This is a genomic window from Sulfurospirillum sp. hDNRA2 (assembly GCF_024206095.2).
GTDB lineage: Bacteria > Campylobacterota > Campylobacteria > Campylobacterales > Sulfurospirillaceae > Sulfurospirillum.
Genome location: NZ_CP159800.1, coordinates 227272 through 342614, shown reverse-complemented (window position 1 = coordinate 342614; position 115343 = coordinate 227272). Strand labels below are relative to the sequence as shown.

The following is a 115343-nucleotide window of genomic DNA, read 5'->3' as shown; positions in this document are numbered from 1 at the left end:
ACTCGCCGTACAATGATGCGTCACGGTCTGCGCGATTCCCTCGTTATCATATTCAATCACGTAGGGTTTGGCTAACGTCTCTAAAATATGCGATGCGATTTTTTGCGCTTCAAAGCAAGCGGCTTCACGATTGCCCTCCAATTGTGACAGCAACACTAAAAATTCATCGCCCCCGAAACGCGCGACCGTGTCGATTTCACGAACGCACGCTTGAAGCCTACTCGCCGCTTGAATCAATAACACGTCTCCTGCTTGATGCCCTTTTTGATCGTTTAAAGTTTTGAAATTATCCAAATCAATCACCGCCAAAGCATTGCATCGAAGGCTTCGTTTGCTCAACGAAAGAACCAAATTTAAACGCTCGTCAAAAAGCCTTCGATTGGGGAGTTTCGTTAACATGTCGTGAAACGCTAATTTTTTGATCATCGCTTCGTTTTGTTTTTGAGCGGTAATGTCGGTCGAGATACCGCATAAGGCATAAATTGAGCCGTCTTCTTTACACAAAGGAATTTTGGTCGATAAGAAAATGCGATCCGTATCGCCTTGCGGCGTCGTATTGTGTTCTTCCAGCGTTATCTTGTGCCCCATCTCGATGACTTCCGCATCGGCACGGCGTATCGCTTGAAACGTCTTTTCTTCAAAAAATGCACTATCGTCTCGCCCGATAATTTCTTCTAACGACCGTCCGAAATACTCGCATGTCTTGCGATTGGCATAGCGATAGCGGTAGGTTTCGTCCTTGATATAAATATAGGCTTCCACCGTATCTAAAATCGTAGCGAGTTTATTTTCGTTTTCGCGAATCGCTTGCGTACGCTCGTGAATTTTCGCTTCCAAAGAGCGATTGTTTGCATTGACGTAAGCGACCATATCGCTAAATTGACGCGAAAGATCCGCGATTTCCGCCGTTCCAACCAAATGAAGCTTGGTGGCGTAATTGCCGTTTTGAACATGATGCATCGCCTCTTTGAGTTGCGCAAGCGGAGAGAGAATGAGTACATGTAACTCCAAACCGACCGCAAACAATGCCGCTAAAAAAAGTGCGCTTAACATCGGGAAAATCGTAAAATCGCGGAGTAAAACCAACTCTTTGGCATCAATAAGCGTTAAACGAAACCATGTCCTATCGGGGCACAAGGTCGACGCATAAAAGATGCCTCGCATCGTGATAATCGACCCATAAAGTCTGCACGTCTTTTGTCGGATCAAGCATGGCTTGCATCGCTTTGATAACGGCTTCTTTGTCGCCGGATTTCGTAAAAATCGTTCCCAAAGTCTCTACGGAAGTATTTTTGTCGTTTGTCTTGACATGTAAGTTTTGTATGACGCCCGAAGCGTCGCTAAAAAACGTGTGTACACCCTCTTGAGACATAAACGAAGCAAGGCTTTTACTCTCGTCGTTTAAGTGCTCTTTAGCGATAAAATGTTTCGCCCACGTTTCGTTGATACTATCGAACAAAAAGGAGGAGTACATCCACACGAACGTGGAGAAGAGGATAAAAAGCGCCGACATGAAAATAAATAACTTTGATTTAAGCGTCATTGTCACACCTCCGCCCTTTTTCGCATTATAACAATTCCTAAGTGAAAAATATTATGAATAAAGCGAATTAACTTTTACTTATAAGTTGATTTCGTCTATAATACGTCCATCCTTTACGTTACAAGTTGGTTTTTATGCAAACGCATTCCGAAGAGATACGCGGTTACTTATATGCGGTATTGGCATTTGGTTTCTGGGGTCTGATACCGATTTATTTTAAACTCCTCAGCCATGTCGGTGCCGGAGAAGTCTTGGCGCATCGTATTATTTGGTCGGTCGTTTTACTCTATGCGATGATTCTTTTTAGTAAGCAGATGGGACATTTCAAGCTTCTCATACGCGATCTCTCAAAACTCAAATACTTGGTGCTCTCCGCACTTTTGGTCTCGCTCAATTGGCTGGTTTTTATTTGGGCAGTTTCGCACAATATGATTGCCGAATCGAGTCTTGGCTACTACATCAATCCTTTGGTCAATTTTGCACTGGGCATCATCGTCTTTAAAGACCGCCCCTCTTTTTGGCAAAAAATCGCTATCGCTTTGGCAATCGCCGCGATCGTCTACCAACTCGTTACGCTAGGAACGCTACCGATCGTCTCGTTGGTATTGGCTTTTAGTTTTGCGTTTTACGGATTGATTCGCAAAAAGATCAACTTACCGGCGATGACGGGGCTTTACGTCGAAACGCTCATTTTATTTCCGATCGCACTTTTGTATTTTATCTATTTGGTACTAACCGATCAAAACGCATTTGTCCTACCGCTCGATCGTACGTCGTGGATTCTTCTCTTAGCCGGCGTCGTTACGGTCGTACCGCTTTTATGGTTCAATGCCGCGACAACGCGTATTTCGCTCATTCACATCGGGTTTTTTCAATACATCGGTCCTTCGATCTCTTTTTTATTGGCGATTTTCGTCTACGACGAAGTTTTGCTTCCCGAAAAATTAACGACTTTTGTTTTGATTTGGATCGCGTTGGCGATCTTCAGCCTCGATGCCTACTTTAAAAAAAGGAGGTAGATCTCCGATGAAATTATTAATCGTCGAAGACGATCCCAAAATCGTCTCGTTTTTAAAAAAAGGTTTGGAAGAGGAGTATTTTTGCGTCGATACCTGCGATAACGGCGAAGACGCAATCTACTTAGCCCAAAGCACGAACTACGATCTGATCGTTTTAGATATTATGCTCAAAGGCTTAGGCGGCGATAGTGTCTGCCAAACGCTTCGCGCTCAAAAAAACGCCGTACCGATCATTATGCTTAGTGCCAAAAGTACCATTAACGATAAAGTCACGCTTTTAAACAGCGGCGCGGACGATTATCTGACCAAACCGTTTAGCTTTGAGGAGCTTTTAGCGCGCATTTATGCCCAATTGCGCAAACACGAGCACAAAGACTTATCGCTTCGCGCGGGAGATTTGGAACTCAATCCCTTGAATAAAACCGTCGAACGTGCCGGAGTATCGATCCTTCTGACGGCTAAAGAGTTTGCGATTTTAGAGTATCTTTTGCGTCGCAAAGGAACGATCGTCGAAGAAAAAACGCTTCAAGAACATCTGTTTAACAACGATCAAACGGTTAACAGTAACATCGTTTCGGTTTACATGTACCGCTTACGTACGAAAATCGATAAACCGTTTGACGAAAAGCTCATTACGACGTATCGCAATTTAGGGTATTCGATCCATGATTAAATTTATCTCGAATTTTAAAACAAGGCTTCTTTTCACCTTTTTTTTGATTCTCTTTTTGCTCTTTTACGGCTTTGGATACGCCATCATTCATACGTTTGAAAGCTCGTATCTTCAGTCGCTCGACGCCACGCTTACCACGGTTTTAAAAGATATTAAACACGATTATTCGGAACACCCCGAAACCATCGACAAAACACCGGACGAAGTCAAAGAGGAGTTCGACGTTCCGATACTTTACGCACAACTCTTTCGCGTCGATAACGACCTTCGGGTCATCAACTACGCAACCCGTTCATTAGACCTCAAAGAAAGCACGATCGACGTCGCGTTTCAACAACGCGAAACCGTAGTACGTAAGCATCAACCTATCGCGTTTGCGCTCTCGTCTTTTAGCGACGCGCCGCACCGCAAAATCCGCACCGCAACGATGCTTTTAGACCAACAAAACGATCATGCGCTTTTAATCGTATGTGCGCTTCCGTACGAAAAACACACGCCTCAGATTCAAGAACTCACTTTCACCTTATGGGTCGGTTTTTCCGTCCTTTTAACCATGATTTTGGTCTTCACGTATGCACTCATTTCCAAATCGTTCAAAACCGTCTTAGCGGTCTCTCAAACGGCCAAACGCCTCAGTGCGCAAGATACGAAAAGCATCATTCCCAAAACAAGTATCGCTTACGAAATCGACGACCTCATCGATACGTTCAACACGCTTTTGCAAGAACTTCGCCATGCGTACGACCAAGTTAAGCAGTTCGGGCAAAATGCCTCGCATGAGCTCAAAACGCCGCTGACGATCATGAAAGGCGAAGTCGAAGTCGGCTTGCGTAAAGAGCGAAGCTCGGAAGAGTACCGTATGATTTTACGCAACGTCGCCAAAGAGATCGTCTCGCTTCAAGAAGTCATCGAGAAAATCCTCTTTTTATCGAGCAACACTTCGCGCGATATTCAAAGCCATTTTGAAGAGGTTTACGTCGATGAAATTCTTTTGGAAGCCCTTCAGGAAAAAACCGCGTTCGCACACCAAAAAAACGTATCTTTAGAACTGGAACATATCGAGCCTACTACCCGTAACGCCAACGCGACGCTTTTAAAAATTATGTTTTTGAACCTCATTGATAACGCCATAAAATACTCGCCGCCCCAAACCTGCGTTCAGCTGTTGCTCTCTCAAGCTTTCTTTGAGATACGCGATGAGGGCAAAGGGATCGCCGCGGAAGATTTGGAACATATCCTTGAGCCCTTTTACCGAAGCTCTCGTACGAAAGACGACGTGAAGGGAAGCGGTTTGGGATTAGCGTTGGTTAAAGCTATCGTCGACGTACATGGATTGACGATTCGTATCGATTCGCAAAAAGATCGTTTCACGCATATTCGCATCTCGTTTTAAATTCATTCTCGATTCATTTTCATTTTTTAAAATTTCCTATCATAAAACGATTAGGGGATTTTTCGATGCTGAAACTTGTTGTTCGATCTTACTCTCAGCGTAGTATCGCTTTACTGGCTTTGGGTATAACACTTTTTTTTAATATAACTTTTTTTTCAAAACTTTTTACGTATGCGGCAAGCGAAGACAATTATCTCATACTTTTTTCCGCGCCACTTGTTCTATTTTTACTTTTGATGCTTCTTTTAAATTTGGTATTATTTCCGACACATCGCTTGGGTTTTCGCGTCATGCTTGCGTTTTTTATCGTCGTAGGAACGCTTTGCGCTTATTTTATCGACACGTACGGCATCGTTTTCGATAGCAACATGTACGCCAATATGACGCAAACCGATACGGAAGAAGTTTTCGATTTGATCACACCTAAACTTCTTTTTTACGTTTTTACGGCACTCACGCTCGCTTTTTGGGTCATTCGAAAAGCACCTTTACGCTTTCAAAGTTATACGAAAGAGTTATTTCAAAGAGCCGTCGTTATTGTTTTATTATCGGTCAGCATTACGGGAATTTATGTGAGCACCAGCAAAACGTATAGCTCTTTTTTTCGTAATCATCATGAATTAAAGATGTACCTTAATCCCTATTATCCGCTTGCTTCTCTTGGAAAATTTATCGCGAAAAACCTTAAAACCAAACCGCATCTAAGCGTCATCGCCGCCGATGCCCTCAAACCCGAACACGCCAAAAAGAAATTGGTGGTTTTGGTCGTCGGCGAAACGGCGCGTGCACAAAATTTCTCGCTTAACGGATATGAAATACCGACCAATCCGCTTTTATCCAAACGAGACGACATTGTTTCATTTTCCAATTTTTACTCTTGCGGCACGGCGACCGCCGTATCCGTTCCGTGTCTATTTTCCAAATTTACGCGAGAAGAGTGGAGTAGCGACAAAGAGTCTTATGAAAACTTGGTCGACGTTTTAAATAAAACGGGAGTACGCATCCTTTGGAGAGACAACAACTCCGGAGGCGATAAAGACGTCGCCAAACGTATGCAAGACGTCAAAAAATTTAACGGCGTCGGATTTGACGATGTTTTATTGCAAGATTTTCAAGCAAGCGTCGATCAAAGCTATCAAGATACCTTTATCGTTTTGCACCAAGAAGGCAGTCACGGTCCGACCTATTTTAAACGCTATCCAGATGCGTTTAAACGCTTTACGCCGACATGCGATACGCAAGATTTGCAAAAATGCACGCAAGAACAGATCGTCAATACGTATAACAATACCCTTTTGTATACCGACTTTATTCTCGATCAAACGATTTCGCTTTTAAAAGCCAATGAAGACAAGTATGACACGACGCTCATTTACGCTTCCGATCACGGAGAATCTTTAGGCGAAAACGGCATTTACTTGCACGGACTTCCCTACATGATCGCTCCCGATGCGCAAAAACACATTCCGGCAATTTTTTACCGACCGCAAAAAACGCTTGAACTCAAAGCCAAACAAAACGACGCCTTTTCGCACGACAATTTATTTCATACGATTTTAGGGCTCTTTGAGGTTCAAACCAAGGAATACGACGCGAAGCTTGACATGTTACGTTAAAATGTCGATTATCGACAAAGGAAGAACATGCTCTATCATCCCTTCGAACCCGTTTACGACGCAACGTCGCGCGTGCTCGTTTTGGGTTCGTTTCCTTCGGTGAAATCGCGAGAAGAAGCCTTTTACTACGCACATCCGCAAAACCGTTTTTGGAAGGTAATCGCCGCGCTGTACGGTGTAGAACCGCCTTGCGATCTCGAAACCAAAAAAGCGCTTTTACACACAAGCGGCATTGCGATTTGGGACGTTATTCGATGTTGCGACATCGTCGGTTCAAGCGATGCGACGATCCAAAACGCTTGCGGTAACGACTTGCAAAGTGTGCTTCACGCCACGCGTATCGAACGTATTTTTTGCAACGGTCAAACCGCGGCAAAACTCTACCGCATACATTGCGAACCGCTCACGAAACTACCCGTGCAAACGCTTCCCTCAACCAGCCCCGCCAACGCTGCATGGACTTTAGAAAAACTGATCATCGCGTGGTCGTCGCTTCTTGCATAAGCATTCACAAGCAACGCACGAGAAAACTACTGCTTAATTTTTAATCATTCGCGTTTGCTCTGCCTCGTTATAATGCCCGTCTAATGTTTGACAAAAGGGTGCTTCGTGGTTTCACACTTAATTCAAGACAACCGCATTATGATCTATTTTCAGCCGATTATTTCGATTCGAAGCGCGAAAGTGATCGGCGTCGAAGCGTTAATGCGCGCATACGATGCCAACCAAGAGCCGCTTTCGCCGATTTTTATTTTCGATCAAGCAAAAAAAGAAAACCTCTCGTTCGAGCTCGACAAACACGCTCGCATTAAAGCCCTAGAGTCGTTTAAAGCGCTTTTGAAAGTCAATCCCGAACTGCTTTTATTTCTCAATTTCGAGTCGCATCTTTTGGACACGACGATTCGTTTCCAAGACTTTGCTTTTTGCGCACTTACCAACGATATCGGCATTCCGCCCTCACATGTCGTTATCGAAATCAAAGAGTACCAAATCCAAAATACCGAACGTTTAGAAGAGTTTTGTACGTTTTATAAACAACGCGGCTTCTTAATCGCACTGGACGATTTCGGTGCCGGAAACGCCAACTTCGACCGCATCTCCTCGGTTCGCCCGCATATCGTTAAAGTGGATCGATCGTTGGTCTTTAACGTGCATCACAACTTCATCCACAAAGAGATTTTAAAATCCATCGCCAACATGTGCTTTAACATCGGCGCATTGGTTTTGGCCGAAGGCGTTGAAGAAGAAGGCGAAATTTTACGCTCGTTAAAGCTCAATATCGACCTCTTTCAAGGGTTTTGGTTTGCAAGACCTTCCGCCGCCCTCTACGACGAAAAGCTTCTTAATGAAAAGATTACCGCCATTGGAGAGTTGCATACGAGCAATGTCAAACAATCGATGCTTCATAAAGAACTTCTGATCGAAAACGCCAAATCGTATACGCAAGCCATTATCAAATCGTTTACGCGAACGGGGCTTCGCGACTTAAGCGTTTTTTTACAGCAATTTGAAGCGATCGAGGCAATTTACTGCATTAACGCCTATACCGGCATTCAAGAGGGCGATACGTTTATCTGCTCCGATACGAACGAATTTTTTCGTCCTGCCAAAGAGGGCGACAACCACGCATTAAAAGAGTATTTCTACATTACCAAAGAGTCCAAACGCGGCAATTATTTGAGCCAAAAATACATCTCGCGCGCTTCGGGACGCTTATGCCGTACGTTTGCACAAAAATTTACCTTGGGCGATCGCGAAAAAATTCTGTGTTTGGACCTTAAAGTTCAATCGTCCGAATAAAACCGTTTTGAACGCTTGGTAAGGGCAAAGCGAACCTCGAATACCGCGCCTTTGCCTTCATTGTAAGCGACGATTTCGCCGTCGTTTTGAAGCACGATCTGCCGTGCGATATTTAAACCGATGCCGATACCCGAGCTCTCTTTGCTGCTTTCAAAGGGCTCAAAAATACGCGGCAAAATTTTGGCGTCGATGCCGCCCGCATTATCGTGAAAACGCACGATGGCAAAGCCGTTTTCTTCGCGAAGCGTAATTTCAAATTTTCGATTTTCAAACGCGTCGATTTTAATCAGCTCGTCGAGCGCGTTGTTCACGATGATAATCCACACTTGCTCGATACGTTGCTTTTGAACCGTACATGTGAAGGTATAGGCGTTTTTGGGCATCTGCAAAGTAAAAAGCCGTTCGTTTAAACGCACGGCAACCACTTGTTTCGTGCGATTGAACGACAAAATAAGCGCGGAGACGACGCTTTCAAAAAGATTGGTCGGCTCTTTTTGTTCCCGACTTTTTTGCGACGCTTCACGCATGGTTTCGATGATGCTTTCGATGCGCTCGAGTCCTTCTTGAATGGTTTTGGCGTCTTTTAGCATCGTTTGCTTGCGCACCGAATCGGGCATAAACGCCTCCATATCTTCCAAAAGCATCTCAAAATTGCCTTTCACGTACGTCAAAGGCGTATTAATCTCATGCGTAATACCCGCCGCCATCTGTCCGATCGCGCTAAATTTAGCGTTTTGAATCATCTCTTCTTGGAAAGCGGCTTGTATCTGAAGGTTTTTTTTCACCTCTTCGTTAATGCGGTTTTGCAAATAGAGTTCTTGTTTTTCCGATTCGGTCATATCGATAAAAACGCCGACAAAGCCGTCGAAATGCCCGTTTCGTATCATCTGCTTTTTTTGGATTTCCAGCGTGACTTCTTTATCCGTCACCGGAGAAACCGTCGTGATTTTATAGACTTGGTGCACGCATTCAAGCATCTCTTGATCTTTAGGTAAAAGCCGTTTTGCGATCTCTATCGGATACAAATCAAACGCGCTTTTGCCGATCACCGCTTCTTTGCTTAAACCGAAATACTCGCAAAACGAGCGAGAGCATCCGATGTAGCGAAAATAACGGTCTTTGATAAAAACGGGAACGGGGATAATGTCGAGCAAGGTTTCCAAATCGCGCAGTTGTTTTTGATATTTGCGGCTTAACTTATCGATCATATTGCGCGATTTGACGCGCTGGCTTATGTCCCGAATACTCCAAATCATAAACGTTTGATCGTCGTCGACGAAGCTGCGTCCGAAAAGCTCCGCCCAAAACGAATGTCGGCTTTTTTTGCGAAAACGGTATTCAAGATGGCACAATCCGGCGCAAGACTCGGACGCCGTTACTTTGCTAAACCACTCTTGGTACTGCTTAGCTCTAGAAAAGAGTATTCGCATTTCCGAACAAAGCACCTCTTCCTTGGCATAACCCAAAAGCGTCGTAAACGTTTCGTTCACGTCTACGATGCATTGATTTGCGTCTAAAACGACGTAACCCAAATCGGCATTGTTAAAGTAGAGCTGTGCTTTTTTTGCCAATGCTTCAAGCGAACGTTTTTCTTCGACGGCACACTCTAAAATGCGTCTGTTTTGCTGTTTGAGTAACTCAAGCTCGAGCTCAAGATCGCGGATTTTTTCTAAAAGTTCCTCTTCCATCGAAACTATTTGACAAGCTCTCGGATTTTTTCTTCAAGCACTTTCATCGAAGAAAACGGTTTCATAATGTAGTGCGTTGCGCCTTCACGGTGCGATTGAAGCACTTTATCCAACGTCGAGTACGCCGTCATCATGACGATTTTCAAATCGGGTGCTTTTTCCCGCAACGCTTTTAAGACGTCCAATCCACCCATTTGAGGCATCATAATATCTAAGAAAACAATATCGTACTTCCCGTCCACGCGCGTTAACGCATGGGTCGGGTTGCTAAAGACGTCCACTTCAAAACCGCCGAGTCGTCTTAAATACTTTTCGATCATATCCAAAATATCCTGCTCATCGTCGATGATAGCAACTTTGATCGTTTTCGCCATTATGCACCCTTTATCGTTCGATCGAATAAGCGATCTTTTGCTTCCAACATTAATTTTTTAGCTTTTTCTTCAACCATACTGTCTAAGCTTTCAAAAACACTGCCGCTTGCCGCTTCGATTTGCGATACCATCTCTTCGATGTGCGCCTTCGAGCAGATTGCCTTTCCTTCGCCGCACTCTTGGGCTAAACGGTTGGCGATCTCATGCACCTTGGCATGCGGATTTTCAAGTTTAGCATACGAAGGCATCGCATGAAATTCCTCTTTCCCGATACCTCTTTCATACCAATGTCCCAAACGGCACTCATGGTGCGTAACGGCTTTAAACTCGTTTTTTTCTCCGAAGAGTAGCGAATAGACGTTATTTTTATAGATGACGTGGTCGATTTTTGCCAAAGAAGCAAAGATTTTATCGCTCAGATGATCGACCTCAAAAACCGAACGCGTTGCGTTTTTCTCGAAAGAGACGATTTTGGTCGTGAGCTCGTCCGTTTGTTTTTTCGTTGTCTGAGCGATTTGATTGACTTCGGCGGTACTTTGTTCGGTTTGGGCGGACTCTTGTTGCATCGTTTTAACGACCATCGCAATCTCTTTAGTGGCCTTTTGCGTTCGTTCCGCCAAATTTCGCACCTCATCGGCAACGACGGCAAATCCCCGTCCGTGTTCCCCCGCACGCGCGGCTTCGATAGCGGCATTGAGGGCTAAAAGGTTGGTTTGATCGGCAATATCTTCAATCAATTGTACCACGCTTGAGATTTCACCGCTACGTTGCGAAAGCGATTTGGCATTACCGACGACGTCACTCATCAACATACTTAACGTATCCATCGCCGAAGAAGCGTTATGTGCTAAACTCAGTCCGTCGCGTGCTTCGTTTGAGATTTGCGACGACTCTTCTTTCATCGTTTTTAAGTCGTTCAAGATTTCGGAAAACGTTTGTTGCGAATTTTTCAGCGCACCGGAGATGGAATCTTGATGCATCGAAAGAATGTGACTGTCTTTGGCGTTGCGTACGTCGGTTTTGATGATGCTGTAAGCGACCCATCCTTCGCTAAGGCGTTTGCTTCGCAACGTTCCTTGACATCCGTCCATACTGATATTTTGCATCGATTCGTTTAAAAGTGCGGCCAGTTTTTGCGGCTCTTTTATCGTAGTGCGGGCCAAATCGTTTTGCATAACGATCGATTTGGAAGCGTCGAGTACCACAATCATCTCTTCTTGCGAAAACAAAGAGAGTTCCTTAAGTAAAGCGTTTTGGGCTTTAAGCGTTTCGATTTCTTGACGTAAAATTCCTAAGGCCTCGGGTTCTTTTTTCTGAAAAAACATCACTCTTCCTTGTTGGGTCTCTTATATTATAGAACGAAACTATAACATTTTAATGACGTTTTTACGAAATTTTTTGACGGAAGAACCGGCTAAAGATGCCAAACGCAACGAAGAAGCGCGTTTGGCTTTTTACGAATACTTATGCGTGCTCGTGGTGGCAGCAACCGTGTTCGTGATGATGTCCGTGTTCGCCGCATTCACCCTCTTTGCGACCGTGACGATGCGCCGAGGCAAGAGGATTGCGATTTTTCTCACAACATTTGGCTTTCGCGCGAAACGACCCCTCGTGCGAACCATGGCAACCGTGGGATTTTTTGCCGTCTTCTTCTCTCAAGAGCGCGTCGTAGTTATTTGAGGTCACTTCTTCTAAAAGATGATCGTTAAACTTTTGAAGGGCTTGGGCAATCTCGATGCGTTCGCTTCCGGCGAAGTAGACGCGAATACCCGCTTTTTGAAGTGCCGCAAACGGTTTTTCGCCTAAATGGTTCGTAATGAGCGTCGTAACGCCCGCTTTTTGAAACCATTGCGCGACTTTCATACCGCCTTCGACTTCATTGGATTGAATCGTGATTTTAGCGTTTTCATCGATCAAAGCGAAAAATTTTGCTTTACCGAAAAGCGGTGCTAAAGCACTGTTTTCACTATCGGTTTTAATCGGCATTGCGATCATTGTATCTCCTTTATTTTGGTCATATGTTCGTAATTGTATCACTTTAAATGAACATATGTCAAGTATTTTTAAATCTTTTATGCTACCATAACTTTTACGATTTAAGGAGTGCTTCATGCCGCGTCAAAAATGCCTTCGTCAAACGTTTTACCAACCGCTTTGTACGCGTTTTACGCCTAAAAACGTTACGCACAATGAGTCGATTATGCTTTTAAGCGAAGAGACCGAAGCATTGTACTGGATGGATTTGATGGGGCTTTATCAAGAAGATGCGGCACAAAAAATGGGTATTTCGCGTCCGACGTTTGCGCGTATTATCAAGTCGGCGCATTACAAAGTCGCGTTAGCGCTTTTGGGCGGACACCATTTGGACTTGGAAACCAAGCGCGATCGCTACGTCGTTGCTTTGTGTTGCGACTCGCCAAAGACGCTTTTACCGCTTCAACCCAAAGGAAAATACGTCATCATCGCGACGATTCACGATCATACGATCGTATCGTGGGTTGAACTTGAAAATCCCGTTTTCGCGCAAAACCTCAAACCGCCCTTGGTGCTTCCCGAACTCTTCCAAAACCATCAGGTCAACTTTTTTATCAGCGAAAAATTGGGGGAAGGACTTCGAAGTGCACTCTCCGCGCGGGGAATTCATATTATTCAAAAAGCAGTCGTGGATAAAGAGGTACTAGCGCACCTCTTTGATTAATCGGCTAAAACGCTAGTAGATCGCAAGCAACACCGCACCGAAAAGAATGCGGTAAATGCCGAACGCAACAAACGTGTAACGTTGTAAAAATTTAAGAAACCATTTGATCGACAGATACGCAGTTATAAAAGCGACGATGAAACCGACACCCAAAACCGTCAAATTTTCGCCGTTAAATTCATGAAAATTTTTGACGATGCTGTACCCCGTAGCAGCACTCATAACGGGGAATGCCAACAAAAACGAAAATTCCGCACTTGCTTTTCGCGTTAAACCCACAAACATCGCTCCTAAAATCGTCGAACCCGAACGCGACGTTCCCGGAATCAATCCCGCTAATTGCGCACAACCGATCAACAACGCTTGTTTATAGCTGACGTTTTCGACGTCGTCGACAAAATGCGCTTTAGGCTTGTAATACTTCTCCGCGATCAAGAAAACGACGCCGCCGATAATAAACATTGTCGCCACGACTTCGACGCTAAAAAGTGCTTTAATCTGCTTCGCAAATAAAAAAGCGATGATACCGATCGGTAAAAATGCGATAATAATTTTTTTCCACAATTCCACTTTTTTGAACGTAAATTTGTCCTTATAAGCAAATACGACTGCCATAATCGCGGCGAACTGTATAATAATCTCATACGCTTTGGTCACGCTATCTTGCCGAATACCTAAAAAATCCGCCGTCACGATCATATGTCCCGTCGATGAAACGGGTAAAAACTCGGTAAAACCCTCAACCACACCCATAATAATAGACTGAAAAATATCCACAAAAATTCCTACATGTAAAGATAAAACGCGATTTTAGCATAAGCCGCGTTAGTCTTTGCCAAACATCGCATACGCAACGTTGTAAACGGAGAAATTTGCTCTTAATTCGGTAAAGTAAAATTTACCGAATTTTAATCTTTAGTAGTTTACAATACATCAATTGCTGTTGGTCTAAGGCTTAGACATACATGAAGTAGCACCTCTTTTTTACTGCGCATCGCTTTACATGTAAACCTAAACAGCACTACATTTTTCACAAAGGAAAGTACGATGGGTGTTGAACTCCACAAGGATTTATTAGGAAGTATCGGTGTCGACGTTGAGCGTCACGCAAAGATGATGGGTGCCGGGTTAGAAGCCTACAAAGCACAGTTTTTAGGACAACCCGATCGTCCTAAAGGAATGGCGTATTTCGACTGGTTTATGAGCGAGATTCAAGGGCAAAGGATTGCTGAGATCAATGCGCTTCGTGCGGAGAAAAAACCGGCGGTAGGTACGTTTTGTATCTTTGTTCCCGAAGAGATCGTCGTGGGTGCGGGCGGAGCCTGTTATGGCTTATGCGGCGGTTCTAACGCTACGGTAGCGGACGCCGAAACCGAGCTTCCTCGCAACATCTGTCCCCTCATCAAATCCGCGCACGGATTTAAGTTGCAACGCACCTGTGCGTATACGCAATCCAGTGATTTTATCTACGGCGAAACCACGTGTGAAGCGAAGAAAAAAGCATGGGAGATCTTAGCCAAACACCATCCCGTACATGTCATGAACATTCCGCATATGAAGCGTGAGAAAGACCTCAAAATGTGGCAAGAGGAGATCAAAGAGTTTAAAGAGCACATCGAAGCCGTTACCGAGAAAAAACTCAGCCTCGATGCGATGAAAGAGGGCGTACGCAAAGTCAATGCCAAACGAAGCGCGCTTCAAAGGCTCGATCGTTTACGCGGTATGAATCCCGATGTTATGCCCATCAGCGGCAAAGATGCGCTCTTTATCACGCAAGTGGGTTTTATGGACGACATCGAGCGTTATACCGAGAAAGTCAATGAACTCTGCGACGAGCTTGAAGAGCGTGTGAAAAATAAACAGAGCGTTTTTCCGAAAGATACGCCTCGTTTGATGGTGCTTGGAACGCCCTTTGCCCCACCCAACTGGAAACTTCACACGGCAGTCGAAACGACGGGCGGTTGCGTCATCAACGAAGAGAGTTGCATCGGGCATCGTTACTTTAAAGACAACGTGGACATCGAAGGCGCGCAAAGCGACGACGAACTTTACGCACGCTTGATGACACGCTACTCCAAAATCGACTGTGCCTGTTTTACGCCCAACACCGGACGCATCGACAAAATCGTGCAAATGTACAAAGAAAGGCAAGCCGATGGCGTCATCTACTACACGCTTTCCTTTTGTCACACCTACAACGTCGAGTCGCACCTCGTACTCGAAGCGATGCAAAAAGAGGGCATTCCGTGCCTTGTCATCGAGTCTGACTATTCACCTGAAGATGCAGGACAGATCAAAACGCGCGTTGAAGCCTTTTTAGAGAGCATCAACTTCAAGAAAAAAGCGCAAGCGTTTCAGTCCAAATAATGTTTTGGGGCGTAGATATAGGCTCGACCTATACAAAAATCATCGGTATCGGTAAAGAGCGGGAGATCGTCGATAGCGCGGTCATCCCGACCATCTTCAATCAAGACAAAATCGTGGGCGAGTATTTGGCAGACAAAGAGGTCAAAATGCTCGTCGCCACGGGCTATGGGCGTTATATGCTGGAAGATTCGCACGGTGCACCCGTCATCAGTGAAATCAAAGCGCACGCCAAAGGAGCCTACTTTTTTGAACCCAATGTCGCCACCGTCATCGACCTTGGCGGACAAGACAGCAAAGTCATCAAAATGGGCGAATTTGGCAGTTTTACCGACTTTCGCATGAACGACAAATGCGCCGCAGGTACGGGAAAATTCTTAGAGATCGCCGCCAATCGTTTAGGACTTGATATGGAAACCTTTGCCAAAGCGGGCTTTGAGCACGACAAAGAGCTGACCATTTCTAGTATGTGCGCCGTTTTTGCGGAGTCTGAAGTCATCTCGCTTATCGCCAAAAAAGAGAGTTTGGCGAACATCTGCTACGGCGTGCACGAGTCCATCGCTTCTCGTTTGGCTTCCATGGCGAAGAAATTTGTCGTTAAAGAGAACGACTGCATCGTTTTCACAGGAGGCGGTGCGCTCAACCCGTTTTTGCATCATATGCTAGAGCGCAAGTTAGAGCGAACCATTCTCATCCCCAAATATCCCCAACTCATCGGCGCCGTGGGTGCTGCACTGGCTGGGTTTGAAGTCGTACAATAATTCTTACATGTAAAGGTTTGGGTATAATTTTATAACATTAAAAAAGGTTATTTATGAGTCTCAAATTTTTACCGAAAAAAGTTGGGAACGACTTAAAAGCCGATGCTAAAGCTATCTATCATGCCATAGATGCGGCAAATGGCGGCGCATTCTCCATTATTAAAGAATCTATTGCTAAAAGTTACCAAGGCTTTTTGGACGCTAAATTTAATAACCTCATTTTAGATATGGCAAACAATGACGTTTCAACTGATGAACTTCTCAAATTTATTAATTCTTCTTCACATGCAGATAGAGAATTTATGAGTAATCTCATCATTAAAAACCTTCATGCCGACAATCGAATCACCACTTTTTTGCTTGCAAAATTATCAAAAAATAAAATCAAAAATGGCTCACTTAATTATTATGAATCTTCACTTTTTACAAATATTAATACATTTACACATGAGGACTTTGAAATTTACTATTATGCTATCCAACATATGATTCAGCCTGAAAAAATAAATATGGCTCCTTATCTTCTAATACCCATAGAAGATGAACATTATATTTTTGCAATAGATAAATTTTGTAGTTTTGGGATATTACAAACAGCAAATACGATAGATGGAAGATACGATAAAAAAGACAATCAAATCAAAATCTTTTTTCTCAAAACACCTTACTCAGACACGCTTTATCAAATACTTGATAAGTATTTTAAGAATACTCCACTATCGTAAATTATTCTTACATGTAAACCCAAACTCTCAGCAAACTTTCCAAAAGCATTCTTTATAATACGCTAAATCGTACTATTAAGGATACTCTTATGATCGTATCAGCCAATGACATCAAAACCAAAGGGGTGAGCCTTCTGGATAAACTCTTTGAGAGCGTAAGCGAAGTCATCATCAATGTGCGGGGCAAAAACAAATACGTCGTCATCGACATTGAGCGCTACAAAAATTTGCGCACGTTAGAGCTTGACCGTCTTTATGAAGAGACGATGCAAGAGATCAAAGAGGGGCGTTTTAAAACGCAAAGCGTGGAAGAGCATCTAAGCGAGCTACAAGGTGCCTTATAACATCACGCGAACGGACGAATACTTTAAAAAATCGGTCAAGTTTTTCAAAAAACACCCTGAAATGCAGAGCAAATACGAAAAAACGCTGATACTTTTAAGTGCCAATCCGCATCACCCCTCTTTGCGTTTGCACAAACTTCAAGGCAATCTCAAAGCGTTTTACTCGGTTTCGCTAGATTTGCAGTACCACATTATTTTAGATTTTATCATCGTCGATGAAGTCATTATTTTACTCGACATCGGCGCACATGACGAGGTCTATTAGTGCCGATTCATACCCTTATTCACACCGCGCTCGTTGCCGAAGCTAAGCCTATCATCGGGCATTTTAAGCTTACATGTAAAGCAAAACAACCGTTTAACCTTTACGAAAACGAAAACGTCGCGCTTATCGTCTCAGGTATGGGAAACCAAAACGCCAAAGAGGCTCTTGCGTATGCGCTTTCGCTTTATGAACCGCGCGTTGCTATCAACATCGGTATCGCGGGTTGTAGCGACACGACGGTTGCCAAAGGCACGCTCTTTTGCACGACGCACGAGGGTTTGGACATTCCTTTTGCGACCTGTTCCTCACGCCCAAAGGCGGTCGATGATACTTTACATGTCACCACAACGCTGGTCGATATGGAAGCCGATACATTTTTGCAAACCGTTCCAAAAACCGTCGAAACATATGTCTTCAAGATCGTCTCCGACCATTTGGAAACGAGCGTTCCAAGCAAAGCGGACGTGGGAAATTGGATAAATAAAAGCATCAAACAGTGGGAGAAATATGTTAGAAGATCAAAAAGCGCATTTTGAAAAAGCGTGCGAAAACACCGCCTTTCAAAGCTTACATGTAAGAACGCAAGATTTTTTAAAAACCAAAGCCGATGCCTATCGTTTCAGCTTTTCGCAGATTCAGCAACTCATCGTTATCGCCATTGATTTACAGATGTGGGATGAAGAGATCGAAGCGTTTTGGGAAGATAAAGAGAGCAAAAAAGAGGCGTTAGCCCATCTTCAAAACCGTTATGAGACATTTAAAAACACGCTCAAAGTCTACCCCAAAAAAGCAGAAACCTTTGAAAAAGAGAGCTTCAAGATTGAAGAGATCGAAAAAGAGAGTTTAGGACTTGGCTCTTGCCCCGTGGCTTCGCCAAAAACGCGTTGTTGCAATCTGATGACTTTGGACGCGGTGGAGAGTTGCGGGTTTGACTGCTCGTACTGCTCGATTCAAAGTTTTTACAAAAACAACACGATCACGTTTGATAAAAACTTTGCCGAAAAGTTAGAGCGACTGGAACTCGACCCCGCTAAAACCTACCATATCGGTACGGGACAATCTTCGGACTCTCTAATGTGGGGAAACCGTTCTGGTGTTTTGGAAGCACTGTTTGCTTTTGCAAGGAAAAACCCTAACGTCATTTTAGAGCTTAAAAGCAAGTCTGACACCATCGCTTATCTTTTGGAAAACGACGTGCCTAAAAACGTCCTCTGTACGTGGTCGCTCAACCCTCAGGTCATCATCGACAACGAAGAAAAACGTGCGGCAAGTCTACAAGCACGCATCCAAAGTGCTAGAGCCTTGGCGGACAAAGGCGTGTTAGTCGGCTTTCATTTCCACCCTATCGTCTTGTTTGAGGGCTGGCACAAAGCCTACACCGCCATCGCGCAGGAGCTTCTAAAAACCTTTACATGTAAAGAAGTTGCCCTCGTTTCGATGGGCACGCTGACCTTCATCAAACCCGTTCTCAAAAAGATCCGTTTGCGTGCGCAAAAGAGTAAAATTCTTCAAATGCCTTTAGTCGACGCAAGCGGAAAATACTCCTATCCGCTTGCTTTAAAAGAGCAGATGTTTAGCACGCTTTACCAAGCATTTCAGCCGTGGCACAATGACGTCTTTTTCTACCTCTGCATGGAAGATGAAAGCTTGTGGCAAAAGGTTTTCGGACACGAGTACGCCAACAATGAAGCGTTTGAAGAAGCGATGCTCAAAGCATACGCACAAAAAATCAAAGGAATACGATGAAAACGGTTTTGATGAGCGGCGGTAGTAGCGGCATCGGTAAAGCGATCAAAGAGAGGCTTACATGTGAAGGCTACACCGTTTTTAATATCGGCAGACGCGAGGCGGACATCGTATGTGACTTGCGTGATGGCGAAACACTCGAAAGGGTCGTGAAAGCGTGGCTCAAAGAGCACGACGTGCATGTGCTCATCAACTGCGCCGGCGTAGGACTCTTTGATCCGCACGAGACGATCAGCACTGCTAAGATCAAAAACCTTATCGATGTCAATCTCACCGCGCCCATCATTCTCTCCAGCCTTTGTTTGCGCGCTTTGCAAAAAACGGGTGGACACATCATCAACATCACGTCCGTCGAAGCCACGCGCCACGCCAAATACTCCGCTCTCTATACCGCCACCAAAAGCGGGCTTCGCGATTTTGGGCTTTGCCTTTTTGAAGAGGTACGTAAAAGCGGCGTCAAGGTTACGTCCATCAATCCGGACATAACCCAAACGCCTTTTTTTAACGCACTCCATTTTGCGCCGAGCGACGACGAACAGACCTATTTGCTACCGCAAACGATCGCTCAAAGCGTGTTAGACGTTTTACATGTAAAAGGTGCGATCACCGATATGACGATCCGCCCGCAAAAAGTAGGCATCGCGAAAAAGTAACGCTACGCGCCTTTCAAAATCGTTTTGATCTCTTCATCGCTCACGTCATAACGGTAAAAAAGCCGATAAAAACGACGGACTTCGTTTTCTAAAGAGAGGTCTTGAAACAGATCGGGATAAAGCGTTTTTGCCAACCATAAAGGCTCTAACGCCCCCTCGGCACTGCGCACCGCCCACAAATAAACGCCCGTCGGAACGACGTAAACACGACGGTTTTTAACGGCATTGAGTGTTTGAAATGCGGGGTTGCTAAGAATCGTTTCTTGGCTCATTCGGCTATACGTTACGATGACGTCGGGGTTCCAAACTAGAACTTGTTCGCCGTTGAGCGTTTTTGCAATCCCTTTCGAATCCAAGGCATAATCTGCGGCGACATTGACGCCTCCGGCGATTTTAACGTATATAGACCCTATATCGCTATCGTTGAGCGTCGTATAGCTTCCCGCCGAAAAATTAAGCGTTAAAACTTTCAGCTTTGGAGAAAGCGTTTGCGTTTTAGCCTGTACGCGCGCTATAACGGCGTCGTAATAGTCGTTAAAAAGCTTTGCGGTTTGAGGAGCGTCCTCCCCTAAAATCTCTCCGATCAAGGTAATGCTCTCTTTCATCTCTTCGATCGTCGAAAAGTTTGCCACATTCACAACGGCAATACCGGCATTCTTTAACTGAGCGATCTGGGTATCCTTCAAAAAATAAGCGATCGGTCCGTACACGACTTGCGCTTGAGCGGCAATAATCGCTTCGATATTGACCGAAGGATTACCGACGCTACTTTTTTGCTCTACGGAAGGAAAAACCGTATAGAACATGCTGGAAAGCCGCGGTACGGTTGCGACCATCGCGTGTTCTTTGCCAAGCATACCGGTCACTTGGGCAAATGCCCCGATCAGCGGTACGACCCGCTTGACATGTAAAGGGATGACGACCTCTTTACCGTCGCTATCTTTGAGCGTTCGTACCGCTTCGTCGGCATACGAATGTAGGTTGATCGTCCAAAATGCGATCCATAGCACCAAAAAGTTTCTCATGTTTTTCTTCTTTAGGGTAAATGTAATTCCGAAGGCTTCCACCACATGACATACGTCTGCGTTTTTCGAAGCATTCGCCATCGTCCGTCTTCAAGCGGCATCAAACATCGATCGACGTTATAGCGATAGCGTTCCTCGTGCTCGGGCAAGATTTTCCCCACAAAACGTAAATGTTGATACGCCTCTTCTTTCGAATCGTAAATACGCTCAAACCCATCGTCCAACACAACGACGCTGGGGTTGGCTCCAAGATCGTAAATCGTATTGAACGTTAGGTTATAGTCAAACATACGCTCATCCGGTAATTTCTTCATCGGAGAAATATCCGTAATGCCCTCCAAAAAATCCAACTGAATTTCCCGTAAACTCGGCGCATTCGCAAAACTCATGACAAAAACGTACTTGGTCGCCAACTGATTGAGTTTGAGAATATCAAACATACCGACCGAGCGTGACGCCACGGCAATATCATGCTTGCCGATCTTTGCTACCGCGTCCTCGTCTAACCAACTTTGCAACAAAGGTTTAACGTTATGAAGCCCTGCATCGCGTACGTTTTGCACGCAACGCTCCAACATTTTTTCAAAAGCGTCCACGCATGTCACCGATTTAGCTTTTTGTGCCATCGGCACGGTTAATCTTCCCGGTCCGCAACCGATATCGACGACCGTATCGTCTTGGGTAATACCCATCGCATCGACTTGTTTTTGCGTAAAAGATTTTTCAAGCTTAGCCATGCCGTCGTACATTTCCGCCATCGCATTCCAATCAACGTTTGGCGTTTTAGGGTCTCTAAGCATTGCAAAACGTTGTCGACGCAATGCTTCCCAATTCACAAGTCCGTTCATCGTATTCCTTAAAACCGTACTTCAATCGAAGCCGTAATATTGCGCGGTTCACCTAAAAAAAGGCTGGTGGACCCAGAAGCAGCATTACCGTCTAAGCCGTTACTGGCAAAAATGCCGCCCCAATATTTTTCATCGGTGATGTTATTGACGGAAAGTCTAAAAATCGTTCGATCGCCCCAAAGTTTTTTGGTCGCATATCGCGCGCTTAGATCAATCGTAAAGTATTCATCTGCCCATTGGGTATTAGCCGGATCAATCGCCCGCTCACCCGTGTAGTGGAAGTTACTGCTGAGTACGAGTTCTTCAAAGCTAGGGACGGTGTATTCCACCAAAAGATTGGCTTGCCATTCAGGCATGCCGATTGCTTCTTTATTGTTGATACTAGCAATCTTTGCACCGCTGATTTCCGTATCCATAAACGTGACACCACCAAAGAGAGCCAATGCCTGAGCCAGTTTACCCGACGCCATAAACTCGACCCCTTTATTGGTCTGCTCACCTTGTTCCTCAAAGACGCCATCACTTCCCGTATACGCTGTCGGTCGTTTGATTTGAAAAAGAGCCGTTGAGAGATCGATCCGCTCTAAAGCGAGTTTTGCACCGACTTCGTACTGTTTACTGCGGTAAGGATCTAACGTTCTTATAACCCCGTGTACGTCCGTTCCGGAATCCCCCGGTTGAATACTGTCCGCATACGTCACGTACAAACTTAAATTTTCTATCGGCTGGTAAATCACGCTTGCGGCATAACTGTAGTCTTGTTTAGAAACGTCCGAAGTCGTTACTCCCGCAACATTGTACGATTCGGTTCCTATCCAGCTTTTACCGACGGATACTAAAGTTTGCCACTGATCGTTAAACCTAATCGTATCTCCCAACGTTAAATTCTTCACATCGGTAGTCGAAGAGATGTACCTACCTCCGGTTGCTTTATTGGTATAAATATCCCAAATATAACCGTTTCCGCCCATCGCAATATCATTTTCAAAGCCTAAAATCTCTTGCTTCGTTTTGATATAAGCCATATAACTATCAAGCTCAAAGCGGGTTGCCGTGGTTTGAGCCGGTACGGATGACGTATACGTTCCGTTATTGGAATTATATGTGTTGGTTAAGCCATAAAGCGCTCTATCGGCACGTTGTGTTAAGTATCCGCCCTCCGCATACCAATTATCGGCTATGTCGTATTTGAGTTTTCCACTGTACGTGGTGGTTGTGAGTTCCCTCCCCGCATTTTTTTGCGCGTATTTTTCATCGGATGCATCGTATGCGTCAGGAAGCGTATAGCGTGCAACGCCTAGTGCGGTATAAGGCATATTAAACTGACCGGTATAGCCCTCTTTGATGTATTTGTAGTAACTAAAGTTTGTCTCCAATGTCAGCCGATCGGTGAGATAAAAATCAAGCCCCGTAGAGATAAGCTGTCGTCTTAGGTTACTTCCTTCGACGTATCCCTCGCCGTCACCGCCTACGAAAACACCTCTGTACCCTACTTTATCGTTGAGTCTACCGCCTACATCGGCTTCTGCTTCGGCATGTCCGCTTTCTCCATACGTAAAAAGTAAAGAATTTTCATACTCTTTCGTCGGTCGTTTACGTTCAAAATTGTATACGCCCGAAGGGTTTGCCGCACCGTACAATGAGCCTGAGAGCCCGTTTAAAATTTGGAGGCTATCGAACATTGCCATCGGGGTTGCGGTCGTAGAAACGACATGTAATCCGTCCCAGTAACTGTTCGCCACGACATCGCCTCGCATACCTCTGGTTTGTGGACGCCCGACATCCGCACCACCTCGCCACTCTATTTGAGCAGAGGGAATGTATTTGATAACGTCTTCTAAGCCTTGGGAACGTTGGTTTTTAATGATCTCTTTGGGAATGGTGTTGATTTGATAGGGAACATCAAACGCTCGTTTATCGCCCAATGCACCAACGGAAACCTCTTTGGTTAAAAAACCATCTGCGATACCACCCTCTAACTCTTGAAAGCGTTCCGTCGAAACAACGACACCCTCAAGCACGACATTGGTTTTATCTTGACGCTCTTCGCTAAATGCATTTGTGGTAAATAAAATAGGGATAAGTATCGCACTACATCCCTTCAAACCGTTTTTGTTCACGCCGACTCCTTTTGAATAATAATTTAACTATATATATTTATATACAATGGGTGGCGTTGCTTTAGGCTTCACCGATAGAGCGACAAAACGTTCACCTGTGAGGTATTTACAATAAAAAAATCACGTTTCGTTTGGATAAATATGGTATCTACATAGTCTAAAAGCTATGTGTTGAAGTAACAAAACAAGAACGAAAAATGAAATTCACACAACAGGTACGCTTGGTTATATTTCGTTGGTTATAAAAAAATATAACGTCACATTTAACTGTAAATTTTCTTAAATATGTATTAAATGCATATTACTTGATGTATTACAAACACTTATTTTTCAAGATTCATCTACGATATAATCTTTACATGTAAAGATTTCGCAAAGCAAGACTCTCTATAATGGCGCAAACCGTCTCAAAGGAGTACCCGTGCCTACGCGAATCGAACACGACTTAATCGGCGATAAAGAGATATCCAACGAATGTTATTACGGCGTTCAAACCGCGCGAGCGGCAGAGAACTTTCACATTACGGGCGTTACGCTCGGTAGTTTTCCGACCTTTATCGAATCCATCGCCAAGGTTAAAAAAGCAGCCGCTTTAGCCAATTACGAACTGCATTTACTCTCGGAGGCAAAGAAAAACGCTATCGTCGAAGCGTGCGAGCACATTATCTCCGGAAAGTTTCACGATCAATTTGTCGTCGATATGATTCAAGGCGGTGCGGGTACTTCGACCAATATGAATGCCAACGAAGTCATCGCCAACATCGGTTTAGAGTCGATGGGGCATCCTAAGGGTGCGTATCAGTTTTTACATCCCAATAACGACGTCAATCTTTCTCAATCCACCAATGACGCATACCCTACGGCGTTAAGGGTCGCTCTTTACGAGAAGCTTGGGGAGCTTAGCGATTCGATGCGGATTATCAAAGATTCGTTTGCCAAGAAAGCAAGTGAATTCAAAGACGTCATTAAAATGGGAAGAACCCAACTTCAAGACGCCGTACCGATGAGCTTAGAGCAAGAGTTTCGAACGTATGCGGTTATGATCGGAGAAGACATTCAAAGGGTTAGCGAAGCGAGACAACTCGTACGCGAGATCAATATGGGAGCTACGGCAATCGGTACGGGTATCAATGCGCATCCCGATTATGCCAAGACCGTCGAAGCCAAGCTTCAAGAGGTGACGGGACGACCTTTCGTGACGGCGGGCGATCTGGTCGAGGCGACGCAGGATACGGGTGCGTACGTACAGATTTCGGGCGTACTCAAACGCGTTGCGACCAAGATGTCTAAAATCTGCAACGATCTTAGGCTTTTAAGTTCAGGCCCTCGCACGGGCTTTGGCGAAATCAATCTTCCCGCGATGCAACCGGGCAGTTCTATTATGCCCGGCAAAGTCAATCCCGTCATTCCCGAAGTGGTCAACCAAGTCTGCTTTCAAGTCATCGGTAGCGACATCACGGTTACGATGGCATGCGAAGGCGGTCAACTTCAGCTTAACGTTTTCGAGCCCGTCATCGCGTTTAACCTTTTCAATTCGATCAACATGATGCGCAATGCGTTTGAAACGCTGGCGTATACGTGCGTGGACGGCATTACCGCCAATCCGGAACGATGCAAAGCCTTGGTGCTTAACAGCATCGGTCTTGTGACCGCGCTCAACCCTTTTATCGGCTATGAAAACTCCACTAAAGTCGCCAAGGAAGCTTTGGAAACTCATCGTTCGGTTTACGACATCGTTCTCGAACGCGGTCTTTTAGCCAAAGACGAGCTTGAAGACATCATCAAGCCTGAAAATATGATCAAACCCCGCAATTTCGGTCTCTCCGAAAAAGATAAATTCGAAAAACGCTAACGCTTTCGAGGGCATTTTGCCCTCTGCTTTACCTCCTTCATCCCCTCTCGTTACGATCTATTTTTTACGTTCGATAATTAGTTGCTTTATTTCAAAAAAATTTTAAAAAAACGTCGAAAAGTCATTTTCAAGTCTCTTTCAAGGTTTACACTTCCGCTACCTTTAAATTTTAAGGAGACACTATGTCAACCAGAATCGAACACGACTTAATCGGCGATAAAGAGATATCCAACGAATGTTATTACGGCGTTCAAACCGCGCGAGCGGCAGAGAACTTTCACATTACGGGCGTTACGCTCGGTAGTTTTCCGACCTTTATCGAATCCATCGCCAAGGTTAAAAAAGCAGCCGCTTTAGCCAATTACGAACTGCATTTACTCTCGGAGGCAAAGAAAAACGCTATCGTCGAAGCGTGCGAGCACATTATCTCCGGAAAGTTTCACGATCAATTTGTCGTCGATATGATTCAAGGCGGTGCGGGTACTTCGACCAATATGAATGCCAACGAAGTCATCGCCAACATCGGTTTAGAGTCGATGGGGCATCCTAAGGGTGCGTATCAGTTTTTACATCCCAATAACGACGTCAATCTTTCTCAATCCACCAATGACGCATACCCTACGGCGTTAAGGGTCGCTCTTTACGAGAAGCTTGGGGAGCTTAGCGATTCGATGCGGATTATCAAAGATTCGTTTGCCAAGAAAGCAAGTGAATTCAAAGACGTCATTAAAATGGGAAGAACCCAACTTCAAGACGCCGTACCGATGAGCTTAGAGCAAGAGTTTCGAACGTATGCGGTTATGATCGGAGAAGACATTCAAAGGGTTAGCGAAGCGAGACAACTCGTACGCGAGATCAATATGGGAGCTACGGCAATCGGTACGGGTATCAATGCGCATCCCGATTATGCCAAGACCGTCGAAGCCAAGCTTCAAGAGGTGACGGGACGACCTTTCGTGACGGCGGGCGATCTGGTCGAGGCGACGCAGGATACGGGTGCGTACGTACAGATTTCGGGCGTACTCAAACGCGTTGCGACCAAGATGTCTAAAATCTGCAACGATCTTAGGCTTTTAAGTTCAGGCCCTCGCACGGGCTTTGGCGAAATCAATCTTCCCGCGATGCAACCGGGCAGTTCTATTATGCCCGGCAAAGTCAATCCCGTCATTCCCGAAGTGGTCAACCAAGTCTGCTTTCAAGTCATCGGTAGCGACATCACGGTTACGATGGCATGCGAGGGCGGTCAACTTCAGCTTAACGTTTTCGAGCCCGTCATCGCGTTTAACCTTTTCAATTCGATCAACATGATGCGCAATGCGTTTGAAACGCTGGCGTATACGTGCGTGGACGGCATTACCGCCAATCCGGAACGATGCAAAGCCTTGGTGCTTAACAGCATCGGTCTTGTGACCGCGCTCAACCCTTTTATCGGCTATGAAAACTCCACTAAAGTCGCCAAGGAAGCTTTGGAAACCCATCGTTCGGTTTACGACATCGTTCTCGAACGCGGTCTTTTAGCCAAAGACGAACTTGAAGACATCATCAAGCCTGAAAATATGATCAAACCCCGCAATTTCGGTCTCTCCGAAAAAGATAAATTCGAAAAATAGCCTTTTGCTTCGGGGCGTAAGCCCCGAGCATTAAGCTGCTTTGAGGGTTTATCAAACCTTGAGAGAAGTTTACTTAAAGGAGTTTCCATGTTATGGTTAGAAGTGATTGTCGTCCTTGCCGCGATTTTTTTCGGAGCAAGACTCGGTAGTATCGGTATCGGCTATGCCGGAGGGTTGGGCGTTTTAGTCTTGACGCTTGGACTCGGACTCAAGCTCGGGTCGATTCCCATCGACGTTATCTTAATTATTATGTCCGTTATTGCGGCTATCGGCGCGATGCAAGTGGCGGGCGGGCTGGACTATATGGTCAGCATTGCCGAAAAAATCTTGCGTAAAAACCCTAAGTATATTACGTTTCTAGCACCGATCGTAACGTACGTTATGACGTTTTTTGCCGGTACGGGACATACCGCGTTTTCCACGCTTCCGGTAATCGCGGAAGTTGCCAAAGAACAAGGCATACGCCCCTCTCGACCTTTGAGCATCGCCGTCGTTTCATCGCAAATCGCCATCACGGCTTCTCCGATCTCCGCCGCCGTCGTCTTTTTAAGCGGGGCATTGGAAAAACACGGTATCGGTTATTTGGAACTTTTGGCGGTCTGCATTCCCTCTTCGTTTTTAGCATGTATGGTTGCGGCATTCGTTTCCAACTTCCTCGGGAAAGAGCTTAAAGACGATCCTATTTACCAAGAAAGAGTGGCAAAAGGCTTGGTTAAAATGCGCGGTACGACGCAACTGGACGTTAAACCGGGTGCAAAGCTTTCCGTCGGTATCTTTTTGCTGACGATTATTGCGGTCGTTACGTACGCAACGCTTATTAGCGATAAAGTCGGCATCATTAAAAATCCGGTCGTTCCGAGAAACGAAGCGATTATGCTTTTTATGTTTGCGGCGGCAACCTTGATCGCGGCATTTACCAAAATCGAATGTGCCCAAGTGCTCAATTCCGCAACGTTTAAATCGGGAATGAGTGCATGTATCTGCGTTCTTGGCGTCGCATGGCTCGGCGATACGTTCGTGGCTAATCACATCGCACAAATTAAAGCGATGGCGGGCGATTTGCTCAACGTCTATCCGTGGATGTTGGCGGTAGTACTTTTCTTTGCCAGTACGCTTCTTTATTCGCAAGCGGCAACCGCAAAAGCCTTGATTCCGAGTGCTTTGCTACTCGGCGTTTCCCCTTTGACCGTCGTTGCATCGTTTGCCGCGGTCAGTGCGCTTTTCGTTCTTCCGACCTATCCGACGCTGATTGCCGCAGTCGAAATGGACGATACGGGCTCAACCCGCATCGGTAAGTTTGTTTTTAACCATCCGTTTATTATTCCCGGTGTCGTTGCAATCGCGCTTTCCGTCGCATTTGCATTCGTCATCGGTGAGATCATTTTATAACGTGTAGAGGGTTACCACATTTTTCAAAAGGAGTTACGATGAAGTTTTTACATGTCTTGTGTATGTCGGCGCTCATTAGCGCCTCTTCTTTGATCGCCAAACCGACTATTGCTATTTTGGCGACCGGAGGAACCATCGCCGGAGCCGGAACGTCGGAGCTTAAAAGTTCGTATTCCGCCGGTGCCGTAACGGTCGATAAATTGCTAGCCGCCGTTCCCGCCATCAACGACATGGCTACGATCAAAGGAGAGCAAATCTCTAGCATCGGTTCGCAGGAAATGACGAACCAAGTCTGGTTGAAACTTGCTAAACGCGTCAACGAGCTTTTAGCGCAACCGGACATTGACGGCGTCGTCATTACGCACGGAACCGATACGGTCGAAGAGACTTCGTACTTTCTCGATCTTACGGTTAAAAGCAAAAAACCCGTCGTTTTTGTTGCGGCAATGCGTTCTTCAACGTCTATGAGCGCCGATGGTCCGATGAACCTTTTCAATGCGGTCAACGTGGCGATTAACAAAGAGACGAGCGGTAAAGGCGTCGTTGTCGTGATGAACGATGAAATTCACAGTGCTCGCGAAGTCACTAAAGTAAATACCAGCTCCGTAAACGCCTTTGCATCGCCTAACAGCGGTAAAATCGGTACCGTTTACTACGGTAACGTCGAATACTACATGCAACCGACCCGTAAACACACCGTTGCTTCCGAATTTGACATTAGCAAATTGGAAGATTTACCGCGCGTCGACATCGTTTACGCCCATCCAAGCGATACGGACGTTATGGTTAAAGCGGCCGTTGCCGCCGGTGCGAAAGGCATTATCCATGCCGGTATGGGTAACGGCAATCCTTTCCCTTTAACGCAAGAGGCTTTGGCCGAAGCGGTGAAAAAAGGGGTTATCGTGGCGCGAAGCTCTCGCGTGGGTAGCGGTAGTACGACCTTAGAGGGCGAAGTGGACGACGCTAAATACGGGTTTATCGCAACGACGACGTTAAATCCGCAAAAAGCGCGCGTTCTTTTAATGTTGGGACTAACCAAAACCAACGATAAAAAAGCCCTTCAAAAACTGTTCTTAGAATATTAAGCCTTTTTCTCGCCCCATTTTTTGGGGTGAGATATTCTTTACATGTCAAAAGATTTGGTGTTATAATATCTGCCCAAAATTAAAGAGGAGACGACCGTGAAAAAGGCCATTTTACTCTGTTTTATGCTTCTTGTAAACGTCATTCCTCTTTTGGCTCACGATAAAAATATCTTAATTATTAACTCCTACCATCGCGGCTTTCAATGGAGCGATGACGTTATTTTAGGGATGGAAAGAGTTTTTTACACGTATCCAGACATTAAAATCAATATTTGGTATATGGATTCTAAGCGTATTAATTCCGAAGAGTATTACGCCAAATTGCGCGAGTTGTATAAGCTTCAATTGCAAAAAAACCGTTACGATTTGATCATTGCCGTCGATAATTTTGCCTATGATTTTGTGATCAAATACTACCATGAACTCTTCACGAATGAGCCTATTTTATTTACGGGCTTGGAGCTATTCGAACCCGAAGAAGTGCGTTCTAGGCATTTGGAAGATCGTGTCTACGGCATCTTGGAGAGACGTGCCATTCCCGAGACGATTGCCATGATACGCTCGATGATACCGCATTTAAAAAAACTCTATATTATCAACGATACGAGCGCGAACGGCGACGACAGCGAACCTTTTATTCAAGAGGCTATCCGCAATAACCGCGCTCCGATCGAGATCGAATATATCCGCCGATCGACGCTTGCGGAGCTTGAAGAGCGCTTTTCAAAACCCAACCCCGAAGAAGCGATCTTTTTCGTACGCTTTTACAACGACAAAGAAGGCAATCTTTACTACAACAACCAAATCGCCTCGATGCTTGACAAAAGCGCATTGCCCGTTTTTGTTACCGATACGCTTTTTATCGGCAAAGGCGCATTAGGCGGTAAACTCGTTTTGATTAAAAAATTAGGCGAACATACCGGCGAAAAAGCGATCAATATTTTAGATAAAAAACTCCCCGCACTCGACGTGGACACGTTTCAAACCTATGCATATCAGTTCGATGCCCAAAAACTCGAAGCGTTTTCCCTTTCCCCAAAGCCGGCGATCGACACGTACGAACTGATTAACGCGACGCCGACTTTTTTCGACACGTACCGTAAATTTATCGATGCGGTCTTTTTAATCTCGCCGTTTTTAATTTTCTTGATTTTAGGGCTTGCCCATAATATTTACCGACGTATCCGTTCCGAGCAGGAACTTCGCACGATCGAAATGCAAAAAAACAAGCACCAACAATTCATCATTCAACAATCCAAGCTTGCCGAAATCGGCGAAATTTTCTCTTCGATCGCACACCAATGGAAAAATCCGCTCGTCGAAATCGCCACCATTGCCCAAGAACGCTTCTATGCGCAAGAGGTTCAAAGCGATGAAGAACACAATCGATACGTTCAGGATATTATGGTACAGGTACGCTATATGACCGACACGATCAATGATTTTCAAACGTTTATTATGCCCTCTTCCGAAAAGACCGTTTTTGACGTTAATGAAGCGGTTGAAACGATGCTAAAGATCATCCATCATACGATCAAGTACAATTATATCGACGTTAGCGTGGACATCTCAAACGCAACCGATCTTAGGGTTCGCGGGTATAAAAACGAATTTATGCAAACCCTGCTCAACATCGTCAACAACGCCAAAGATCAAATCAAAGAGGCGCGAGAAGCCAAAAAAATCAAACGGGGCATCATCGACATCGCCATTTACAATCAAGCGGGAAATCTCGTCATCACGATCGCGGACAACGCCGGCGGTATTGTGGAGGAGAAGCTTCCTTACGTCTTTCAGGCATACTTTACCACCAAAGAACACGGACACGGAATAGGGCTTTACATGTCAAAATTAATTATCGAAGATAAAATGAACGGACGCATCTTTGTCTCAAATCAAAATCAAGGTGCGTGCTTTACGATTATTTTAGGGAGTGCCGTATGAAAATTTTAGTCTTAGAAGATAACGAACGCCTTGCAAACGTTATTAAAAGCGTCTTAATGAAAGAAGGATACACCGTCGATCTTTTTATGGACGGAGAGGTCGCCCTCGATGCACTCAACCGCGGATACCACTGCTTCATTTTGGACATTAACGTTCCCTCTATCGACGGTATTTCCATTTTGGAGACGATCCGCATCTACCATAAAGACGTTCCCGCCATCATCATCAGTTCCAACCACGATCTCGAAAAAATCCAAACCTCGTACGAAATCGGTTGCGACGACTACCTCAAAAAACCGTTTTTTATCTACGAGTTGGTCCAAAAGGTCAAAAAACTCTGCCACAAACCCTCGCAAACCCTCTCGTTTTGGAGCGGATATACCTACGATTATCTCAATCACCGCTTGTTCGATCCTCAAAACGAAGAGATTAAGCTCGCTAAAAAAGAGTGTATGTTTTTGGACCTTTTTATCAAAGACCGCCATCGCGTCGTAACGTTTAACGAGTTGGAAGAGTACGTTTGGGAAGGTGAAGAGACCAACATCTTAAATATGCGTGCTCTTATCAAACGCTTGCGTAAAAAACTCCCCGAAGGTGCGATCGAGATGATTAAAGAGATGGGCTATCGTCTGGGCGAGATATAAGCCGCTTAGGAGGGATTTCGGTAGTAAAGCTGCGTTTTACCGGATTGGTACGAACTGTAGAGCTTTTTAAACTCTTTAAACACTTTGGCGGAGTAGGGATTGTCGTCGATCTTGCCGTTGTAGGCATTGATGGCGTCTTTGGTATTTTTATGGCGCTCAAAACAGGTTGCTAAAATATACGCTCCGACTTGAATGTTGATTTTCGGATCAAACAGATCGTACAAAGAGATATTTGCCTTGTCTAGCAAGGGTTTATGAATCGAGTTGATCTGCATAATGCCCATATCGAAACGCGGGTAGTTGCGCGTGTAGAGAAAATGCACGACGTGGCTTGCTTCGTACTTGTTTTTGCTTTTAATCGCAATCACTTGCGAATACTGCTTGCTTTCAATCCCTTTTTGCTTCAAAAACGCTTGTAACTCTTGGGCTTGTTTCGGTGTCATCTTGGAAGCACTAAAAGCAACCACGTAACGATCCAAGTCGCTTTCTACCTTAGCGATAGAATAAAGCAAGCGCGGCTCGATACCGTAAATTTGCCCGACTTTCACCCAAATATTTTCACTTTGATTGGCTTGCGCCGCCCATAAAAAAAGAGGAAAAAAAAGCACTAATAGGATGTGTCGTACCATATCCTTTTCCTCCTTTTTTCACGTTTGCTTCATTATAAATAAAGCAAACTTTATTCTCACTAAAGCATATCTTGGTTAAAATATTTTTCCTCTTGCGGGGGGTATGTGACTCTGGTGTGCACCACGGCCTTCAAAGCCGATCGGGTGGGCGGTTGACCGTTTGCCGGTAGGTTCGATTCCTACACCCTCTCGCCATACTTCAGCTATAGATTTCAAACACTTTTTGACAACTAAAATAGTCATTTTATATCTCTAGATTGAATAAAGTCGTCTCAGAGGCTCTCACAGAGCTTTTAGGATTAGCGAAGGAGTATGAGGAGAGTGGACGTTAGGTCTAATCTCTTAATAATGAGAAGGCTTTACTATTTTTTGCACCTTCAAACTCAGTATAAATACGTGAAAATATCAAGCTACTTTTCATTCGTAGTTTTAATTCTTTTAAAAACAAAATGTAACCACTTGGATATTGTTGCTCAACAGCCTGTATCTCATCATAAATAAATCCTAAAACCCTAACAACTTCTCTTAACGGTACTTCTACTGTAAAGTATCTGTCTTGACCCTCTATTGGTTCAAGAAATAAATGATCTTTAGCAAACTTGTATTTTTCTAGTAAATCTTCTGTTACGATTTTTATTTTTTCATCCAAGATTGAATAATATCTATCAAGCTTAACATTCATGTTGGCAATAAAAAACTCTTCAGTTTGCTTTTCACTCTCTTTACGTGATTGTTGGAGTTCTTCGATTTGAGCTTTAAGACTCTCTGATTGAACTTCTAATGCTTTACTTTGTTGCTGTAAAGATTTTTCTTGTTGCTCAAGAGCTTTATCCTGTTTTTCTATACTCATCTGCATTTTACGATTAGCTTCATTTTGAAGAATAATACTAAAGGCAACTGCAAGGAATGCCAAAGCTGAAAAGTGACCTGATAGAATATCTCCCATCTGCCCTCGAATAGCCCATGAATCCTTAAAGTCTTTGATAGTTTCACTAGCGTTGTTGTCTAAACTGGAACTTACTAGGTACATTATAGAGTGATCTAAACTGGAGACAGTCCAAACTAGATTAATCAAGAGGATACAGGCAAAGCCACCTATAATCCACTGAAGTATTTTAAGCATTTTTAGCCTTTTGAAGGTTAATATAATATTGTGCTATTTTATCTAAAGCTTTGATGATAGTGCACTGTCGAGCACCATGAGAACCTTTTAAGTGCCTTATAAGACCTTCTGAAATAATAAAACCTTCATCATATGCGTTATCAGCACCTCTGTAGCATAAAGGACAATAACCTCTCGGTGAGACTTGATAATCATTTGGTTCTTGGCATATTTCTACTTTCTGAAGAATGAAATCTATGAGTTCTTTTTTCTTTAATATATACTCTTGTTTTGTTGCATTAAAACTACATAATGAAAGCTTCTCTTGAAATGCTTGTGGAGCTAACTCTAAAACTTCATTATAAACAACTTGTAGTTCTTCTTTTAAATCCTCTATTATATTTTCATGTGAACGCACTGAAATAATCCCTATAAATATTTTTCTATTAATTCTCTTGTCCCACTAATAAGTCCACCAACATCTTTTAAATCAAATTCAGACCATTGTGCATGCAGAGCTTTATTTCTGACTGCACCAAAACCTTTAGCTCTATTAGCTTTAACAGGAGTAAATACATCAATCTTTGTCAACTCATTTATAATAGTTTCTAAATCTACACCTTTTTCTTCAATCAAATTTTTCTTGGCTATTTTTCTAATAGTATCTTCAAATACAACACTTGCAAGAACTGATGATTCTTGTTGTTTACCACCTTTGTGAAAATGTTCAGCATGGTCTAGGAACTCATCAAACGTTGTAGCCATAACGATGTATTCAAGTTTTCTTAATAAGCCTTGTTGTAGTTCATCACGGAAAGATTCTAGCAAGCCACTAAGTCTTTCTACAACATGATATGGAACACTAGTTTTAAAATGCTCATCAGATATAAGTTTTTGACATTCAATATGGAAATGATTACGTTCTGATACAGTAATCGAGATTAGATTTGATACAGATGAAATCCACTTTTGCAATCTCTGCGTCATATTCGTATGATAATAATATGGAAGCTCACCATATTCGTCATACTGTTTTAATGGAAACTTTGTCATATCATCTAACAAACTATTACATCTTTGTACAAGTTCATCCATAGTACCATCCTAAAGTTTTCTTTTGATTATATTCCAAAAATCCTACGCCTATGAGGAATATTGCAAAATGAAATAATAAGCACTTTACAAAAATTCTAAAAATATCTGAAAGGTCACATCTAAACATCTCTACTTAAAAATTTCCTTATTTTATAGACATTGGCAATAAATTAATTCGCAGAAATTCAACAGTAAAAATGAATACCAATCGAAGGCACAATACCTTTGTTATATAAATATATTGAGATTTGAGCCATTGAATATTTTTTACTGATTATATGGTGTAGGATTTAATTTTAAACTTGAAAACAAAGCCTAAATCCCTAAATTTAGGGGATAAATAGCCTTTGTTCGTGCGCTATACCCACAATCGATTTTCCTTGAACGCTTCCGTCGTTTTACGATTAAACGTGTTTCGCCTTTGCGATATATGCTTTCCAACCCCCGTATTCACTGATCTCTTTTGCATTTTTTACCGCGTCGCATTCACAGATAAAGCCTTTGACGCTGCTTCCGTCGTCTAGTTCAAGCGTTCCGATGCCTAAAGGCGAGGCGATTTGTACCATGAATGCTCCGAAGTTTTCCAAAGGCATTTGCCATACTTCCAGCTCGATCGCATAAGGACTTGTGCGATCTTTGAGCAGTCCCGGACGCGGCGGTACTTTTTCGGGAACGTCAAACAAGCGGTATCCTACGGCCGTTTTGCATGTTTTGACATAGGTCGCTTGCAAAGCGACCAACTGATGGTTTAAAGGCAAACCCTGCATGTGTGCGCCGCAAACGCCCACTTCGATCCACTGACTCATACGTTCTCCTTCATGTAACGCGCACCCATCGCAAGGAGCGCTTTATCGTTAAAATGATCCGCAAAGATCGTGATGCCAAACGGCAAACCGTTATTTCTTCGACCTGCGGGCAACGCGTACGCGACGCAATCGAGCAAATTCATAAAGTTGGTGTAGTACCCCAAATTCGTATTGAGCCTGATCGGGTCGGCATTGACCTCTTCGATCGTGTAGATCGTTCCCGTCGTCGGCGTCACGATAAAATCGACCGTTTCAAGAACCGCCTCGGCTTTTCTTCGATAAGCCTTCAATCGGTACTCCGCTTCAAAATACGCTTCCGCACTCTTACTTTTTCCTTGCTCAATAATACCTTTGGTCACGTCTAAAAAGCTCTGAGGCGAACTTTCCAAAAGCGTTTTGGTCGCCACGTAACGCTCCGCGACCCAAGGTCCAAAATAAAGCAAGTCGGCCGCTTCTAAAAACGGTGCAAAATCAATCTCTTTGGGAGTGCCGCCCAGAACAATCAAACGCTCCACGCTTGCGTCAAACAAGGCTTTGGCTTCCTTGTCGCCGAAAAACGCCAAATCTGCTTTTTTAGGCACTCCGAAATAAAAATGTTCGGGCACGTCGCGCACCCGAGCGGGTAACGCTCTCGCATACACGTCGCTCGCGTCAAAATCCGCCATCACGTCAAAAATAAAGCTCGCGTCTTGCGCGTTTTGGCAAAACAACGAGACGCAATCCAAACTGCGGCACGCCGGTACGACGCCGCTCGTGCTCACCACGCCTTTGGAAGGCTTAAAACCGACCAAGGCGTTAAACGCCGCCGGCACTCTACCTGAACCCGCCGTATCGGTACCCAATGAAAAAACGACCATATTCAAAGCCACGCTGACCGCACTGCCCGAGCTAGAGCCGCCGGAAATATAACGTGCGTCGATGCTATTGTGACACGCCCCGTAAGGCGAGCGCGTACCGACAAGCCCTGTCGCAAATTGATCGAGATTGGTTTTACCGATCGGAATCGCTCCCGCTTCGATCAAACGCTCGACGACGTATGCCGACGTTTGGGGAACGTAACGAAAATCGGGACATGCCGCCGTCGTGGGAATCCCCGCCAAGTCGATATTGTCCTTAATCGCAAACGGTATACCGTACAACGGAAGGCTATGCGCCTCTTGCGTCTCCAAACGCGCAAGGTACGGTTCGAGTTCTTCATCGCTTAGCACGTAAATCCAAATCGGATTGGAAGCGTGCCGTGCTATCGTCTCTTTAATCGTCGCGACCAGCGTTCGAGGGCTTAGCCCCTCTTTGTACGCTTTTTTAAGAGTCATTCTATCCATCGTATGTTCCTATTCTTCTTGAGATGACAGAGCTTCGATCAATGCCGCCGAAACGACCAATGCACCGCCGGTATATTCGCTAAAACTCAATGCCCGCTCGCCGATGTAAGCGGCAGATACCACGGCCGTTACCAGCTCCATGATGATAATGATCGATGAGCGTCCCGCTTGCATCTGCGTGACGCCCCATTGCGAACCGATATTGGCGAGCAGTAACCATAAAAGAGCGTACGCCAGCAATGCCGCCCATGCCCTAGCACCGACTTCACTCGGAAAACGCTCGACGCCCAGTAGTATTAACGTGCTAGCAAGCACGAAGCATCCCCAAAACATCGCTCCGACTTTGACGTTAACATGTACCTCTTTCAACGAGCGAAACAAAATGTTGTTGAGCGCGAAAAAAATCCCCGCCGCTAAAGCGATCAGATCGATCGTCGAAAAGCTTACATGTAAGGTTTCGACTCCGCCCAAAATCAAAAAAGCACCCGCAACGGCAAGCCATGCTCCCCCGACTCTTGCGAGACTGAGCTTTTCGTGCAAAAAGAAGTAACCGCCCAGTACGCCCCACACGGGCAAAAGGTAAAAGAGCACCATCACGCGCACCACGTCACCGTTAATCAGCGCATAGGTAAAGCAAAGGTTTGCTCCGCCTCCTAAAAGGGCTATCGCACCGAGTCCCGTTGCGTATCGGCACGAAAATCCTCTTAGCGTTAGAGGTAAATAGACCAACGCCAATACGCCGTACGCACCGAAAATAAGAGCAATTCCCTCAATGCCCAATGCATGAATCTGTTTCAACGGCCACCATGAAAGCCCCCAGAGAATGGAAGCTGAAAAAAGGACGATTACGGGAAGGTGCGATCTCATTTTAAGCCTTGATCGGCTCGATGATAAAAAGCAATTTACCCGCATGAATGTTCTCGCCCTCTTCGCACAAAACCGCGACGATCTTTCCGTTTTCGGAAGCTTCGATCGCGATCTCCATCTTCATCGACTCGGCGATTGCCAAAACATCGCCCTCCTTCACGGTATCGCCGACCTTAGCGTTAATTTTCCATAAATTGCCTTGAACGGGTGCTTCCACGCCTTCGTTATCGCCGAGTTCCACGACCTCGTTTTCGTGCGCGACTTCGGCTTCGTGTTCCGCCGAAAAGTTGGCAAGTCCCGTTTTTTCCCACATCAAACGCTCCTCCTCAAACGCCCGACGTTGCATGGTCACAAAAGCGTCGATGCTTTCGCCGTTTTGCGCTAAAAAGGCTTTATACGCTTTCAAACTAAACGTGCTCTCTTCGATTTTGAGGTTGATTTTGCCGCGCGGAAAATCTTCGCGCATCTGCATCAGTTCTTCATGGCTCACTTCGTAAAATCGGATTTGGTCGAAAAAGCGAAGCAACCACGGTTTGCCCTCTTTAAAGTCGTTTGTTTGGCGGTATTTGTTCCACATCTGCACGGTACGACCGACAAACTGATAACCTCCGGGGCCTTCCATGCCGTACACGCACATGTACGCCCCGCCGATACCCACGGCATTTTCCGGCGTCCACGTACGCGCGGGGTTGTATTTGGTGGTGACGAGTCGGTGGCGCGGATCCAGCGGCGTGGCGACGGGTGCTCCCAAATAGACGTCTCCTAGTCCCATGACCAAATAATTGGCATCAAAGACGATCTTTTTCACGTCCTCTATCGCGTTAAGCCCGTTGATACGACGGATAAATTCGATATTGCTTGGACACCACGGCGCATCGGGACGAACGATTTTCATGTATTTTTCGATCGCGATGCGCGTTTGCACGTCGTCCCACGAAAGCGGCAAATGCACGATGCGCGTCGGAACTTCGATGTCGTCGATGCTCGGAAGCGAGCATTCCATTGCCGCAATTTGCTCGATTAGCTTTGCCCGATCGCACACTAACGGATCAAAATGTACCTGCAACGACCGTATGCCCGGCGTTATGTCGATTATTCCCGCAATGCAAGCTTTTTTGAGCGTTTCCATCAAGACGTGAACGCGAAAACGAAGGGCGATATCGAGCTGCATCAAACCGTATTCGATCAGCAAATATGCATCTCCGGACTGTCGAAACGTGATGCTCGGCAAATCGTTTTTGCCCTCATCGCGATACAAAATCGTCGAGCCAAGCGGTGCTATATGTAAGAAAGACCGCGCATCAAACGCGACGCCTTTTTCCAATGCCGCCTCTTGCGCTTGAAGCATTTTGATCGCATTGTCATGGCTGATCGGTACGAAGCGGATTTTATCGCCGGCGCGAAGCTGACCGATTTTCCACAGCTCGGCACTCGCAACGCTTACGGGGCAGACGAACCCACCCAAGCTCGGACCGTCAGGCCCTAAAATGACCGGCATATCGCCGGTAAAGTCTACCGCACCGATCGCATAAGCGTTATCGTGAATATTGGACGGATGAAGTCCCGCTTCTCCGCCGTCTTTGCGCGCCCACGAAGGTTTAGGACCGATAAGCCTGACCCCCGTACGGTTGGAGTTATAATGCACTTCCCACGTCGCGGCGAAAAACGCCTCGATGTCTTCTTCGGTGAAAAATTCCGGTGCGCCGTGCGGCCCGTACAACACGCCGATCTCCCACGTATTCGTGATTGCGTGAGCTACATTCAGCGGTTCGCTAAGCGGTTCTTGGGCGATCATCGAGCTTACATGTAAAACATCTCCCGCGATCAATTCACGTCCGGCATGTCCGCCGAAATGCCCGAGCGTAAAGGTCGAGCGCGAACCCAAATACAACGGCACGTCCAAACCGCCTCGAATTGCAAGGTACGTACGAAAGCCTTGCATGTGCACTTTTTTGAGTTTGAGCACGCTTCCGGCTTTGACATGTATCGCGCGATTCATCGCCACGGTTTCCCCGTCGATGCTCGCATCGATACGCGCGCCGCATAGGGCGATAACGCTTGCTTGATTGAAACGCAATGTCGGTCCCGTGATCGCGATCTCCAGTCCGGAAGCCTCTTTGGCATTGCCCACAAGCGTATTGGCATAGCGAAAATGAAGCGCATCAAAAGGACCCGAAGGCGGTACGCCCACATCCCAATAGCCGACGCGTCCGGGAAAATCTTGCACGCTCGTTTGCGTTCCGGGTCTTAAGACGTCGATGCGGTTGCTCGAATAGGCAAAACCGGCTAACGATTTGGTCGTATGCGTTGCGTGTTGAAAAAAGTCGCTTCCCACGATCGCACCCAAATACGAAAGATTGGTCGTAATGCCGTCGATGCGCGTTTGTGCGATCGCTTCTTGCATCTTCGTAAGGGCTTCTTCTCGCGAAGGGGCTTTGACGATCAACTTAGCAATCATCGGATCGTAAAACGAGGCGATGCTCACACCCGTTTCAATAAACGAATCGACGCGAATATTCGGAGCAAACAAAACGTTATGGAGCATTCCGGAGCTGGGTTGAAAATTTTTGATCGGGTCTTCCGCATAGACGCGTACTTGAATCGCATGCCCTACGGGGCGGTGAACATAAGCATAAAGCGCATCGTTGTGACCGTAAGCTTGGCGAATCATCCACTCGACCAAATCCACGCCGCAGACCTCTTCGGTAACGCCGTGTTCGACTTGAAGCCTCGTGTTCACTTCTAAAAAGTAAAAATCGTTTGTGGTCGTATCGTACACGAACTCGACCGTTCCGGCACTCAGATAATTGACCGACTGCCCCAAACGCGTCGCGGCTTCATAGAGTGCTTGTCGTGTTTCATCGCTAAGATTGGGGGCTGGCGTTTCTTCGATGACTTTTTGGTTGCGGCGTTGAATCGAGCAGTCTCGCTCCCCAAGGGTCGCGATCACGCCTTTGCCGTCGCCAAATATCTGTACTTCGATGTGACGCGCGGCGGCGACGTATTTTTCCAAAAAAAGACCGCCGTTGGAGAAGTTGTTTTCGCTCAAACGTTTGACCGAAGCGTACGCTTCATGGAGTGCTCGGTCGTCGTAACAAAGCTGCATACCGATGCCCCCGCCCCCCGCGGTGCTTTTGAGCATGACCGGATAACCGATCTCTTGAGCACTTTTTAACGCTTCTTCGACGCTATCAAGTAACGATGAGCCGGGCAATAAGGGGACATGATGCGACTTGGCCAATGCCCGTGCGGTGTGTTTGAGACCAAAAGCTTCGATATGCTCAGCCCTTGGACCGATAAAGACAATGCCTTTGGTTTCACACGCTTTCGCAAAAGCGGCATTTTCACTCAAAAAACCGTATCCCGGATGAATCGCTTCCGCACCGACTTTTTGAGCTAACGCTAAGATCTTTTCACCGTCCAGATAGCTTGAACTCGCCATTCCTTTGCCGATGCAATATGCCTCGTCCGCAAAGCTTACATGTAAAGAATCTTTGTCGGCTTCAGTGTACACAGCCACCGAAACGATGCCCATTTTTTTGAGGGTTTTGATGACGCGGCAAGCGATTTCGCCGCGGTTGGCAATCAGAACTTTTGTAAACATCTCTCATCCTTGCAAAAAATTCGCGGGTCGTCCCGCAAAACTATTTTTCTCTTAAAGGTCGTCCTTTAAAAGGTGCAAACGCGCTTAGGCTTCTTTGATGATGATCTGAATCGGCGTCGGATTGAAACCGTTACACGGGTTATTGAGTTGCGGGCAGTTGGAAATGAGCACCAAAACGTCCATATAAGCCTTCATTTCGACGTAATCGCCGCCTTTAGAGATACCGTCCACGATCGCCAAATGACCGTCTTCTTCAACCGGAACGTTCATGAAAAAGTTGATGTTATTGGTCAGATCGCGCGGGTGCATCTCAAGCTCTCCGATCGCTAAAAGATAGTTATCGCGGCAACTGTGCATGTATTTTTTGTCGTGTCCGAAACGTACCGTATTGCTCTCGGCACTGCAATGCCCGCCTAAAGTGTCGTGGTTTCCGCAGGTATCGGCGATGACTTCGAGCATCACGTTATCGTCGTTGGAAAGCAGTTTTGTTCCCGTCGTGATAAAAATACTGCCCTGCTCGCGAATAGTATCGCTTGCACTGTAACGCTCTTCGTGATCGTTCGCGTTGTAAAAAAGCGTATCGACCGCTTGACACCCCTCCAAATCGACGATGCGGATCGTTTGACCTTTTTTGACGACACGGTAAAACGGTACACCCGAACTCACGCGCTCGTTGAATATCTCTTTTGCTTCCATCGTTATCTCCTTAGGCAAAATAACGCGCGTTGTTCTCAAAACCGCGTCTGGCTTCTTCACTAAAATTCAAACAAAAATCATCTTCGCTAAAGTCCGCTCCGTGATAGATGACGACGGAGAGTTCGCTTGGCGCATACGTTCCTTTTTCCATGACGTGCGGCGTATTGGAAAGCACCAAAAGCACGTTCATATCGGCACGAAACTCGATGTAGTCTCCCTCTTTGGGACGTTTGGGAGAAAGTTCCAACAAACTGCCCTCTTTGACGTCGACTTTGCGAAAAAGGTTGAGGCAGGGAATCATATCGCGCTTACCCATGCCGTATTTGCCAAGCTCGATCAAAAAGTTTTCGCGGTCGCTTTTGAAATAGGCATTGCGCATCTTCTCGTACGTGCCGATTCCAAAGTTTTTTTCGATGATGCGTGCATTGCTCATGCCTGCCATCGTATCCAAAAGCCCTTGGGTGGTATCATCCGTAATCGACAAAAGCACGTGCCCGAGTTCAGAGAAAAGCACTTTACCTTTGCCTAAAAAGGCGTTCCACTGAATCTTGACCGTATCGGCAGAGTTGTAACGCTCGCTGAAATTATCAGCGTTGTAGAACATGATGCTCGCACTCGCATTGGTATCTTTGGCATAAATGCGGATTTTATCGCCGCGTTTGATGATCTTTGACCACTTCGCACCCCCAACGATACGCTCTTCCAAAACAATCTTGTTTTTATCTATCATTTTTTTCTTCCTTTTTCTCACGCAATAACGGAATATCGTACGTGATTTTTGCGCCAAATGCGTTGGGTGCTTGAGGATCGTTTCGAACCTTATCGAACACCAACACTCTGGTTCCCAAATAAAAGCCCTCGTGAAGATCGTGCGTGACCATCACGACGGTTAAGTTGTTTTTCTTCCACAAATCCAAAATAAGCGCGTGCATGTCGGCTCGAATGCCCGGATCCAACGCCCCGAAAGGCTCGTCCAATAAAAGCAGTTTAGGCTTTTTAACCAAAGACTGCGCGATGGAAAGGCGTTGTTGCATCCCGCCGGATAATTGGCTCGGATAGTGATGAAGCACGCTTCCAAGCCCCACGGCTTCTAGCATCGCGACGGCTTCGGCGCGTGCTTCTTTTTTAGCGCGACCGAAGAGTTTGCCTAAAAAAGGCGCTTTTCCAAGTTCAATGCCGAGCATCACGTTTTCCAAAACGCTTAAATGCGAAAAAAGCGAATAACGCTGAAACACGATGCCCCGCTCCACGCTCGGTTCGCTCGGAAACGGTTTACCCTCAAAGAGAAAAAGCCCTTTACTCGGGCTCTCTTCGCCGAGCAACATCTTTAAAAACGTGCTCTTACCGCAGCCTGAAGGTCCTACCAACGTGCAAAACTCGCCCTCTTTGATCTCCAAAGAGAGGTTTTCCAACACGACGTTATCCCCGTAGCGTTTCCATAGATTTTTGATCGTAATCAAACTCATAGGGCATCCTTTTTCGCATACCACGGGAAAACCTTACATGTCACTTTTTTGAGGATAAAATCCGCTAAAAACGCCAACACCGTAATCCATAAAACATAGGGCAAAATCATATCCATCGCCAAATAACGTCTGACCAAAAAGATGCGATACCCAAGTCCCTCGGTAGCGGCGATCGCTTCGGAGGAGATCAAAAAAATCCACGCCGTTCCCAAGGTTAATCGCACCGCATCTAAAAGACGCGGTAACATCTGCGGGACGATAATACGAACGGCAAGCGTCCACGAACTGGCTCCCAAAGTTTGCGCTTTAATGAGCTGCTCTTTGGGAAACTCCTCGACGCGATGCTGTAAATCGCGCACGATGATGGGCGTTACGCCGATAACGATCAACGCGACTTTAGCGACCTCTCCCATTCCAAAGACGATAAAAAGGATCGGCAAGATCGCAATCGGCGGCACCATCGAAAAGGCGGCGATAAACGGGGAAAAACCCGCTCGAACGAGCGGAATCAACCCCAAAGGCACGCCGAGCATCAATCCCAACGCCGCGCTAATGCCAATCCCCAATCCTAAACGCTGCAAGGAAGCGAGCGTATCGTTCCAAAAAATGATCTCGCCGCTTCGTTTGCTCGGACTCAGTGCCGACTTGTCCATCGTTTGCACCATCTGCGCGATCGAGGGTAGGAGCTTATCCTCGGCATTGTCCGCTAACCTCGCATGGGAAGCAAACACGTACACGATCACGAGAATGACAAACGGGAGCAGTCCTAATAGTAAGGCGTTCCCGCGATTGGGTTTTCGATTGATCAGTCGCTTCATCCTATCCTCTTTTGTATACGAATTTTAGAGTTTTCCCTCGGCCGCCAATTTCATGTATTCGTCCGTAAAGCGAAGTTTCATATTTCCGGTACTGCCGTAGGTTTTGCCGTTAGGAAACGCCATACCGACAAACGTCGCATCTTTTGCTCCGTCTCCCAAAATACCGTGTTCATAGGAGAATTCACTCACTTTTTGCATCGTTTTAGGCAGTTCGGCACTGAGAGTAAACTTTAGAGCATCTTTGGCGTCGTAGAACATATTGGTCGTTTTAAGTTGGCTATTGAAACCCGCAACGTCCGTTCCGGAGGCTTTTGCCATTGCCGCAATCGCTTTGGCGTCTTTATTTTTCATCAAGCCCATCACCTCGTACCATGCACCGGTTAACGCTTTGGCAAGTTTGGGATTCTCTTTGATCGTCTCGGTATTGAGCACTAACATGTCGATGATTTCACCGGGGATTTTGCTGGAGTCAAACACTAAAGAAGCGCCTTTCATCCCTTTGATTTCGCTGAGTTGCGGATTCCAAGTGACCAAAGAGGTCAGCTCAGGAGAAGCAAATGCCGCAACGATGTCCGCATCGGAGGTATTGACGACTTTGATGTCTTTTTCTTTAAGCCCGACGCTTTCAAGTCCGCGTGCTAAAAGGTAGTGAGAGACGGAGAGTTCGACGAGATTGACGTTTTGACCTTTGATTTCGGCAAGGCTTTTTTTGTTTTTAAGAATAATACCGTCGTTCCCGTTGGAAAAATCGCCGATAATTACGGCAGTGGAGTCCACACCGCCCGCGGCAGGAATCGTGAGTGCGTCCATATTGGTCATTACGCATCCGTCAAATTTTCCGGCGGTATATTGGTTGATCGATTCGACATAATCGTTGACTTGAACCATTTCGATTTGAATGCCGTATTTTTTCGCCCATTTATCGATAATGCCGGATTGTTGCGCATAGTCCCACGGCATCCATCCGACGTAAATCGTCCACGCGACTTGGAACTTCTCTTTGGTTTGAGCCATTAAAGAGCCGCTCATCATCGTCGTAGCCACCATAGAGGCAACACAAAGCTTCAGCACAGAGTTAAAGATAGAGGTCATGGAAGACTCCTGAGTAGAATTTGGGAAACACGCCAAGAGGTTGAAAACCTCCCGGGCTTTTATCCCTCCGTGAACCTCTACTCAAGAGGCGACAGCTCTTGGACCAGACGCACGATGTGCCGGAACCCTAGCCGTCATTTCAGTGATTAGCAGTGAGGCTTTCGCCCCAATGACATGTTTTCTGCCGAAAGTATAACCGATTTTTTGAAAACGAATAAACACTAAACTGATTAAAATTTAAGCATCCTATCCGAAGGGGGTTGAAAACAAACGCTTATGCGCTATAAGGTGTTTTGAGATACGACGTCAGTAATGTGAGCGATTCTAAATGCATACTTAAGTATCGGTTTTGAGAGGTCGGTTTGTAAACGTACAGCGGCGTATCGGCTATTTTGCCAACGTATTCAAAATCGTTTCGATCGTTAATGCTCTCTAAAAAAAGACGCGTTTCTTCTTTTTTAGCGACAAAATTTTCCAAACGTTTCGTGTAAAATGCCGATTCCAAAACACCGTTCTTGCACAATAACCGTCCTTGCGTACGGCTTAGCGAAGGGCATTTCGTATCTACTAGAAGATGTTCGAAGTAAGGGCTCACGGGATAGAGTCGGCATGCGGGCGGGCGGGCGTCGTAGATCGAACAACGCTTATGATCAAGATAGCGACACGTGTTTTCTCCGTCGTTTAGTAAAACAAAAACGCCCAAGCTATCTTCAAGAAAGCTAAAAACAATCGGGAAATAACGGTAAACCGCTTCAAAATCTTCTAGAATCAAAGGTGCCAGCGAAAAGCCGTGCGCTCCGTCACAGCAAAAACCTTGACATGTAGAACACCCGTTAAAATACCAATCACGCCCTTTAATCGTGACAAAACTTCCGATACAATCCATTTGTGCCCGCGCAAATTAAGATGCGATTATCATACAACAAAGTCAAACGCAAATCCATACCCGCTTGGTAAAATCAAGGCGAAACGCATTATAGCACGTCGTTTTTACACACCCTCAATCTTACATGTACGCCAACGGTTTGTCGTAAAACGCCTTGACTTCTGCAATGATCGCCGCAGACTCAACCCCTTCGTTTCGAAGGTGTTCGAGCAGTTTTGGCGCGTCGTTTTGCGCAACCGCGATCAACAAGCCGCCCGACGTTTGCGCGTCGTAAAGCATGATCTCGTTTCGATGCGCTTTTTGAACGGCGACTTTATCGCTCAAATAGGCTTTATTGGTATACGCTCCGGCGGGAATAATCCCCATATCCGCCAATGCCTTAGCTTCCTCGACGATAGGAATCGCGTCGATATCAAAAAGAATACTCACGCGATCGGCGCTCATTTCGTAGGCATGCCCGAAAAGTCCGAATCCCGTCACGTCGGTGCATGCGCTCACGTCGTAGCGTTGCATGATGCGCGAAGCCTTGTGGTTCAACGTCGCCAAAATCGACGCAACCTTTTCGACCGCATCGTTTGGAAGCATATCCGCTTTGATCGCCGTTGTTAAGATACCCATGCCCAACGGTTTGGTCAAAACGAGCACGTCGCCGACTCTGGGCGTATTGTTGCGGTAAATCTTTTGAGGATGAACAAACCCCGCAACGCTTAAACCGTAGGTCATTTCGGGTGCTTCGATGGTATGGCCGCCGATAATGACGCCGCCGCATTCTCGTACTTTACTCTCCCCGCCCGCTAAAATCTCTTTGAGCACGCTTCGGGGTTGATGGCAACCGTCAAATCCGACGATATTCATCGCCGTTGCGACTTCTCCGCCCATCGCAAAAACGTCGCTTAACGAATTGGCGGCGGCGATTTGTCCGTAAACAAACGGATCGTCCACGACGGGCGTAATAATATCGACCGTCTGAACCAATGCACGCGTGCTATCAAGTGCATATACGCTGGCATCGTCACTGGTGTCCATTCCGACCAATACGTTTTCATGCGTGCAAGAAAGACTGCCGATCGCTTCTGTGAGATCTCCCGGACCTAGCTTGGCAGCACAACCCGCAGCCTTGACGTATTTGGTCAATTTTGCTTCGTTGTTCATAGCGTTCCTATAAGCTAATAGTGCCTTCTCCGCCGAAAAGCATCTCGATCGTGCCGTACGCATTGCCGATTTTACCGACTTTGAGCCGGTCGCTCACACCGTAAAATTCAAGGCAAACGCCGCACGAGTAAATTTCAACGCCTTTGGCTTCCAAGCCTTTTAAAATCTCGATCACGGGAGAGGTCTCATCGGCGGTCGTTAAATGCACCGCCGTGTTGACGCAAACGATGCGTTTGGGAAGCTTGGGAAGTTCTAACGTGGATTTCAAAAACCCGACGATCAGTTTAGCACCGAGTTCGCCCTCGCCTACTTTATCGCTTTTCAAAAAGAGGGTTTTGTCCAAAAACGCTTCCTCTTTAGATGAAGCGACAACCGCGCACGCAAAGCCTTTCACGACCGTAATCAAGCTCTTGCCGCCTTGTAACTCTTCGGCCCTTGCATCATAACCGCTATTTTGCGCGAAACGCAAAACGTTTTCTCGCGAAGCGACGTTATCGACGACGATCTCTAGAATCGAGTCGTTCGGAAGCGTCTCCAAAGCTTTTTTCGTTTTCAAAACCGGCTCGGGACACGCCAAACCGCTGCAATCGATTTTCATGGTATTGTTCTCCGTATCTAAAATGTGTTGTGTCTACGCCGTAGACCTTAAAAAAGAGGGGAAGAGCCGAGGCGCTCTTCTTATTTTTGATTCATCGTTTTTTCAATCCATGCGCTCGCTTCGGCTACGGACGGAAATTTTTGGCTTTTGGCGACTTGATTTTGACCTTCGTAAAAGCGCACGCGGATACCGTCTTGCACTTCGTCGATTTTAATACGCGTAATGCGATCGGCATTGAGGTAGACTCTATCGTTTAATCTTACAAACATACTCGTAACTCCTTGATCTGATAATTGCCCTCATTGTAGCACGATTTTTGTAAATTCAAAATAGCAACCGCATTTTTGTGCTATACTTTAAAACCGTATGTTTTGATGTCATAAAAAGGTCACGCCATGAGAGTGCTTCCGCAAATTTGCATCGCCTTCATGCTTTTACCTCCTCTCCTCTTTGCCGACCTTTTAGAGACCGTCTTGCATACCCAACAACTTCGCGTGTGTATTTGGCCCGAATATTACGGCATCTCGTACCTCAATCCCCGCACGCAAAAACTTTCCGGTATCGACGTTGATTTAGCCCAAGAGTTTGCTTCAACGCTCGGCGTAAGCGTACGCTTCGTACAAAGTTCGTTTGCGACTTTGATCCAAGACCTCTTATCGCATCGATGCGACATCGCGATGTTTGCGATCGGCATTACGCCGGAGCGTCAAAAATATTTACGTTTCACGTCGCCGCACCTGCAAAGCGATATATACGCCATCGTATCCAAAAGCAATAACCGCATCCAAACGTGGGACGACATCGACCAAGAAGGCGTCGTCGTCACCGTCGCCAAAGGAACGTACCATGTGAAACTGATGCAAAACGCCTTGCGTAAAGCCTCTTTACATGTCGTCGATTCGTTGCATGCGCGCGAACAAGAAGTCGAGTCCGGACGCGCGGACGTGATGATGAGCGACTACCCTTTTAGCACGCAACTGTTGGTCGAAAAAGAGTGGGCAAAGCGCATCGCACCCACCTCTTCTTTCCATCCAACTTCCTACGCGTGGGCATTGGATAAAAACGAAGAGGCTTTATACTCTCGTGCCGAGGCGTTTATGCAAACGATTAAACGCGACGGTCGTTTGCAAACGATCGCAAAGCGGTACGCGCTTGATCCTATCGTGGTTGTAACGCCGCCGTGAAGCCGACGACCTACCTCAACAAGACCGTACTGCGTTACGCGTCAATCGGCTTTTTTATCATCGCGCTGACGATCTTTTTGATGGCGACGACACTCAAAGACCTTCGCCAAGAAGCGATGGATACGCATCGCCGCATCGCCGAATTGTATGCGTATACGTTTGAAGAGCATTTTTCGCAAATGCTCCATCATCTCAATTTTTCGATCGATCGTCTCATGCAACTGAGCGTCTCGCAAAAAGAAGTCGCCTCGTTATCGCCGCTTCTGCATTCCTTATGCGAAAACGTTCCGTATATTCGTTCGTTTTCGATCAGCGACGAGACGGGAAAAATCATCGCAAGTTCTCTTTCTAACAATATCGACCGTTCAGTCGACCTTCACACCTTTTTGCCGATTCCTTTCGGAGACGACGCACTTTTGCGCATCGGCATTCCGCAAGAAGGACGGGATTTTTTCGCCTCAAAATCCAACGGCGATTATCGAGCGATCGATGCCAACGGCGTCTTTTTCTTGCCTGTTATCAAAAAAATAACTTTGGAAAATCGCCCGTATTACGTTGCCGTTTCGATCAATACGGACTATCTTTACCGTCGCTACCTCTCGATTTTGCCGCCGGAACAAGGTACGACGCTTTCGATTTGGCGCATCGACGGAACCTTGCTTTTTTCAAGCGATCGAACACAGCCTTTAGCTTTGTCGCACTACACGCCGCAACATCCTAAAGATCACGAAGATTTTTACGAACATGTCAAACACTACGTACACCATACGCTTAACGTCTTTCGCAGTGCGCACACGTTTGGTTTTATCGTCGAAATCAAAACCGACGAGCAGGTCGTCTTAACGTACGGCGATAAAGAGCGTCGTAAAATCTTATGGCTGAGTGCCGCACTCATTTTATGTTTGGGCGTTCTTTTTGCGACGCTTGTGATTCGCTATTTGAAGGAAAATGAACGTCAAAAGAGACAATTGACGTACGAAAAACAGTTTCGTATCGCGATGGAAGCGACGCAAACGGGACTTTGGACGTGGGACATCATCAGCGATCACGTTACATGGGATCCGCAATGCTTTAAACTGTTGGGGTATGAGCCCGACGCTTTTGAGATCAGTTTGGAAAAAATCTATCAATTAACCCATCCCGACGAAGCGGCGACGATGTATTTTGCCATTAAAGAACAAATCATCGCAAAACATGCTTTCGTGATCGAACGTCGTATGCTCAACGCCCGTAACGAATGGGTTTACGTTCAAGTCAGGGGTAAAGCGGTCGAGATGACGAATGAGGGCGAACCGAAGCTCTTAACAGGCGTGTATATCAACATCGACGCACAAAAAAAAGCAGAACATTTACACCTCAGTGCCGTAGCTTTCGATACGCAAGAGGCTATTTTGATTACCGACGCAAACGAAAAAATCCTTAAAGCCAACGAAGCGTTTACACGCATTACAGGCTATAGCGAAAGCGAAATCATCGGCGAAACGCCTCGTTTTTTCCGATCGGGTAAGCATGACAAAGCATTTTACACCGCGATGTGGCAAGAGTTGCTCACCAAAGGGTTTTGGCAAGGCGAGATGTGGAACAAACGCAAAAACGAAGAAGTCTTCGCCGAATTTTTAACCATCACCGCGATTAAAAATACCGAAGGGAAAACCACGCACTATATCGCCAATCTCAGCGACATCACCCAACATAAAGTCGCGCAAGAGCAGATTCACGAAATGGCGTATTACGACCCTTTAACGCACCTTGCCAACCGCAGGCTCCTTGATGAAACCATGCAGCATTTATGGGATGAGGGAAAAAGTAAACCGCACTACCATGCGCTTTTATTTATCGATTTGGATCATTTTAAAACCTTAAACGATCGCTACGGGCACGATGCAGGCGACATGTTGCTCGTGCAAGTCGCCGCAAGACTCAAAGACGTCGTTCGCAAAAGCGATCTTGCCGTACGGCTCGGAGGCGACGAGTTTATCGTCGTGCTGTGCGAATTAGGCAACCACTACGGTATGGCGCATTATCTGGCACAAAGCGTCGCCCAAAAAATTTTAACGCATCTGTGCGAACCCTACGCTCTTTTAGAGGGTAACTATACGATAGGGGCTAGTATCGGATGTGTTTTATTTACGAGCGACACGCATCCGGACATAACCGCTATTTTAAAAGAAGCCGATTCAGCGATGTACCAAGCCAAAGCAGGCGGACGCAACCGGATCTATTTCCGTAACGACGCGACGCCTTCTTAACGGTGTTTTGTTTCGATAGATACTCATCGACTCGCAAGCTTACGTATGCCATAATGGCATCAACGTTGGTGCGCTGAGGCAATCTCTTTTGCTTACCGCTCGTTTGCAATGCCACGGTTAAGGAGAGATATGCCTGTACTGCTTTTTTTAGGAATGCTTTCGGCGCTGTTTTTCAGCACGACGTTTCTGCTCAATCGCATGATGAGCTTAGCGCACGGACACTGGATTTGGTCGGCATCGCTTCGCTATTTTTTTATGATCGCCATGGTGGCACTCGTCATCGTCTTTTGGGAAGGAGTTCCGACGCTCAAAGGCGTTTTAGCCCTTTTTAAACGCTTTTGGCGTTTTTGGATACTCTCCGGAAGCATCGGCTTTGGAGGCTTTTACGCGCTGTTATGTTACAGTGCCGATTTCGCGCAAGGCTGGGTCGTCGCAACGACGTGGCAAGTGACCGTGATCGCTTCTTTAGTCGTTTTAATCGCTTTTGGAAAGCGTTTCGCCAAACGCATTTGGTTTTTTTGCGCCCTGATTCTTTTAGGCGTCACCTTAGTCAACCTCGCTTCAATCACGCATTTTAACTGGAATGAACTCTTAAAAGGTTTTCTACCCGTTTTAGCGGCGGCGTTTTGCTACCCGATCGGCAATCAGCTCGTGTGGGAAGCCAAACATCAAACCCATTCATGGATTCCGCATATCGACGACCCTTTAATGCACAATGCATTTCACAAAGTGCTCTTACTCTCTTTAGGCTCCGTTCCTTTTTGGTTGGTGTTGATCGTTTGCGCAACTCCGCCGCCGCCCTCGATTTCGCAAGTCGCGAATACCGCCGCGGTCGCTTTTTTTTCGGGCATCGTTGCGACGACGCTCTTTTTATATGCGAGAAGCCGCGCCAAAACCAGTGCCGAAATCGCCGCGGTGGATGCGACGCAAGCCGCCGAAGTCATTTTCGCGCTGATCGGAGAGGTCCTTTTTTTAGGAGCACCCGTTCCGCCTTTGAGCGCATTTTTAGGAATAGGATTGGTTTTTATCGGTCTTTTTTTCTTTATCGTATTTCAAAAAAAGCAGAACTAAAGAGAGCCCTTCGGCTCTCTTTAGAATCTACATGTAGGTTTTTTTAGAAGCTATAGCGCGCATTGGCGTAATAGTTTCGTCCCTCTTGCGCATAACCGTTATTGTAGTAATAGTACTCGTCAAAGAGATTTTTAATACCGACCGCCAATTCAAGATCTTTGATCGGGCGGTACGCTACGCGAATATCCGCCACCGTATACGAACTGCTCTCTTCGCTACCGCTGACCGTGGAGTAGCGTTTTCCCTCATGTCGAACGATCGGTGTAATGTCGACCGAATGGATCGGCGAATAGGTTAAGCTCGCGTAGTAACTGTGTTTGGGCGTATCGGTCGTATATTTGGCGTTCGCCGTTTTACTGTCTTCGATCGTCGCATCGATATACGTATACGAGAGCGTACTTCGGAGTTGTTCATTCCATTGCGAATTTAAACTGACTTCAGCACCTTTATGCTCTTCTTGGTCGAAGTTTTGTGTTTGCTTGCAGTTTGTACCCGTACATCCCAATGCCGGATTCGTATTGGTTAAACCGCTAACGCTTGCAATATAGTCTTTGGTTTTCGTATAAAAAAGTGCGACTTTAGCATGCTGATCTTCGACAAATGCCCAATCGGTACCGATTTCATACGTCGTCGATCGCTCGGCATCCAAATCTGGGTTTAAGATATAATCGCCGAAGCGTGACGAATAACGATCTTTCAAGGTCGGCATATTGCTCTTTTGAGAAACGCTACCGTAGAACATTAAATCTTTTGTCGCTTGATACGAAAGAATCGTTTGAGGATTGAATGCATCCGAATCGTATTTCGGGAACTCTCCGGCAATTCGCGTTCCAGCGTTATTACGATACTCGGCTTTCGTGACCTCGTTTTGATCGTAGCTACCGCCGAGTGTCCATGTTAATTTATCGCTCATTTGCCATGAATATTCCGCACCCAAAGATAAGGTTTTACTTTCGTCTTTAAGATCGGCACCCGAAGATTTTGAGCTAATGTCTTTGTGGTTATCGTATTTTTGAGAGACGGAGAGTTTCAAAAGATGGTTATCGGCAATTTTAATATCCCCTTCGATAATGCCGCCAAACGTGTTATCGTCGTACTCGGAGATTTCCGTAACGGTATTTTGAGCCGAAGTTTGAGGCGTGCCCTTAAATAAAATTTTGTTGTAAAATTCATCGTAATACCAACGTGTTTTTAAAAAATGTTCGCCGATAGCCGTTTTAGTAATAATGTAATAACTCGTCTTATCCCAATCCTTCCAATCCCAGTTGCGATTATACACGCCGCTTCCGGTGGAGCCTTGCGCCGAGGCATACCACGGTTGTTCTTTGTCGCCGCGTTGAACGATATAGTTGAAAGAGTATTCATCGGTTGAATTAGGCGTATAACCGACCTTAAGGTTGAGCTTTTTATCGCCGGATTCGGAGTTGGAGCGTTTATGACCGTCTTGATGCCCCGCAGGATCGTAATCGCTTGAAATTTTATAATAATCTCTAGAAACGTTGGAAACGGAGATCAAGCCGTAGTATAGCTCTTGCTTCGTACCCATCGTTGCGTACTCTTCGTATCCGTCTCCGCTAAACGCACCCACACCCACTTCGCCCTCAAGTTCTTTGGTCGGTTGTTTCGTAATCAGATTGATCGCACCGCCCATCGTGTTAGCACCGTACATCGGAGAGACGTATCCTTTAGAAACGTCGATCTCGCCGATGTCGTAGGTTTTAAAGCGACCCAAATCGATATTGTGGTCGTACGGAACGTAAATGGGAATACCGTCGACGTAAATCGGCACGCGATTGCTTGAAAAACCGCGTACACGTACTTTTGACTCGCCCCTAGCCCCCGCATAGTCCGCATACACGCCCGGCGTACTTTGCAACGCGTCGACGACGGTTTTCGCATCCGTCTCTTTTATCGTCTCACTCGTGACGACTTCGACGCTGGGATTGGCACTGATATCTTTTTCCGAAGTGACCTCTATTTTTCCCAGCTCAAACGTTTCCGCTAAGAGCATGGAAGATGCTACCAAGGAGAGCATCGCTCCTAAACACATTTGTTTTTTCATCTTTCCTCCTTTAAAATGTCACGCTATCTTATTATATATATTTTTATATAATGCTAAATATTTCGTCATTTCTCTCAAATCATATCTATTAGATCCGTTGATTTAAAAAATTGGGGACACAGGCTTTATAACCGAAATGCGTCGTAAATAAAGTAATGTCCGTTTGATACAACGTATTAATCAATGCTTCCGTTACCACGCTTTTCGTATCGCCGTTTGCAAGAATTTTTCCGTCTTTTAGAGCATACGTTTGCCCTTCTAACATCAAAGCATGTTCGGGAAAGTGCGTCGATTTTAAAAAGGTGTAACCCTCTTTACAAAGTGTTAAGATTGCCTCTAAAAGCCTGAGTTGATTGCCGTAATCAAGCCCCGAAATCGGCTCGTCCATCACTAAAATCTTTGCCCCCTGCGCTAAGGCTCTCGCGATCAACACCAACTGCTTTTCGCCGCCGCTTAAGGTTTGATAATTGCGCTCCGCCAAATGAGCGATACCAAGCCGCTCCATCGCCGCATAGCACACCTGCTTATCATGCTCGCTGCTCGCTTTCGCAAACCACGCCTCAAACGCGATACGTCCCATTAAGACGATTTGCAATGCGCTAAACGCGAAGACGATTTTCGTACTTTGGGGCACATACGCGATATGCTCTGCACGCTTTTTAATCGAATAATCGGCAAGGTTTTTTTCTTCTAAAATGACCTCGCCTTGATCGGGAGAAAGCAGTCCCAACAATATCTTCATCAAAGTGCTTTTCCCCGCACCGTTTGCTCCGAGCAACGAGACGATACTTCCCTTCGGGATGGAAACGGTTACACCGTCCAAAACTTTTTTTTGCTGATACGAAAAATGGATATTTCGCGCTTCGTAAAAACTCATGCGAACCCTTTTTTAGCATTTTTGAGTGCTAGCACGAAGATGGGAATCCCCACCAATGCGGTCACGATACCCACCGGAATTTCCACGCTTAAAACCGTTCGGCACAAGGTATCGACCCACAGTAAAAAAATTCCGCCCAAAAGCAAGCACATCGGCAACATCACGCGGTTATCCGCACCGACCATAAAGCGCGCGATATGCGGAATAATCAATCCCACCCAACCGATCATTCCCGCAACGACGACCGTAAGAGCACTCAAAAGCGTCGCCAGTAAAATCGCCGTATTGCGTACCAAACTAACGCGCACGCCCAACGCTTTGGCATCGTCGTCGCCGAGACTTAAGATATTGAGGTATTTGCCCATCAGCGCAAGAACGATCATACTCAAAACCAGCGGAACGCTAACGTTTAAAAGCGTTTTCATATCGACGGCACTAAACGAACCCATCAACCAATAAACGATGGCAGGGAGTTTATTGTACGGATCCGCCATATACTTGACCAAAGAGAGCAGTGCCGAAAAAAGCGCGCTTGAGATCACGCCGCCCAAAACCAATAAAATCGTCGTCGGAGCATTTTTACCGTAAATGCGCGCGATCAAAAGTGCGCACATGACCGCAAGAAATCCAAAAGCAAACGAAAAAAGCTGAACGCCGATCCAATTATCCGAGATCATAATGCCCAATGCCGCCCCAAAAGACGAACCGGCCAATACGCCTAAAATTCCCGGAGAGACCAGAGGGTTGACGAACATGGCTTGAAACGCACCTCCCGAAACCGCCAACGCGGCTCCGACCAAAATAACCGCTACGATCCGCGGTAAGCGAATATCGAATAAAATATTGGAAAGCAACGTCGCATCGCGCGGCATTGCTCCGATATCGAACCATTTCCAACTCAAAAAATGTGCCAGCGTCGAAAAATCGATCTCGTAGCGTCCCATACACATAGAAGCAAAAAACGAGGCGATAAGAAGCACGAATGCGATCGCAAACAAAAGAGACGTTTTAACCATGATGTGCCTTATCGACGAACGGACGTACAAGCTGCGTAAAATCGTGAAGCAAACGGGCATTTTCATTTTCATTCGTTCCTAAAAGCTTTAAAGCGACATGTACTTTCGGAAAACGTTTTTGAATCGTCAAACACGTATCGATGCAGCGTTGCACATCGCCGATAATGCCGTTTTCAAAGAATTTTTGACCGTCAAAAAAGACGTTGCGTTCTTGAATCAACGCTTGATAGCGCATTTGATCAAATTGCGGAGATTTGTTAAAAGACGATGCCGCACGCATAGATTTGACGAAATGATCGATCGCCGGACGTGCTTTGGCAAAGGCTTCTTCATAGCTTTGTGCTACGTAAAACGTGCGCAGTAAAACGATCTCGGGCTCACATCCGGCGATCGAAGCGTAATAGCGACTCACGCGTTCGCACTCGTCCAAATCGACGCCCTGAGAGAGCATTAAACCCCAGCCTTTACGCGCCGCAAACGCGATCGTCTCTTCCGAGGCAAACGTTGCGATATAGGTCGGAATGGAGCTTTGCAAGGGTTTCGGCTCGACGTCTACTTCCGTAAAATCAAAAAAATCCCCGTGAAAACTAACGGCATGATCGCAGGTATTTAACACCGAATCTACCGCTTTAGCACACTCCAAAAGTTTAGGGCGTAGCTGTTCGGTCGTCGTATTGAAATGCTTGGAATCGGGCGCGAACGCACCTTTGGCGAGTCCCAAATTAAACCGTCCGCGACTTAAAATATCCAACATCGCCGCATCTTCGGCTAAGCGTATCGCATCGTAAAAAGGTGCTAAAAAGCCCGCACACCCTAAACGAATCGTTTGCGTCCTCGCACACGCGTTGGCAAGCAAAACCGTAGGCGAAGGACAGATACTAAAATCATTAAAATGATGCTCCCCGAACCAGACCTCTTCCAAGCCTTCTTTTTCGGCTTGCTCCACTAAACGCATCTGTGCATGAATCGCCTCGCATGCATCGGTTTCATACCGTTCAAACAGACAAAAAATTCCCCATTTCATACTTGATCATCCTTTTACGTACGTAATTTAAAAACGACGGGAACGCTAATAAAAAGCTCTTCTTGCGGAGGCTTTTCAAACGGCGATGCGTCAATGACGGCATTGAGGGCATTAGCGTCTAAAACCTTTTTCCCGCTAGAGTGCAACACTTTTAGCGTTCGCTTATCGACCGTACCGTCGGCTTGAATGCTAAATTGCACCGTCGTTTCGCCTTCGATACCCATCTTTTTTGCCATCATCGGGTATTGAAGATTGGCTTGGATCGCTTTTCGAACCTTTGCCAAATACCGTGACAAGGCATCTTCATTGGCTTGAGACGCACGTGAGGCTTGAGAGGGTTGCTCTAAAGCGGATAGTGCCTGATGCGAAGAAGGCGGAGGCGGCGTTACCGTCTCTTCTACGATAGGAGAAGGCTCGGGAGAAGGAGCGGTTTTGGCAATAGGTTTTTGGGCAACGACGGGTTTTTTTTGAGGCTTTGGTTGTTCTTTGGGAACTTCGTTCGGAATTTTTGGCTGCTCAATCGGAGGTTGAGGCTCCTCGCGTTTAGGCGGTGCGGAAAGTTTTTCGTCGTCGATCAGGCTAATATGCACGATGTCTGCTTTCTCTTCCGCAGACTCAAACACTTTGGGCATCGCCGCCAAAGCATACACCAAACACGCATGCACAAGAACGGTTCCGAAAACGGCTATCGATGAAAATGTACGCTTTTTGAAGACACTTATTTCCACATCTGTATCCAAATACCGTCTTGTGCGCGATGAATCATGAAATTTTCAATGCCTTTACTTTTCAGCAACGCATCGTAATCGCGTTTCATCCCGTCCCCGTGCATTTTATCCATTGCTTCAAGATCGACTTCTTGACCTTCGGCAAGCATATTTTCGATAATTTGCGCTTTAATTTCGGGCGTTCCTTTGCCTCCGCCGACAAACGTCGTACCGCCTTTTTTCAAGATACGGTAAATCTCTTGCAATGCTAAAGCCGGATCCTCCCAAAAGGGCATCGAACCTCTGGAAATAATCAAATCCATCGTCTCGTCTTCTAAAGGAATCGCGTGAACGTCGCCCACAAGCGTCGCTCCGCGCTCTTCTAAACCGTCCTCGACCAGATGCAAAGCCGCTTTTTCCAAAGCCTCCGCATTGAGGTCGAAAAACGTGACATGTAGGTTGGTCATTTTTGCCAATTCCAATCCCAAATAACCGCCGCACGCGCCGACGTCTAAACATTTGCCTTCGATCATCCGCGTTTGATCTTTAATTTTTTGCGCATAGTACGTGTACAAAGGTTTTTTAACCGTTCGCGATTGTTGATCGTAGTGTTCTACATCCATCTTTTTTTCCTTACATGTAAAGCCCAAGCAAGCGTCAAACCCGCCTGAGCGTTTCGTCTCATTGTGCCAAAAACGCTAATATTTAAGCGTTACGTCAAGACCGACGACACGACCGCGATCGTAGTAATACCCCGTCGTATAACGCGTCGCATACTTCTCGTCGGTAATGTTTCTAGCATAAAGCATTAACGTCGTCGTCGTATTTCCGGCGGTTTTAAAATCCCGCATGATATTGGCGTCAACCCGCGTAAAATCGCCTAAATTAACATCGTACGCCGTTCCCATCGCCGAAGTGGACGTATGCCATCCGCTCTCTTTTTGAAGCGATACGTTGGCACGGTATTTATCCCACTCTTGCGTCACTTGAAGCGTGTAAAGGTCTCTTGGATTCGAGCCGCCGATATTATTCGTCGTAACGCCGGTACTGCTAATCGAATCGTAATTCAAAAGACGCGTATAACTGGCTTTATAACTCGTACCCGTTGAAAAATATCCTTTTAACAAAAGCTCGATGCCGTCGCGATCCGTATCGGATTCCGTGTAGTAATAGTAGGTTTGACCGTTTTGGACGTACGTCGTGTTGCTTGCGGTTTTTTCATTATCGATTTTCACTTTAAACCATGTCACCATCGGTGTGAACATCTTGTCGTAATTGGCTTCCAAACTGGTTTCGAAACGTTCTTGTTTTTCGGCATGTAACGTTCCCGTTTGCGCTTTAACGTCAAAATCGCCCATCGTCCCTTGATCGGCATTGAAATAACGCGCGCTTAAAGCATAAATCGACGTGATATTCCATTTGGCGCCGAAGGCGTAGATTTTAGCCGGTGCCATATCTTCATCGTTGTTGGCGCTGTTTCTTGAAGCACTCGTACTTGAATAATCGATATGTTTTTGATCTTCTCTGTAACCGCCGTCTAAAATCAACGCCCCGTCAAAAAGCTTTTGTTCCGCCGATCCCGACCAACCCAAAACATTGACTTTAAAGCGGTTATAGCTCGCACTGTTATTGGCTCCGAATCCCTCGTCGTCGGTCGATTGCACGCCTAGCATCACGGTCGTATCGCCGTAACGGATATTGTGGCGCAAGCTAACACCTTCGGTCTCTTCCCAATACGGTTTAGCAACGCCCGTTGCCGTCGTTGCAAACGATTCGTTGCTGTACTCGGTGTGCTCGTAACGCGTGGAGAAAAGCGATGCCAAAGTCGCGTGGTTCTCGTTCCATTGAACGGTCGCATCGCCGCTGACGATTTCCGTGGTGATCGGATCGTAGTACCATTTTGAGTTATCTAATGCCCCTGTAACGGTAACGCCGCGTTGCATTTCAAAACGCCCTTCGTCTTTGTACGCCATAATTTTACCGCTGAGTTTACCGTAAGAAAATCCGGCATTTGCCATTCGCGCATCGGCCGTTTGTCCGTCAAAATAGCGATCGGTACTATCGCGATGCATTCCCGAAACCAATCCGCCGACAAATGCGCTTCCTTCTTCGTTATCGATACGCGTCCCCACATAAAGGCTCTCTTTGTTTGCCGCAGGGAAACTCTCCGTTTTTTCCACGGAACCTTGTAAAATCGCTTCCGTTTTTTTCGGTTGTTTGGTTTTGATAATAATATAACCGACGTTAACGCCCGAGCCGGAATTAGAAGAGCCGATATTAATCGAAGGACCTAATGTTAAAGAAGAAGAACCGCGAACGATTTGAATCTCTTCGATCGCATTCATCGGTATTTTTTGAAGAATCTTATTGGCGGTGGAAGGTAAAATCGCCCCGTCGATAATATACGTCAGTGAACCGCCGCCGCGCACGTTAACAAAATAAGGACTTTTACGTCCGTGGTACGTGACGTCCACGCCCGTTGCTTTGCTCAAAAGGTCGAACATATCTTTAGGTGCCAAATCCCGAATATCTTCTTGCGTAAAAATCTCAACGCCCGCTTGAGAACTACTTTCGACTTTATTGGGATTGACGATGCTATCGGGTTTGAGGTCTTCACGCACGACGCGCGGCGTACCTTCGGCATTTTCCGTCGTGCTCACCGGATCTAACTGGTAGACCGTATCGGCGGCAATGAGCGATAAAGGAAACAAACAGGACGCTACAACGAGCGAACCGAAACACGGCTTAAAAACTGACATATTACTCCTTTTGCTTTGCCAAAGACTTTGGCGATAAGGTGACGTTAAGAAGCGCAACACCTTCGATCGGTGATGATTTACGGTATATGCGCATGTGCGTTCTTGACATGTAAGGCTCATATGCCGACATTTTTAATTCAAAATCGCTTGGTGTTGCGTTTGATTAAGATCGATTCTTAAAAACAGGCGGTAAAATTCCTGCATACGCATCTCAAATTCCGAGGCATTCGGTTCGTCGTATAAAACGTGCGTCAGCCATTGAATCCCTAAAAGGCGCATAAACGAAGGCGGTCTATCGATCCAGTTAAACGGTTTTTTCGGAACCAAATAGACTCTTTTGTTTTGCACCGCCGCGACAAAACGCCATCTCGGGTCGTTTTGAACATTTTGAACAAACTCCTTTTCCTGTGCGATAATGACGTCAGGATTGTACAAAATGACCTGTTCGAGCGTCACTTTTTCCATCCCTTTACCGCCGCTTGGTTGACACAAATGGGGATTGATACCGCCGGCAACTTTGATCGCTTCGTAATGCGAAGAGCTGTCGCATTCACTCGCCAAACCGTCCGTACCTTCGGCATAATAAACGACAGGGCGTTTCGAAACGCGACGTTCTACCAAGGCTCTTGTTTGGCGCGTCACCTCTTGGGCATAGAGTGCCAAAGGTTCCGTACGCTCTTTTTTATCCAGCAATTCACCTAAAAAACGATACGCTCGTGCGAGATCGTCGATACTTTCCAAATTGACGTTAATCGTCGCAATGTGACTGCTTTGGAATAAATATGCCGCAAGACCGCTGGAAGCGTCGGTGTTCCACGAAATGATCGCATCGGGGTGCAATGCCAAAAGCGTTTCGCGATTGATGCTATTGGCTCCGCCTTGTAAACCTCCGATCACCGGAAGCGACGTAAAACGAGGGTCAAGCATATTCGACGATTCGTTATTGCCTTTAGCGTGATCGAAATTTAAGCCCACGATCAACGAAGGATCGATCGTGTAGAGCATATACGTCGAAGGCGGCGACGAAGCGTAGAGTTTAGTGATCGTCTCTGGGACTTCGAGCGTCTGTCCGCTCATATCGACGATACTGCGTGCGAAAAGGAGTTCGCCCAAGCCGAAACAAATCATCAAAAAACCAATCGAAAATCGATAAAAAGACATCGCCGTTACCATCCGTATTCGCGTTGCATGTCGTGGGAAAAAAGCCGTTTCGCATACGTATTGGGAGCGGCACGGTTGATCATACGCAGCGAAAACGTCTCGATCCACGTCCAAAACTGTTCCAAATACGCTTTAGGAAACGCAATCTCTTGAAGCGTTTGCGCATAATACCTCAGCCACACTTCGCGCGCATGGGCATCGATGGCAAAAGGTGCGTGGGTTTTACACATCGAAGGCGCGCCGTAGGCTTTTGTGTAAACATTGCCGCCGCCTAAAGCTTGAATAAAAAAATGCGCCGCTTTATGCACGCCTTCCATAAAAGCCTCTTCATCGATCGGGTACATGTAAGCAATTTCGCTTTTTTGAAGTAAGCGATGATGATGAATAACCATACGAAGAAGGTTCTCTTCGCCTACGGCTTTTAAAAAATTTTCTTCGGGCTTCACGATGGGCGGAAAACGCATATGTTCTTTGCTTGCGCTCCAACGTAATTTTTGAGAAGCATTAGAGCGTTTAACGTCTTGAATCAGAGCATTTTCGAGGGACTGACACATGGCTATTTCCTTTTTTAATAGAGTTCTTGCAGAACTCTTGACACGTCTTTAAAGCAAAGCTCTAAAGACTACGTTAACACTGCGTTTTCTTCGGCGCAAAGCCCACGCACCTTGGTGCTTTTTTTTCTTGCAAAATGAGCTTTGCAAGAAGTCTAATTTTACCGACGGTCCGCGGTTTGAATCGCAAACGACGTAATACGGTATTTTTTACATGTATCGATAATTTTCACGACGTACTCAAAGGGCGTTTGCGCATCGGAACGAAGAATAATCGTGCGATCCGCAAAGTCCAATGCGGCAATCTTCGCTTCGAGAGCATCGGGTTCTATCGCAACGTCTTCATAGTAAAAAACACCCTCTTTATCCAAAGAGATGACGATCGGTTTTTGCTCTTCTTTTTGTTTTTCGGCACTGCTTGCCTGCGGCAGATTCAGAGGAATTTTGCCTTGCGTCACAAACGTTGCGGTGACCATAAAAATAACCAAGATTACCAGCACGATGTCGACAAAAGGCGTCATATTGATGTCGGCGATCTCGTTTTCGACCTCAAGGCTACTTGCCATGGCAGTACGCCTCATGTTTTATCATAATCGTTTTCGCGCGTCGGATAAAGTAGTTGTAAGCCACCACGCAAGGAATCGCCACAAATAGCCCGGTAGCCGTTGCGATCAAGGCTTCGGAAATGCCTTGCATAATAGGTTGAACGTCAAAAGCGTGGTTATTGCCGATAACGTGAAACGCTTGAATAATGCCTAAAACCGTACCGAAAAGCCCGATAAACGGGGCATTGTTTCCAAACGTCGCTAAAATCCCGAGCCTCGCGTCAAGACTGAGTTTGAGCGTATACGCATCCATCTCTTTATAATATTTTTCAATTTGCCAAAAAATCAATGCCCGCTCGATCATCACGCCCAAAGCGATCACGCTCATGGCGACTAAAACCCACAATACCGGATCGGTTCCGAGTAACGCAAACGATAAAAACTTTTCACTTAACATTCCGTATTTTCCTTTCAAAAAAGCCTCTCTTCCGCTCTTTCGATATGTACTTATATTACATAACGAGCGAGCGAAAAAGAGCCGACAACAAGAAACAACCTTGCATTATAACGTAATATTTATCTAAATACAACGTCATTAATACTATTTTTTATACACTAAGTAGCATCATCTTGCTCAATAAATGACCACATTTCCCTTTTTGCTTCCCTTGTGCTATACTGTACCGATCATTTTGACTTACACCCGTAGAAGGAAATACCGATGCTAGAAGCCCGTCTTTGGATCAAAAAAAGCGATAAAAATTTTCTCGGTCGAGGACGTATCGAGTTGTTGGAACGCATTAAACATCACGGCTCGATTCATGCCGCGGCAAAAGCGATGAAAATGAGCTATAAAGCCGCTTGGGATTCGGTTGATGCGATGAATAACCTCTCCGACGAGCCCTTGGTGCAAAAAACCAGCGGCGGTAAAGGCGGCGGCGGAACGCTTCTGACGGCAAAAGGAGAAGAAATTATTCAAGCGTTTCATACCTTAGAGCAAAAACACCGACAGTTTTTAGACCTTTTCTCCGATAGCGAAGATTTAAGTACGATCGTTAAGGCTCTCAGTCGGCTCTCCTTAAAACTCAGCGCACGCAACCAACTCACGGGTATCGTCACCGACATCAAAGAAGACACGGTCAACGTTTTGCTCGAAATTACGATCAAAGACGCGGAAAAACTCTACGCTTCCATTACGCATAACAGTTACGCCGATTTGGGACTTTGCGTCGGCGATTCGATTATTGCGATCTTAAAAGCCAGTTCGGTTAGCCTATCCAAAACGAAACCGACCTCTACATGTGAAAATCTTTTGCACGGCAAAGTCGTGCAAGTTTTAAGTGACGCTTCCGGTACGGAAGTCACGCTCGAATTGCCGAGTCTAAGCACGATCACGGCGACAATTCCTCACGCAACATTCGACACTTTAGGCATTAAAGTAGGCGATGAAGCCTATGCGTTTTTCAAAGCATCTCAAATTATCGTCGGCGTTTAACGTTTTTACGTGATACGCCTTCTCATCGATGCTTTAGCACATCGTTTTATGCCGTAACATCGATCAAATATTCTTTTTTAATCATCCCTTAGCTTGCTTTCTCTCTTTTTTTCCGTTACCATTATATTTTTAAAAATATATCGAGATCGTATCGAATGTCTGGATGAAACCGCAAAAACCATCTCAGATAGCCCTATTCGAACGATTTAGAGGACGATTTCAAGCAATTTTTCATACATACCGCTTTTTTAAAAAAGGAGTTCAGATGCGATACGCTTTGTTTTTTGTCAGTCTCATTACCCTTCTCATTGCCGATACCCATCGTACGTTTAGCGATATTAGCGGTAAACCCGTGGTTTTACCCGAAAATATGACGCGCGTTTACGGTTCTGCGCCTCCGATTACGTTTATGCTATACGTCATCGACGACCGATCGCTCATCGGCGTTAATTTTCCTCAAACCAACCAAGACAACCAAAACGGCGATCGATTTTTAAGCGAACGCTTTATGAAACTTCCTATTTTAGGCGGTTGGCACGGAAATAATATCCCCAATCTCGAAGCCATCGTCGCAGCGCATCCTCAAGTGATTATTACGTGGGATACGCCTTTGCTTAACGAAAAAACGGCCAAAGATATAGAGCGCATTTCCATTCCCTCCCTTAAAGTTAACATCGACGATTCGACGCGCTATCCGGAAGTTTTTCGAACACTGGGAAAAGTGCTTCAAAAAGAAGAACGCGCTAACGCGCTTGCCGATATGGCGCAAACGTACCTTGAAGAACTTCAAAACTTCGTCCGCTCCGTTCCGCCGGCGGAACGTACGAAAGTCTATTACGCCGAGGGTGATTTGGGGCTTCAAACCGAATGCGACGTTTCGTTTCACTCCGAACCTTTAGCTTTAGCCGGCGGCAATTTAGTGCATAAATGCGTTCAAAACAGCGTCATCGGAATGCAAGAGGTCAGTTTTGAGCAAGTCTTGATCTACGATCCCGAAGTCATCATCGTGCAAAGTCCCGTTTTCTTTAAAACGGTGTTTACCGATACCAAATGGCAAATGCTCAAAGCCGTTCAAAACAAGCGTGTCTATTTAGTACCGAAAACGCCTTTTAACTGGACGGACAGACCGCCCTCTTTTATGCGCATTATCGGAGCGCACTGGATTGCGAGCAAACTCTATCCGACGCGTTATCCTTACTCGATTCAGGAAAAAGTAAGAGCGTTTTATCGTCTCTTTTTTCAGGTAGAACTTCGAGACGAAGAGCTAAAAACCTATTTTAGTCTCTAAAAAAATCGTCCAATGATGAAAAAATAGCTTGAAGATAGAGGAAAATTTCGTTATAGTTTCAACAATATAGCGAAACCTAAGGACACGGTATGGAATTCAATCACTCGTTTTGGGATACGATGGCGGAGCGTTATCCGCATTATGACGATCCTGCGATGCAAAAGGACGTGCAACGCGTTCTTGCATGGGCAAAAAGTCAAGGGCTCGATTTTAACGGCCGCTCTCTTTTGGACATCGGATGCGGAACCGGTACGGTTTCGATCCCTTTAGCCCTTGAAAAGGCTCGCGTCACCGCGATTGACCTTTCGCGCGGTATGCTAGATGCTCTCAAAAGCGATGCCGAAGCGCTCAACCTCTGTGACTATCTCACATCGTATCAAAGCGACTGGGAAAGTTTTCCACTGACGCAAACCTTCGACATCGTTCTTGCGTCTATGACGCCTGCTATTTCCCAAGAAATCCATATCGATAAAATGATAAGCGCAACCCATGCGATGGGACTTTATGTCGGTTGGGGACGCTACAAAACCAATGCTTTTCTCGAAGCATTGATGCAAGCGCACGACGCCCCCGAAAAAATGTCGGGAGGCTGCATCAAAGTTGCCGATTTTATGCATTACCTCGACACCAAAGAGCTTGCGTATAGTTACGAGTTTTTTACGACCGCATGGGAAGAGACCTACACGTACGACGAAGCTAAAACGTATGCCGCTGAACAACTTGCCCGAAAAAATCTCTCACCCGATGAGCGCAAAGTCGATGCGATTATTCGCGATTTTATGCACGACGGAACGGTCAAAATCGAAACGCAAGCCGAAAAAGGGATGGTGTTGTTTTCCAAATACCCCTCCACTTGCCCCAAACATACTTAAAAGGTTACTTCATGGTCTGCTTTATTTGCGAAAGACGCTGTCATATGGAAGAAGGAAGTATCGGAGAATGCCATCGTTACGAATGCCGCGAAGGTGCGATTCACGAACGCTTTAGTAATACCTATTTGGTTACGGCACCTATTTCGGCGGAAACGATGCCGGTTTTGCACTTTCACCCGCGTGCCAAATTTTTACAAATCAGCACCACGGGTTGTAATTTCGATTGCGACGGTTGCATCTCCACGGTCGTCGCCAAAGAGATGGATACGGACTCCAAAGCTTTACATGTACTGAGCCCTGAACAAATCGTTCAAAAAGCGCAAAGCCTTAACTGCACGGGCATCGCGTTTTTGATGAACGACCCGTTGGCATCGTTTTTCACGTTTTTGGAAGTTTGCAAACTCGCCAAACAAGCAGGACTCGTGACGGGCTGTTCGAGTAACGGCTATTTTACGTTGAAGACGCTTGACATGTTAATCCCTTACCTTGATTTTATCAACATCGGGCTCAAAGGGCTAAGCAACGCAATCTACCGTAGTTGTCACGCAAATAGCTACAAACCGGTACTGCGCAATATCGAATATCTGGTGCATAAAGGCGTTCACGTTGAAGTTGCGTGCATTCACAAAAAAGGCAATGAAAGCGAAGTCGTCGCCATTGCCGAGCACTTGGCAACGCTTTCGAAAAGCATACCGTTGCAATTAATGCGCTTTATTCCGATCGACGATGCCGCACTTGAGGACGAACCCTCCATTCAAGAATCGGAAATGCTTTATCAAACGCTCAAAAGCCGTTTGGACTACGTTTACGTATTTAATTCTCCCGGAAGCACGTGCCTTCATACCTACTGCCCTTCGTGCGGTGCACTCATTTTTGAACGCGATTTTTACGGACCGATGGGCTCAAAGCTACGTCGCATCCATCATTTTAAAGACGGTCGATGCACGAAATGCGCTCACACGCTTGCGATTACGGGAGCTCCTTCGCAAAACGTTTTCGACGAAGAGGGATTTGAAGGCGGTTATCCGATGACGCGCGCACTAGAGATCGTCGAGGGAACGCTGGTCGCACTCGGCGTCGACAATCAACATGACGTAACGCGCTGTTGGGAAGAACTTTTGGCGGATAACGGACTGAAAAAACTCCATGTCGATATTCAAAATTTTGACGATTATGCCGCTACGATTCTTTTTTTAGCGCGTATCGTCGGAAAGGAAGAAAATGCCGATGCGTTGATCGCTTATATGCGCAACAAAATCGATACGATCGTCGATGCGCTCAAAGGAGTCACGCAATGCCCTCGCGTTTACTACGTGATGGGTAAACCTCTGTTTGCACTCGAAGATACGCGCCTAGAAAACCAACTGGTCGAATTGGCAGGAGGTATGAGCCTCAATAAAACGTTGGTTTTAGACGGTCGTCCGGGACGCAAAATTACGCGCGAAGAGCTACTTAAACTCAATCCGGACGTCATTTTTATCTCTTCGTTTTTAGACTCTCCTTTAGAAGCGTTTTACGACGCCTGTCGCGAAGAGCAAATCGACGTCGAAGCAATCAAGCAACATCGCGTGTATACGCACCCTTATCCCTGTTTCGATTTTGGAAGCCCGCGGTGGATTTTGGGGTTGATGTATATCGCCGATATGCTCCATCCCGAAATTTTTCATTTCGATATTCATCACGAAGCGACGCTTTTTTACAAACAATTTTACGGTCAAACGTTTGAAGCGTCGATGCTCAACCGTTCGTTTGCAAAACCCAGTCGCGTTCATCGTTTAAATCGACTATAATACGCATTACGAAAAGGGCGTGAAAACCCATCAAAAAAAACGGAGTTTCATGGAAGAGAAAAATGCTGTTTGGGAAGCGATGGCAAAACGCTATCCGCGTTTTTACGACGATTCTATGCGTAAAGACGTCCAATTTATTTTAGACTGGTGTGAGGGAAAAGGGGTTTGCTTTGAAAATAAAAGCATTTTGGACATCGGATCGGGCACGGGAACGATCGCCATTCCTTTAGCGCTTAAAGGAGCGCGCGTGACCGCCGTGGACGTCTCTAGCGGTATGCTAAAAGCTTTACGCGAAGACGCACACACACACGGCGTTCACGAAGCGATTCAAACGCATCAAAGCGATTGGGAAGCGTTTGCGGACGAAAATACCTACGACATCGTTTTAGCCTCGATGACGCCCGCGATCAACTCGGAAGAAAAAATGGAAAAAATGCTGGCATCTTCCGATACGATGGGTATTTACGTCGGTTGGGGCTCTTACCGAACCAATCTTTTCGTCGATGCACTCATGCAAGCGCACGGTATCGAAGACGACTGTAGTGCCAACGGGTGTTTTAAAACCCGCCAGTTTATGGATCGTTTGGAACAAAAATCGATGCGTTACCACCATACCTTCTTTGAGACCTCGTGGACGGAAATTTATACACCGGAAGAAGCGAAAAAGTATGCGTACGAGCAACTCCAAAGGCGCGAAATTACGCCGCAAGAAAGCGTGATCAAACGTTTGTTGGTATCCAATAGCAGCGATCAAGATAAAGTGCATATTACGACCAAAGCGGAAAAAGGTATCGTCGTATGGTATAAATAACGAAGATGCCCGCGTATCTTCGTTATGCTATAATCGCGTAAAATTTTATGCAAGGTTTTGGAGATGGTATCTACCCTCGTCGCTATTTTTTCGGGTGCGGGTTTCGGTGCGCTTTTACGTTGGTTTTTAGGCACAAAGCTCAATAGTCTCACGCCGTCTATTCCACTCGGAACGCTGGGAGCCAATTTACTCGGCGGTTATCTCATAGGTTTTTTTATCGCTTTTTTTGCGTCCAATACGGCACTTGCTCCCGAATGGCGGCTTTTTATTATCACGGGATTTTTAGGGGGACTCACGACGTTTAGTACCTTCAGTGCCGAGATCGTCACGCTCATTCAATCGGGACGTTTAGGCATAAGCCTTTTTGCAATTTTCTTACATGTCATGGGTTCGATCGCTATGACGCTTCTAGGCATTGCCAGCTATACTTTAATACACAAAGGAAGTTTATGAAAGGATTTCAGCTCGTATTTTCAACCCTACAAAGTCGCAAACACCCTAACGGAGAACCGATTAGCCGCTGGTTGATGAAAACCGCGGAAGCATTGGAGATTAAAGGCGTGACGCTTTTAAATGCCGCGCAAGGTATCGGACGCGACGGAAAACTACACTCGTCTTCTTTTTTTGAACTGGCCGATGAGCCCGTGGAAGTGATTATGAATGTAGACGAAGCAGAGTGTGAAAAACTTTTTGCACTTTTAAGTGAAGAAAATTTGGGGATCTTTTACACCAAAACCGCCATTGAATTCGGAACAATTTAAATCAAAGAACGAAGAAAAAAATCGCTTCGTTCTTTGACATGTAAGGCTAATTAAACCTTGCCCTCTTCTTTGAGCTTCTTGTACCAAGAGCTGTGAAGGATGGCGACTTCCTCTTCTTCTTTATAACCCGTAATCATCGAATGAATCGCACCTTTGATGGCAATCGCCGCCATATAGACATGCACCATAAAGAACGTAGCGACGACCATACCTAAGATATTGTGAACGATCGCACTAAGACGTAGCAGGTCGATTTGACTCATGTCGAACATCGTAGCGATGGGTGAAAGGTCCTTGTTTAAAAAGAACATCAGCGCACCGGTAAAGATCATGACGATACCGCCTGGCATCGCGATCCAAAACCATGCTTTTTGTCCGGCGTTAAACTTGCCCGCGGGGACGGGTTTCTTCTCTTTGGAGAGGTATCCGCCCACGATCATCATCCATTTGACGTCGTCGCTATTGGGGAACATATCCCTAATCCAAGCAATAATCATCGGAAGAACCGTGATCGCAAACACGGGTGTTGCCAAACCGTGTAAGTTCTTACAAATCCTTACAAACATACCGCCGCCGAAAAAATCTCCGAATGCCATAACAAAGCCCGTAGGCACGATGACTAAAAACGAAAGGGCCGCAAGATTGTGCATGATTCGCATCATCACGCTAAACGCAAAAATCTTCTTTCCATGATGCGAAAACACTTTGGGTCCGATCAGTAAATAGTGAATGCCTCCCGCAACGGGAACGAGAAACAATGCAATTAAAAAGCCTTTCCAGAACCATTCGCGTTGAAGAAGCGTAAACACTTCTCCAAACGCATGGTAATTGGGAATCGCATTTAGCATCGCCGTTCCGTACAACGGACTATCGAATTGACTAACGCTAATGGCATAAAGAGACGACATACTTAGTAGTGTGCTCAAAAGCACCACCCATCGTTTCTTCATTGCGTTAGCCCCTTTCTACCTTGTTTGTTATACGCCATATTCCAGATATACGAGTTGTTCGCCTCTTTGCTTTGACCGCGTGCTAATACACGGGTACGGTAAAGTTCCGAGACTTTTTCCGACGTTCCGATCAACAAGGCGTTGGTTGAACACATTGCCGCACATACGGGTACTTTTCCCTCGGAAATACGGTTTTGACCGTAACGTTCTCGCTCATGTTCGGAGTTGGTCTCTAAAGGACCTCCGGCACACATCGTACATTTGTCCATCGCACCTTTGGCACCGAAAACGCCATCCCGCGGGAACTGCGGAGCACCGAACGGACATGCGTACAAGCAGTATCCGCATCCGATACATTTTTCTTTATCGTGAAGCACGATACCGTCGGCTCGGATGTAAAAACAATCCACCGGACAAACTTGCGAGCACGGTGCGTCGGCACAATGCATACACGCAATCGAGATCGACGTCTCTTTACCTTCGACGCCGTCACTCAGCGTCACGACTTTACGGCGGGCAATGCCCACGGGTAATTCGTGAGCATTTTGGCAAGAGACCACACATGCGAAACATTCGATACAGCGATCCGTATCGCAATAGAATTTTAATCGGCTATTGGTATTTTCCATGGTGTCTCCTTACGCTTTTTCCACACGGCATAGACCCGCGTTGAACTCTGATATTTGGGTGATTGGGTCGAAGCCGTAGTTAGTGATCGTATTGGAACTCTCTCCGATCGTATACGGACGTATGCCTTCGGGATAATTTGCGCTCAAATCGACCCCTTGCATAATACCCGCAAAGTTGTACGGCATACAAATACGATCCGGCGTTACGCTACGGTTGTAGTGAACCCGTACCTTAATCTTTGTACCCTGAGGCGCGTGAATCCACATCATTCCCTTATCTTCGATACCGTACTTAGACGCCAAGTCGGGGTGAATGTTCGCAAACATCTCCGGCGTAATGCTTGAGAGGTATTTGCTCGTTCGCTCCAACATACCAGCCCCTGAGAGGTTAACCAAACGCATAGACGTTAGAATCGTCGGGAACTCTTTGGACCAGTCTTGTTTGGTTTGCTCAGAGATGTAACGTGTTGCAACCCTAAAGTTATTCGCTTGATCCGGAAGTGCCGGATATTTTTGTACCAAATCCCATCTTGGAGAGTGAATAGGCTCTCTATGAACCGGTACGGGATCGGGGAATTCCCAAACAATCGTACGCGCTCTGGCATTTCCGTAGACGCAAACGCCATACTCTCGAGCGTATTTTTGAATAATACCGCTAAAGTCCATCGCCCAGCTCGGTCCCATTTGTGCTTTTTCTTCTTCAGAGAGCGTAATACCGAGCACTTTTTCGATATTGGCTTTGGTAAGCTGCGGGTAACCGCCTTGGATTTTTTGCCCCGGAAGCGTCACGGTCTCATCGGCAATCTGGCTTATGCCGTTGTGCTCCATTCCGAAACGATTTCGAAAGCCCAAGCCGCCTTCGTTGACCGGTTTGGAAACATCGTAAAGGATCGGCGAACCCGGGTGTTTTTCGTCCCAGCACGGCCACGGAAGTCCGTAATACTCGCCTTCCATCTCGCCGCGACCTTTGAGCGTCAACGGATCGAAGAGATGCCAATTTTCCTGATGTTTGCGCAGACGCTCTGGCGTCCAGCCTGAGAGTCCGATACTCTTAACCGTACGCGCGATTTCACGTACCGCATCGTCCGGCCATACAAAATCGTTTTTATACTGAACGACGTTACCGTTTTCGGCACGCATTTTCATGCCTTTGACGTACTCCTCGTAAAATCCGAATTTTTTTGCAAACTCGAACATCACTTCATGATCGGCTTTGCTTTCGTAAAGCGGTTTCACGACTTGAGAGCGCCATTGCGCGGAACGATTGGTAGCAGAAAGCGTTCCTTCGCACTCAAATTGCGTCGCAACCGGCAAGATATAGATACCGTCTTTGCGATCGGTAATAATTGCCGCTTCGTTCACAAACGGTTCGGCTACGATTAACATGTCAAGCTTATCGATGGCTTCTTTGATTTTCACCTGCTGAGACATCGAGGTAATTCCCGTTCCTTGTACCCAAAGCACGCGAATCGGAGCGGAAGAGGTCGTTTTTTCTTCTTGTAAAACACCTTGCCACCACTTCGCAAGTGAGAAACCTTTGGCGTGCATCCATTTTCGCTCACCTTTTTCGTCAAGATCGGGATGGAAACGATTTTGCATGTATTCTAAACTGACATCCCATGTTTTACAATAGTACTGCCATGCGGCTTTATCCAAACCGTAGTACCCCGGTAAACTGTCCGCAAGGTTCGCCATATCGGTTGCACCTTGAACGTTATCGTGACCGCGGATAATTTGACAACCGCCGCCGGATTTTCCCGCATTACCCGTTACAAGCGCTAAAATAGGGAGAATTCTGGTATTGGAACTGCCCACGGAGTGTTGGGTAATACCCAAAGACCATGCGATAGCAGCCGGTTTCGTTTTAGCGTAAAGTTCTGCTACTTCAAGAATTTGTGCAACGGAAGCACCTGAAACGTTAGAAGCCTCTTCAGGCGTCCATTTCGCGGCTTCAGCCCTAATTTGATCCATCGCATAGGTTCTATGATCGATAAAATCTTGATCTTCCCAACCGTTTTTAAAGATAACATGTAAAAGTCCATACGCAAACGCAATATCCGTACCCGGTCGAATGCGCACGTAAATATCGGCCTTAGCGGCACTTCTTGTAAAGATAGGATCGACGACGATCAACTTCGCGCCTCTATCTTTGGCTTGGAGGAAATGTTTAAATCCGATTGGATTTGCAACGGCAGAGTTGGCTCCAACCATCATCACTAACTTAGAATTGGCAACAATATCACCGAAGTGATTTGTCATAGCACCGTAACCCCATGTATTTGCCGCACCGGCAACAGAAGCGCTATGTCAGATTCTAGCTACGTGATCGATATTGTTTGTGCCCCAAAACGCGGCAAATTTTCTAAAGTAGTAGGATTGTTGGTTATTAAATTTGGCCGAACCCAACATCATCAATGTGTCCGGACCGTTCTCTTCTCTAATTTTTAACATTTTAGAAGAAATTTCGTTTAACGCTTGTTCCCATGTCAAACGATGCCATTTACCGTTCTCTTTTTTCATCGGGAATTTGATACGTTGTTTAGACTTGGTCAAATCGATTTGATCCGTACCTTTACAACAGTGGCTTCCTTCGCTGATCGGATGATCGTGGGCGGGTTCTTGTCTGACCCAGACACCGTTTTGCACTTCGGCTTTGATGCCGCAACCTGCCGAACAGATCGAGCAGATCGTTTTAACCGTTTTTGAGCCGGGGAACGGGTTCTTAACCTCTTCCGCACTCGCCTCTCTGATCGCATCTTCTTTAGCGAGAAGATTCCCCGCTCCAAAACTAGCACTTCCCAGAGCCGCCATTTTTAAAAATGAGCGTCTTCCGATTTTGCTAGAGGAGAGTATGGGGTTTTCTGTTTTACTCATCTCATCTCCTGTAATTAATAGGATCTCTTATAGTAGAGCTTCCATGCATCCGTCTCTTTATACAAAATCTCTTTTTTCGGAGATTTCCCATAAACGACACCGTTTGCGCCTTTGGCAGCCTCTTTCGAGCTTGCCAAAACGCCGCTTGCACCGGCAGTTGCTACCACTGCCGTCGTCCCGAGGGCTTTTTTTAGAAAGTCCCTTCTGTTCTCGTGCATCTTCTCAGACCTCCTGTTTAGGAATACGTTTTTATATCAACTCTTCAAAAGAGTTTCCAAAACAAGCACGCGCGTGCTTTGGAAACTCCTATGAATATGCGATTTTGGCATATTCATAGGGCGTAAAAATCACAAGACGATCTCATCCAAGTTACGTCTTACCCTTTGCGTTAAAGGTTTTCTGTCTTTTTGAATGACCGCACTAGCCCTCTCTTCGCTCGCGATTTTATGCGAAGCTTCGACATGTAAGAACAAGCGTTCAAAAGCAATAAAAGTTTTTAAAACAATCGCCGTATTTTGATAGAAAAAGCTTTTTTCGTGTTGCAATAACAAGGCGGTAAACTCGTCGATAAAATCGTTGAGGATTTCGGCAAAAACCTCTTTTGCCAACGCTAAGCTCTCTTCATCGCCCGCAACACCCGCTTCGATCAAGCGGCTCATGAATTGAAATAAAAAAAGCACTTGATCTTCCGAATCGTTGCATACCGAATCATTTTTGCGAAATTTGGAACGAAAAACCAAACCTGCCGCTTTGACCCTTTTTTGGCCGTCGTCGCGCCCTTCGTCGTAATACGATGCGCTCATCGGAATAAATGAGCTTTCCGGAGAGACGAAAACCTCGTCGTATTCTTCTTTAAGCGCTTCGCACCCTCCTTTAGCTCGCAAATGCGAATCGATCGAACGAAACGCCGCATCAGAGCCTTCATCGAGAGGATTAGCGATAAAAATTTTCAACAAATCTGCTATTTTTGCATATTTGTCTGCCTGAGCATTGAAACTTAATATTTTTGCAAAAAACGTGTAATACAACGCTCTTGCTTGATGGATCGATTGATCATTTATTTGCATCGTATTTATCCTACCGTTTCGTTAACGTTTGCTTCGACGGAAGCTCTAAAAATAACTTTTGCTTTACAATCGGGACAGCAATAAAGTGTCTTTAGTTTCACCGGATCGCCTAAAAATAGAGGCGTCATAATGGCGGCTATTTTACGGATCGCTTTTGCCGTCGCAAACTCTTTGCCGCACTCGGCGCATTTGAAAAGTTCGTCTTGCGCCATGATGCGTTGGGAAAACCATGTCGGGCTAAGTCGAAGTTCATCTTTAATCACGCTCAAGCACTCTTTTTCCGGACAGGTCGCTTCGCAATAACCGCAATTCGTACAAATCGATGCGTTGAAACGTAACGAATTATCTTCCGGATGCGCCGTCAAAGCTCTAACGTTACAAGCACCCACACAGCTTAAACACAACGTACATTTTTCCGCATCAATGCGAATATCGCCGTAATGGACATGTTCACCGGTTCGAACCGTACCCAAATCCTCATCGCCGACCAAATGTGCCAAACGCGCCGAAAAGATTTCGCGTTTGCGTAAACCCTCTTCGTTAATGCCGTATCGGCACTCCGGCAAAGCTTGCATCGTCTCGAAAGCGTGACTTAATTCTTGTGCGTTTTGGCAAACGAAAATTGCTTTTTTAGCGTATTTGCGTTCAAAAATTTCATTGATAATGCGAATAACGTCGCCCGTACCTTTAGAGATAAAATCGGTGTAAAACACTATCGGATTGCCGCATGTTTGAAGCAAATTGAGCATATGTGCTTCGTGAAGGTATTTTTCGCCTTCGATCATCATCGGTAAAACGTTTTCTTCCAAAGGAATCGTAATAGACTCCAAATCCATTTTTTGAGGAATAATTAAAGGAATCGTTCCTTCGTAGTATTCGCTCATATAAGAAAATGCGCGTCTTGGCATCTGCGTATAGTCCAAAGCACCGCTTGGACAAACGCTAATACAGCCGCCGCAACCGTGGCAATCGATATGCGAAAAAACTAAATGCTTCGTTTCGTCTTCTTTTAAGATGGCTACCGTCGGACACACTTCGGCACATTTACCGCACACCTCTTCGCGACGCTCATGGTATTGGCAAATCGAACTGTCGTAATTGATAAAATTTTTGTAGCGATACGTACCGGTGTTGGCGCGCATTTTTTTTAACGCCGTCTCTTCGCCGAGCAACGAAGGATCGTAAACGCCGCTTTGTTTCATCGCAAAATTCGGAGCGTTCCACCAAAGTATTTGATCACAGTTCAATTCTAAAATGGCATCGTCTTTTTTCAAAACCACGGCTAAGTCGCCGATATGTCCGTTCACGTCTAAAATCATCGAGGGTAAAAGCGTAACAACACTATAACCTTCAGCCGATAACGTCTCTTTCAATGCTTCTTTTTCACAATCTTCCGTTACGATGAGTAACTTTGTACCGACTTCTTGGGCATAATCTTGGTCTTGTGCGTAGTCAAATCCGACGGCTCGAATGGCATACAATTTGGAAACATTTCGAATTTTTTGAGCCAAAACGTCTTTGGAGCGTGCCAGATAGAAGTTAATTTCGGGGGCATAGATCACCGCGTTGACGCACGGATCGTTAGAGACGATGTACTCCGCTTCGCTTGGAGCGTTCACGACGTCGATTTCATCGCCCAAAGGAAACTCAAGCGGTGTTCTACTAAAATAAGCAAATTCTTGATGCATTTCAACGTCCAATTGGTAAATGTTTATTGACCGTATTGTAAGCACAAAACCTTTAAAGCGATCTTAACAAGACAAAAATTATCACGTTTACTTATAGTTATATATTAATTTATATAATGTATCTGGGGTGTTTTACGAACTTAGGGAGAGATTAAACTTCATATGGCTATAATCATTAATCCCAATGCACAGAGGCTACAATTTGGTTAATAAAGTTTTCCTAATCGCTACCGTTATTTTAGTCAGTTTTGTCGCGCTTACGGGAATCTTTACGATCTACCACACTGCCATGCCTAAAGAATCGATCGTCTTAGGTACATCGTTACCGCTCAGCGGTATCAATAGCCATTTGGGCAAAGACATCGTCGTGGGCGCCAATACCTATTTTAGCTACACCAACGCTAAAGGCGGCATCCAAGGAAAGACTATCGAGCTCATCAGCTACGACGATAAATACGAACCCGAAAATACGTGGAGCAACACGCTCACTTTGCTTAATAAAGACAATGTCTTCGCCCTCTTCGGCTTTGTCGGTACGCCGACGGTGAAACGTGTTTTACCGTTGGTCGAAGAGAGCGGGACGCCTTTTATCGCTCCTTACACGGGGGCTTCTTTCTTACGCACCGAAGAAGCGGACAATATCGTGAATTTTCGTAGTTCTTACGAAGAAGAAGTCGATGCATTGGTCGAACACTTAACCAGCGTTTTAAACGTCAAGCGGTTTGCGATTTTTTACCAAAATGACGACTATGGCGAAGAGGGTTATATCGCCCTTTCGCATGCACTCTCTAAACGCAACTTGACGCTCTCTGCCGAGGGAACGTACAAACGCAACACGCTTTCCATTCGCCATGCAATTCACGAAATCGAAGCGGCAAAACCCGAAGCTATCATTTTGGTGGGCGCATACAAACCGACGGCGCGTTTTATCGAGAAAGTGAAAGAGTGCTGCCCTGAAAAAATCATTTTTTGCCCGATTTCGTTTGTGAATGCCGATGCTTTGATGTATGAGCTTCACGGTAACGGAGAGAACATTCTTTTCTCGCAAACCGTCCCTTCGTACGACGATTTTTACTCCAAAGAAGCGGCCGAGTATTTGGACCATCTTAGCTTTTACTATCCCGAAGAAAAACCTTCTTTAGTCTCTTTTGAAGCCTATTTGTCCGCCAAAGCGCTCGTCAAAGCGTTAAAGGCGGTGCAAGGACCTTTAAGCCGATCCAAATTTTTACACGCTTTAAAAACATTGCCTAAAAACAGTTTGGATAACATTCCGTTGCGCTATAAGCATTCGCAATTGCTCAACAACGTCTATTTGTCCAACTACCGTCAAGGTAAATTTGAAATCATCCAAAAATACGAGTATTAAGATGACGCTGGTTCAGTTTATCAACCAAAAACTCGAAACGATCAAGTTTAGCAATAAAACGAAAATACTCATTACGATTATTCTCAGCGGCACGATGACCATCGGCTTTTTGATGTTCGTTTCTATTTTTGCGCTCAAGTACGACTACGAAACATTGTTTCAAAAGCACACACTTCCGCAGGTCGATTTGGAAGAGATCAAAGACATCTACCGCGTTAATATCTCCGAAACCCTGAGCGACATCAAAGACAAACAAATCAGTAGCCAAGATGCGATCGAGGTCATTTACCTTTCGCAACAAATTATTCGAAAACAGTGGCAAAGCTACCAAAAAGCCGCCAATATGCATATCGGAGGCGTTCCCTACTTTGCGAGTCGTTGGCTCAGCCTCTTCTTGGTGACGCCGAACAAACCCGAGAAAAACGTTTTTCAGCAAGGTATCGTCGAAAAAATATCCCTCAAAATGGACGAATTGGACGCGCAAATCACGCTTTTGATTGATCGACTCAAAGCGCAAAAAACCCAAGAAGCCGCGGCAATGATCGACTCGATTATGCTCTCGACCAACTCTTTAAACATCTATCTTTCCAGTTTGATTACAAGCCACCTCAAACAATCGATTTCCGAAAAACAGATTAACGACAGCTTGTTTCAAACCAGTACCTATATGCTCATCTTACTCATCGGTATGATCTTCTTTTTTATCACGATGGTGCTTTTAATCATCATCAACCATTTTAAAAACATTCACAACTATTTGGAAGAAAATATCGCCGAAAAGACGCATGAGCTTAGAGACCTGAACAACTCGCTAGAACAACGCATCAAGCGTGAAGTCGAGAACAGCCGCAAAAAAGACAACATTATGTTTCAGCAAGCCCGCCTTGCCTCTTTAGGAGAGATGCTTCAAAATATCGCGCATCAATGGCGACAACCTTTAGGCTCTTTGATGATGATCATTCAAAGTTTTGAGAGTAAATTCTACGCGGGAAAACTCGATGAAGCGTTTGTAAGCTCGCGCGTTAAAGATGCCGAACTGCTCTCGTCAAATATGTCCGAAACCTTGGAAGATTTTCGTACGTTCTTCAACCCCAACAAAAGCAAAAAAACGTTTCACATTCAAGACGTGATCCAAAAAGCGATCGATCTTTCCAAATACCAATTGGAAAAAGAAGAGATCACGCTACGGTTTTTCATCCGCAACGACATCGAAGCATTCGGCTTTAAAAACGAGCTGATTCACGTGTTGTTAAACCTGATCGGAAATTCCAAGGACATTTTAGCGGGCAAAACAGAACTGAACGAAAAGATCATTCACATTATCTCCAAACAAAATCAAGAGAGTATTTTCGTCAACGTCATCGACAACGGCGGCGGAATAAAAAGTGATATAATACCCAAAGTGTTCGACCCCTATTTTACGACAAAACACAAAAGCGTAGGCACGGGAATCGGGCTTTACATGTCAAAACAAATGGTCGAAAAACATATGCACGGAAAGATTACATGTAAAAACCTTCGCCACAAACTCGGGACGAAAGATTTTTTCGATTGCACCATGTTTACGATCGAAATACCCAAAAAACAGATTGATTTAGGCGAGGCAGAGGATGAATAAGCGTAATTTCGAGCTTTTAGGCACTTTTAACGTTTTGTATATCGAAGACGAAGCGGATCTTCTCAAACATACGACTTCGGTCTTGGAAGATTTCGTGAAAAAAATCTATCCGGTGCAAACGATCGACGAAGCGTTGGAAATCATCAAAACCGAAAAAATCGACGTTATTATCGCCGATATTCACCTTCGCTACAGTAACGGACTCGACTTTTTGCGGACGCTCAAGCACGATTTGGAGATCGAAATGCCCTCCATTGTCACCACTGCGTTTAGCGACACCGAATACCTCCTTGATGCTATCAAACTTCACGTCGATAACTATTTAATCAAGCCTGTCAACATCAAAGAACTGCTTAACGCTTTGCACGACGTTTTACTGCCGAAAATTCAGGCCAAAGAGATCGAGCGTTCGTACAATATCATCAAAACTATCTCCGCGGTCACCGACAGCAAGCAAGTCGAAATTATCCGTTTTATTATCAAAAATCTCGACAACGACAATATGCTCAATTACTCCTACAGCGAAATTATGGAGCAAGTAGGCGTCAGCAAACCGACCGTCATCAAACTCTTTAAACAGCTCGGCGATCAGGGTATTTTGACTAAAATACAAAATAAAAAATACCTTTTCGACGAAACCAAACTTCCCTTACCGGAGGAAGCATGAATCCGCTTCGTACCCTTCCTAAAGTCGACAAATGTCTAACGCACCCCGAGCTTCAAGGGCTCAACGAACATCTTTTGGTGCAGATTATTCGTCAGAAGATCAACGATTTACGTACAAAACTGATCGACCAAAGCATTCACGGTTTTGACGAAGAGACGTTAATCCGCTCCATCAAAGCGGCTTACGATGAAGCGTTAGAGCCTTCGTTAAAACCGCTCATCAATGCAACCGGCGTCATTTTACACACCAATATGGGCAGAAGCCTTATCTCTAAAACGCTCTTAAATCGCGCGAGCGAAGTTATTTGCAACTACTCCAATTTAGAATACGACTTGGAGCTCGGATGCCGCGGCGAACGTTACGAGCATGTCGGAAATCATCTCAAACGCCTTTTGAACGTTGAGGACGTTCTCATCGTCAATAACAACGCCGCCGCCGTTTTCTTGGTACTCAACACCTTTGCTCAAAATAAAGAAGTCGTGGTTTCCCGCGGCGAATTGGTCGAAATCGGAGGAAGTTTTCGCATTCCCGAAGTCATGAAGCAAAGCGGTGCGATTTTATGTGAAGTGGGTGCGACCAATAAAACGAAAATCCTTGACTATGCCGATGCCATCAACGACCGTACGGCGATGTTGATGAAAGTGCATCAGTCTAACTTTTCGATGGAAGGATTTAGCGAAAGCGTCGATTACGAAAGCCTGCGACATCTTGCCGCCAACCGCGGTCTTTTGGACTACTACGATCTTGGAAGCGGGTATGTTCCCAAACTGCCTTATCACCTAGGCAACCGCGAACATTCGCTCTCACAAATTCTGACATGTCAGCCCTCTTTAATCAGCTTTAGCGGCGACAAGCTCTTTGGAAGCGTGCAAGCGGGCATTATCGCCGGACGCACGGATTTGATCGCCGCATTGAAAAAAAACCAACTCTTACGCATGCTTCGCGTCGATAAAATCACCTTGAGTTTGCTCGAAGAGAGCATCAAAGCCTATTTGCAAGAAGCCTACGAAGAGATCCCGACGCTTTGGCTTCTTTTCCGTAGCGTCGAAGAGCTTAAAAAACGTGCCGCTTTTGTGCGAAACAAAGTCGGTAAAACGCTTTGCGAGGTCGTGGAAAGCGAAACCTATATGGGCGGAGGTACGCTTCCCAACCGACGTTTTCCTACCGTCGCCTTACGTATCAAAGGAAAAGCAACGCATTTAGAGCGTGCTTTTCGCGAAAAGCACGTGATCGGCCGCATCGAAAACGACGCGTTTTTACTCGATTTTCGTACGATATTGCCGAGTAACGAAGCACGCCTTATCACGATTATTACCACACTTTTAGGACGTTAAATGGAGTATATCATCGTCGGAACCGCCGGTCACGTCGACCACGGTAAAACGGCTCTTATTACCGCACTGACGGGATTTGAGGGCGATAGTTTAGAAGAAGAAAAACGCCGCGGAATTACCATCAACCTGAGCTTTTCTTCCATGCACAACGACACGACCAATGTTGCGTTTATCGACGTACCGGGGCATGAAAAACTGTTAAAAAATATGATCGCCGGAGCTTTCGGATTTGATGCGGGACTGGTCGTCATCGACGCCAATGAAGGTATGATGCCCCAAACTAAAGAGCATTTGGAGATTCTCAATCTCTTAGGGCTTAAACACATCGTCGTCGCTTTGAGCAAAAAAGACCTAGCTTCCGGCGAAACGCTTGCGCTTCGACGCAAAGAGATCGAAAGCTATTTTGAAACGCTCAAACACCTTCAACTAAAGGCTATCGTTCCGGTAAGCATTTATGAGCCTTCTTCGATCGAGACGCTTAAAAACACCCTCTTTGCTCTGCCTTGCGAGCCTAAAAAAAGTAACGGTCTGTTTCGCTACTACGTCGATCGCTCGTTTTCGATCGCGGGAGCCGGAACCGTCGTGACCGGAACGGTTCTAGACGGAACGATCAAAGTCGGCGAAAAGCTCTACGCTCCCGAAATCGATAAAGAATTTACCGTCAGGAACCTTCAAGTTCACGAGCAAGACGTTGCCGAAGCGTTTAGTTCGCAACGAACCGCGATCAACATTCAAAGCGCGCAAAAAGCCTCGTTTGAAAAAGGCTTGCTCTTTTGTAAAAAAGGGTTTATCCGAGGATTCGACGTTGCCGACGTGTGGGTCGAGAGCATCGGCGGACATACGCTCAAACACAACGCCAAACTCAACCTTTTCGTCGGAACCAAGCAAGTCGAAGCGCGGCTTTTGAGCTACGAAAACGAAGAGAGTTTTACGCAAGGCTACGCGAAATTGCACTTTAACAAAACGCTTTTTTTGGTCTACGGCGAACCTTTTATCTTGGCGATCGGCGGGCGAACGGTCGGCGGCGGACGCGTGCTCAATCCTATCAACGACCCGATGAAGAAAAAAGTGAAACTAGAACTGCTTCACGCCTTACATGTCAAAGATTACCGAAGCGCTTTTTCCCTTTTGGTCGAGATGCACAAACACGGTTTCGGGCTCATCTCTTCCAACCAACGCTTCGGACTCAACCATGACGAAGCTATCGAGATTGCCGACGCAATGGAAGGTATTTTCGTCGATCAAAAAGGCTTGGTACTCTACCCCGATTCGATTCGATCGGAACTTGAGGGGATTATCAAAACGATCTACGCTAAAAACGCCTACGCGCTTCTTTCGGCAAGCTCGATTTCGCTTAAACTCAAATGGGCGAGCACGGCACTCGTGGAGAGCGTCTTACAACAACTTTGCGACGAGGGCGTACTTGATTTCATCGGCGGCGTCTATAAAAACGCACAAATCGATATCGACAATATCGAAGCCTTGATCGAAGAAAAACTCTACGCAATTTTGGAAAAATCGGCATTCACGCCCGACGCGCCGTACAATATCTACGATGCACTCGATATCGACCGAAAAATGGGCGACGATGCGCTTAAAAGCCTCACGCGCGCAAAAAAAGTGGTTCGTTTGGAACACAACCTTTTCGTTACCGCTGCGGCCTTAAGTACGATGGTTAAAAATATGCGAGACATTATGCGCAACGAAAAAGGGATCGATATTAAATCCTTTAAAGAACATTTTGAAATGAGCCGTAAATATTTGATCGCTTACCTTGACTATCTCGATAACTTTGACGACGTTAAAAAAGAGGACACGCGAAGAATTTTAATCTAAAAACAGGAGGAGCCGATGGGGTATATCGTCAACAAAGTACTGTTTAAATATCTCGTATGGCTTTTTTCATGCTTTATCGCAAGCGGGATTCTCGTAATCGGCGTGCATGAGTTTTTTCATACGCTCTCACGTACGCTCGATCGCAAATCAGACAACTTGCGTCAAAAAATCGACATTACCCGCTTCTTACTCGAAGACGTCCATCGGCTTCAAATCAGTTTCTTAGGACTTTCCGCCGCAACCAAAACCGAAAAACAACGCCTCGAAATCGCGGCATCAATCGAAGCGACCTTGGATCGTCTTCTTGAAAAAAACACGACCCTAGTGCAAGGTGGAACGCTGAGTATCCCCTTGTCGCACAACAGCACGCAAAGCGTTACCAAAACCTATACGCCTTCGCTCTCTTTAGGTTCGCCGCAAGCACTTTTGTTTCATCACGGAGAGATTCGAGAAAAATTACGCCATATTTTAGAACTCCTAGAGACGCGCGATCGCTATTTTGCGCAAAATCATCCCGACCTCAATACCTTGGCGTTTCACATTCGAGGCGAAAACCAAGTCGTCTCTTCACTCCTTAGCCGTTACGAGATCGAAGTCGAAACCGCGCTAGAGACCGAAAATCGCTATCTTGAATCGTTTCAAGAACAAAAAGCGCGCGAAGATCGCTACTACTATGCCGGAGAGATCATTCTGATCGCACTCACGCTCATCCTTGTCTCTTTTTTAATTTATAAAATCGTTTTACAGATCATTCAACTCTACAAAGAGTTGGAAAATAGACTTTACGTCGACCATCTGACCAAACTTTACAACCGAACCGCTCTTTTAAGAGACATCGCGCTTGTGCGTTCACCCGCCGTTTTGCTGATCGATATTAACGCTTTTCGCACCATCAACGAACTCTACGGCGTGGAAGTCGGTAACGAAGTCTTGGTACTTTTTTCCACGCTGCTGCAAGAGTTTACGAAACGCCGCCGTTTGGATCTTTACCGACTTTCCGGAGACGAATTCGTCATTTTACGCTCCGATAGCTCCTACGATAGCGATGCATGTTCTAAAATGATCGAAGAACTTCTTACCCGCGTCAAAGAGCATACGATCCGCGTACGATCGCTCAAAGAGCCTCTTTATCTTGATATTTGCATCGGCGTTTCGTTCGAGAAAGAGAACGTACTCGGCACTGCCGACATTGCGCTTAATGAAGCGAAAAAGACGCACACGCATGTCGTCTTTTACCGCGATATTCACGCCATCAAACAAGAGATAGAAAAAAACGTTTATTGGAAAAATAAAATTGCACGCGGGATTGAATGCGACCTTTTTATGCCCTTTTTTCAACCCATCGTCGCCGCAAACGGAAAAATCGTCAAATACGAAGCATTAATACGCCTGCAAGACGATGAAGATCCGACACGTTTTTACGCTCCGAACGATTTTTTGGAAACGGCGATCAAAACCCATCAATACTCCGAAATTTCGCGTATGATGCTCTTTAAAAGCATCGATATTGCCGCAAAAACGCGCACATGTATCTCGCTCAATATGAGTTATTTGGATCTGATCAATACCCCGTTTTGCAAAGAACTTTACGAGCATATCGAAGCAACCGCTACGGGCGAGTTGCTGGTCGTCGAGTTTTTAGAATCCCAAGGCGTTCAAAATTATGCGACGGTTCAAGCTTTCGTACAAAAATTTAGAACCTTGGGCGTTCGTTTTGCCATCGACGATTTTGGATCGGGCTACTCCAATTACGCTTACGTTTTCGAGTTGTCCCCTGATTTTATCAAAATCGACGGCTCGTTGATTCAACATATCGCGCACGATCCAAAAGCCCTTGCTTTGGTACAGGCGATCGTTTTATTTTCCCGAAAAATCGGCATTCAAACGGTCGCGGAATTTGTCTACGCCCAAGAAGTGTACGAAGAGGCGTTAGCGCTTCAAATCGATCTTTTTCAAGGCTATTATTTCGGCAAACCCGAAAGAACGTTCCGCACGTAAATGCACTATTATTTTTCCTTATTTTGAAGACACTTTTCGCACTTTTCCCGCTCCCACTTATGCTTCATTCCTTTGATATAAACGATCAAAATAAAAAAGAGTGCGGAGGTAATGCCCAACACGAATAATAAATAGGTCTCGGAAGGATCGGTCTCCAACAAAATGAGCTTTCGAACCAATACGACGAACGAAATTTCAAGAAAGGTCACCGCGTAGTCAAACCCGTCTTGAATAAAAAGCGTCTTCACGATCGCCAAGACGATCAAAATAAACAAGCCGTCCGTCAAAATAATTTTCATCGAATTAAAATCGAGCGCACCTTGAGAAATCGTAAACGATACCATTTTATAGCCCAGACTAATGAAACATTGCCCCAAATAGACGATCATCATCACGATAAAAATATACCGAGCGATATTTAAAATATTGAGCAACAAGTTTTCAACGTTAATCTCCAAAAACTGATTGAGCGCGAACACTTTGCTTGAGAGGTTTTTCGCTTCGTGTTCCGTTTGATGTTCTTCCATACTTTTCCCTATCCGTAAAATTCGGCGCAATTATAGTACAATTTAAAGAAGAAGACGTTACATGTCAACCGAAAAGTGACGTTTTTGTTTTATTTTTAGAATCGTCTTGACATTACTACTAATTAGTAATATAATTTCGCCAAAGGAAGGAAAAATGAAACTACGTTCAGGCGTCAAAAGTTACGGAGAGCGCACCGATAAAAGCATGCAAACATGGATTCAAATCCTGCGCGCATTTCAAAAAATCCGTGCCAAAGAGTTGAAATACATCAACGCATCCGGTTTGAGTATGAATCAGTTTGAAATTTTGGAAGTCCTTTACCATCGCGGCGATTTACCGATAGGTTCTATCACCAAGTTGATTATGAGCACTCCGGGAAACGTCACCGTGGTTGTCAAAAATCTTACGCGAGACGGTCTTGTTCAAACGCTTCCGTCTCTTGAAGATAGCCGTGTGCGTATCGTAAGCATTACCGAAAGCGGACGCGGACTCATCGGCGGTATGTTTACCGAACACGCAGCCAATCTTAAGAGTTATTTTGACATGTTGAGCGATGAAGAGTTGGTCACGTTATACGACCTGTTACGAAAACTGCAAAAAGCGCAATAGACTTCGTGTAAGTCAGCTATTTTTTTGCTCTAATATTACTAATTAGTAAAAAAAGGAACCTTATGAAAATCAAAACCTTACTCGCAAGCTCTTTCTTGGCAGGCACTGCCCTCTTTGCCGGAGATTACAACGTCGATCCTAGCCATTCTAGTACGGATTTTAGCGTCAAACACGCGATGATTTCAACCGTCAAAGGCAATTTTGCGACTTTTAACGGAAGCTTTGTTTACGATGAAGCCAGCAAAACGCTTCAATCGCTCAACGGAACGATTCAAGCCGCCTCCATCGATACCGGTATCAAAGACAGAGACGATCACCTCCGCTCCGCCGATCTTTTCGATGTTGCAAAGTATCCAACGATCACCTTTACGCTTGATGAAATCAAAGGCGACAAAGCCTACGGCAAACTCACGATGAAAGGGGTGACCAAACCCGTTGTGTTAGCTTACGAAAACGGCGGAGCCGCAACCGATCTTTACGGTAACAAACGCGTAGGACTTGGGCTTAGCGGAAAAATCAACCGATCCGACTTTGGTATTACGTGGAACAAAGCCCTTGAAACGGGCGGCGTTATCGTAGGCGAAGAGGTTAAAATCGACGTTGCGTTAGAGGGAATTTTGCAAAAATAGTTTTCCTCATTATTTAAAAAGCACTAAAAGTGCGTGGGTTCTGTTGAAGAGAACCCAGTGTTAACGTCGTGTTTAAAGCTTTGCTTTAAAAGCGTGTCACAATAGTTTACATGTAAGGGAGTCAACCATGGCATTTACGATTCATAAAGCTAACCAAAGAGGCAAAGCAGAGCATGGTTGGCTTCACAGCCGTTTTAGTTTTTCCTTCGCGGAATATTACGACCCCGCACGCATGGGATTTGGCGTGCTTCGCGTCATCAACGACGACGTTATCGAAAAAGGCAAGGGCTTTAGCATGCATCCGCATCGCGATATGGAGATCGTCTCCATCGTGACGCAAGGCGTTCTTATTCATCAAGACTCGGAAGGAAACCGCGGCGAAATTCATGCGGGCGAAATTCAGTATATGAGTGCGGGGAGCGGTGTCTTACACTCCGAATTTGCTTCCGAAAAAGGCAAAGCGGCCTTATTTCAAATCTGGATTCAACCCGATCGAAAAGGAGCTCAACCCCTTTACGCGCAACGCGATTTTCGCAACGACATACGCCCCGATCGCTGGTTAACGCTGGTTTCGCCCAACGGCGAAGATCGCTCCATTGCGATTCGCCAAGACGCATTGATCAAAACGGCGCACCTTAACGAGGGAAAGACCCTTCTTCTTGCTTCATCGGCACCCAATCGCGGCAGGCTCCTTTTTATCGTCGAGGGAAGCGTTGAAATCGAAGGCGTTTTACTGGAAGCGCGCGACGAAGTGCAGATTACCGAGGATAAAACATACGAAATCAAAGCGATTCAATCCGCACGAATCCTTCTCTTTGACGTAGCGATGCTTTAAAACGTTTAGCGAGCAAGCACGATACAGGTTGCGATCAAAGCGATAATCTCAGGGGCATATTTGACGTAAGTGATCCAAACACGCATAGCGTATCCTTTCGTTTTTGCGTACGCTAAGCATTTTTAGTTCCGTAGCATTCTTACATATAAAGCGAATATGCCTTAATTTTGTCCTGAAGTTTCGAAGCTAAGTAGGTATGCGCATACCCCAATTCATGTAAAATGAGTTGCGCTTCTTCAAGGTAGGCACGTTTTTTGAGGCTATCCCAATGTTTGGGAGGCTCACCGAGATTAACGATGCGATCGGCAAGTTTTACCAGAGCAACGCAGTTTTGACGTTTTTTCAATTGATCGAGGCTCTTGCGCATTTGTGCCTCTTTGGAAGGCAAGCTTTTATCTTTCGTCAGCGCGTGTACGCCTTTGGCGATGACTTCTTTATGTCCGGCAATAGGACTCTCTTTCGTAATGCAAGTCGTCGTATCTTCGTTCACGTCGTGTAAAAGCGCACACGCGATCGCTACGTTATGCTCGTCATAGCTCAAAGGCTCTCGCGAAAAGGCGTTGATAACCTCTGCCGTCACGCTTAAAAGATGCATCGCATACGGCAAACCGTGGGGTGTTTTCTGTTCACCGTGCGCTTTTAGGGCAAACGCAAGATTTTCGCGAAAATCGTCCACGTTAAAAAGCTCTTGCGGCAAAAAAACTTCCTTCGGCGTTGCTAAGGGCAAGGTCGGCGATTTGTCTTTTTGCATCGCGGCATAATGCTCTTTTTTCTCCAAAGTATCGAAAAACAACAGATAATTTCCCCGATCGGTAACGAGTTCCAACTCCTCAAAATGTTCCCAACCGCTCTCGCCGACGTACAAACGACACTCTTTCAGGACGTGAAACGTTCCGCTAAGCGGATGCAAAACTTTAGCCGGCGGTAAAGGAATAGTATCGCAATAAAACGACTCCACATACCCCATCGCTCCGCCTTCGGTATGAAAAGAGAATGTAACGCTTTTCGTGCGTCCTTCAACCTCGTAAGCCAACTCGACGAGATTATTTAAGGTATAAACCGCCTTGATTCGACGCGCTTTTAACGCGTTTAGATAGGGCCAAATAGAATTCATCGTTGTACCTCGAAACTTACTTTTTACACAGCTCGTTAAACCATTGTTCATTTTCGTGCGAACGGTTGGACTTGGAGCGGAGAAGGTTTTCTTTGATCGATGCCAAATCGTCGATCTCCAAGAATTCAAGCATTGAAAAAGAAGCAATCGGCGCATTCGGGTCGGACTCGATCAGCGTTTCAATATCACGAATTAGTTGCGTTTTATCGGCGTTCTCAGCCATTCGTTGACCTTTTGTTAACAAAATATGATAAAAATTATTGTACAATACCTAACATTTCATGCAGTTTACAAACTGCAAATCATAAGGAAAATGAATGAAAAAACATCTTTTATGGCTCGTTGCGCTCTTTACCTCATCCCTTTTTGCCGCAACCGATGCCGAAATCGTTGAACATTTCAAATCAACGATTCAAGTCCCCAACATTACCATCGAAGTGGTTTCCCGCCAAAAAGTCGACGGCATCGACGGAATGGATTTTGTGACGCTGAACCTAAGCGACGGAAAACGTTCTCAAAAATTGAGCATTTTCACCAAAGAAGATCTTATTTTCCCCGATGTCATTAGCATCAAACAAGGCGGAAGCATCAAAGATATGATGGAAATGGCAGAGCTTCAAAAGAAACTCTCTCCTTTGTACCAAAAAGAGGATAAGAAAAATATCGTTGCACTCGGTAACGATCCTAAAAAAGACACTCTCGTCGTTTTTACCGATCCGGAGTGCCCTTACTGCCGTCAAGAACTCGCTCAAATCGAGCAACGTTTAACGACGCACAACCTACGTTTAATCTTCACGCCGGTGCATGAGAGAAGTTCATTGGAAAAATCCGCCTTGATTTACAACGAAACGTCCAAAGTCAAAAGCGATGCCGAAAAGATTAAAATCTTGAAAAAATATTACGACGAATCGGTCAAATACGACCAAAAAGTTAGCGATAAAGAAATCGCTCATATCGATGAGCTTAAAGCAAAATATTTCGGAGCGGGCATTAAAGGCGTTCCGTTTATCGTACGGGAAAAAGAACTGTTAAAATAAACACGATTTTCATGCCGCTTTGAAACTTCAAGCGGCATGAAAAACTTTGCTTTTTAAGCATGCTAGCGATCACAAAAGAGAAACGATGAGCTTAACGACTTTTCTTGCCTTAGCCGCTCTTTTAAGTATAATCTTTTTTTTCATAACCTCGTTTCAACGTGCAAAACGCACTAAAAAGCCCTCCGTTTCCTATGAAAACGATCTTGTTTTTTATACATTGGCACTTCCCTCTTTTTATAAGAAAGAGTCTCAGAGCGTTTGCAACAAAGCGTTCGCACAAGCTTTTGGCGCACATGCAAAAGAGGCGTTAGCCCATATCGAAACCTTTCCTAAAAAAGGAAGCGTCACCACAGAACTCACGTTCGACAATGATGTACGCAAAAGCGTTCAGATCTCGTTTTCAACCCTGTTCGGTCAAGAAAATACGCCCATCGGGTACAGCGGTATTATCGTCGATATCTCCTCGTTTCAAAAAAACAAAGAAAGCCTTTTACACCAAAAAGAGCGCTTGGAACTTGCGCTAGAGGGGAACGACGAGGCTTTTTGGGATTGGGATATTCAAACGGAGAGCGTCTTTTTTTCGCCTAAGTGGAAACACATCATGGGTTACGCGCCCAATGAAACGCCCTCAACGCTTTCGTCATGGCTCAATTTGGTGCATACTAAAGATATGGCCGTCGTTAACGAGCGTCTTAAAGCGCATCTTGACGGTAGAAGCGATATTTTTAGCATCGAACACCGCATTCGCCAAAGCGAGCCGTTGCAATGGGTTCGCGTCAAAGCCAAAGCGATTCGCGACAAACGTAACCAAGCGATTCGTATGGTAGGAACCCTTAGAGAAATCACGCATGAAAAAGCGGCACTTCAAAGCGCAACGCTTGAAAACGAACGTTACGCCGCTTTTTTTGAACAGCTCCCCGTTTTGGCATTTATCAAACATCGCCAAGGTCCGTATCTTTACCTCAACCGCGCTTTTCAAAAATTCCTCGGATTTAAAACATGGCAGTCCAAAACCGCGCACGAACTTTTCGACGCTAAAACAGCCGATACGATCGACGATATCGATCGTTTGAGTTTTTTTGAAAACCGCTTTCACCATACGCTTGAGCTTTCGACGCAAGAGGGCATGCTCGTCACGTTTGAGATTTACACTTTTATCATCGATACTCAAGATGCCGATAAGGTTATCGGCGGTTTTTGCATTAACAAATCGTTCAAACTCTAAAGGTATGATGAATCAAACAATTTTTCGAGGATAAGGCGATGCAACCCAATTTACTGATGATCGAGGACGACGTCGAGTTGGCCGATATTTTATGCACTTTTTTAAAACGTTACAATATCAACGTTACCAATTACGACGACCCGTATTTAGGAATTAGCGCTCTTAGCCTGAGCAAATACGATTTACTGATTTTAGACCTCTCGCTTCCCGGACTCGACGGACTTGAGATTTGCAAAGAAGTCCGCGCCAAAAGCAATATTCCTATTATCATCTCTTCCGCGCGCAGCGATTTGGAAGATAAAATTATCGGCTTGGAACTCGGAGCCGACGACTATTTGCCCAAACCCTATGAGCCCAAAGAGCTTTACGCGCGCATTATGAGCGTTTTAAGACGGTACAAAAAGAGCCTTCAAAGTAGCGACGAGTCCGAAGCGTCCGAGCTACATCTCAAAGAAGAAAGCCACACGATCCTCTTTCGCAATGCACCCCTAACGCTCACCCCCGCCGAGTACGACGTACTTGCATACCTGATCAAAAAAAACAATTGTGTGGTTTCAAGAGCCGAACTCTTGGGCAGTACGCCAAGCCTCAACGAAGAGAACGAAAGCCGAAGCCTCGACGTGCTGATTAGCCGTATTCGCACCAAACTTTGCGAGAGCTCTAAAGAGCCCAAACTCATCCACTCCGTCCGAGGAATCGGATATAGGCTTCAAGCATGAAATGGTACCACTCGCTTCTGGTTCGCATAACGCTGATTTTCGCGCTTGCTCTTGCGGGTCTGAGTGCTATTTTTTTCGTTGTCGCACGTTACGAAACCTTACGCGACGTCCAAACCGTCGTCGATTACTCTCATGTCGCCTTGCGTGCCGCTTTTGATCGGCAAACGCAAAACCTCGATTTTGGTAAATTGGAAGAGATGGGGTTTTCACTCGTCACCGACGAAACGCTCAAAGACAAAATTCTCGACCGCCCTCGTCCGCCGAAACCTTTTCCGATGAAACGAATGGAAGAGCGTTTTCGCTACGGAGTCGATTGCGTGCCTTACGGTATGCATATTTATACGATCTTGCTCAACCGCGATATGCCGCCTATCGTTTTAGAAGCACCTTTTAAAAAAGAGATTTTGCCGCGTATCGTTTTTCCGCTTTTAGCTCTAGCATTTGTCGTGATACTCTACATCGGCATTATTCGCAGCCTTTTACCGCTCAAAAATTTGCGCGAACAGATCAAACGTTTTGCAAACGGGCATTACGACATTACATGTAAAAGCAATAAACACGACGAAATCGCCGCTTTGGCGAATGAATTTGACGCGGCCGTTACCAAAATCAAGTCCTTACGCGATTCGAGACAACTTTTTTTACGCAACATTATGCACGAACTCAAAACGCCGATTACCAAAGGAAAGTTGGCGGCGGAAATGCTCGAAGACACGACCTACGCTTCGATTTTACAAAACGTTTTTAAACGCCAAGAAGCCCTTTTGGAGGAGTTTTCGCGTATCGAAAAACTCAGTGCTGACGAGCTAAAACTCGACATCAAAGCTTATCACGTCGAAGATATCGTCGATTTTGCCTTGGATCTTTTAGCCGACAAGAAAGAGCATATCACATGTGAACTTGTGCCGATCGATCTAAACGTTGATTTTGAACTTTTCGGCGTTGCGCTGAAAAACCTGCTCGACAACGGCGTCACCTATTCCAAAGATGCCCATGTCACGCTTCGCAACGACACGAAATGCATTACCATCAGCAATGAAGCACCCGCTTTGGAATGTACGCTCGAAGACTATGCAAAACCCTATTTTTTAGAAGGGAAAAAGCAGAAAAGTTCGCGAGGGTTGGGATTTGGACTTTTTATTACATGGCATGTCATTCGCCTACACGGTATGAAGTTAGAGTACCGACACGAAAAAGGAACCAACGTCTTTACGATTTGGCTTAAAAACGAAACGTCCTCGCCTCTTTAATACGCTTTCTCCAAAATATGTAAATACTCATACGTCGTGTCGGCTTTGTGATTTCTATTTTCCGTTTTGTCGGCTTTAAAACGACGATACGCCTTTTTTTCCAAGTGATAACGGCCGTATTTTGACATAATTTTGCGGATGTCGATGGCGTTCATAAGCCCCTCGTCGTTATAGCTCAAAAAAATCGAAGAAAATCGAGCATGTTTAATCAACTCTTCAAATGCACGAAAAACCTCTTTTTTCTTACAATAGCTACTTTTCTGGTAGGCACGTAAACCGCTAATGCCTTCGGGCGTAAACGTATCGTAAAGGGCAATCGTATTGAGCAGGTGATAATTCGCTCCGTAGTCTCGGTGATTGTAAGGCGGATCAAGGTATAAAATATCGCCTTCGATCTCTTTGATAAGGACGTTAGCGTCTTTTTGATAAACGACGTGAGAGCTGACGCCAAGCTCGTAATCGGCGGGGGTGAGAACCAACTTTCGTGCGGCGGGTTTTTTGAGTTCTTTTAAAAAAGAGCCGTAAATAGACGCGGTATTGGCTATTTTATCGGCACTTTCGATGAGGGAAGCGATTAAAAAATAGTATGCCGCGTCATTGATCGTGCCCGTTGTTTTCCATACTTCGATTTGCGTGCGTATCGCATCGATTTTCTGACCGTTTTCATCGCTGAAGTAGCGTCTGCCGCTTTGACTTCCTATGCAATAATGGGTGTAAATAAAACCGGTATCGATAGGTTCAAGGGCATTAAGCTCTTCGATCAACGCGTCTTGCTCGGCAATCGTTTCGCAATTTTCGATGTAATGCTTGTTTAACACAAAACTGTACGCTTCGCGATCGTTACTAATGATCTGCTTGACGTCATTTTTGAAGCTTCTTCCCACGATTCCCGTACCCGCAAAAAGATCGCAAAACACTTTTTGGGATAAGTCGCAACCGAGGACATCGGTAATGGTCTTTTTCAAAAACGAAGATAATTTGTACTTCGAGCCGATATAATTCATAAGACTTCTTGTGTATCGTATGGTTTGAAAGTCCTAAGTATATCGCTTTTTGAAACGAATGTGCGTGAAAAAATTTCTACGAAAAATCTTGACATGTCAGCATTAAAATAGTACGCAAAAGGGAAATCTAACAATGAAACGCTGAATTGAAAATAATTTGTAGGAAGAAATGGCAGAGAGGAAGGGATTCGAACCCTCGGTGAGTTGCCCCACACACGCGTTCCAGGCGTGCTCCTTCAACCGCTCGGACACCTCTCTATTTTTGAAAGAACTGGAAGTATAACGATTTTGTGCTTATTTGAGGATTAATGGCTTGACATGTAAAGCCGTTAATCCTTCTTTTTTACGATTTACGAATCGCCTTAAACGCTTCAATGAGTTTTTCAAAGCCGATTTTACTTGATTTTTCAACCGCTTTAAACGCTTCGATACCCTCGGTTGCATTGTTTGTTGTTGCAAAAATTTCAACGGCTTTTTTCAGTCCGTCGTGTACGCGCGTATGGTGATCGCTCACTTCATGAACGATGTTGGTATTGAGTAACTTTTGCACACTTGTAAACCATTTGCCGAAGCGGCATGACGTGTGTCCCATAATGTCGGTATTTTGACGCTTTAATGCGGCATTGTAGCCTCTGAGTTTGAGTAAAATATGGTCGATTTTACCGTTGCTGACGGAAATTTCGTTGGTGACGTTGTCGCATTTGTTGGTAATGCGCGTCGAATTGGAAAGCACCGTTTGAATTTCGACGGAAAATTTATCCAAAATCGCCATAGAAGCGCGTGATTCGGTTTGGAACGTTTCACTCGTATCTGCCATAGAGTTGGTGTTTTGTTTCAAAATGCTGATATTCGACTCGACTTCCAAAGTCGCTTTTTGCGTACGCTCCGCCAGTTTTCGTACCTCATCGGCAACGACGGCAAATCCACGTCCGTGTTCTCCCGCCCGTGCGGCTTCGATCGCGGCATTGAGTGCAAGAAGATTGGTTTGATCGGAAATATCTTTAATCAAATTGATAATATCGCTAATCGCCGAAACGCTACTTGAGAGATTTTCCACGTCACGCGTAAAGTTTTGCGTGAGAAGTTGGATTTTTTCCATCGACGTTAAAATCTCTTGGGTTTGCTTCTCGACGTTTTGACCGCCGAGCATCGAAGCGTCGTTTAGCGTGTTAATTTCGCCAAGCATCGTCAGGCTTTCTTCAACGGTATTTTGTAAAAAGTTCATACCGTCTTCGTAGCTTCCGAGTAAAATAGAAAGAAGTTCTTCTTTGCTCGTGTCTGCCGACTCGTTGAGCGACGTCGTTTGAAGATCGTGTTGCGCAAGACGGTACGTTTCGACCTCTTGGCGTGCGGTTTGAAGCTCTTGTTTTAAGCACTGGTTTTCGTTTTCCAGCTCTGCGATTCGTTTTGAACCAAACATCCTTGTCCCCTTTTGCGTTTTATCGAGTGGCATTATAACGAAAGCAACGTGATTTTTGCGTTACATCCTTAATAATATCCTACGCAAATTCCGCTACTAAGATGAATCTTTTTTTCCAAGGGCGAAGGACCGAAATAACGGCATTTTTCGATATAAATGTGATAACCGTAATCCAAGTTCAAATCATCGTAAAATTTTTTGAGATTGACGAATTTGATATCGCAAACGTCGATGATATTTAGCGCTTTGTAGATGCAAGAGTTGTTACCTTCTATAAGGTGCGAGGGGGCTAACCCCGTGTATTTGCAAAAGGCTTGGGATTGTACCATACCGCTAAGATCGGTACATTTGGCAACGATAGATCGATATTTGGGCAAAATGCTCTCTTTCCGTAAAAAAACAACCCGCGCATCGTCGAATTTTGCCGCTTCCACGCCTTTCCAATACCGATAAGCGTTCGATGAAATCCCCGCAAGCAGGCTCAATTCTTTGTTTAAAACATAGTGGTTGAGCCAATGGTTGTGCGTGAGGATGTTCATCTGCATGTTACATCATCTTCATACCCAATTGCGCCAAGACGATAACCAAGACTAGCCCTAAAGGATAGACGGCGGCATATGCGATGGAGGGATAATCGGTTTTGGTAATGTTGTTCGCCATCGTTAAGGTCGGCGTCGAGGTCATCGCTCCGGAGAGAAGTCCCAAAATATCGATAAAGTTCATCTTGAAAATCGCACGGCAAATCAACGCGACCACGGCAAGGGCAACCAACAATGCACCCAATGCGACCAAAATAGGGATAAACCCGTTGTTTTCCAAAGACTCGACCAAGTATTTACCCGCATTCGTACCGAGCGTTGCCATAAAGATCAACTGTCCCAAGGTTTTCAGAAGCGACGTCGAGTGCGGCGAGAGATTCCACACGATCGGTCCGACGCGCCCGAGTCGTCCGAGTACCAATGCCGAGATCAAAATGCCGCCCACGAAACTGAGCTTGATCGTTCCGACAAACGGTAACGCAAGCGGAACGCTTCCCAAAAGAATGCCGACGACGACACCGAGGGCTATCGGTAAAAAGTCTGCCGCGGGGTATTTTAAAAGGTCGTTACCGATGATTTTCGTTACTTTTTCGGCGTACATCTCGGGAGCGACGACATGGAGTTTATCGCCCAAGCGCAACGTCAAATTCGGATAAGCCGCGATGTCGATACCCGCACGTCGAACCTTCGTAATAACCGCGCGAAGCGATTTAAGCTCTTTGACCGTACCGATTTTTTTGCCGATGATCTCTTTGGACGTCGTTAAAAGCCGTAAAACGATCATATTGTCGTCAAAAACATGCTCTTCGCCGATGCTTTCTCCCAAAACGATGCTAAGGTTGCCAAGCTGTTCTTCCGTTCCGCAGACGCGAATGACGTCGCCGTAGCGAAGCAAAATGTCGTCGTCTTCGGTGCTATCGATTTTCTCGGTGCTCATGCGTTCGATCACCGTGGAAGTCATGGCTTCGATTTGCGATTTTTTAATTTGCGTGGTTTTAAAATTTTCGTTCGTGATGCGAAAGTTGCGCGTCAAAATATCGGGAAATCGGCTCTTTTGCGCCGCTTCGTACGCCTCAACCTCTTTTTGTAAATCCACGCGAAAAAAGACGGGCAAAAGGCGTATAAACAAAACGGTCGCGACGATACCGAAAGGGTACACCAAACCGAACATAACCGACGTTGCGGGCGTATGCTTGATCTCCAAAGCCGCCGCCAATGCCGGAACGGAAGTCAACGCACCGGTAAAAATACCGTCGATAATGGTTTTGGGCATGTGCAAAAAATGTCCGGTAGCAAAGATGATCACAAACAAAATAACCAGCAAAAGTGCCGCTAAAAGGTTGAGTTTGAGACCTTCGTGTTTGATAGTGTCAAAAAAACCGGGACCGGATTGTAGCCCGACCGCATAGATAAAAATCGCCAGACCGAAATACTGAAACGCATCGGAAATAACCATGCCGTAATGCCCCGCTATGAGCGCTACGATAAGCATCGCGGTCACATCGAGCGAAAAACCTTTGATTTTGACGTTGCCTAAGATATAACCGACGGAGATAATGGCAAAAAGATAGAAAATTTCGTTATTGATCATAAATAAAAATGCCTTAAAAGAATTAGGCGAATTATACCTTAATTAGCCGTTACTTTTAAGGCAAACGTGACTAAAAATCTTTTTCGATTTTAAAGGCATCGAAGATAATGTCGATGGCTGACATACGCGCACCGTGATTGGTTGCATCCAAAATTTCACCGTCGCTGTAGCCAAAATCGCGCAAGGCTTGGACGTCTTTGGCTTCCACATCGTGTGGGGTTCGTACGGCTTTTAGTACAAACAGAAGCATCGCTTTTTCTTTGGGTTCAAGCTTGGCATTTTGCGGATCGGCGCGCATCGCTTCGACTTCTTTGGGCGTCCAGCCTAACATGTTAATCAGAATGGAAGCGTTCATATCGACACAGTAGCTGCAACTGTTTTTATCGGAAATGAGCATACGGATGCTGGCTAGCAAAGGCATCGAGAGGCTTTTTTGTTTTAACATGTAGTATTCGATAAAGCTCATTTGCTGTTTGATCAGTTCGGGGCTTGCGCTAAAAATTTGCGCCGAATTGCTCACGCGCCCGCGCATCGCCGTAATGTTTCCGTAAAGTTCCGCCAATTCTCCCGTGGCATCTTCGGGTTTGATCGTTTGAATCAATGGCATTATGTTTCCTTTGAAAGTGATGGTGTCGATACGAGCGTTTAAACGCGACTGGATAACTTGACCGTTTAGTCAAGACGCATTCTAACAAAATTTGACCGATTAGTCAAGTCTAGAAGAACTGTGCTATAATACGGTAGAAACATAAGGACGATACGATGGAAACAACACGCGATAAGCTTATCAACGCTACCTTTGACGAGGTCTTTTCACACGGCTATCAAGGTGCGTCGCTTGCCGACATCTTAGCCAAAGCAGGCGTGCACAAAGGCTCCATGTACCACTTCTTTGCCAATAAAAAAGAGATGGCCTTAGCCGCCATCAAAGAGACCATTTTGCAAAAAAACGCCGAAAAATACCGCTACGTCGAAACCTACACCAGCGGCTTTTTGGAAGAGTTCTTCACCCGTTTGCGTGACACCTCTGTGCGAGACTTCAAACGAGGCTGCCCCATCGCCAACATCATCCAAGAGATGTCCAACATCGATGAAGATTTCAACACGCTCATGAAGTCCATCTACGGCGCTTTTCGCTCCAACGTCAAAGCCATTTTAGATAAAGCCATTGAAGTAAAAGAGATGAAACCCTGCGATACCACAAAACTAGCACTTTTCATCACCTCAACGATCGAAGGCGCTATTTTAGCCGCCAAAGCGAGTGGAAATGCTCAGGATTATAGCGATGTGATTGAGGAGTTGATAGAGCATATTGAGGGGAAGAGGTAATGGAAAAACTCTGCTTGTTTTGAATAATTATAACTCTCTGCGAAGATGTAAAAACCTATAAACATAAAACAATGTCAATATCCAGAAGATACATTGAGAACCTATATTTAGTGTTTGAAATAGATTGTTGCTTATTGTCGGCATATATAGATAAGTGTAAGCATTATAGCCGAGGCTTATCAAATAATAGCCCGACACAATGAGTGCGATAACTTTAAAAGTCATAGGTGTGTCAAAATTAGGTATTTTTTCCTTAATGAGTTTTAAACAATACTGCAAGCCAAAGAAAAATGCAATAAGATTAATCAAAAGAGCAACAATAGCAAAACCCATAGGACTTACATTAATCATACCAACCTTTTTAAAAATAGTTAATACAATTATTGAAATCACGTTTGAAATAGCAGGAGCCAAAATAAAAATCGAGACTAAGATTGCGATGATTGGTAGAGCAGTAGATGATATTTTTGGAAATTTTTCTTTAATGACATCTAAATTTCGAAATAAAATAAAACTATCAATCAAGACTAAAATAGCAGTAGGAATAACTGAAATCATAAAAAAAATTCCACTAAAACAACCCGACCCACATGTCAAACCATAATATGCAAGGTAAGAAGCGATGAGTATCGGTATAGCGGAAATGAATAACCATACATAGCTAGCAGGAGCTCTAAATACTTTACAATAGAACCATGCGAATAAAATGGGGAGGATATGAAAGCCTATAAACATTACAATCATAAAAATAGCCATATTCAGAACCTTCTATTGACTAATTATAGGAGATTTCATTCTATAATAACAACACTTAAATATTATTTCAAAACTTAGCAATATCGGAGTAGTTTTAATTCTTCGATTTTTCTACAATACCCCAAACGCAAAGCAAAAGAGGCAAGATGAAAGAGAGTACCCGTGAGGATTACGTTCGTTTGGTGTATAAAGTTGTTTTTTACATCGAGCAAAATGCGGACAAAGAGCTGAGTCTTGAGGAGCTTTCACGCATTGCAGGGTTTTCAAAGTACCATTTTCATCGCATTTTCAAAGCGGTTACGGGAGAAAACATCGGCGATTTTATTGCTCGGGTGAGGCTGGTTTATTCGGCGTGGAAGCTTAAAACTGAGCCTAAGATCACTGATGTGGCACTCTCGTGTGGGTTTGAAACCAATGCCTCTTTTAGTAAAGCGTTCAAAAACCGTTTTGGCATGAGTCCACGTGCGTATGCGACGATGCTTAAAGCGAACAAAGGAGTTGTGATGCTAAAACCTACCATGGTCGAGTTTAAACCTCTAAGCGTTTTTTATGTGCGAAAAACAGGAGCGTACGAAACCTCTTCATGCGAGGCGTGGAGTGTTTTGATGGCGTTTGCGTATGAGCAGAGAATGAAGTTTCGCAAAAATATTATGGGTAAAGCAACGATGCACTTTGGCATCGGGCACGACAATCCAAGCCTTGTTGAGCAAAATTTACTGCGCTACGATGCGTGCATCACGTGTGAAGATGAGAGCATTGAGGTCAAAGGTGAAGTCTTTAAAAAGGTGCTTGAGGGCGGAAAATGTGCGGTGTTTTTGCATAAAGGTGCGTATGAAAATCTTAAAGCGACGTATGCGCAGATTATGGATTGGGTGGTGAGTGAAGGTATTGGGCTTCGTGATGCACCTTTGTTTGAAAAGTACCTCAACCGCGACCCAAGACGCACGAAACCTGAGAACTTGCGTACTGAGATTTACGTGCCGATTGTGTAATTACCCCACTACGAACGAGGCATAGCCTACCACGCGCGAGGCGTCTTGGGTGCGATCAAAACTGGTGCGATAGTCTAAAAAGTAGGGTTTAAGTCCAAAGTTTGGCGCACTTTGCACCAGTGCTTTCACGCCAGTGAGTCCACAGGCTTCACAGCCGTGAGAGAGACCTTGGAGGCTAAGCCGTGAAATAGCATCGATGCACGTTTGATCGAGCGCGTTGGCGCGTTCTTGCGTGTAAAAATGGCTTAAATCGGTGCTAATGACAAGCAAGGTTTGCTCTTCGCAAAGCACGGTGTCGATGAGGCGTGAGAGCTCCGTATGCGCAAGGTCGCCGTAGACGATTTCGATGACTTTAGCGTGTTTGAAGTAGTGACGGATGAAGGGCATCTGCACTTCGGTGGAGTGCTCTTCGTGTGCATTGGAGTGAAAATCTAAAAAAGCAAACTCTTTTTGGAGCGTATGAGCGTACGTAAGGTCGATTTCCAGTTCGCCGCAGGGCGTGTGATACGCCTCGTACAACGCGACGGAAGCACCTGCGATGTAGACGCGATGACTAGGACCGATGACCACGACACGTTTGATGTCGGGGCATTTTAAAGCGGCATAGCGGTAGGCAAGATTGGCGGTGTAGCCGCTGTAAATGTAGCCCGCATGCGGCACGATAAGCGCTTTTGGCGAAACGTCGAAAGTCGGCTTGGGGGCTGCTTGATTAAAGTGCTCGATATAGCGTTGGATTTCAGCGCAACTTTCGGGGTAAAACATGCCGGCGACGGCCGATTTTCGTTTATTCATCGAAAACTCCTGCGAGTTTGGTGTGGCATTTTGGACAGCATCCCTCGATTAAAGAGTTTGCCGTGACTTCAAAGCGGTGACGCTCGATTACAACGTTTTGACATGTAGCGCATCGTGTCGGATTTTCGCGTTCGACATTGCCGACGTAGACGTGTTTAAGCCCTGCATTTTTGCCAAGGGTTTGCGTACGCTCTAAGGTTTGCATCGGTGTCACAGGCAATGAAAGCTCGTGATAATCGGGATGAAACGCGCTGATGTGCCATGGGGTCTCTTCGCCTAACTCTTTAGCGATAAACGAAGCGACGGCAAAAAGCTCCGCGTCCGAATCGTTACATGTTGGAATGATCAGCGTCGTGATTTCGACCCAAAGACCGTTTCGTTTGAACTGTTTGAGGTTTTCCAAAACGACCTCCAACGAGCCGCCGAGGGCTTTTCGGTAGTAATCGCGGTTGAACGATTTGAGATCGACGTTGACCGCGTCGATGACGCCTTTCATATCGTCGATGACTTCAGAGGATTCAAAACCGTTGGTCACAAAGATGTTTTTAATGCCCCGTTTGTGCGCCAAAAGAGCGATGTCATGGGCATAGGGGTAAAAGATGCTCGGTTCATTGTAGGTGTAGGCGATGGAAGCACATTCGTATTTGAGTGCCGTTTCTACGATGTGTTCGGGAGTGATCGCTTCTTTAACATGTAAGGTTTTTTCTTGGGAAATACTCCAGTTTTGGCAAAACGGACATTTAAAATTACAGCCGATCGTTCCCAAAGAGAGTGCCCTCGTGCCCGGTAAAAAGTGGTAGAGCGGTTTTTTCTCCACAGGGTCTACATGTAACGCCGCGGGATGAGCGTAGACGAGATTTTGGATGACGCCTTGTACGTTTTTATTCACGCCGCAGATGCCGCTTTGTCCCTCTTTGAGACGGCAATAATGCGCGCAGAGCAAGCACACCAGACGAGAACCTTCCGCTTTAAAGTAGGTCATTATTTTACCTTTTCAACCTTGTAACGCCAAATATCGGGATGATTTTTTAAACACCCTGCTTCCAGTCCCGCTTTTTGACAAAGGTGTGAAAAAAAGAGTTCAAAATCGGGCAGTTGTTCCCACACTTGGGGTAAAAAGGTCGCTTTTCGCGTCCCTTTTTGCAAGATGATGCCATCTTCTCCCACACAAATTTTCGACTTCAACTCTTCGATGTCATGGTATGTAACTGCTTCGGGTGCGCTCAAAAGGGAGACTTCGATCTTTACATGTAAAAACTCTTCAGGGCTTAGCGGGTAAAAACGAGGGTCATCAAATGCCGCGGCTTTGGCGTTATGGATTAGATCGTCTAAAAAAGGTCGATGCGCAACGAGCGAGCCGATACAACCGCGAAGTTGTCCGTACAGAGTGAGGGTCACAAACGTCGCTTTCGCTTCGGCAAATTTGGGGTTTTGTTTGAGCAGTGCGCTGGTATCGATCGTCGAAGTATGCTCTAAGCCGTCTTGGATAGCCTGTTTGGCAATAGCCAGAATCACGTTTTGCATGGTCTCTCTTTTCAAAAATGATGAAAGAAGTCTTATCGGTACAATTATAGGATAAAATGGCTGATGCAGATACCAAAACGTGTTGACATGTCAAACATTAACACTGTTTTGCTAGACTATCGTATGAAATTTGAGGAGCAGTGAATGAAACAATGGATGGCAATGATCGTAGGTGTCGCTCTTTTTTCAGGGTGCAGTATGAATTGGAATTTTTGGAGTCAAAAAGCACCCGAACCCGCCAAACAAGAGGCAAAAGCGGCAGATGTTCATTTCAAATTACAACCGACGGTTTTGATGTACGAGCTTGATATTGCCGATCGCCCGTATAAAAACATGGGCGAAGTGAGTGCTAGCGTCACCAAACTCAACCCGTGGGGAGACGAGCCCAAACAAGCCGACGTTGAAGCCAAGCTCAAAGAAGAAGCCCTCAAAAAAGGTGCAGACGCGCTCATCTTCGTACGCTACGAAAAACTCGGTGTCTCGTGGAATCGACTGAACGGCATCGAAGGCAAAGCCCAAGCCGTTAAATTTACGCATTACTAAACGATGCGCAATTTTGTACTATTTTAACGTGCAAAATTGCGTTATACTTGTGCTATGAAACTTCCACTTCTGAGCGATACGGCGTTTGAAAATATCGCCGATTCGACCGATAACTTTGCATTCCATTTTCACGACACCTACACGATCGGACTCACGCACCGAGGGTTATTTACGTCGCATTACGAGCATCGAATTATTCCGGTGTACGAACACACCGCGCGCATTATCAATCCGGGCGAAATTCACGGAGGAGAGTCGCATGCGTGGCAGTACACCAATTTTTATCCCGACGCCGAGCTTTTAAGCACGCTATACGAGCAGATGTACGGTGAAAAAAAGATGCCGATTTTCGAGCGGCACATCATCGAAGACGAAGCATTTTTTAGGCGTCTTATCGCCTTTTTTCAAGCCGTTTACGCCGATGAAGCCGCGATGATCGTGGAGTCTCGACTCATCGACGCGCTTGGTTATTTGATCGCGCATTATGCACAAAAAGCGGCACCCTACCCGTTGGCATATCACGAGCCTCAAGCGATGTCGACGGTCATCGAGTACATCCACGATAACATCGAAACGGACATCACGTTAAACGCACTCGCCAAAACCGCACATGTAAGCAAATACCATTTTCTCAGACTGTTTAAAAACCATACGGGACTCACCCCGCATCAGTACATCATCGCTGGGCGCGTTTGCAAAGCTAAAACGCTGGTGATGCAAGGAGCACCCCTTTCGCATGTCGCGTTGGAAGCGGGCTTTAGCGGCCAGTCGCATTTTATCCGAGCGTTTCGTAAGATCTACGGCTATTCGCCCAAGACGTTGCAAAAAAGCAATTTTATTCTATAACTTTTCCATGTAAAAACGGTACACTTCACGCAAGGAGCTTGCTATGGCACATAAAAATCTTTTTTTCTTTTTACTCTTTCTTGCGATGGTCGCGTGGGGCGGTTCGTGGGTCAACGTCAAAATCATAGGACATTACGTCGGGGCTTACGAGATGATCTGGTTGCGTTTCGGCATTACCGCCGTTTCGATGATTCCGATCATTCTTTGGCTCAAACACTCGTTTAAAATCGACCTTAAAAGCTTCGGTTTGGTTGTTTTGGTCTCGGTGACGCTCATTTTATACAACAAATACTACTATCTCGGCACGAAATTCGGTACGGCGTCTTTGGGCGGTGCGATGGTTACGACGCTGATTCCGATTTTGACGTTTGTCTTTTTAGCGATTTTGGGAACGAAAAAAGTCACGCGCAAAGATGCGTTTGCGTTGATGATAGGCGCGCTTGGCGTTTTAACGATGTTGCACATCTGGACGTTTGATCCGGCGCATATCTGGGTTATCCACAACCTTTACTTTTTGCTAGCGGCGATTTTGTGGGCGGTGCTCACGATCATCAGCTCCAAGTCGACCAAGATTTCGCCGATCGTGTTTACGTTTTACATGTATGTCGTTACCGTCGTGCTCGATTGGGTTTTCTTTGCCGATATCGGTGCGTTGCCTTTTGCGTCGTTCGATCGTGTTTTTTGGATCAATATCGCGTTGATTTCACTCGCCGCGTCCACGTTTGCCAATACCATCTATTTTTTAGGCATTGAAAAGCTCGGTGCCGCGGAAGTGAGTTCGTTCGTCTTTTTCGTGCCCTTCTCCGCTATTATTTTAAGTGCGCTCTTTTTGGACGAGAAGCTGGACGTCTTTATCATTTTAGGAACCGTTTTGACGCTTTATGCGGTTAAATTGCTCAACAATATTACACTTTTAAAGCGACGCCGAAAAAACGTTGAATAGCCTCAAAGTGGCGCTCAAGTCCCTCAAAACTGTGAGTGCCGCCCTCCTCGACAATCATCTTCGCTCCTTCTAAAACATCAAACGCCTCTTCGTAGTCGAGCACCTCATCGCCTTTTTGAAGCAAAACAAAGAGGTTTTTGAGATTGGGCTCTTCAATCTCGTAACTCTCTAGCATTTCGACATGTGAAGCGTTCCACTCATACGCCGAGTTATCGTAATAATTGACTCCGTGTCCGATGGCGCGATCTAAAGTTTCGGGTGCATTGATCGCGGGATTGATCAAGACGGCTTTGAGATGGTACTTATCGCTCAAATAAAGCGCGTAATACCCGCCCAAAGAAGAACCCATCAAATAAACCGTTTCGTTCGCGAGATACGACTCGATCAATTCGTCAAGCGTGTGAATCGCAAGATCGGGAATCGTCGGCAAGGATGGCGCAATAAAGCGAATGCCCTTTTCGTGAAAATGAGCACGCAACAATTTTGCCTTGTTCGCTTCTCCGCTTGAGCCGAATCCGTGGATGTAAATAATCATAAGCGCTCCTTTAAAAGTTCATTTTCGTATTGTAATCAAAACACAATTAATAACACCGTAGCGGCTTTTGATTTAGGCGTGATTTTATATAATTCGCACACGACAACAGGCGGAAGAAGGCAAAACAACATGGAAAACAGTGAGGTCATCGACAGTGTTTGCACGTATTGCGGTGTAGGATGCGACATCGCGGCAAACGTCAAAAACAATCGGATTGAAAGTATTTTCGCTCATGCCGAAGGCGTGGTATCCGAGGGAAAACTCTGCGTCAAAGGCAAGTACGGCTACGAATTTTTAAATGCACCCGACCGGCTCAAAGTGCCGCGTATTAAAAAAAAGTTTTTAAAAGAGAACCCAAAAATTGCCCAAGCGATAGCCTCAAGGCTCCGATCGCTCGATCAAATATGGTTTGAAACCGACGTGGAGGGTGCTACGACGGCATGCGCGATGAAACTCCAAGAAGTGCAAAAACGCTACGGTAACAAAAGCATTTGTGCGATCGGAGGAGCGCGAACCTCGTGTGAAAGCTCCTACCTTTTGCAAAAATTTACGCGCTTTACGCTCGGTTCGCCGCATGTCGATAATTGCGCGCGCATTTGCCACTCCCCTAGCCTTAAAGGTATGCGAACGACCATCGGCGAGGGTGCGGCAACCAATCCGTATAACGACATTTACCATGCCGAATTTATCGTCGTCATCGGCTCTAACACGACCGAAGCGCACCCGATCATCTCCAACCGTATCGTCGATATGGCGACCAAGCACGACAACCTTGCGGTGTTCGACGTCCGAGAGATTACCTTGCACCGTTTGGCAAAGTACAAAGGCATTATTCCGCACGAAGCCAATTTGCTGATTTTAAATATGATGGCGTACGTGATTATCACCGAAGAGCTTTACAACGAACATTTTATCGCCGATCGGACGCTGGGTTTTAACGACTTTAAAGAGCGCATTTTAAACGACCCGTTTGCCAATCCGAAATACTTCGAAAAGCTCGAAGGGTACGAGTATTTGAGCAAAATGATCCCGAAAGTCGCACGCGAATACGCACTCAAAAAATCGATGATCTTTTGGGGTTTGGGCGTGACCGAACATGTCGACGGATCGTTTGCGGTTATGGCAATCACGCATTTGGCGTTGATGACGGGAAATATCGGCAAGCAAGGAGCGGGACTGATGCCGCTTCGCGGACAAAACAACGTTCAAGGCGCCTGTGATATGGGAATGTTGCCCTATTACGCTCCCGATTATCAAATACCCGACGAGATCGGATTGATGACGCCCGAATTGATCGACGAAATGATCGACGGGCGCATCAAAGCCGTGATCAATATGGGCGAAGATTTAACGCATGTTCATCCCAATACCTCTAAAATCGAAAAAGCGCTTCAAAAGACCGAATTGATCTTCGTGCAAGAACTCTTTATGACGAAAATCGCCGAATGCGCCGACATCGTCGTAGGCGTCAAATCCGCTTATGAAAAAACGGGCGTTTACATCAACGCCATGAGACGCCTGCACCTTTCGCAACCCTTGGTGCGAACCGATCTTCCCGACGATTGGGAAGTGATCCAGCTGCTGGAAAAAAAGATCAAAGGAACGTACGCTTACGCCGATTCGAAACAGATATGGGACGAAGTGCGCGAAGTGGCATACCGCCGTTTTTCGGGTGCGAGTTACAACAGACTTGAGCGACACCGCGTACGAGGTCTGCAATGGCCCGTTCATACTGAAGACACGCCGATTTTACACCAGCTCGATTTTCGTACCGAAGACGGTTACGGACGTTTTCATTACCACGCGTACGAACTTCGAGGCATGGTCGAAGCGTTGCATGAAAAGCGTTTAAGCGGTTATTATTTGACGACCGGACGAACGCTGGCTTTGTACAACAACGCTTCGCAGACGTTGCGTTGCGAAAAACTCGCCAAACGTTACGAGGAGACGGTGCTCTTGGTCAATGAAGCCGATGCGGCGGATTTTAAAAGCGAAAGAGTCATCTTAAAAACCGAATTTGGACAAAGTGCGCCTTTAAAAGTTCAGTTGACCGACAAAGTTCGACCCAAAACGCTTTTTTGTACTTTTCATCACGCCGATGCCGACATCAACCGACTCTTCGGCGATCGATGCGACGTCTTCACGCTGACGGCGGCATTTAAGTCGATCAAGGTCGAAGTCGTCAACCTCTAAAGCACCTCGTACGACACCGAAACGATCTTACCTAAAACATCGATTGATGCTAAGATCGTTTCGGTACGACGAGCGTTTCTCGAAGTTTAGCGGTATACCTTAAAAAAAGTATTAACCTCGTTTTAATCTATTTTCACTATAATGTCTCCAATTCAAGACTTCAAGAAAAAAGAACTTCAACAAAAACCTACCGGATTTGGGATATCCTCAGTGAGTATGTAGGTTTTTACATACGATATTGACGGGTTGCTCCCCATTAAATTTTTATGTATACGAGTTTGTGCCGCGCCGCACTTTAAGTTTGTTTTGAAAAATTAATCACAACGGAAATACATTATGCAAACATTTGAATCTTTCGGTTTACACCAAGATATTCTCAAAGCTATTACCGAGGCTGGTTTTAAAGAACCGAGTCCCGTTCAACAACAAGCCATTCCTTTGGTTCTCCAAGGTAACGACATCGTCGCACAAGCCCAAACCGGAACGGGTAAAACCGCGGCATTCGGCCTTCCGACCATGAGTATGATCGATGCACACCTTAATAAAGTCCAACTTTTAGTTATCACCCCTACGCGTGAACTTGCGACGCAAGTCAGCGACGAGCTTTATTCGCTCGGTCGTTTTTGCGGTATTAAAACCGTCACGATTTACGGAGGCAGCTCCTATTCCCGTCAAATCGGTTTGATCGAAAAAGGCGCTAGCGTCATCGTCGCCACTCCGGGACGAATGCTCGATCTTCTCAAAAACGGTAAATTACCCGGTTTTGCACCTAAAATGGTTGTCCTTGACGAAGCCGACGAAATGCTCGATATGGGCTTTTTAGAAGACATTGAAGAGATTTTTACCTACCTTCCTAAAGAACGTCAAACCCTTCTTTTTTCAGCAACCATGCCAGATCCTATCAAACGTCTCGCAACCAAGATTTTGCACGAACCGCAATTTGTGAGCATTACGCCCAAAGACCACACGACGAATGAAGACATCGAACAACTCTATTACGTCATTAACGAATACGAAAGAGACGATGCGATGATTCGTCTTTTGGATGCGCTTGAGCCTGAAAAAGCCATCGTTTTCTGTCGTACGAAAAAAGAGGTCGACAGACTCTCCACCCAACTGATGGCAGTAGGACATGCGGCCAAAGGCTTACACGGCGATATGGAACAAAACCAACGTGAAAGCGTTATTAAAGGCTTTCGTAATTCCCAAATCGAAATTTTAGTCGCAACCGACGTCGCCGCCCGCGGTTTGAACGTCGCCGACATCAGCCACGTGTTCAACTACCATATGCCTTTTGATCCGGAAAGCTATGTTCACCGCATCGGCAGAACCGGACGTGCGGGTAAAAAAGGAACGGCGATTACGCTCGTAACGCCGATCGAATTTCACTCTATGCAACGTATCGGCAAAAAAGTCGGCTCAAAAATGGAACATAGAATGGTTCCAAGTCTTCGAGACGTTAAAGAAAACAAGCTCGTCAAAATTGCCGACGAAATCAAAAATGCCGAAGTTAACGACAGCGCAAGCAAACTTTTAGCCCTTTTGGAAGAAGAGATGGATATGTCGCAAATCGCGCTTAAACTACTCTCTAACCTCCTAAGAGAAAACAGTCCCGTAGGACCGGATAAAATCGGCTTGGATAAAAAAACACTCGAAAATGTCGTCAAAAACATCGAAGAGCGTGAAAACAGTCGCGGAAGAAGCGGCGGTAGACGCGATAGCAGAAGCGGCGGATACCGAAGTTCTTCACGTGAGGGCGGCGGCTACAGAGGCAGTCGTGAAGGCGGCTCACGCGATAGCGGCGGTTACAAAGGCTCACGTGAGGGCGGAAGCAAAGACGCGCGTCCTCCAAGAGGCGAAAGCCGTAACCCTTTTGCAAAAGAGGGAAGCAGTTCAACCCCACGCGAAGGCGGCGGATACAAAGGAACACGTGATAGTAATGATAGCAGACCGCCACGCGCTCCAAGAGCCGACAGACCCAGCGCACCACGCTCTGACGCAGGTCGTGCACCAAAAGCCGCTCCTAGAAACGCTTACAAAAAAGACTAATGTTTAAGAAGACGGCGTGCAATAATCACGCCGTCTTGCTTCTTTTATATTGCTTCTCTACGCCCTATCCAACGCTAACTTAAAACCTAAAACACCCAGCGCACTTCCTGCAAGTCTGTCAATGTACTTCTTCGTGCGTAAATAAATCTTTTGGGCTTTTTGCGTTGACAAAAGTCCTACAACGCACGAGTACCATGAAACATCGATGATAAAAGCGATTAAACAGACAAACAGCGTTCCAAAAGGCGGTATCTCTTGGGGAAGCAAAGCGGCAAAAATACTTCCGATGATGATGGCGGTTTTTGGATTGCTCATCTGTGTTGCAAACCCAAAAAGAATGGCTTTGGCAAAGCTCTTGGGTTTTTGCTCTAAGCTCAGCTTGGTCTCTAAAGGCGTATCGGCGTGTTTCCACATTTTATAGGCTAAATAGACAAGGTACATGCCTCCTACGATTTTTAAAGCGCCATACAAAAAAGGCACGGTTTTCAAAATAGCATAGAGCCCAAAAATGGCTAAAAGCGAAAAAACAACAGCGCCCATTCCTAAACCAATCGCCACCCCAAATCCCTCTTTGCGAGACTTTGAAACAGCCGTTTTGGCAATCAAAATAAAACTAGGTCCCGGACTCATCGTCCCCAATATAAACACCGTCGCTATCGCTAAAAGAAAAGCATATTCACTCATGATGTGCCTTTACATGTAAAAAGTTTGACCAGAATTTATGGCTTGTGAAAGTTTAGCACGTGAATGTGGATAGAGACATAAGAGAGATTGTTTAAATGGTTTTTTTGCTAAGATTTATTTTCTCAAATTTTCTTATATGAAAGGTTTATAATTGAGCATTGATATTGAAAAATTTTATAATGCATATTTTGAACCAAATCCTAATTGTAAAAAAGAAGCGATTACTTTATGGTCTTCTTGGTTAGGAATTGAAAACGCATATAAACTTGATGAAGTCACCATTGATGAATGGGAAAAATTTAATCATTTGCTTAGATTAATATTTAAAAAATATGAGGTCTATAAAATAGAAAATAATTTTTCTATAAAATTATTAAAATCTGTAGATTTAATTATATTAACATATGAAAAAGCAATGAATAAACCTGGTGATAAATTCGATAAATTATTAATTCCATCTTTAAATTGCGTAATTGAAGAAAGTTGGGACTATACATATCTTATTTGGTATTACGATGATGTTAGTATTAAAAAATTGTCACCATTAATTAAAGAGGCTGGTTTATATCATTTTAAATCTTAACAGAATAAAGTGCAAACTACTTTAATAAAATTGAACCATAAATCTTTTACATGTAAAGAAAAAAGTAACCTACTCTTTCAACTGCTTACGAGACACAACCACACCCTCATACCCCGTCGTTTTCACAGCATCTAAAAACGTCTTATCTTTAACGCCATCTTTGGCAATGACTACTGCTAATTTTGTCTCTAACGTTACTTTGGATGACTCAACACCCTCAACGCTTTTCAATGCTTTTTTGACCGCCGTTGTACACAAAGGACAGTGCATTTCAGCCACTTTTATGACCACTTCTTCTTTGGCAAAGAGCATCAACGGTAAAAGGAGTATCAACCATTTTTTCATTCTGCATCCTCAATAAAAAGATTTGCCCATTCAGGATAGAGCAATATCACGACAATCAGCCCTAAAATAATCGAGTAAAACCACACATAACGCTTTTTCTTTTGAGGATTACATGTAAACGTATGATGCGCGTAACTACGCCATGAAAGCCACAAAACAAAGAGCGATAATAAGGAGAGCGGTATGCGAAATGGGGTGAGAACTTCTAAAAAACTTAAGAATCCAAACGAGATTCCAAAGAGTAAAAACAGCAAAGGAGGCAGACAGCATGCGGTTGCCGCAAAGGCTGAAAACAGAGCTGTTAGTACGCCTAGAATCTCTTTTTTCATCGCTTAGAGTTTTTCTTGTGAGACAAAACTGTACGCAAATGCCGCTGGTGCGTAGTAGTCTAGAACATCGTCTTCCACTTCTGCATACGGGTAGCCAAACATATTGAGTGGTTTTTGCGCTGGTGTTGGGGCAAGTACGAAGTCACGCGCAGTGTTGTAACCCATCCAGTTCATCTCCCAGTTGCCGAAGAAGTATTCGCGAACCTCTTTGATGAGTGGATCGTTTAGCGTCATTTTCTCGGTCAAGATGACTTTTGCGACATCGGCAGGATCGCATGGAACCCAACCCGCGCCATCAAGGTAAAACTCTGCCCGACAGTGCTCGCCTCCCGTGATCTTCGCGAGTCCGTTTTCATCACTGCTTCCGCACGCTTTGGAGTAGCGAGAACTGCCCAAACGAATACCAAAGATCTCACGCGCAGGAACGCCCACACTTCTAAGAAGTGCTACAAAAACAGAGCTGATGTCGGTGCATTTTCCACCCATGATGTTCTGCTCAATTGCTTTGCCTGCATCACCTACGCCACAACCTACAACAGCGTTGTCACGGTACATATTCTCCGTCACCCATGCGTAGATCGCTTTGGCTTTATCAAGAGGTGTTTTAGCCTCAGCGGTGATTTTAAGCGCTAACTCTTTCACTTTACCACTCGTTGGGATGTGCGCCGTTGGTTTGAGGTAGTGTGCGACATCTTTAGGGTATTTGGTAGAAGCGGTTGCTTTGCTAAGATCGGCATTGCGCTCATTGGTTGTGATGGTGTAGGTGACTTCAAGCACTTTTTCGCCGCCATTTTTCCACTCAGCGTAAAGTGTTCTAGCTTTGTAGCTGTTTTTGTCGGTCACATAGGCACTCGTTGCATTTGAGCTAAATTTAAAATCGCTCACTTTTTGATAACTTGTCTCCTGAGGAAGCGGAACCCACAGTTTCGTCAAACCATTTTTGTTTTCGTGTTTGAGATTGTAGCTGTTTGTGACGAAAAAAATACGCGTTTTGCTCTTTGGCTCACTCGCTTCTAAGATCGAAACCTGAGGGAGGATGACCGAACTAGCTCCTAAGGCGACGCAGCCTTTCATAAACGTTCTTCTTTGCATAAAAGATCCTTACATGTAAAGTCGCACGAAGAGGAGAAAAAACATAATAGCAGTCAAAAAAAGAGTATTACGATTATGTTTGTCTAAGCCTTAGACTCGTGCATTGATAGGATTTTACAGTGAGTTTGCTTAAAAAAACCGTTTGGAGTTTTTCTAAAAACGAAACCTCTAAACGGTTTAATTTGCTTAAGAGACGGTTGCGCTCTTATGGCTTTTTGCGCTCTTTTTCTTAGCCGCAGCTAAGGCTTGTTTGGAAGATTTTTGCGTTGGTTTATGAGCTTTGGGCGTATTTTTCGATGCAACTTTTGATGCGGAATGCGTTGCATGTTTGACGTTTTTTTGAGGTGCTTTATGGGCTTTTTCTTTAACCGTATGTTTTTTGGTTTGAACCGTATCGCTTGTAGCGCTACCGCTTGCATAAACGCCTGAACTTAACACTAAAAGACTGACTAAAATCGCTAAGAAACGTTTGAACATCTCTTTTTTTCTCCTTGCTGAAAAATAAAATCGCATTGTACTCCGATTTCATAAACAATGTGTCATTTCCCGTTTTTTTACCTCACATCAAAAAAATCTTTATGCAATCTTTAATTAATATAGTAAACATATACCAAAAATTTTATATAATTTAAAAGAGTGAACGCTTTTTGCTTACAAACATCAAAACTCAGTTTAAAGGATACCTCGATGCATTTTTTAGTTGTTGACGATAGCTCAACCATGCGTAGAATTTTGTGCAATACCAT

115 protein-coding genes, 2 tRNA genes, 2 pseudogenes and 1 riboswitch (2 of these 120 only partly in view) are annotated in these 115343 nt (G+C 45.4%); of the genes and pseudogenes, 55 read left to right on the top strand and 64 right to left on the bottom strand.

Annotation, left to right across the window (positions count from 1 at the left end):
- Both NL930_RS01800 and NL930_RS01795 read right to left on the bottom strand, forming a co-directional pair.
- A protein-coding gene (locus tag NL930_RS01800; protein ID WP_254377132.1) for a diguanylate cyclase domain-containing protein crosses the window boundary here: on the bottom strand, window positions 1-1164 show its 5' portion. The gene continues 129 nt to the left of window position 1, outside the view; 1164 of the gene's 1293 nt are visible here — the first part of the coding sequence; its start codon is at window positions 1162-1164; the stop codon falls past the left edge of the window.
- Window positions 1124-1543 carry a hypothetical protein gene (locus NL930_RS01795; protein ID WP_254377133.1) on the bottom strand — a complete coding sequence of 140 codons (420 nt, stop codon included), beginning with the start codon at window positions 1541-1543 and terminating at the stop codon, window positions 1124-1126. Before NL930_RS01795 ends, NL930_RS01800 begins: the two co-directional genes overlap by 41 nt.
- 134 nt (window positions 1544-1677) lie before the next feature.
- Between NL930_RS01795 and rarD the strand changes: the two genes are divergently transcribed.
- The 6 genes from rarD (at window position 1678) to NL930_RS01765 (ending at window position 8044) form a co-directional block, all read left to right on the top strand.
- Window positions 1678-2562 carry an EamA family transporter RarD gene (gene rarD, locus NL930_RS01790; RefSeq protein WP_254377134.1) on the top strand — a complete coding sequence of 295 codons (885 nt, stop codon included), beginning with the start codon at window positions 1678-1680 and terminating at the stop codon, window positions 2560-2562.
- Window positions 2563-2569: 7 nt separating this feature from the next.
- Entirely contained in the window at window positions 2570-3235 is a 666-nt protein-coding gene (locus NL930_RS01785) for a response regulator transcription factor (RefSeq protein ID WP_060825230.1), read from the top strand.
- Complete coding sequence (locus NL930_RS01780) at window positions 3228-4628, top strand: sensor histidine kinase KdpD (protein WP_254377135.1); 1401 nt, start codon at window positions 3228-3230, stop codon at window positions 4626-4628. The genes NL930_RS01785 and NL930_RS01780 overlap by 8 nt, the downstream gene beginning before the upstream one ends.
- Before the next feature lie 65 nt (window positions 4629-4693).
- A complete protein-coding gene (locus NL930_RS01775) occupies window positions 4694-6244 on the top strand; it encodes a phosphoethanolamine transferase (protein WP_254377136.1) in 1551 nt (516 codons plus the stop codon).
- 27 nt (window positions 6245-6271) lie between these two features.
- Window positions 6272-6748 (top strand): DNA-deoxyinosine glycosylase, encoded by a 477-nt coding sequence (locus tag NL930_RS01770; RefSeq protein ID WP_254377137.1) that lies wholly within the window; start codon window positions 6272-6274, stop codon window positions 6746-6748.
- A gap of 105 nt (window positions 6749-6853) precedes the next feature.
- Entirely contained in the window at window positions 6854-8044 is a 1191-nt protein-coding gene (locus NL930_RS01765) for an EAL domain-containing protein (protein WP_254377138.1), read from the top strand.
- Here NL930_RS01765 and NL930_RS01760 read toward each other — a convergent pair.
- From NL930_RS01760 to NL930_RS01745, 5 genes and pseudogenes are all read right to left on the bottom strand, one after another.
- Window positions 8029-9732 (bottom strand): PAS domain-containing sensor histidine kinase, encoded by a 1704-nt coding sequence (locus NL930_RS01760; RefSeq protein ID WP_254377139.1) that lies wholly within the window; start codon window positions 9730-9732, stop codon window positions 8029-8031. The two genes, NL930_RS01765 and NL930_RS01760, sit on opposite strands and share 16 nt — an antisense overlap.
- Window positions 9733-9737: 5 nt before the next feature.
- Entirely contained in the window at window positions 9738-10106 is a 369-nt protein-coding gene (locus tag NL930_RS01755; RefSeq protein ID WP_060825224.1) for a response regulator, read from the bottom strand.
- Window positions 10106-10501: a CZB domain-containing protein gene (locus tag NL930_RS13375; RefSeq protein ID WP_231964826.1), complete on the bottom strand. Its 396-nt coding sequence runs from the start codon at window positions 10499-10501 to the stop codon at window positions 10106-10108. Before NL930_RS13375 ends, NL930_RS01755 begins: the two co-directional genes overlap by 1 nt.
- Window positions 10502-10534: 33 nt before the next feature.
- A pseudogene (locus NL930_RS13370) lies at window positions 10535-10933 on the bottom strand (methyl-accepting chemotaxis protein); the annotation flags it as partial.
- A 637-nt stretch (window positions 10934-11570) separates the two neighbouring features.
- Window positions 11571-12101 carry a NifB/NifX family molybdenum-iron cluster-binding protein gene (locus NL930_RS01745; protein WP_254377140.1) on the bottom strand — a complete coding sequence of 177 codons (531 nt, stop codon included), beginning with the start codon at window positions 12099-12101 and terminating at the stop codon, window positions 11571-11573.
- A 115-nt stretch (window positions 12102-12216) separates the two neighbouring features.
- Between NL930_RS01745 and NL930_RS01740 the strand changes: the two genes are divergently transcribed.
- Window positions 12217-12804, top strand: a complete 588-nt coding sequence (locus tag NL930_RS01740) for a DUF134 domain-containing protein (RefSeq protein ID WP_254377141.1) — start codon at window positions 12217-12219, stop codon at window positions 12802-12804.
- A 12-nt stretch (window positions 12805-12816) separates the two neighbouring features.
- On the opposite strand, the gene NL930_RS01735 is transcribed toward NL930_RS01740, so the two are convergent.
- Window positions 12817-13581: an undecaprenyl-diphosphate phosphatase gene (locus tag NL930_RS01735; protein ID WP_039673697.1), complete on the bottom strand. Its 765-nt coding sequence runs from the start codon at window positions 13579-13581 to the stop codon at window positions 12817-12819.
- Between the two features lie 270 nt (window positions 13582-13851).
- Between NL930_RS01735 and NL930_RS01730 the strand changes: the two genes are divergently transcribed.
- The 8 genes from NL930_RS01730 (at window position 13852) to NL930_RS01695 (ending at window position 19662) form a co-directional block, all read left to right on the top strand.
- On the top strand, window positions 13852-15171 hold the full coding sequence (locus tag NL930_RS01730) for a double-cubane-cluster-containing anaerobic reductase (RefSeq protein ID WP_254377142.1): 1320 nt from the start codon (window positions 13852-13854) through the stop codon (window positions 15169-15171).
- Window positions 15171-15929 carry an acyl-CoA dehydratase activase gene (locus NL930_RS01725; RefSeq protein ID WP_254377143.1) on the top strand — a complete coding sequence of 253 codons (759 nt, stop codon included), beginning with the start codon at window positions 15171-15173 and terminating at the stop codon, window positions 15927-15929. The genes NL930_RS01730 and NL930_RS01725 overlap by 1 nt, the downstream gene beginning before the upstream one ends.
- A 53-nt stretch (window positions 15930-15982) precedes the next feature.
- Window positions 15983-16654, top strand: coding sequence for a hypothetical protein (locus tag NL930_RS01720; RefSeq protein WP_254377144.1), 672 nt, complete (start codon window positions 15983-15985; stop codon window positions 16652-16654).
- An 89-nt stretch (window positions 16655-16743) separates the two neighbouring features.
- Window positions 16744-16998, top strand: coding sequence for a type II toxin-antitoxin system prevent-host-death family antitoxin (locus tag NL930_RS01715; RefSeq protein ID WP_254377145.1), 255 nt, complete (start codon window positions 16744-16746; stop codon window positions 16996-16998).
- Window positions 16988-17263 (top strand): type II toxin-antitoxin system RelE/ParE family toxin, encoded by a 276-nt coding sequence (locus tag NL930_RS01710; RefSeq protein ID WP_039673705.1) that lies wholly within the window; start codon window positions 16988-16990, stop codon window positions 17261-17263. The genes NL930_RS01715 and NL930_RS01710 overlap by 11 nt, the downstream gene beginning before the upstream one ends.
- Complete coding sequence (locus NL930_RS01705; protein WP_039673707.1) at window positions 17263-17799, top strand: nucleoside phosphorylase; 537 nt, start codon at window positions 17263-17265, stop codon at window positions 17797-17799. The genes NL930_RS01710 and NL930_RS01705 overlap by 1 nt, the downstream gene beginning before the upstream one ends.
- Window positions 17771-19009, top strand: coding sequence for a spore photoproduct lyase family protein (locus tag NL930_RS01700; RefSeq protein WP_254377146.1), 1239 nt, complete (start codon window positions 17771-17773; stop codon window positions 19007-19009). The genes NL930_RS01705 and NL930_RS01700 overlap by 29 nt, the downstream gene beginning before the upstream one ends.
- Window positions 19006-19662 (top strand): SDR family oxidoreductase, encoded by a 657-nt coding sequence (locus NL930_RS01695; protein ID WP_254377147.1) that lies wholly within the window; start codon window positions 19006-19008, stop codon window positions 19660-19662. Before NL930_RS01700 ends, NL930_RS01695 begins: the two co-directional genes overlap by 4 nt.
- Before the next feature lie 2 nt (window positions 19663-19664).
- On the opposite strand, the gene NL930_RS01690 is transcribed toward NL930_RS01695, so the two are convergent.
- From NL930_RS01690 to NL930_RS01680, 3 genes are read right to left on the bottom strand one after another with little or no spacing between them, the layout of a single operon-like run.
- Window positions 19665-20687 (bottom strand): ABC transporter substrate-binding protein, encoded by a 1023-nt coding sequence (locus NL930_RS01690; protein ID WP_254377148.1) that lies wholly within the window; start codon window positions 20685-20687, stop codon window positions 19665-19667.
- A gap of 11 nt (window positions 20688-20698) precedes the next feature.
- Window positions 20699-21535 carry a class I SAM-dependent methyltransferase gene (locus NL930_RS01685; protein ID WP_254377149.1) on the bottom strand — a complete coding sequence of 279 codons (837 nt, stop codon included), beginning with the start codon at window positions 21533-21535 and terminating at the stop codon, window positions 20699-20701.
- A gap of 8 nt (window positions 21536-21543) precedes the next feature.
- On the bottom strand, window positions 21544-23655 hold the full coding sequence (locus tag NL930_RS01680) for a TonB-dependent receptor domain-containing protein (protein WP_254377150.1): 2112 nt from the start codon (window positions 23653-23655) through the stop codon (window positions 21544-21546).
- 421 nt (window positions 23656-24076) lie between these two features.
- Here NL930_RS01680 and aspA (NL930_RS01675) point away from each other — a divergent pair, with 421 nt between their 5' ends.
- From aspA (NL930_RS01675) to NL930_RS01650, 6 genes are all read left to right on the top strand, one after another.
- Window positions 24077-25507, top strand: coding sequence for an aspartate ammonia-lyase (gene aspA / locus NL930_RS01675; RefSeq protein WP_354672759.1), 1431 nt, complete (start codon window positions 24077-24079; stop codon window positions 25505-25507).
- 182 nt (window positions 25508-25689) lie between these two features.
- Window positions 25690-27117, top strand: a complete 1428-nt coding sequence (gene aspA / locus NL930_RS01670) for an aspartate ammonia-lyase (protein ID WP_354672758.1) — start codon at window positions 25690-25692, stop codon at window positions 27115-27117.
- A gap of 87 nt (window positions 27118-27204) precedes the next feature.
- On the top strand, window positions 27205-28506 hold the full coding sequence (locus tag NL930_RS01665) for an anaerobic C4-dicarboxylate transporter (protein ID WP_039673722.1): 1302 nt from the start codon (window positions 27205-27207) through the stop codon (window positions 28504-28506).
- A gap of 38 nt (window positions 28507-28544) precedes the next feature.
- Window positions 28545-29591 carry a type II asparaginase gene (locus NL930_RS01660; protein ID WP_373027952.1) on the top strand — a complete coding sequence of 349 codons (1047 nt, stop codon included), beginning with the start codon at window positions 28545-28547 and terminating at the stop codon, window positions 29589-29591.
- Window positions 29592-29687: 96 nt separating this feature from the next.
- Entirely contained in the window at window positions 29688-31535 is a 1848-nt protein-coding gene (locus tag NL930_RS01655; RefSeq protein ID WP_254377151.1) for an ATP-binding protein, read from the top strand.
- Window positions 31532-32179: a response regulator transcription factor gene (locus NL930_RS01650; RefSeq protein WP_041963022.1), complete on the top strand. Its 648-nt coding sequence runs from the start codon at window positions 31532-31534 to the stop codon at window positions 32177-32179. Before NL930_RS01655 ends, NL930_RS01650 begins: the two co-directional genes overlap by 4 nt.
- Before the next feature lie 5 nt (window positions 32180-32184).
- Here the strand turns inward: NL930_RS01650 and NL930_RS01645 are convergent, their stop codons facing one another.
- Window positions 32185-32808 carry a lytic transglycosylase domain-containing protein gene (locus NL930_RS01645; protein WP_060825200.1) on the bottom strand — a complete coding sequence of 208 codons (624 nt, stop codon included), beginning with the start codon at window positions 32806-32808 and terminating at the stop codon, window positions 32185-32187.
- Window positions 32809-32904: 96 nt separating this feature from the next.
- Here NL930_RS01645 and NL930_RS01640 point away from each other — a divergent pair.
- A tRNA-Sec gene (locus NL930_RS01640) sits at window positions 32905-33003 on the top strand.
- Between the two features lie 139 nt (window positions 33004-33142).
- On the opposite strand, the gene NL930_RS01635 is transcribed toward NL930_RS01640, so the two are convergent.
- The 16 genes from NL930_RS01635 to NL930_RS01560 all read right to left on the bottom strand — a co-directional run bounded on the left by NL930_RS01635 (window position 33143) and on the right by NL930_RS01560 (window position 48581).
- Window positions 33143-33931, bottom strand: a complete 789-nt coding sequence (locus tag NL930_RS01635; protein WP_254377152.1) for a hypothetical protein — start codon at window positions 33929-33931, stop codon at window positions 33143-33145.
- Window positions 33924-34328, bottom strand: coding sequence for a hypothetical protein (locus NL930_RS01630; RefSeq protein ID WP_254377153.1), 405 nt, complete (start codon window positions 34326-34328; stop codon window positions 33924-33926). The genes NL930_RS01635 and NL930_RS01630 overlap by 8 nt, the downstream gene beginning before the upstream one ends.
- Window positions 34329-34339: 11 nt before the next feature.
- Window positions 34340-35005: a hypothetical protein gene (locus NL930_RS01625; RefSeq protein ID WP_254377154.1), complete on the bottom strand. Its 666-nt coding sequence runs from the start codon at window positions 35003-35005 to the stop codon at window positions 34340-34342.
- A 404-nt stretch (window positions 35006-35409) separates the two neighbouring features.
- On the bottom strand, window positions 35410-35811 hold the full coding sequence (locus NL930_RS01620) for a hypothetical protein (RefSeq protein ID WP_254377155.1): 402 nt from the start codon (window positions 35809-35811) through the stop codon (window positions 35410-35412).
- The gene (atzF, locus tag NL930_RS01615) at window positions 35808-37133 is read right to left on the bottom strand and encodes an allophanate hydrolase (RefSeq protein WP_254377156.1); all 1326 of its coding nucleotides are present in this window, start codon (window positions 37131-37133) and stop codon (window positions 35808-35810) included. The genes NL930_RS01620 and atzF overlap by 4 nt, the downstream gene beginning before the upstream one ends.
- A 9-nt stretch (window positions 37134-37142) precedes the next feature.
- Window positions 37143-38000, bottom strand: coding sequence for a DMT family transporter (locus NL930_RS01610; protein ID WP_254377157.1), 858 nt, complete (start codon window positions 37998-38000; stop codon window positions 37143-37145).
- Between the two features lies 1 nt (window position 38001).
- Entirely contained in the window at window positions 38002-41604 is a 3603-nt protein-coding gene (gene uca, locus NL930_RS01605) for an urea carboxylase (protein WP_254377158.1), read from the bottom strand.
- A gap of 84 nt (window positions 41605-41688) precedes the next feature.
- A complete protein-coding gene (locus NL930_RS01600; protein WP_254377159.1) occupies window positions 41689-42300 on the bottom strand; it encodes an urea amidolyase associated protein UAAP2 in 612 nt (203 codons plus the stop codon).
- A gap of 10 nt (window positions 42301-42310) precedes the next feature.
- Window positions 42311-43030: an urea amidolyase associated protein UAAP1 gene (locus tag NL930_RS01595; protein ID WP_254377160.1), complete on the bottom strand. Its 720-nt coding sequence runs from the start codon at window positions 43028-43030 to the stop codon at window positions 42311-42313.
- Window positions 43020-43766 (bottom strand): ABC transporter ATP-binding protein, encoded by a 747-nt coding sequence (locus NL930_RS01590; protein ID WP_254377161.1) that lies wholly within the window; start codon window positions 43764-43766, stop codon window positions 43020-43022. Before NL930_RS01590 ends, NL930_RS01595 begins: the two co-directional genes overlap by 11 nt.
- On the bottom strand, window positions 43763-44584 hold the full coding sequence (locus tag NL930_RS01585; RefSeq protein ID WP_254377162.1) for an ABC transporter permease: 822 nt from the start codon (window positions 44582-44584) through the stop codon (window positions 43763-43765). Before NL930_RS01585 ends, NL930_RS01590 begins: the two co-directional genes overlap by 4 nt.
- Before the next feature lie 24 nt (window positions 44585-44608).
- The gene (locus tag NL930_RS01580) at window positions 44609-45676 is read right to left on the bottom strand and encodes a putative urea ABC transporter substrate-binding protein (protein ID WP_254377163.1); all 1068 of its coding nucleotides are present in this window, start codon (window positions 45674-45676) and stop codon (window positions 44609-44611) included.
- Between the two features lie 46 nt (window positions 45677-45722).
- Window positions 45723-45818: riboswitch (guanidine-I (ykkC/yxkD leader) on the bottom strand.
- A gap of 132 nt (window positions 45819-45950) precedes the next feature.
- Window positions 45951-46562 carry a YkgJ family cysteine cluster protein gene (locus NL930_RS01575; protein WP_254377164.1) on the bottom strand — a complete coding sequence of 204 codons (612 nt, stop codon included), beginning with the start codon at window positions 46560-46562 and terminating at the stop codon, window positions 45951-45953.
- Between the two features lie 120 nt (window positions 46563-46682).
- Window positions 46683-47714 (bottom strand): selenide, water dikinase SelD, encoded by a 1032-nt coding sequence (gene selD, locus NL930_RS01570; RefSeq protein WP_254377165.1) that lies wholly within the window; start codon window positions 47712-47714, stop codon window positions 46683-46685.
- A gap of 7 nt (window positions 47715-47721) precedes the next feature.
- Window positions 47722-48312 (bottom strand): sulfurtransferase-like selenium metabolism protein YedF, encoded by a 591-nt coding sequence (yedF, locus tag NL930_RS01565; protein WP_254377166.1) that lies wholly within the window; start codon window positions 48310-48312, stop codon window positions 47722-47724.
- A gap of 80 nt (window positions 48313-48392) precedes the next feature.
- Window positions 48393-48581 (bottom strand): hypothetical protein, encoded by a 189-nt coding sequence (locus NL930_RS01560; RefSeq protein WP_039673749.1) that lies wholly within the window; start codon window positions 48579-48581, stop codon window positions 48393-48395.
- 126 nt (window positions 48582-48707) lie between these two features.
- Here NL930_RS01560 and NL930_RS01555 point away from each other — a divergent pair, with 126 nt between their 5' ends.
- The 3 genes from NL930_RS01555 (at window position 48708) to NL930_RS01545 (ending at window position 52816) form a co-directional block, all read left to right on the top strand.
- Window positions 48708-49496 (top strand): ABC transporter substrate-binding protein, encoded by a 789-nt coding sequence (locus tag NL930_RS01555; protein ID WP_254377167.1) that lies wholly within the window; start codon window positions 48708-48710, stop codon window positions 49494-49496.
- Window positions 49493-51745, top strand: a complete 2253-nt coding sequence (locus NL930_RS01550; RefSeq protein ID WP_254377168.1) for a diguanylate cyclase domain-containing protein — start codon at window positions 49493-49495, stop codon at window positions 51743-51745. Before NL930_RS01555 ends, NL930_RS01550 begins: the two co-directional genes overlap by 4 nt.
- A 129-nt stretch (window positions 51746-51874) precedes the next feature.
- Entirely contained in the window at window positions 51875-52816 is a 942-nt protein-coding gene (locus NL930_RS01545) for a multidrug resistance efflux transporter family protein (RefSeq protein WP_254377169.1), read from the top strand.
- 43 nt (window positions 52817-52859) lie between these two features.
- Here NL930_RS01545 and NL930_RS01540 read toward each other — a convergent pair whose 3' ends face one another.
- From NL930_RS01540 to NL930_RS01490, 11 genes are all read right to left on the bottom strand, one after another.
- Window positions 52860-54878 carry a TonB-dependent receptor gene (locus NL930_RS01540; RefSeq protein ID WP_254377170.1) on the bottom strand — a complete coding sequence of 673 codons (2019 nt, stop codon included), beginning with the start codon at window positions 54876-54878 and terminating at the stop codon, window positions 52860-52862.
- An 88-nt stretch (window positions 54879-54966) separates the two neighbouring features.
- On the bottom strand, window positions 54967-55755 hold the full coding sequence (locus NL930_RS01535) for an ABC transporter ATP-binding protein (RefSeq protein ID WP_041963043.1): 789 nt from the start codon (window positions 55753-55755) through the stop codon (window positions 54967-54969).
- On the bottom strand, window positions 55752-56771 hold the full coding sequence (locus tag NL930_RS01530) for an iron ABC transporter permease (RefSeq protein ID WP_041963044.1): 1020 nt from the start codon (window positions 56769-56771) through the stop codon (window positions 55752-55754). Before NL930_RS01530 ends, NL930_RS01535 begins: the two co-directional genes overlap by 4 nt.
- On the bottom strand, window positions 56764-57795 hold the full coding sequence (locus NL930_RS01525) for an LLM class flavin-dependent oxidoreductase (RefSeq protein ID WP_254377171.1): 1032 nt from the start codon (window positions 57793-57795) through the stop codon (window positions 56764-56766). Before NL930_RS01525 ends, NL930_RS01530 begins: the two co-directional genes overlap by 8 nt.
- 14 nt (window positions 57796-57809) lie before the next feature.
- On the bottom strand, window positions 57810-58523 hold the full coding sequence (locus NL930_RS01520; RefSeq protein ID WP_254377172.1) for a TonB family protein: 714 nt from the start codon (window positions 58521-58523) through the stop codon (window positions 57810-57812).
- A complete protein-coding gene (locus tag NL930_RS01515; RefSeq protein WP_254377173.1) occupies window positions 58514-59125 on the bottom strand; it encodes a class I SAM-dependent methyltransferase in 612 nt (203 codons plus the stop codon). The genes NL930_RS01520 and NL930_RS01515 overlap by 10 nt, the downstream gene beginning before the upstream one ends.
- Window positions 59126-59200: 75 nt before the next feature.
- Window positions 59201-61261 carry a TonB-dependent receptor plug domain-containing protein gene (locus tag NL930_RS01510; RefSeq protein ID WP_254377174.1) on the bottom strand — a complete coding sequence of 687 codons (2061 nt, stop codon included), beginning with the start codon at window positions 61259-61261 and terminating at the stop codon, window positions 59201-59203.
- A gap of 132 nt (window positions 61262-61393) precedes the next feature.
- Window positions 61394-62422: an ABC transporter substrate-binding protein gene (locus NL930_RS01505; RefSeq protein ID WP_254377175.1), complete on the bottom strand. Its 1029-nt coding sequence runs from the start codon at window positions 62420-62422 to the stop codon at window positions 61394-61396.
- Between the two features lie 5 nt (window positions 62423-62427).
- Window positions 62428-62976: a hypothetical protein gene (locus tag NL930_RS01500; RefSeq protein ID WP_254377176.1), complete on the bottom strand. Its 549-nt coding sequence runs from the start codon at window positions 62974-62976 to the stop codon at window positions 62428-62430.
- A 158-nt stretch (window positions 62977-63134) separates the two neighbouring features.
- Window positions 63135-63539: a biopolymer transporter ExbD gene (locus tag NL930_RS01495; RefSeq protein ID WP_041963048.1), complete on the bottom strand. Its 405-nt coding sequence runs from the start codon at window positions 63537-63539 to the stop codon at window positions 63135-63137.
- On the bottom strand, window positions 63529-63975 hold the full coding sequence (locus NL930_RS01490) for a MotA/TolQ/ExbB proton channel family protein (RefSeq protein WP_039673771.1): 447 nt from the start codon (window positions 63973-63975) through the stop codon (window positions 63529-63531). Before NL930_RS01490 ends, NL930_RS01495 begins: the two co-directional genes overlap by 11 nt.
- A gap of 264 nt (window positions 63976-64239) precedes the next feature.
- Here NL930_RS01490 and NL930_RS01485 point away from each other — a divergent pair, with 264 nt between their 5' ends.
- From NL930_RS01485 to NL930_RS01455, 7 genes are all read left to right on the top strand, one after another.
- Window positions 64240-65013, top strand: coding sequence for a TOBE domain-containing protein (locus tag NL930_RS01485; protein WP_039673773.1), 774 nt, complete (start codon window positions 64240-64242; stop codon window positions 65011-65013).
- 265 nt (window positions 65014-65278) lie between these two features.
- Window positions 65279-66301 (top strand): ABC transporter substrate-binding protein, encoded by a 1023-nt coding sequence (locus NL930_RS01480; RefSeq protein ID WP_039673775.1) that lies wholly within the window; start codon window positions 65279-65281, stop codon window positions 66299-66301.
- An 89-nt stretch (window positions 66302-66390) separates the two neighbouring features.
- A complete protein-coding gene (locus tag NL930_RS01475; protein WP_254377177.1) occupies window positions 66391-67173 on the top strand; it encodes a bifunctional 2-polyprenyl-6-hydroxyphenol methylase/3-demethylubiquinol 3-O-methyltransferase UbiG in 783 nt (260 codons plus the stop codon).
- Between the two features lie 11 nt (window positions 67174-67184).
- Window positions 67185-68963 carry a radical SAM protein gene (locus NL930_RS01470; protein ID WP_254377178.1) on the top strand — a complete coding sequence of 593 codons (1779 nt, stop codon included), beginning with the start codon at window positions 67185-67187 and terminating at the stop codon, window positions 68961-68963.
- A 49-nt stretch (window positions 68964-69012) separates the two neighbouring features.
- The gene (locus NL930_RS01465) at window positions 69013-69774 is read left to right on the top strand and encodes a class I SAM-dependent methyltransferase (protein ID WP_254377179.1); all 762 of its coding nucleotides are present in this window, start codon (window positions 69013-69015) and stop codon (window positions 69772-69774) included.
- Between the two features lie 63 nt (window positions 69775-69837).
- A complete protein-coding gene (crcB, locus tag NL930_RS01460) occupies window positions 69838-70227 on the top strand; it encodes a fluoride efflux transporter CrcB (RefSeq protein WP_039673782.1) in 390 nt (129 codons plus the stop codon).
- Entirely contained in the window at window positions 70224-70535 is a 312-nt protein-coding gene (locus NL930_RS01455) for a DUF190 domain-containing protein (protein ID WP_060825161.1), read from the top strand. The genes crcB and NL930_RS01455 overlap by 4 nt, the downstream gene beginning before the upstream one ends.
- Window positions 70536-70585: 50 nt before the next feature.
- On the opposite strand, the gene NL930_RS01450 is transcribed toward NL930_RS01455, so the two are convergent.
- The 6 genes from NL930_RS01450 to NL930_RS01425 all read right to left on the bottom strand — a co-directional run bounded on the left by NL930_RS01450 (window position 70586) and on the right by NL930_RS01425 (window position 77743).
- On the bottom strand, window positions 70586-71485 hold the full coding sequence (locus tag NL930_RS01450) for a formate dehydrogenase subunit gamma (protein WP_254377180.1): 900 nt from the start codon (window positions 71483-71485) through the stop codon (window positions 70586-70588).
- The gene (gene fdh3B / locus NL930_RS01445) at window positions 71482-72114 is read right to left on the bottom strand and encodes a formate dehydrogenase FDH3 subunit beta (protein ID WP_254377181.1); all 633 of its coding nucleotides are present in this window, start codon (window positions 72112-72114) and stop codon (window positions 71482-71484) included. Before fdh3B ends, NL930_RS01450 begins: the two co-directional genes overlap by 4 nt.
- A gap of 9 nt (window positions 72115-72123) precedes the next feature.
- Window positions 72124-74988: a formate dehydrogenase subunit alpha gene (locus NL930_RS01440; protein ID WP_254377182.1), complete on the bottom strand. Its 2865-nt coding sequence runs from the start codon at window positions 74986-74988 to the stop codon at window positions 72124-72126.
- A gap of 14 nt (window positions 74989-75002) precedes the next feature.
- Window positions 75003-75206, bottom strand: a complete 204-nt coding sequence (locus tag NL930_RS01435) for a twin-arginine translocation signal domain-containing protein (protein ID WP_039673793.1) — start codon at window positions 75204-75206, stop codon at window positions 75003-75005.
- A 129-nt stretch (window positions 75207-75335) separates the two neighbouring features.
- A complete protein-coding gene (locus NL930_RS01430) occupies window positions 75336-76055 on the bottom strand; it encodes a molecular chaperone (protein WP_254377183.1) in 720 nt (239 codons plus the stop codon).
- A 5-nt stretch (window positions 76056-76060) separates the two neighbouring features.
- The gene (locus tag NL930_RS01425) at window positions 76061-77743 is read right to left on the bottom strand and encodes a 4Fe-4S dicluster domain-containing protein (RefSeq protein WP_254377184.1); all 1683 of its coding nucleotides are present in this window, start codon (window positions 77741-77743) and stop codon (window positions 76061-76063) included.
- Window positions 77744-77945: 202 nt separating this feature from the next.
- Here NL930_RS01425 and NL930_RS01420 point away from each other — a divergent pair, with 202 nt between their 5' ends.
- Genes NL930_RS01420 through NL930_RS01395 form a run of 6 tightly spaced genes read left to right on the top strand, consistent with a single transcriptional unit; the run spans window position 77946 to window position 86562 of the window.
- The gene (locus NL930_RS01420) at window positions 77946-79109 is read left to right on the top strand and encodes an ABC transporter substrate-binding protein (RefSeq protein WP_039673800.1); all 1164 of its coding nucleotides are present in this window, start codon (window positions 77946-77948) and stop codon (window positions 79107-79109) included.
- Window positions 79081-80727, top strand: coding sequence for a sensor histidine kinase (locus NL930_RS01415; protein ID WP_254377185.1), 1647 nt, complete (start codon window positions 79081-79083; stop codon window positions 80725-80727). Before NL930_RS01420 ends, NL930_RS01415 begins: the two co-directional genes overlap by 29 nt.
- A complete protein-coding gene (locus tag NL930_RS01410; protein ID WP_039673804.1) occupies window positions 80720-81394 on the top strand; it encodes a response regulator in 675 nt (224 codons plus the stop codon). The genes NL930_RS01415 and NL930_RS01410 overlap by 8 nt, the downstream gene beginning before the upstream one ends.
- A complete protein-coding gene (gene selA, locus NL930_RS01405) occupies window positions 81391-82728 on the top strand; it encodes an L-seryl-tRNA(Sec) selenium transferase (RefSeq protein ID WP_039673806.1) in 1338 nt (445 codons plus the stop codon). The genes NL930_RS01410 and selA overlap by 4 nt, the downstream gene beginning before the upstream one ends.
- Window positions 82729-84564, top strand: coding sequence for a selenocysteine-specific translation elongation factor (gene selB, locus NL930_RS01400; protein ID WP_254377186.1), 1836 nt, complete (start codon window positions 82729-82731; stop codon window positions 84562-84564). It abuts the gene before it with no gap.
- A 15-nt stretch (window positions 84565-84579) separates the two neighbouring features.
- Complete coding sequence (locus NL930_RS01395; protein ID WP_254377187.1) at window positions 84580-86562, top strand: bifunctional diguanylate cyclase/phosphodiesterase; 1983 nt, start codon at window positions 84580-84582, stop codon at window positions 86560-86562.
- An 8-nt stretch (window positions 86563-86570) separates the two neighbouring features.
- On the opposite strand, the gene NL930_RS01390 is transcribed toward NL930_RS01395, so the two are convergent.
- Entirely contained in the window at window positions 86571-87089 is a 519-nt protein-coding gene (locus tag NL930_RS01390) for a hypothetical protein (protein ID WP_041963070.1), read from the bottom strand.
- 154 nt (window positions 87090-87243) lie between these two features.
- Here NL930_RS01390 and NL930_RS01385 point away from each other — a divergent pair, with 154 nt between their 5' ends.
- The 3 genes from NL930_RS01385 (at window position 87244) to NL930_RS01375 (ending at window position 89163) form a co-directional block, all read left to right on the top strand.
- Window positions 87244-87699 (top strand): MarR family winged helix-turn-helix transcriptional regulator, encoded by a 456-nt coding sequence (locus NL930_RS01385; RefSeq protein WP_060825147.1) that lies wholly within the window; start codon window positions 87244-87246, stop codon window positions 87697-87699.
- 62 nt (window positions 87700-87761) lie between these two features.
- Complete coding sequence (locus NL930_RS01380) at window positions 87762-88328, top strand: YceI family protein (protein ID WP_254377188.1); 567 nt, start codon at window positions 87762-87764, stop codon at window positions 88326-88328.
- Window positions 88329-88455: 127 nt separating this feature from the next.
- Window positions 88456-89163: a pirin family protein gene (locus NL930_RS01375; RefSeq protein WP_254377189.1), complete on the top strand. Its 708-nt coding sequence runs from the start codon at window positions 88456-88458 to the stop codon at window positions 89161-89163.
- Window positions 89164-89302: 139 nt separating this feature from the next.
- Here the strand turns inward: NL930_RS01375 and NL930_RS01370 are convergent, their stop codons facing one another.
- Both NL930_RS01370 and NL930_RS01365 read right to left on the bottom strand, forming a co-directional pair.
- On the bottom strand, window positions 89303-90277 hold the full coding sequence (locus NL930_RS01370; RefSeq protein ID WP_254377190.1) for an HD domain-containing protein: 975 nt from the start codon (window positions 90275-90277) through the stop codon (window positions 89303-89305).
- A 16-nt stretch (window positions 90278-90293) separates the two neighbouring features.
- The gene (locus NL930_RS01365) at window positions 90294-90500 is read right to left on the bottom strand and encodes a hypothetical protein (protein WP_254377191.1); all 207 of its coding nucleotides are present in this window, start codon (window positions 90498-90500) and stop codon (window positions 90294-90296) included.
- A gap of 94 nt (window positions 90501-90594) precedes the next feature.
- Here NL930_RS01365 and NL930_RS01360 point away from each other — a divergent pair, with 94 nt between their 5' ends.
- The 4 genes from NL930_RS01360 to NL930_RS01345 all read left to right on the top strand — a co-directional run bounded on the left by NL930_RS01360 (window position 90595) and on the right by NL930_RS01345 (window position 94508).
- Window positions 90595-91314, top strand: a complete 720-nt coding sequence (locus NL930_RS01360) for a thioredoxin domain-containing protein (RefSeq protein ID WP_254377192.1) — start codon at window positions 90595-90597, stop codon at window positions 91312-91314.
- Between the two features lie 85 nt (window positions 91315-91399).
- A complete protein-coding gene (locus NL930_RS01355) occupies window positions 91400-92539 on the top strand; it encodes a PAS domain S-box protein (protein WP_254377193.1) in 1140 nt (379 codons plus the stop codon).
- A 38-nt stretch (window positions 92540-92577) separates the two neighbouring features.
- The gene (locus NL930_RS01350; protein ID WP_254377194.1) at window positions 92578-93258 is read left to right on the top strand and encodes a response regulator transcription factor; all 681 of its coding nucleotides are present in this window, start codon (window positions 92578-92580) and stop codon (window positions 93256-93258) included.
- The gene (locus NL930_RS01345; protein ID WP_254377195.1) at window positions 93255-94508 is read left to right on the top strand and encodes an ArsS family sensor histidine kinase; all 1254 of its coding nucleotides are present in this window, start codon (window positions 93255-93257) and stop codon (window positions 94506-94508) included. Before NL930_RS01350 ends, NL930_RS01345 begins: the two co-directional genes overlap by 4 nt.
- Here the strand turns inward: NL930_RS01345 and NL930_RS01340 are convergent.
- From NL930_RS01340 to NL930_RS01315, 7 genes and pseudogenes are all read right to left on the bottom strand, one after another.
- Complete coding sequence (locus tag NL930_RS01340) at window positions 94505-95512, bottom strand: DNA adenine methylase (protein ID WP_254377196.1); 1008 nt, start codon at window positions 95510-95512, stop codon at window positions 94505-94507. The two genes, NL930_RS01345 and NL930_RS01340, sit on opposite strands and share 4 nt — an antisense overlap.
- Before the next feature lie 170 nt (window positions 95513-95682).
- Window positions 95683-95770 (bottom strand) — tRNA-Ser (locus NL930_RS01335).
- A gap of 85 nt (window positions 95771-95855) precedes the next feature.
- Window positions 95856-96245, bottom strand: coding sequence for a CZB domain-containing protein (locus tag NL930_RS13365; RefSeq protein WP_373028067.1), 390 nt, complete (start codon window positions 96243-96245; stop codon window positions 95856-95858).
- 9 nt (window positions 96246-96254) lie between these two features.
- Window positions 96255-96611, bottom strand: a pseudogene (locus NL930_RS13360) (methyl-accepting chemotaxis protein); the annotation flags it as partial.
- Window positions 96612-97000: 389 nt separating this feature from the next.
- On the bottom strand, window positions 97001-97477 hold the full coding sequence (locus tag NL930_RS01325; protein ID WP_254377198.1) for a cysteine permease: 477 nt from the start codon (window positions 97475-97477) through the stop codon (window positions 97001-97003).
- A gap of 1 nt (window position 97478) precedes the next feature.
- On the bottom strand, window positions 97479-99062 hold the full coding sequence (locus NL930_RS01320; protein WP_254377199.1) for an aspartate:alanine exchanger family transporter: 1584 nt from the start codon (window positions 99060-99062) through the stop codon (window positions 97479-97481).
- A gap of 70 nt (window positions 99063-99132) precedes the next feature.
- Window positions 99133-99669: a carboxymuconolactone decarboxylase family protein gene (locus tag NL930_RS01315; RefSeq protein WP_039673851.1), complete on the bottom strand. Its 537-nt coding sequence runs from the start codon at window positions 99667-99669 to the stop codon at window positions 99133-99135.
- Between the two features lie 155 nt (window positions 99670-99824).
- Between NL930_RS01315 and NL930_RS01310 the strand changes: the two genes are divergently transcribed.
- The 3 genes from NL930_RS01310 (at window position 99825) to NL930_RS01300 (ending at window position 102139) form a co-directional block, all read left to right on the top strand.
- Window positions 99825-100391, top strand: coding sequence for a TetR/AcrR family transcriptional regulator (locus NL930_RS01310; protein ID WP_254377200.1), 567 nt, complete (start codon window positions 99825-99827; stop codon window positions 100389-100391).
- Between the two features lie 229 nt (window positions 100392-100620).
- Window positions 100621-100995: a hypothetical protein gene (locus NL930_RS01305; RefSeq protein WP_254377201.1), complete on the top strand. Its 375-nt coding sequence runs from the start codon at window positions 100621-100623 to the stop codon at window positions 100993-100995.
- 298 nt (window positions 100996-101293) lie between these two features.
- Window positions 101294-102139, top strand: coding sequence for a GyrI-like domain-containing protein (locus NL930_RS01300; RefSeq protein ID WP_254377202.1), 846 nt, complete (start codon window positions 101294-101296; stop codon window positions 102137-102139).
- Here NL930_RS01300 and amrB read toward each other — a convergent pair whose 3' ends face one another.
- Genes amrB through amrA form a run of 3 tightly spaced genes read right to left on the bottom strand, consistent with a single transcriptional unit; the run spans window position 102140 to window position 104455 of the window.
- Window positions 102140-102931, bottom strand: a complete 792-nt coding sequence (gene amrB, locus NL930_RS01295) for an AmmeMemoRadiSam system protein B (protein ID WP_039673859.1) — start codon at window positions 102929-102931, stop codon at window positions 102140-102142.
- Window positions 102924-103913 (bottom strand): AmmeMemoRadiSam system radical SAM enzyme, encoded by a 990-nt coding sequence (gene amrS, locus NL930_RS01290; RefSeq protein ID WP_254377203.1) that lies wholly within the window; start codon window positions 103911-103913, stop codon window positions 102924-102926. Before amrS ends, amrB begins: the two co-directional genes overlap by 8 nt.
- A complete protein-coding gene (amrA, locus tag NL930_RS01285; protein ID WP_254377204.1) occupies window positions 103913-104455 on the bottom strand; it encodes an AmmeMemoRadiSam system protein A in 543 nt (180 codons plus the stop codon). Before amrA ends, amrS begins: the two co-directional genes overlap by 1 nt.
- Window positions 104456-104599: 144 nt before the next feature.
- Between amrA and NL930_RS01280 the strand changes: the two genes are divergently transcribed.
- Genes NL930_RS01280 through NL930_RS01270 form a run of 3 tightly spaced genes read left to right on the top strand, consistent with a single transcriptional unit; the run spans window position 104600 to window position 106787 of the window.
- Window positions 104600-104998, top strand: coding sequence for a hypothetical protein (locus NL930_RS01280; protein ID WP_039673864.1), 399 nt, complete (start codon window positions 104600-104602; stop codon window positions 104996-104998).
- A gap of 36 nt (window positions 104999-105034) precedes the next feature.
- Window positions 105035-105844: an AraC family transcriptional regulator gene (locus tag NL930_RS01275; protein WP_354672757.1), complete on the top strand. Its 810-nt coding sequence runs from the start codon at window positions 105035-105037 to the stop codon at window positions 105842-105844.
- 43 nt (window positions 105845-105887) lie between these two features.
- A complete protein-coding gene (locus NL930_RS01270; RefSeq protein WP_254377206.1) occupies window positions 105888-106787 on the top strand; it encodes a DMT family transporter in 900 nt (299 codons plus the stop codon).
- On the opposite strand, the gene NL930_RS01265 is transcribed toward NL930_RS01270, so the two are convergent.
- Window positions 106750-107322, bottom strand: coding sequence for a YqiA/YcfP family alpha/beta fold hydrolase (locus NL930_RS01265; protein ID WP_254377207.1), 573 nt, complete (start codon window positions 107320-107322; stop codon window positions 106750-106752). The genes NL930_RS01270 and NL930_RS01265 overlap by 38 nt on opposite strands.
- A 129-nt stretch (window positions 107323-107451) precedes the next feature.
- Here NL930_RS01265 and NL930_RS01260 point away from each other — a divergent pair, with 129 nt between their 5' ends.
- On the top strand, window positions 107452-109515 hold the full coding sequence (locus NL930_RS01260; protein WP_254377208.1) for a molybdopterin oxidoreductase family protein: 2064 nt from the start codon (window positions 107452-107454) through the stop codon (window positions 109513-109515).
- A gap of 336 nt (window positions 109516-109851) precedes the next feature.
- Window positions 109852-111564, top strand: a complete 1713-nt coding sequence (locus NL930_RS01255; RefSeq protein ID WP_254377209.1) for a DEAD/DEAH box helicase — start codon at window positions 109852-109854, stop codon at window positions 111562-111564.
- A 57-nt stretch (window positions 111565-111621) separates the two neighbouring features.
- Here NL930_RS01255 and NL930_RS01250 read toward each other — a convergent pair whose 3' ends face one another.
- A complete protein-coding gene (locus NL930_RS01250) occupies window positions 111622-112248 on the bottom strand; it encodes a LysE family translocator (protein WP_254377210.1) in 627 nt (208 codons plus the stop codon).
- 151 nt (window positions 112249-112399) lie between these two features.
- On the opposite strand from NL930_RS01250, the gene NL930_RS01245 reads away from it, so the two are divergent.
- Window positions 112400-112831: a hypothetical protein gene (locus NL930_RS01245; protein WP_254377211.1), complete on the top strand. Its 432-nt coding sequence runs from the start codon at window positions 112400-112402 to the stop codon at window positions 112829-112831.
- Window positions 112832-112900: 69 nt separating this feature from the next.
- Here the strand turns inward: NL930_RS01245 and NL930_RS01240 are convergent, their stop codons facing one another.
- The 4 genes from NL930_RS01240 to NL930_RS01225 all read right to left on the bottom strand — a co-directional run bounded on the left by NL930_RS01240 (window position 112901) and on the right by NL930_RS01225 (window position 115074).
- Window positions 112901-113176 (bottom strand): heavy metal-associated domain-containing protein, encoded by a 276-nt coding sequence (locus NL930_RS01240; protein ID WP_039673877.1) that lies wholly within the window; start codon window positions 113174-113176, stop codon window positions 112901-112903.
- On the bottom strand, window positions 113173-113505 hold the full coding sequence (locus tag NL930_RS01235) for an aryl sulfotransferase (protein ID WP_254377212.1): 333 nt from the start codon (window positions 113503-113505) through the stop codon (window positions 113173-113175). The genes NL930_RS01240 and NL930_RS01235 overlap by 4 nt, the downstream gene beginning before the upstream one ends.
- A gap of 3 nt (window positions 113506-113508) precedes the next feature.
- Window positions 113509-114597, bottom strand: a complete 1089-nt coding sequence (locus NL930_RS01230; RefSeq protein ID WP_254377213.1) for a transglutaminase family protein — start codon at window positions 114595-114597, stop codon at window positions 113509-113511.
- A gap of 186 nt (window positions 114598-114783) precedes the next feature.
- Complete coding sequence (locus tag NL930_RS01225) at window positions 114784-115074, bottom strand: hypothetical protein (protein WP_039673881.1); 291 nt, start codon at window positions 115072-115074, stop codon at window positions 114784-114786.
- A gap of 210 nt (window positions 115075-115284) precedes the next feature.
- Here NL930_RS01225 and NL930_RS01220 point away from each other — a divergent pair, with 210 nt between their 5' ends.
- Window positions 115285-115343: the 5' end (the start) of a response regulator gene (locus NL930_RS01220; protein ID WP_039673882.1), read on the top strand. The gene runs 298 nt beyond the window's last position; the window shows 59 of its 357 coding nt (coding positions 1-59); its start codon is at window positions 115285-115287; the stop codon falls past the right edge of the window.

Excerpts from the sequence above, each read along its gene's own strand:
- NL930_RS01260 (WP_254377208.1), top strand. The coding sequence starts at position 107,452 with ATGGAAAACAGTGAGGTCATCGACAGTGTTTGCACGTATTGCGGTGTA.
- NL930_RS01740 (WP_254377141.1), top strand. The coding sequence starts at position 12,217 with ATGCCGCGTCAAAAATGCCTTCGTCAAACGTTTTACCAACCGCTTTGT.
- NL930_RS01770 (WP_254377137.1), top strand. The coding sequence starts at position 6,272 with ATGCTCTATCATCCCTTCGAACCCGTTTACGACGCAACGTCGCGCGTG.
- NL930_RS01385 (WP_060825147.1), top strand. The coding sequence starts at position 87,244 with ATGAAACTACGTTCAGGCGTCAAAAGTTACGGAGAGCGCACCGATAAA.
- NL930_RS01715 (WP_254377145.1), top strand. The coding sequence starts at position 16,744 with ATGATCGTATCAGCCAATGACATCAAAACCAAAGGGGTGAGCCTTCTG.
- NL930_RS01685 (WP_254377149.1), bottom strand. The coding sequence starts at position 21,535 with ATGAACGGACTTGTGAATTGGGAAGCATTGCGTCGACAACGTTTTGCA.
- NL930_RS01375 (WP_254377189.1), top strand. The coding sequence starts at position 88,456 with ATGGCATTTACGATTCATAAAGCTAACCAAAGAGGCAAAGCAGAGCAT.
- NL930_RS01525 (WP_254377171.1), bottom strand. The coding sequence starts at position 57,795 with ATGAAATGGGGAATTTTTTGTCTGTTTGAACGGTATGAAACCGATGCA.
- NL930_RS01390 (WP_041963070.1), bottom strand. The coding sequence starts at position 87,089 with ATGGAAGAACATCAAACGGAACACGAAGCGAAAAACCTCTCAAGCAAA.
- NL930_RS01350 (WP_254377194.1), top strand. The coding sequence starts at position 92,578 with ATGCAACCCAATTTACTGATGATCGAGGACGACGTCGAGTTGGCCGAT.
- NL930_RS01240 (WP_039673877.1), bottom strand. The coding sequence starts at position 113,176 with ATGAAAAAATGGTTGATACTCCTTTTACCGTTGATGCTCTTTGCCAAA.
- NL930_RS01495 (WP_041963048.1), bottom strand. The coding sequence starts at position 63,539 with ATGGCAAGTAGCCTTGAGGTCGAAAACGAGATCGCCGACATCAATATG.
- NL930_RS01490 (WP_039673771.1), bottom strand. The coding sequence starts at position 63,975 with ATGTTAAGTGAAAAGTTTTTATCGTTTGCGTTACTCGGAACCGATCCG.
- NL930_RS01430 (WP_254377183.1), bottom strand. The coding sequence starts at position 76,055 with ATGCAAATAAATGATCAATCGATCCATCAAGCAAGAGCGTTGTATTAC.
- NL930_RS01300 (WP_254377202.1), top strand. The coding sequence starts at position 101,294 with ATGAAAGAGAGTACCCGTGAGGATTACGTTCGTTTGGTGTATAAAGTT.
- NL930_RS01560 (WP_039673749.1), bottom strand. The coding sequence starts at position 48,581 with ATGTTTGTAAGATTAAACGATAGAGTCTACCTCAATGCCGATCGCATT.
- NL930_RS01535 (WP_041963043.1), bottom strand. The coding sequence starts at position 55,755 with ATGAGTTTTTACGAAGCGCGAAATATCCATTTTTCGTATCAGCAAAAA.
- amrB (WP_039673859.1), bottom strand. The coding sequence starts at position 102,931 with ATGAATAAACGAAAATCGGCCGTCGCCGGCATGTTTTACCCCGAAAGT.
- yedF (WP_254377166.1), bottom strand. The coding sequence starts at position 48,312 with ATGAAAATCGATTGCAGCGGTTTGGCGTGTCCCGAGCCGGTTTTGAAA.
- NL930_RS01780 (WP_254377135.1), top strand. The coding sequence starts at position 3,228 with ATGATTAAATTTATCTCGAATTTTAAAACAAGGCTTCTTTTCACCTTT.
- NL930_RS01580 (WP_254377163.1), bottom strand. The coding sequence starts at position 45,676 with ATGACCTCTATCTTTAACTCTGTGCTGAAGCTTTGTGTTGCCTCTATG.
- NL930_RS01380 (WP_254377188.1), top strand. The coding sequence starts at position 87,762 with ATGAAAATCAAAACCTTACTCGCAAGCTCTTTCTTGGCAGGCACTGCC.
- NL930_RS01270 (WP_254377206.1), top strand. The coding sequence starts at position 105,888 with ATGGCACATAAAAATCTTTTTTTCTTTTTACTCTTTCTTGCGATGGTC.
- NL930_RS01310 (WP_254377200.1), top strand. The coding sequence starts at position 99,825 with ATGGAAACAACACGCGATAAGCTTATCAACGCTACCTTTGACGAGGTC.
- NL930_RS01280 (WP_039673864.1), top strand. The coding sequence starts at position 104,600 with ATGAAACAATGGATGGCAATGATCGTAGGTGTCGCTCTTTTTTCAGGG.
- selD (WP_254377165.1), bottom strand. The coding sequence starts at position 47,714 with ATGAACAACGAAGCAAAATTGACCAAATACGTCAAGGCTGCGGGTTGT.
- uca (WP_254377158.1), bottom strand. The coding sequence starts at position 41,604 with ATGTTTACAAAAGTTCTGATTGCCAACCGCGGCGAAATCGCTTGCCGC.
- NL930_RS01450 (WP_254377180.1), bottom strand. The coding sequence starts at position 71,485 with ATGAAGAAACGATGGGTGGTGCTTTTGAGCACACTACTAAGTATGTCG.
- NL930_RS01610 (WP_254377157.1), bottom strand. The coding sequence starts at position 38,000 with ATGAGATCGCACCTTCCCGTAATCGTCCTTTTTTCAGCTTCCATTCTC.
- NL930_RS01660 (WP_373027952.1), top strand. The coding sequence starts at position 28,545 with ATGAAGTTTTTACATGTCTTGTGTATGTCGGCGCTCATTAGCGCCTCT.
- fdh3B (WP_254377181.1), bottom strand. The coding sequence starts at position 72,114 with ATGGAAAATACCAATAGCCGATTAAAATTCTATTGCGATACGGATCGC.
- NL930_RS01315 (WP_039673851.1), bottom strand. The coding sequence starts at position 99,669 with ATGCCATTGATTCAAACGATCAAACCCGAAGATGCCACGGGAGAATTG.
- NL930_RS01795 (WP_254377133.1), bottom strand. The coding sequence starts at position 1,543 with ATGACGCTTAAATCAAAGTTATTTATTTTCATGTCGGCGCTTTTTATC.
- selB (WP_254377186.1), top strand. The coding sequence starts at position 82,729 with ATGGAGTATATCATCGTCGGAACCGCCGGTCACGTCGACCACGGTAAA.
- NL930_RS01775 (WP_254377136.1), top strand. The coding sequence starts at position 4,694 with ATGCTGAAACTTGTTGTTCGATCTTACTCTCAGCGTAGTATCGCTTTA.
- amrS (WP_254377203.1), bottom strand. The coding sequence starts at position 103,913 with ATGACCTACTTTAAAGCGGAAGGTTCTCGTCTGGTGTGCTTGCTCTGC.
- NL930_RS01625 (WP_254377154.1), bottom strand. The coding sequence starts at position 35,005 with ATGGATGAACTTGTACAAAGATGTAATAGTTTGTTAGATGATATGACA.
- NL930_RS01585 (WP_254377162.1), bottom strand. The coding sequence starts at position 44,584 with ATGAAGCGACTGATCAATCGAAAACCCAATCGCGGGAACGCCTTACTA.
- NL930_RS01255 (WP_254377209.1), top strand. The coding sequence starts at position 109,852 with ATGCAAACATTTGAATCTTTCGGTTTACACCAAGATATTCTCAAAGCT.
- NL930_RS01345 (WP_254377195.1), top strand. The coding sequence starts at position 93,255 with ATGAAATGGTACCACTCGCTTCTGGTTCGCATAACGCTGATTTTCGCG.
- rarD (WP_254377134.1), top strand. The coding sequence starts at position 1,678 with ATGCAAACGCATTCCGAAGAGATACGCGGTTACTTATATGCGGTATTG.
- NL930_RS01575 (WP_254377164.1), bottom strand. The coding sequence starts at position 46,562 with ATGGATTGTATCGGAAGTTTTGTCACGATTAAAGGGCGTGATTGGTAT.
- NL930_RS01720 (WP_254377144.1), top strand. The coding sequence starts at position 15,983 with ATGAGTCTCAAATTTTTACCGAAAAAAGTTGGGAACGACTTAAAAGCC.
- NL930_RS01475 (WP_254377177.1), top strand. The coding sequence starts at position 66,391 with ATGGAATTCAATCACTCGTTTTGGGATACGATGGCGGAGCGTTATCCG.
- NL930_RS01470 (WP_254377178.1), top strand. The coding sequence starts at position 67,185 with ATGGTCTGCTTTATTTGCGAAAGACGCTGTCATATGGAAGAAGGAAGT.
- NL930_RS01760 (WP_254377139.1), bottom strand. The coding sequence starts at position 9,732 with ATGGAAGAGGAACTTTTAGAAAAAATCCGCGATCTTGAGCTCGAGCTT.
- NL930_RS01745 (WP_254377140.1), bottom strand. The coding sequence starts at position 12,101 with ATGATCGCAATGCCGATTAAAACCGATAGTGAAAACAGTGCTTTAGCA.
- NL930_RS01235 (WP_254377212.1), bottom strand. The coding sequence starts at position 113,505 with ATGAAAAAAGAGATTCTAGGCGTACTAACAGCTCTGTTTTCAGCCTTT.
- NL930_RS01320 (WP_254377199.1), bottom strand. The coding sequence starts at position 99,062 with ATGATCAATAACGAAATTTTCTATCTTTTTGCCATTATCTCCGTCGGT.
- NL930_RS01725 (WP_254377143.1), top strand. The coding sequence starts at position 15,171 with ATGTTTTGGGGCGTAGATATAGGCTCGACCTATACAAAAATCATCGGT.
- NL930_RS01515 (WP_254377173.1), bottom strand. The coding sequence starts at position 59,125 with ATGGATGTAGAACACTACGATCAACAATCGCGAACGGTTAAAAAACCT.
- NL930_RS01370 (WP_254377190.1), bottom strand. The coding sequence starts at position 90,277 with ATGAATTCTATTTGGCCCTATCTAAACGCGTTAAAAGCGCGTCGAATC.
- NL930_RS01355 (WP_254377193.1), top strand. The coding sequence starts at position 91,400 with ATGAGCTTAACGACTTTTCTTGCCTTAGCCGCTCTTTTAAGTATAATC.
- NL930_RS01665 (WP_039673722.1), top strand. The coding sequence starts at position 27,205 with ATGTTATGGTTAGAAGTGATTGTCGTCCTTGCCGCGATTTTTTTCGGA.
- NL930_RS01730 (WP_254377142.1), top strand. The coding sequence starts at position 13,852 with ATGGGTGTTGAACTCCACAAGGATTTATTAGGAAGTATCGGTGTCGAC.
- NL930_RS01360 (WP_254377192.1), top strand. The coding sequence starts at position 90,595 with ATGAAAAAACATCTTTTATGGCTCGTTGCGCTCTTTACCTCATCCCTT.
- NL930_RS01395 (WP_254377187.1), top strand. The coding sequence starts at position 84,580 with ATGGGGTATATCGTCAACAAAGTACTGTTTAAATATCTCGTATGGCTT.
- NL930_RS01645 (WP_060825200.1), bottom strand. The coding sequence starts at position 32,808 with ATGGTACGACACATCCTATTAGTGCTTTTTTTTCCTCTTTTTTTATGG.
- NL930_RS01695 (WP_254377147.1), top strand. The coding sequence starts at position 19,006 with ATGAAAACGGTTTTGATGAGCGGCGGTAGTAGCGGCATCGGTAAAGCG.
- NL930_RS01505 (WP_254377175.1), bottom strand. The coding sequence starts at position 62,422 with ATGTCTTTTTATCGATTTTCGATTGGTTTTTTGATGATTTGTTTCGGC.
- NL930_RS01250 (WP_254377210.1), bottom strand. The coding sequence starts at position 112,248 with ATGAGTGAATATGCTTTTCTTTTAGCGATAGCGACGGTGTTTATATTG.
- amrA (WP_254377204.1), bottom strand. The coding sequence starts at position 104,455 with ATGCAAAACGTGATTCTGGCTATTGCCAAACAGGCTATCCAAGACGGC.
- NL930_RS01225 (WP_039673881.1), bottom strand. The coding sequence starts at position 115,074 with ATGTTCAAACGTTTCTTAGCGATTTTAGTCAGTCTTTTAGTGTTAAGT.
- NL930_RS01500 (WP_254377176.1), bottom strand. The coding sequence starts at position 62,976 with ATGTGTCAGTCCCTCGAAAATGCTCTGATTCAAGACGTTAAACGCTCT.
- NL930_RS01700 (WP_254377146.1), top strand. The coding sequence starts at position 17,771 with ATGTTAGAAGATCAAAAAGCGCATTTTGAAAAAGCGTGCGAAAACACC.
- NL930_RS01690 (WP_254377148.1), bottom strand. The coding sequence starts at position 20,687 with ATGAGAAACTTTTTGGTGCTATGGATCGCATTTTGGACGATCAACCTA.
- NL930_RS01485 (WP_039673773.1), top strand. The coding sequence starts at position 64,240 with ATGCTAGAAGCCCGTCTTTGGATCAAAAAAAGCGATAAAAATTTTCTC.
- NL930_RS01230 (WP_254377213.1), bottom strand. The coding sequence starts at position 114,597 with ATGCAAAGAAGAACGTTTATGAAAGGCTGCGTCGCCTTAGGAGCTAGT.
- NL930_RS01510 (WP_254377174.1), bottom strand. The coding sequence starts at position 61,261 with ATGTCAGTTTTTAAGCCGTGTTTCGGTTCGCTCGTTGTAGCGTCCTGT.
- NL930_RS01540 (WP_254377170.1), bottom strand. The coding sequence starts at position 54,878 with ATGAAAAAACAAATGTGTTTAGGAGCGATGCTCTCCTTGGTAGCATCT.
- NL930_RS01530 (WP_041963044.1), bottom strand. The coding sequence starts at position 56,771 with ATGGTTAAAACGTCTCTTTTGTTTGCGATCGCATTCGTGCTTCTTATC.
- NL930_RS01595 (WP_254377160.1), bottom strand. The coding sequence starts at position 43,030 with ATGATAGATAAAAACAAGATTGTTTTGGAAGAGCGTATCGTTGGGGGT.
- crcB (WP_039673782.1), top strand. The coding sequence starts at position 69,838 with ATGGTATCTACCCTCGTCGCTATTTTTTCGGGTGCGGGTTTCGGTGCG.
- NL930_RS01545 (WP_254377169.1), top strand. The coding sequence starts at position 51,875 with ATGCCTGTACTGCTTTTTTTAGGAATGCTTTCGGCGCTGTTTTTCAGC.
- NL930_RS01325 (WP_254377198.1), bottom strand. The coding sequence starts at position 97,477 with ATGCAGATGAACATCCTCACGCACAACCATTGGCTCAACCACTATGTT.
- aspA (WP_354672758.1), top strand. The coding sequence starts at position 25,690 with ATGTCAACCAGAATCGAACACGACTTAATCGGCGATAAAGAGATATCC.
- NL930_RS01590 (WP_254377161.1), bottom strand. The coding sequence starts at position 43,766 with ATGAGTTTGATTACGATCAAAAATCTATGGAAACGCTACGGGGATAAC.
- NL930_RS01340 (WP_254377196.1), bottom strand. The coding sequence starts at position 95,512 with ATGAATTATATCGGCTCGAAGTACAAATTATCTTCGTTTTTGAAAAAG.
- NL930_RS01480 (WP_039673775.1), top strand. The coding sequence starts at position 65,279 with ATGCGATACGCTTTGTTTTTTGTCAGTCTCATTACCCTTCTCATTGCC.
- NL930_RS01755 (WP_060825224.1), bottom strand. The coding sequence starts at position 10,106 with ATGGCGAAAACGATCAAAGTTGCTATCATCGACGATGAGCAGGATATT.
- NL930_RS01650 (WP_041963022.1), top strand. The coding sequence starts at position 31,532 with ATGAAAATTTTAGTCTTAGAAGATAACGAACGCCTTGCAAACGTTATT.
- NL930_RS01455 (WP_060825161.1), top strand. The coding sequence starts at position 70,224 with ATGAAAGGATTTCAGCTCGTATTTTCAACCCTACAAAGTCGCAAACAC.
- atzF (WP_254377156.1), bottom strand. The coding sequence starts at position 37,133 with ATGGATAGAATGACTCTTAAAAAAGCGTACAAAGAGGGGCTAAGCCCT.
- NL930_RS01435 (WP_039673793.1), bottom strand. The coding sequence starts at position 75,206 with ATGCACGAGAACAGAAGGGACTTTCTAAAAAAAGCCCTCGGGACGACG.
- NL930_RS01555 (WP_254377167.1), top strand. The coding sequence starts at position 48,708 with ATGAGAGTGCTTCCGCAAATTTGCATCGCCTTCATGCTTTTACCTCCT.
- NL930_RS01365 (WP_254377191.1), bottom strand. The coding sequence starts at position 90,500 with ATGGCTGAGAACGCCGATAAAACGCAACTAATTCGTGATATTGAAACG.
- NL930_RS01785 (WP_060825230.1), top strand. The coding sequence starts at position 2,570 with ATGAAATTATTAATCGTCGAAGACGATCCCAAAATCGTCTCGTTTTTA.
- NL930_RS01425 (WP_254377184.1), bottom strand. The coding sequence starts at position 77,743 with ATGCATCAAGAATTTGCTTATTTTAGTAGAACACCGCTTGAGTTTCCT.
- NL930_RS01410 (WP_039673804.1), top strand. The coding sequence starts at position 80,720 with ATGAATAAGCGTAATTTCGAGCTTTTAGGCACTTTTAACGTTTTGTAT.
- NL930_RS01265 (WP_254377207.1), bottom strand. The coding sequence starts at position 107,322 with ATGATTATTTACATCCACGGATTCGGCTCAAGCGGAGAAGCGAACAAG.
- NL930_RS01465 (WP_254377179.1), top strand. The coding sequence starts at position 69,013 with ATGGAAGAGAAAAATGCTGTTTGGGAAGCGATGGCAAAACGCTATCCG.
- NL930_RS01635 (WP_254377152.1), bottom strand. The coding sequence starts at position 33,931 with ATGCTTAAAATACTTCAGTGGATTATAGGTGGCTTTGCCTGTATCCTC.
- NL930_RS01620 (WP_254377155.1), bottom strand. The coding sequence starts at position 35,811 with ATGAGTCAGTGGATCGAAGTGGGCGTTTGCGGCGCACACATGCAGGGT.
- selA (WP_039673806.1), top strand. The coding sequence starts at position 81,391 with ATGAATCCGCTTCGTACCCTTCCTAAAGTCGACAAATGTCTAACGCAC.
- NL930_RS01600 (WP_254377159.1), bottom strand. The coding sequence starts at position 42,300 with ATGGAAGCAAAAGAGATATTCAACGAGCGCGTGAGTTCGGGTGTACCG.